Source organism: Lelliottia sp. EB106-05-01-XG201 (assembly GCF_058791735.1).
The window spans coordinates 4,648,568-4,763,910 of the sequence record NZ_JBYTDV010000001.1; the positions used below are offsets into that span (position 1 = coordinate 4,648,568).

Annotated in this window: 99 protein-coding genes (1 of these 99 cut by a window edge); 55 read left to right on the forward strand and 44 right to left on the reverse strand. The window is 57.5% G+C overall.

From position 1 onward, the window contains the following. Positions 1-632: the 3' end of a Si-specific NAD(P)(+) transhydrogenase gene (gene sthA / locus AC3WS9_RS21745; RefSeq protein ID WP_282492124.1), read on the forward strand. Its footprint begins 769 nt before the window's first position; the window shows 632 of its 1,401 coding nt (coding positions 770-1,401); its start codon lies off the left edge, out of view; the stop codon is at positions 630-632. On the opposite strand, the gene oxyR is transcribed toward sthA, so the two are convergent. The 4 genes from oxyR to argC form a co-directional block, all read right to left on the reverse strand. Continuing rightward, positions 615-1,532, reverse strand: coding sequence for a DNA-binding transcriptional regulator OxyR (oxyR, locus tag AC3WS9_RS21750; protein WP_095283927.1), 918 nt, complete (start codon positions 1,530-1,532; stop codon positions 615-617). The two genes, sthA and oxyR, sit on opposite strands and share 18 nt — an antisense overlap. 303 nt (positions 1,533-1,835) lie before the next feature. Then, a complete protein-coding gene (argH, locus tag AC3WS9_RS21755; RefSeq protein ID WP_492490238.1) occupies positions 1,836-3,209 on the reverse strand; it encodes an argininosuccinate lyase in 1,374 nt (457 codons plus the stop codon). 155 nt (positions 3,210-3,364) lie between these two features. After that, positions 3,365-4,141, reverse strand: a complete 777-nt coding sequence (gene argB / locus AC3WS9_RS21760; protein WP_095283929.1) for an acetylglutamate kinase — start codon at positions 4,139-4,141, stop codon at positions 3,365-3,367. A gap of 6 nt (positions 4,142-4,147) precedes the next feature. Beyond that, positions 4,148-5,152, reverse strand: coding sequence for an N-acetyl-gamma-glutamyl-phosphate reductase (gene argC, locus AC3WS9_RS21765; protein WP_492490239.1), 1,005 nt, complete (start codon positions 5,150-5,152; stop codon positions 4,148-4,150). An 88-nt stretch (positions 5,153-5,240) separates the two neighbouring features. Here argC and argE point away from each other — a divergent pair, with 88 nt between their 5' ends. The 3 genes from argE to AC3WS9_RS21780 all read left to right on the forward strand — a co-directional run bounded on the left by argE (position 5,241) and on the right by AC3WS9_RS21780 (position 10,268). Continuing rightward, positions 5,241-6,392 carry an acetylornithine deacetylase gene (argE, locus tag AC3WS9_RS21770; protein WP_100778398.1) on the forward strand — a complete coding sequence of 384 codons (1,152 nt, stop codon included), beginning with the start codon at positions 5,241-5,243 and terminating at the stop codon, positions 6,390-6,392. Positions 6,393-6,713: 321 nt separating this feature from the next. After that, positions 6,714-9,365, forward strand: a complete 2,652-nt coding sequence (ppc, locus tag AC3WS9_RS21775; protein ID WP_282492129.1) for a phosphoenolpyruvate carboxylase — start codon at positions 6,714-6,716, stop codon at positions 9,363-9,365. A gap of 54 nt (positions 9,366-9,419) precedes the next feature. Further along, positions 9,420-10,268, forward strand: coding sequence for a helix-turn-helix transcriptional regulator (locus AC3WS9_RS21780; protein ID WP_492490240.1), 849 nt, complete (start codon positions 9,420-9,422; stop codon positions 10,266-10,268). Here AC3WS9_RS21780 and AC3WS9_RS21785 read toward each other — a convergent pair. Genes AC3WS9_RS21785 through AC3WS9_RS21805 form a run of 5 tightly spaced genes read right to left on the reverse strand, consistent with a single transcriptional unit; the run spans position 10,255 to position 15,214 of the window. Then, positions 10,255-10,611 carry a PTS fructose-like transporter subunit IIB gene (locus AC3WS9_RS21785; RefSeq protein ID WP_492490241.1) on the reverse strand — a complete coding sequence of 119 codons (357 nt, stop codon included), beginning with the start codon at positions 10,609-10,611 and terminating at the stop codon, positions 10,255-10,257. The two genes, AC3WS9_RS21780 and AC3WS9_RS21785, sit on opposite strands and share 14 nt — an antisense overlap. Before the next feature lies 1 nt (position 10,612). Continuing rightward, complete coding sequence (locus tag AC3WS9_RS21790) at positions 10,613-11,488, reverse strand: [formate-C-acetyltransferase]-activating enzyme (protein WP_492490242.1); 876 nt, start codon at positions 11,486-11,488, stop codon at positions 10,613-10,615. After that, complete coding sequence (locus AC3WS9_RS21795) at positions 11,454-13,748, reverse strand: formate C-acetyltransferase (protein WP_492490243.1); 2,295 nt, start codon at positions 13,746-13,748, stop codon at positions 11,454-11,456. Before AC3WS9_RS21795 ends, AC3WS9_RS21790 begins: the two co-directional genes overlap by 35 nt. Before the next feature lie 51 nt (positions 13,749-13,799). Continuing rightward, entirely contained in the window at positions 13,800-14,120 is a 321-nt protein-coding gene (locus tag AC3WS9_RS21800) for a PTS fructose-like transporter subunit IIB (RefSeq protein ID WP_023326311.1), read from the reverse strand. 14 nt (positions 14,121-14,134) lie between these two features. After that, the gene (locus tag AC3WS9_RS21805) at positions 14,135-15,214 is read right to left on the reverse strand and encodes a PTS fructose transporter subunit EIIC (protein ID WP_282492133.1); all 1,080 of its coding nucleotides are present in this window, start codon (positions 15,212-15,214) and stop codon (positions 14,135-14,137) included. 315 nt (positions 15,215-15,529) lie between these two features. Between AC3WS9_RS21805 and ptsP the strand changes: the two genes are divergently transcribed. The 3 genes from ptsP to gldA are packed head-to-tail and all read left to right on the forward strand — an operon-like array spanning position 15,530 to position 19,824. Continuing rightward, positions 15,530-18,031 (forward strand): phosphoenolpyruvate--protein phosphotransferase, encoded by a 2,502-nt coding sequence (gene ptsP / locus AC3WS9_RS21810; RefSeq protein ID WP_492490244.1) that lies wholly within the window; start codon positions 15,530-15,532, stop codon positions 18,029-18,031. A gap of 14 nt (positions 18,032-18,045) precedes the next feature. Further along, the gene (gene fsa / locus AC3WS9_RS21815; RefSeq protein WP_492490245.1) at positions 18,046-18,708 is read left to right on the forward strand and encodes a fructose-6-phosphate aldolase; all 663 of its coding nucleotides are present in this window, start codon (positions 18,046-18,048) and stop codon (positions 18,706-18,708) included. Positions 18,709-18,720: 12 nt separating this feature from the next. After that, entirely contained in the window at positions 18,721-19,824 is a 1,104-nt protein-coding gene (gldA, locus tag AC3WS9_RS21820; protein ID WP_285146534.1) for a bifunctional L-1,2-propanediol dehydrogenase/glycerol dehydrogenase, read from the forward strand. Positions 19,825-19,942: 118 nt separating this feature from the next. Here the strand turns inward: gldA and katG are convergent, their stop codons facing one another. From katG to metB, 4 genes are all read right to left on the reverse strand, one after another. After that, positions 19,943-22,120, reverse strand: coding sequence for a catalase/peroxidase HPI (gene katG, locus AC3WS9_RS21825; RefSeq protein ID WP_324723219.1), 2,178 nt, complete (start codon positions 22,118-22,120; stop codon positions 19,943-19,945). Between the two features lie 209 nt (positions 22,121-22,329). Then, on the reverse strand, positions 22,330-23,220 hold the full coding sequence (metF, locus tag AC3WS9_RS21830; RefSeq protein ID WP_285148568.1) for a methylenetetrahydrofolate reductase: 891 nt from the start codon (positions 23,218-23,220) through the stop codon (positions 22,330-22,332). Between the two features lie 288 nt (positions 23,221-23,508). After that, positions 23,509-25,941 (reverse strand): bifunctional aspartate kinase/homoserine dehydrogenase II, encoded by a 2,433-nt coding sequence (locus AC3WS9_RS21835; RefSeq protein ID WP_285146531.1) that lies wholly within the window; start codon positions 25,939-25,941, stop codon positions 23,509-23,511. Between the two features lie 2 nt (positions 25,942-25,943). Then, positions 25,944-27,104, reverse strand: a complete 1,161-nt coding sequence (metB, locus tag AC3WS9_RS21840) for a cystathionine gamma-synthase (RefSeq protein WP_492490246.1) — start codon at positions 27,102-27,104, stop codon at positions 25,944-25,946. 274 nt (positions 27,105-27,378) lie between these two features. Here metB and metJ point away from each other — a divergent pair, with 274 nt between their 5' ends. After that, on the forward strand, positions 27,379-27,696 hold the full coding sequence (gene metJ / locus AC3WS9_RS21845) for a met regulon transcriptional regulator MetJ (protein ID WP_015960995.1): 318 nt from the start codon (positions 27,379-27,381) through the stop codon (positions 27,694-27,696). 48 nt (positions 27,697-27,744) lie between these two features. On the opposite strand, the gene rpmE is transcribed toward metJ, so the two are convergent. Then, complete coding sequence (gene rpmE, locus AC3WS9_RS21850) at positions 27,745-27,957, reverse strand: 50S ribosomal protein L31 (RefSeq protein ID WP_015960996.1); 213 nt, start codon at positions 27,955-27,957, stop codon at positions 27,745-27,747. A 202-nt stretch (positions 27,958-28,159) separates the two neighbouring features. Here rpmE and priA point away from each other — a divergent pair, with 202 nt between their 5' ends. The 7 genes from priA (at position 28,160) to rraA (ending at position 36,163) form a co-directional block, all read left to right on the forward strand. Beyond that, the gene (gene priA, locus AC3WS9_RS21855; protein WP_492490247.1) at positions 28,160-30,355 is read left to right on the forward strand and encodes a primosomal protein N'; all 2,196 of its coding nucleotides are present in this window, start codon (positions 28,160-28,162) and stop codon (positions 30,353-30,355) included. 130 nt (positions 30,356-30,485) lie between these two features. Further along, complete coding sequence (gene cytR / locus AC3WS9_RS21860; RefSeq protein ID WP_282492143.1) at positions 30,486-31,511, forward strand: DNA-binding transcriptional regulator CytR; 1,026 nt, start codon at positions 30,486-30,488, stop codon at positions 31,509-31,511. Positions 31,512-31,604: 93 nt separating this feature from the next. After that, positions 31,605-32,633, forward strand: coding sequence for a cell division protein FtsN (gene ftsN / locus AC3WS9_RS21865; protein ID WP_492490248.1), 1,029 nt, complete (start codon positions 31,605-31,607; stop codon positions 32,631-32,633). 92 nt (positions 32,634-32,725) lie between these two features. Continuing rightward, the gene (gene hslV / locus AC3WS9_RS21870) at positions 32,726-33,256 is read left to right on the forward strand and encodes an ATP-dependent protease subunit HslV (protein ID WP_282492145.1); all 531 of its coding nucleotides are present in this window, start codon (positions 32,726-32,728) and stop codon (positions 33,254-33,256) included. A 9-nt stretch (positions 33,257-33,265) separates the two neighbouring features. Beyond that, positions 33,266-34,597, forward strand: a complete 1,332-nt coding sequence (gene hslU, locus AC3WS9_RS21875) for an ATP-dependent protease ATPase subunit HslU (protein ID WP_492490249.1) — start codon at positions 33,266-33,268, stop codon at positions 34,595-34,597. A 67-nt stretch (positions 34,598-34,664) separates the two neighbouring features. Beyond that, positions 34,665-35,585 (forward strand): 1,4-dihydroxy-2-naphthoate polyprenyltransferase, encoded by a 921-nt coding sequence (menA, locus tag AC3WS9_RS21880; RefSeq protein WP_285154625.1) that lies wholly within the window; start codon positions 34,665-34,667, stop codon positions 35,583-35,585. Positions 35,586-35,677: 92 nt separating this feature from the next. Further along, positions 35,678-36,163, forward strand: a complete 486-nt coding sequence (rraA, locus tag AC3WS9_RS21885) for a ribonuclease E activity regulator RraA (protein ID WP_095283960.1) — start codon at positions 35,678-35,680, stop codon at positions 36,161-36,163. A 58-nt stretch (positions 36,164-36,221) separates the two neighbouring features. Here the strand turns inward: rraA and zapB are convergent, their stop codons facing one another. Beyond that, on the reverse strand, positions 36,222-36,467 hold the full coding sequence (gene zapB, locus AC3WS9_RS21890) for a septal ring assembly protein ZapB (RefSeq protein WP_282492148.1): 246 nt from the start codon (positions 36,465-36,467) through the stop codon (positions 36,222-36,224). Positions 36,468-36,862: 395 nt separating this feature from the next. On the opposite strand from zapB, the gene AC3WS9_RS21895 reads away from it, so the two are divergent. The 4 genes from AC3WS9_RS21895 to fpr all read left to right on the forward strand — a co-directional run bounded on the left by AC3WS9_RS21895 (position 36,863) and on the right by fpr (position 41,254). Beyond that, positions 36,863-37,708, forward strand: coding sequence for an MIP/aquaporin family protein (locus AC3WS9_RS21895; protein WP_282492149.1), 846 nt, complete (start codon positions 36,863-36,865; stop codon positions 37,706-37,708). 21 nt (positions 37,709-37,729) lie between these two features. Then, positions 37,730-39,238 carry a glycerol kinase GlpK gene (gene glpK, locus AC3WS9_RS21900; protein WP_095283965.1) on the forward strand — a complete coding sequence of 503 codons (1,509 nt, stop codon included), beginning with the start codon at positions 37,730-37,732 and terminating at the stop codon, positions 39,236-39,238. A gap of 162 nt (positions 39,239-39,400) precedes the next feature. Beyond that, positions 39,401-40,411 (forward strand): class II fructose-bisphosphatase, encoded by a 1,011-nt coding sequence (gene glpX / locus AC3WS9_RS21905; protein ID WP_282492150.1) that lies wholly within the window; start codon positions 39,401-39,403, stop codon positions 40,409-40,411. 96 nt (positions 40,412-40,507) lie between these two features. Next, a complete protein-coding gene (gene fpr / locus AC3WS9_RS21910; protein WP_492490250.1) occupies positions 40,508-41,254 on the forward strand; it encodes a ferredoxin--NADP(+) reductase in 747 nt (248 codons plus the stop codon). Here the strand turns inward: fpr and AC3WS9_RS21915 are convergent, their stop codons facing one another. Beyond that, positions 41,255-41,674, reverse strand: coding sequence for a DUF805 domain-containing protein (locus AC3WS9_RS21915; RefSeq protein ID WP_492490251.1), 420 nt, complete (start codon positions 41,672-41,674; stop codon positions 41,255-41,257). A gap of 112 nt (positions 41,675-41,786) precedes the next feature. Here AC3WS9_RS21915 and AC3WS9_RS21920 point away from each other — a divergent pair, with 112 nt between their 5' ends. Beyond that, entirely contained in the window at positions 41,787-42,377 is a 591-nt protein-coding gene (locus tag AC3WS9_RS21920; RefSeq protein ID WP_282492152.1) for a DUF1454 family protein, read from the forward strand. 111 nt (positions 42,378-42,488) lie between these two features. After that, positions 42,489-43,256 carry a triose-phosphate isomerase gene (tpiA, locus tag AC3WS9_RS21925; RefSeq protein ID WP_100778367.1) on the forward strand — a complete coding sequence of 256 codons (768 nt, stop codon included), beginning with the start codon at positions 42,489-42,491 and terminating at the stop codon, positions 43,254-43,256. 71 nt (positions 43,257-43,327) lie between these two features. Here the strand turns inward: tpiA and AC3WS9_RS21930 are convergent, their stop codons facing one another. The 6 genes from AC3WS9_RS21930 to cpxP form a co-directional block, all read right to left on the reverse strand. Continuing rightward, complete coding sequence (locus AC3WS9_RS21930) at positions 43,328-44,632, reverse strand: SLC13 family permease (protein WP_492490252.1); 1,305 nt, start codon at positions 44,630-44,632, stop codon at positions 43,328-43,330. A 73-nt stretch (positions 44,633-44,705) separates the two neighbouring features. Next, positions 44,706-45,449 carry a CDP-diacylglycerol diphosphatase gene (locus tag AC3WS9_RS21935; protein WP_282492155.1) on the reverse strand — a complete coding sequence of 248 codons (744 nt, stop codon included), beginning with the start codon at positions 45,447-45,449 and terminating at the stop codon, positions 44,706-44,708. Between the two features lie 104 nt (positions 45,450-45,553). Continuing rightward, positions 45,554-46,543 (reverse strand): sulfate ABC transporter substrate-binding protein, encoded by a 990-nt coding sequence (locus AC3WS9_RS21940; RefSeq protein WP_492490253.1) that lies wholly within the window; start codon positions 46,541-46,543, stop codon positions 45,554-45,556. A 212-nt stretch (positions 46,544-46,755) separates the two neighbouring features. Beyond that, positions 46,756-47,718, reverse strand: coding sequence for a 6-phosphofructokinase (gene pfkA / locus AC3WS9_RS21945; protein WP_100778363.1), 963 nt, complete (start codon positions 47,716-47,718; stop codon positions 46,756-46,758). 175 nt (positions 47,719-47,893) lie between these two features. Further along, complete coding sequence (fieF, locus tag AC3WS9_RS21950) at positions 47,894-48,799, reverse strand: CDF family cation-efflux transporter FieF (protein WP_282492157.1); 906 nt, start codon at positions 48,797-48,799, stop codon at positions 47,894-47,896. Positions 48,800-48,952: 153 nt separating this feature from the next. Next, positions 48,953-49,453 carry a cell-envelope stress modulator CpxP gene (cpxP, locus tag AC3WS9_RS21955; protein ID WP_248859345.1) on the reverse strand — a complete coding sequence of 167 codons (501 nt, stop codon included), beginning with the start codon at positions 49,451-49,453 and terminating at the stop codon, positions 48,953-48,955. 150 nt (positions 49,454-49,603) lie between these two features. Here cpxP and cpxR point away from each other — a divergent pair, with 150 nt between their 5' ends. Next, a complete protein-coding gene (gene cpxR, locus AC3WS9_RS21960; RefSeq protein ID WP_006179159.1) occupies positions 49,604-50,302 on the forward strand; it encodes an envelope stress response regulator transcription factor CpxR in 699 nt (232 codons plus the stop codon). Further along, positions 50,299-51,672 carry an envelope stress sensor histidine kinase CpxA gene (cpxA, locus tag AC3WS9_RS21965; protein WP_095283986.1) on the forward strand — a complete coding sequence of 458 codons (1,374 nt, stop codon included), beginning with the start codon at positions 50,299-50,301 and terminating at the stop codon, positions 51,670-51,672. The genes cpxR and cpxA overlap by 4 nt, the downstream gene beginning before the upstream one ends. A gap of 156 nt (positions 51,673-51,828) precedes the next feature. On the opposite strand, the gene yiiM is transcribed toward cpxA, so the two are convergent. The 3 genes from yiiM to sodA form a co-directional block, all read right to left on the reverse strand. Continuing rightward, on the reverse strand, positions 51,829-52,503 hold the full coding sequence (gene yiiM, locus AC3WS9_RS21970) for a 6-hydroxyaminopurine reductase (protein WP_492490254.1): 675 nt from the start codon (positions 52,501-52,503) through the stop codon (positions 51,829-51,831). Between the two features lie 79 nt (positions 52,504-52,582). Beyond that, positions 52,583-57,967: an Ig-like domain-containing protein gene (locus AC3WS9_RS21975; protein WP_492490255.1), complete on the reverse strand. Its 5,385-nt coding sequence runs from the start codon at positions 57,965-57,967 to the stop codon at positions 52,583-52,585. A 242-nt stretch (positions 57,968-58,209) separates the two neighbouring features. Next, a complete protein-coding gene (sodA, locus tag AC3WS9_RS21980) occupies positions 58,210-58,830 on the reverse strand; it encodes a superoxide dismutase [Mn] (protein ID WP_063144341.1) in 621 nt (206 codons plus the stop codon). A gap of 291 nt (positions 58,831-59,121) precedes the next feature. Between sodA and rhaT the strand changes: the two genes are divergently transcribed. Next, positions 59,122-60,156, forward strand: coding sequence for an L-rhamnose/proton symporter RhaT (gene rhaT, locus AC3WS9_RS21985; protein ID WP_492490256.1), 1,035 nt, complete (start codon positions 59,122-59,124; stop codon positions 60,154-60,156). Here the strand turns inward: rhaT and rhaR are convergent, their stop codons facing one another. Both rhaR and rhaS (AC3WS9_RS21995) read right to left on the reverse strand, forming a co-directional pair. Next, positions 60,157-61,005, reverse strand: a complete 849-nt coding sequence (gene rhaR / locus AC3WS9_RS21990; RefSeq protein ID WP_492490257.1) for an HTH-type transcriptional activator RhaR — start codon at positions 61,003-61,005, stop codon at positions 60,157-60,159. A gap of 72 nt (positions 61,006-61,077) precedes the next feature. Continuing rightward, positions 61,078-61,914, reverse strand: coding sequence for an HTH-type transcriptional activator RhaS (gene rhaS / locus AC3WS9_RS21995; protein ID WP_282492163.1), 837 nt, complete (start codon positions 61,912-61,914; stop codon positions 61,078-61,080). A gap of 301 nt (positions 61,915-62,215) precedes the next feature. Here rhaS (AC3WS9_RS21995) and rhaB point away from each other — a divergent pair, with 301 nt between their 5' ends. The 9 genes from rhaB (at position 62,216) to rhaM (ending at position 72,193) form a co-directional block, all read left to right on the forward strand. Then, entirely contained in the window at positions 62,216-63,646 is a 1,431-nt protein-coding gene (gene rhaB, locus AC3WS9_RS22000) for a rhamnulokinase (protein WP_492490258.1), read from the forward strand. 35 nt (positions 63,647-63,681) lie between these two features. Then, positions 63,682-64,941: an L-rhamnose isomerase gene (rhaA, locus tag AC3WS9_RS22005; RefSeq protein ID WP_492490259.1), complete on the forward strand. Its 1,260-nt coding sequence runs from the start codon at positions 63,682-63,684 to the stop codon at positions 64,939-64,941. A gap of 165 nt (positions 64,942-65,106) precedes the next feature. Further along, entirely contained in the window at positions 65,107-65,937 is an 831-nt protein-coding gene (rhaD, locus tag AC3WS9_RS22010; RefSeq protein ID WP_285154640.1) for a rhamnulose-1-phosphate aldolase, read from the forward strand. A gap of 84 nt (positions 65,938-66,021) precedes the next feature. Then, entirely contained in the window at positions 66,022-67,008 is a 987-nt protein-coding gene (rhaS, locus tag AC3WS9_RS22015; RefSeq protein WP_285146470.1) for a rhamnose ABC transporter substrate-binding protein, read from the forward strand. A 109-nt stretch (positions 67,009-67,117) separates the two neighbouring features. Further along, positions 67,118-68,629 (forward strand): sugar ABC transporter ATP-binding protein, encoded by a 1,512-nt coding sequence (locus tag AC3WS9_RS22020; protein WP_492490260.1) that lies wholly within the window; start codon positions 67,118-67,120, stop codon positions 68,627-68,629. Continuing rightward, a complete protein-coding gene (locus tag AC3WS9_RS22025) occupies positions 68,629-69,633 on the forward strand; it encodes an ABC transporter permease (RefSeq protein WP_285146468.1) in 1,005 nt (334 codons plus the stop codon). Before AC3WS9_RS22020 ends, AC3WS9_RS22025 begins: the two co-directional genes overlap by 1 nt. Then, complete coding sequence (locus AC3WS9_RS22030; protein ID WP_285154600.1) at positions 69,630-70,634, forward strand: ABC transporter permease; 1,005 nt, start codon at positions 69,630-69,632, stop codon at positions 70,632-70,634. The genes AC3WS9_RS22025 and AC3WS9_RS22030 overlap by 4 nt, the downstream gene beginning before the upstream one ends. A 99-nt stretch (positions 70,635-70,733) precedes the next feature. Further along, positions 70,734-71,882: a lactaldehyde reductase gene (fucO, locus tag AC3WS9_RS22035; protein WP_492490261.1), complete on the forward strand. Its 1,149-nt coding sequence runs from the start codon at positions 70,734-70,736 to the stop codon at positions 71,880-71,882. Next, a complete protein-coding gene (gene rhaM, locus AC3WS9_RS22040) occupies positions 71,879-72,193 on the forward strand; it encodes an L-rhamnose mutarotase (RefSeq protein WP_285146465.1) in 315 nt (104 codons plus the stop codon). Before fucO ends, rhaM begins: the two co-directional genes overlap by 4 nt. Before the next feature lie 52 nt (positions 72,194-72,245). On the opposite strand, the gene AC3WS9_RS22045 is transcribed toward rhaM, so the two are convergent. The 4 genes from AC3WS9_RS22045 to AC3WS9_RS22060 form a co-directional block, all read right to left on the reverse strand. After that, positions 72,246-73,502 (reverse strand): MFS transporter, encoded by a 1,257-nt coding sequence (locus AC3WS9_RS22045; protein WP_282492173.1) that lies wholly within the window; start codon positions 73,500-73,502, stop codon positions 72,246-72,248. A gap of 44 nt (positions 73,503-73,546) precedes the next feature. Continuing rightward, positions 73,547-75,670: an alpha-galactosidase gene (locus AC3WS9_RS22050; RefSeq protein ID WP_492490262.1), complete on the reverse strand. Its 2,124-nt coding sequence runs from the start codon at positions 75,668-75,670 to the stop codon at positions 73,547-73,549. A gap of 104 nt (positions 75,671-75,774) precedes the next feature. Next, positions 75,775-76,770 carry a LacI family DNA-binding transcriptional regulator gene (locus AC3WS9_RS22055; RefSeq protein WP_492490263.1) on the reverse strand — a complete coding sequence of 332 codons (996 nt, stop codon included), beginning with the start codon at positions 76,768-76,770 and terminating at the stop codon, positions 75,775-75,777. Between the two features lie 20 nt (positions 76,771-76,790). Continuing rightward, positions 76,791-77,339, reverse strand: coding sequence for a helix-turn-helix domain-containing protein (locus AC3WS9_RS22060; protein WP_095284012.1), 549 nt, complete (start codon positions 77,337-77,339; stop codon positions 76,791-76,793). A 102-nt stretch (positions 77,340-77,441) separates the two neighbouring features. On the opposite strand from AC3WS9_RS22060, the gene AC3WS9_RS22065 reads away from it, so the two are divergent. The 6 genes from AC3WS9_RS22065 (at position 77,442) to AC3WS9_RS22090 (ending at position 83,256) form a co-directional block, all read left to right on the forward strand. Further along, positions 77,442-78,101 (forward strand): AzlC family ABC transporter permease, encoded by a 660-nt coding sequence (locus tag AC3WS9_RS22065; protein ID WP_285146463.1) that lies wholly within the window; start codon positions 77,442-77,444, stop codon positions 78,099-78,101. Then, positions 78,101-78,424, forward strand: a complete 324-nt coding sequence (locus AC3WS9_RS22070; RefSeq protein WP_285148601.1) for an AzlD domain-containing protein — start codon at positions 78,101-78,103, stop codon at positions 78,422-78,424. The genes AC3WS9_RS22065 and AC3WS9_RS22070 overlap by 1 nt, the downstream gene beginning before the upstream one ends. Before the next feature lie 185 nt (positions 78,425-78,609). Next, entirely contained in the window at positions 78,610-79,056 is a 447-nt protein-coding gene (locus AC3WS9_RS22075; RefSeq protein ID WP_492490264.1) for a PTS fructose transporter subunit IIA, read from the forward strand. An 11-nt stretch (positions 79,057-79,067) separates the two neighbouring features. Continuing rightward, positions 79,068-80,513, forward strand: coding sequence for a PTS fructose-like transporter subunit IIBC (locus AC3WS9_RS22080; protein WP_285148602.1), 1,446 nt, complete (start codon positions 79,068-79,070; stop codon positions 80,511-80,513). After that, complete coding sequence (locus tag AC3WS9_RS22085) at positions 80,503-81,564, forward strand: aminopeptidase (RefSeq protein ID WP_492490265.1); 1,062 nt, start codon at positions 80,503-80,505, stop codon at positions 81,562-81,564. Before AC3WS9_RS22080 ends, AC3WS9_RS22085 begins: the two co-directional genes overlap by 11 nt. 9 nt (positions 81,565-81,573) lie before the next feature. Then, entirely contained in the window at positions 81,574-83,256 is a 1,683-nt protein-coding gene (locus AC3WS9_RS22090; protein WP_492490266.1) for a putative frv operon regulatory protein, read from the forward strand. Positions 83,257-83,300: 44 nt separating this feature from the next. On the opposite strand, the gene AC3WS9_RS22095 is transcribed toward AC3WS9_RS22090, so the two are convergent. Then, positions 83,301-83,513, reverse strand: a complete 213-nt coding sequence (locus AC3WS9_RS22095) for a YdgH/BhsA/McbA-like domain containing protein (protein WP_282492183.1) — start codon at positions 83,511-83,513, stop codon at positions 83,301-83,303. Positions 83,514-83,625: 112 nt separating this feature from the next. After that, the gene (gene fdhD / locus AC3WS9_RS22100; protein ID WP_492490267.1) at positions 83,626-84,462 is read right to left on the reverse strand and encodes a formate dehydrogenase accessory sulfurtransferase FdhD; all 837 of its coding nucleotides are present in this window, start codon (positions 84,460-84,462) and stop codon (positions 83,626-83,628) included. 387 nt (positions 84,463-84,849) lie between these two features. Between fdhD and fdnG the strand changes: the two genes are divergently transcribed. From fdnG to fdhE, 4 genes are read left to right on the forward strand one after another with little or no spacing between them, the layout of a single operon-like run. Continuing rightward, positions 84,850-87,900, forward strand: a complete 3,051-nt coding sequence (gene fdnG / locus AC3WS9_RS22105) for a formate dehydrogenase-N subunit alpha (RefSeq protein WP_324723237.1) — start codon at positions 84,850-84,852, stop codon at positions 87,898-87,900. 12 nt (positions 87,901-87,912) lie between these two features. Then, a complete protein-coding gene (fdxH, locus tag AC3WS9_RS22110; protein WP_095284023.1) occupies positions 87,913-88,815 on the forward strand; it encodes a formate dehydrogenase subunit beta in 903 nt (300 codons plus the stop codon). Then, the gene (gene fdoI / locus AC3WS9_RS22115; RefSeq protein WP_095284024.1) at positions 88,812-89,447 is read left to right on the forward strand and encodes a formate dehydrogenase cytochrome b556 subunit; all 636 of its coding nucleotides are present in this window, start codon (positions 88,812-88,814) and stop codon (positions 89,445-89,447) included. Before fdxH ends, fdoI begins: the two co-directional genes overlap by 4 nt. Further along, positions 89,444-90,373, forward strand: a complete 930-nt coding sequence (fdhE, locus tag AC3WS9_RS22120) for a formate dehydrogenase accessory protein FdhE (protein ID WP_282492186.1) — start codon at positions 89,444-89,446, stop codon at positions 90,371-90,373. Before fdoI ends, fdhE begins: the two co-directional genes overlap by 4 nt. A gap of 39 nt (positions 90,374-90,412) precedes the next feature. On the opposite strand, the gene AC3WS9_RS22125 is transcribed toward fdhE, so the two are convergent. Both AC3WS9_RS22125 and AC3WS9_RS22130 read right to left on the reverse strand, forming a co-directional pair. Next, complete coding sequence (locus AC3WS9_RS22125; RefSeq protein ID WP_492490268.1) at positions 90,413-90,784, reverse strand: type II toxin-antitoxin system VapC family toxin; 372 nt, start codon at positions 90,782-90,784, stop codon at positions 90,413-90,415. Positions 90,785-90,787: 3 nt separating this feature from the next. Further along, positions 90,788-91,030 (reverse strand): ribbon-helix-helix protein, CopG family, encoded by a 243-nt coding sequence (locus AC3WS9_RS22130; protein WP_285148612.1) that lies wholly within the window; start codon positions 91,028-91,030, stop codon positions 90,788-90,790. A 198-nt stretch (positions 91,031-91,228) separates the two neighbouring features. On the opposite strand from AC3WS9_RS22130, the gene AC3WS9_RS22135 reads away from it, so the two are divergent. After that, positions 91,229-92,152 (forward strand): alpha/beta hydrolase, encoded by a 924-nt coding sequence (locus tag AC3WS9_RS22135; RefSeq protein ID WP_492490269.1) that lies wholly within the window; start codon positions 91,229-91,231, stop codon positions 92,150-92,152. Positions 92,153-92,161: 9 nt separating this feature from the next. Here the strand turns inward: AC3WS9_RS22135 and fabY are convergent, their stop codons facing one another. The 6 genes from fabY to AC3WS9_RS22165 form a co-directional block, all read right to left on the reverse strand. After that, positions 92,162-93,103 carry a fatty acid biosynthesis protein FabY gene (gene fabY, locus AC3WS9_RS22140; RefSeq protein WP_282492190.1) on the reverse strand — a complete coding sequence of 314 codons (942 nt, stop codon included), beginning with the start codon at positions 93,101-93,103 and terminating at the stop codon, positions 92,162-92,164. A 44-nt stretch (positions 93,104-93,147) separates the two neighbouring features. Beyond that, positions 93,148-93,585, reverse strand: coding sequence for a D-aminoacyl-tRNA deacylase (dtd, locus tag AC3WS9_RS22145; RefSeq protein ID WP_492490270.1), 438 nt, complete (start codon positions 93,583-93,585; stop codon positions 93,148-93,150). Next, positions 93,582-94,454 carry a virulence factor BrkB family protein gene (locus tag AC3WS9_RS22150; RefSeq protein WP_282492193.1) on the reverse strand — a complete coding sequence of 291 codons (873 nt, stop codon included), beginning with the start codon at positions 94,452-94,454 and terminating at the stop codon, positions 93,582-93,584. Before AC3WS9_RS22150 ends, dtd begins: the two co-directional genes overlap by 4 nt. Further along, entirely contained in the window at positions 94,448-95,047 is a 600-nt protein-coding gene (yihX, locus tag AC3WS9_RS22155) for a glucose-1-phosphatase (protein ID WP_285146450.1), read from the reverse strand. Before yihX ends, AC3WS9_RS22150 begins: the two co-directional genes overlap by 7 nt. Positions 95,048-95,178: 131 nt before the next feature. Continuing rightward, on the reverse strand, positions 95,179-95,979 hold the full coding sequence (locus AC3WS9_RS22160; RefSeq protein ID WP_285146449.1) for a DeoR/GlpR family DNA-binding transcription regulator: 801 nt from the start codon (positions 95,977-95,979) through the stop codon (positions 95,179-95,181). Between the two features lie 34 nt (positions 95,980-96,013). Next, complete coding sequence (locus AC3WS9_RS22165) at positions 96,014-96,910, reverse strand: sugar kinase (protein WP_285154585.1); 897 nt, start codon at positions 96,908-96,910, stop codon at positions 96,014-96,016. Positions 96,911-97,069: 159 nt separating this feature from the next. Between AC3WS9_RS22165 and yihU the strand changes: the two genes are divergently transcribed. Genes yihU through AC3WS9_RS22205 form a run of 8 tightly spaced genes read left to right on the forward strand, consistent with a single transcriptional unit; the run spans position 97,070 to position 106,786 of the window. Next, positions 97,070-97,960 carry a sulfolactaldehyde 3-reductase gene (gene yihU / locus AC3WS9_RS22170; protein ID WP_492490271.1) on the forward strand — a complete coding sequence of 297 codons (891 nt, stop codon included), beginning with the start codon at positions 97,070-97,072 and terminating at the stop codon, positions 97,958-97,960. 16 nt (positions 97,961-97,976) lie between these two features. Beyond that, positions 97,977-98,852, forward strand: a complete 876-nt coding sequence (gene yihT / locus AC3WS9_RS22175) for a sulfofructosephosphate aldolase (RefSeq protein ID WP_285146446.1) — start codon at positions 97,977-97,979, stop codon at positions 98,850-98,852. Between the two features lie 15 nt (positions 98,853-98,867). Continuing rightward, entirely contained in the window at positions 98,868-100,109 is a 1,242-nt protein-coding gene (gene yihS / locus AC3WS9_RS22180; protein ID WP_282492199.1) for a sulfoquinovose isomerase, read from the forward strand. 15 nt (positions 100,110-100,124) lie between these two features. Beyond that, the gene (locus tag AC3WS9_RS22185) at positions 100,125-100,994 is read left to right on the forward strand and encodes an aldose-1-epimerase (protein ID WP_492490272.1); all 870 of its coding nucleotides are present in this window, start codon (positions 100,125-100,127) and stop codon (positions 100,992-100,994) included. Positions 100,995-101,032: 38 nt separating this feature from the next. After that, the gene (locus tag AC3WS9_RS22190; protein WP_492490273.1) at positions 101,033-103,060 is read left to right on the forward strand and encodes an alpha-glucosidase; all 2,028 of its coding nucleotides are present in this window, start codon (positions 101,033-101,035) and stop codon (positions 103,058-103,060) included. Between the two features lie 14 nt (positions 103,061-103,074). Continuing rightward, positions 103,075-103,947, forward strand: a complete 873-nt coding sequence (locus AC3WS9_RS22195) for a sulfite exporter TauE/SafE family protein (protein WP_285148633.1) — start codon at positions 103,075-103,077, stop codon at positions 103,945-103,947. Positions 103,948-103,972: 25 nt separating this feature from the next. Beyond that, complete coding sequence (locus tag AC3WS9_RS22200) at positions 103,973-105,349, forward strand: MFS transporter (protein ID WP_492490356.1); 1,377 nt, start codon at positions 103,973-103,975, stop codon at positions 105,347-105,349. Positions 105,350-105,358: 9 nt separating this feature from the next. Continuing rightward, positions 105,359-106,786: an MFS transporter gene (locus AC3WS9_RS22205; protein WP_324723242.1), complete on the forward strand. Its 1,428-nt coding sequence runs from the start codon at positions 105,359-105,361 to the stop codon at positions 106,784-106,786. A gap of 62 nt (positions 106,787-106,848) precedes the next feature. On the opposite strand, the gene typA is transcribed toward AC3WS9_RS22205, so the two are convergent. Beyond that, positions 106,849-108,672, reverse strand: a complete 1,824-nt coding sequence (gene typA, locus AC3WS9_RS22210; RefSeq protein ID WP_282492205.1) for a ribosome-dependent GTPase TypA — start codon at positions 108,670-108,672, stop codon at positions 106,849-106,851. A gap of 389 nt (positions 108,673-109,061) precedes the next feature. On the opposite strand from typA, the gene glnA reads away from it, so the two are divergent. The 3 genes from glnA to glnG all read left to right on the forward strand — a co-directional run bounded on the left by glnA (position 109,062) and on the right by glnG (position 113,130). Then, positions 109,062-110,471 carry a glutamate--ammonia ligase gene (glnA, locus tag AC3WS9_RS22215; protein ID WP_095284040.1) on the forward strand — a complete coding sequence of 470 codons (1,410 nt, stop codon included), beginning with the start codon at positions 109,062-109,064 and terminating at the stop codon, positions 110,469-110,471. 185 nt (positions 110,472-110,656) lie between these two features. Further along, positions 110,657-111,706, forward strand: coding sequence for a nitrogen regulation protein NR(II) (gene glnL / locus AC3WS9_RS22220; protein WP_282492206.1), 1,050 nt, complete (start codon positions 110,657-110,659; stop codon positions 111,704-111,706). 11 nt (positions 111,707-111,717) lie between these two features. Next, positions 111,718-113,130, forward strand: coding sequence for a nitrogen regulation protein NR(I) (gene glnG, locus AC3WS9_RS22225; protein ID WP_282492207.1), 1,413 nt, complete (start codon positions 111,718-111,720; stop codon positions 113,128-113,130). A gap of 58 nt (positions 113,131-113,188) precedes the next feature. Here glnG and hemN read toward each other — a convergent pair whose 3' ends face one another. Together hemN and yihI are read right to left on the reverse strand one after the other, a co-directional pair. Further along, positions 113,189-114,562 (reverse strand): oxygen-independent coproporphyrinogen III oxidase, encoded by a 1,374-nt coding sequence (hemN, locus tag AC3WS9_RS22230; protein WP_492490274.1) that lies wholly within the window; start codon positions 114,560-114,562, stop codon positions 113,189-113,191. 188 nt (positions 114,563-114,750) lie between these two features. After that, positions 114,751-115,266, reverse strand: coding sequence for a Der GTPase-activating protein YihI (yihI, locus tag AC3WS9_RS22235; protein WP_282492209.1), 516 nt, complete (start codon positions 115,264-115,266; stop codon positions 114,751-114,753). Positions 115,267-115,343 lie beyond the last annotated feature (77 nt).

Consider the following 115,343-nt stretch of genomic DNA (forward strand, 5'->3'; position numbering starts at 1 on the left):
GCAAAAAGCTCAAAGCCGACTGCCTGCTGTATGCCAATGGCCGTACGGGTAACACCGATTCACTCGCGCTGGAAAACATCGGCCTCGAAACCGACAGCCGCGGACAGCTGAAGGTCAACAGCATGTACCAGACCGCCCTGCCGCATATCTATGCCGTGGGTGACGTGATTGGCTATCCGAGCCTGGCCTCCGCCGCTTACGATCAGGGCCGTATAGCCGCACAGGCGCTGGTCAAAGGTGAAGCCACTGCCCATCTGATCGAAGACATTCCGACCGGGATTTACACCATTCCGGAGATTAGCTCAGTGGGTAAAACCGAACAGCAGCTGACGTCAATGAAGGTGCCTTACGAGGTGGGTCGCGCGCAGTTTAAACATCTGGCGCGGGCGCAAATCGTAGGAATGAGCGTGGGAACGCTGAAGATTTTGTTCCATCGCGAGACGAAAGAGATCCTCGGAATTCACTGTTTCGGTGAACGCGCGGCGGAAATCATTCATATCGGTCAGGCAATCATGGAGCAAAAAGGTGGCGGTAACACGATCGAGTACTTCGTTAACACCACCTTTAACTACCCGACGATGGCGGAAGCCTATCGGGTAGCGGCGCTGAACGGCTTAAACCGCCTGTTTTAACGCACCGTCAAAGTGGCCATCCATCGAACTCCGGATGGCCTCTGCCAGCTGCTCATAGCGGCTGCGCAGCGGTGACCCTGGACGATAAACCAGACCAATGGTACGACGCGGTTCAGGCTTAATGCACGGCAGATAGACCACACCATCACGTTTACGCTCGCGCGGCACGGCCAGCGCAGGCAGCAGCGTAATACCACTTCCCGCCGCCACCATATTGCGAAGCGTTTCCAGGCTAGTTGCGCGGAAATGGGTATCTTCATCCGCACCCGCTTCAAAGCAGAAGCCCATCGCCTGATCGCGCAGGCAGTGGCCGTCTTCCAGCATCAGCAGCTTTTCGCCCGCCAGATCGGACATCGGCACGCGATCGCGGTTCGCCCACGGGTGATCCTCATAGATCGCCAGCATCATCGGCTCATCAAACAGCGGCACTTCGATAAAGGCTTCGCTCTCTTTGACCAGCGCCAGAATGGCACAGTCGAGCTTACCGCTATCCAGCTGCGCCAGCAGTTGATGCGTCTGGGCTTCGTGCAGATACATTTCGAGTTTCGGGAAGGTCTGGTGCAACATCGGGATAATTTGCGGCAGCAGGTACGGGCCAACGGTTGGGATCAGGCCAATATGCAGCGGGCCGGACATGGCTTCCCCCTGCTGGCTTGCCATTTCCTTGAGCACTTTGACCTCGCGCAGCACGGTGCGCGCCTGATCCACCAGCAGCAAACCGGCCTGGGTGAACAGTACTTTACGACTGGTGCGCTCCAGCAGCATCACGCCCAGCTCGTCTTCCAGCTTGCGGATCTGACCGCTCAGCGTCGGCTGGCTGACGTGGCAGGAATCTGCCGCGCGGCGAAAGTGACGATGCTCAGCTAACGCTACCAGGTATTCAAGATCACGAATATTCATTATTCATCCTCCGTCGCCACGATAGTTCATGGCGATAGATAGCATAGCAACGAACGATTATCCCTATCAAGTGTTCTGATGAATAATACACCACATAGACGAGACGGTGACTGTTTGACCCTTGAAGCGCCGCCGCGTCATACGAGTTTCTCTCAAAACTCGAACAACTAAAGCCAACGTGAACTTTTGCGGACCCCGTGTCCGCATTTTTTTTGCGTAAAAAAGCCCGGCAAAAGCCGAGCCTGATTTTTCTCCCTCTCCCTGTGGGAGAGGGTCGGAGTGAGGGCATCAGCCCGCACGTCATTAAATCAACCGATCTTTCGCATCCGCAATCGCCTGCGCCACCTGCTTCGGCGACACACCGCCTTTCGCCGCACGCTTATCCAGACAAGATTGCAGGGACAAAATCGGATACACATCGTCGCCAATCACCGCGCTGAACTTCTGCAGATCGGCAAGCGTAAGGTCTTCCAGCGGCTTGCCCTGACGAATCGCCTCCACCACCGCTTCGCCCACAATGTGGTGCGCTTCACGGAACGGCACGCCTTTGGCGACCAGATAATCCGCCAGCTCCGTGGAGTTCGCATAACCCTGCTGCGCCGCTTCCTGGCAGCGCGGACGTTTCACCTGAATGCCGTCCAGCACCAATGCGCCCATATGCAGGCAATCCAGCCAGGTGTCGAGGGCGTCGAACAGCCCTTCTTTATCTTCCTGCATGTCTTTGTTGTAGGCCAGTGGCAGACCTTTCAGGGTCATCATCATGCCGGTCAGAGCGCCTTGTACGCGGCCACATTTGCCGCGGATCAGCTCCAGCGCATCCGGGTTTTTCTTCTGCGGCATCAGGGAAGAGCCGGATGTCACACGGTCGGACAGCTCAACAAACCCGGCTTCACCGGAGTTGAAGAAAATCAGATCTTCGGCAAAGCGTGACAGATGCACCATGCCAATAGAGGCGTTCGACAGCAGCTCCAGCACGTGGTCGCGATCGGAAACGCTGTCCAGGCTGTTACGAGTGGCAGAGGCAAAGCCCAGCCAGCCGGCCAACTGTTCACGGTCGATTTCATAGGCAGTTCCGGCCAGCGCGCCGCTGCCGAGCGGGCTCACGTCCAGACGCTTCAGGGTATCCTGCAAACGGCTCTCGTCACGCGCCAGCATCTCAACGTACGCCAGACACCAGTGCGCAAAGGTCACCGGCTGCGCACGCTGAAGGTGTGTATAGCCCGGCATCACCGCGTCCTGGTTGTTGTGCGCGGTTTCCACCAGCGCACTCTGCAACTGACGGTTCGCCGACAGCAGTTCTACCACGGTGTCTTTACACCACAGCTTCAGGTCAGTCGCGACCTGATCGTTACGGCTACGCCCGGTGTGCAGCTTTTTGCCCAACTGGCCGACTTTGTCGATCAGTTTGCCTTCCACCCAGCTGTGAATATCTTCGGCATCGCTTTCGAGGATCTGCTGCGGGTTCAGGCGAACCTCTTCCAGCAGATTATTCAGCGCCTCTTCGAGCTGCACCTGTTCGTCTGTCGTCAGCACACCCACGGTGACCAGCGCTTTAGACCAGGCCACAGAGCCGACGATATCCTGTTCGGCCAGGCGGTAGTCGAAGCGCAAAGAGTCGTTGAACTGTTTGAACCGTTGATCCGCTGCCTGTGTAAAACGCCCACCCCAAAGTGCCATAACATGCTTCCTTAAATTCGGTTAGTTCTGTCGGGCGGTGCTTCACACACCCAACCTGGTATTGGATTTTATTGCCGGATGGCGCTTCGCTTATCCGGCCTACACGGCGACAAAACCGTAGGCCGGATAAGCGAAGCGCCATCCGGCACAGAATGTTAAGCCAGAATACGCGTCCCAATCGGCGTGCCGTTAAACAGCGCCGGGAGTTGTTCCGCGTGACGCCATGAGGCGATATCCACCGGACGGCCCAGCGTGCGCGCCGCATCCAGCGCTGCATTCACCTTCACAATCATGCCGTCGGTGATAATGCCCTGGTCGATCAGCTGCTCGGCTTTCGCTGCCGTCATCTCGGCAATGCGCTGACCTTTTCCATCCAGAATCCCGCTCACGTCGGAGAGCAGAATCAGATCCGCGCCCAGCGTCGCCGCCAGCGCCGTGGCTGCCTGGTCGGCGTTCACGTTCATCAGCTGTCCCTCTTCGGTCACCCCGATAGAGCTCACAACCGGCAGGAAACCGCCTTCCAGCAGGGTGTTAATCAGCTTAGGTGAACCCGGCTGCGCCAGTCCAACGTGACCCAGTTCTTCGTCGAGCTGAGTCACATTTACGCTGTCACCGTCGCCCAGATACAGGCCTACGGACGCGATATGATGTTTCTTCGCCCACGCCAGCAGCGTTTTGTTCGCCGTACCCGCCAGCGCACCGGTAATGATGTCGATCTGATCGGCAGGCGTCACGCGCAGGCCATTTTTCTTCTTCACCGGCAGGTTCAGGCCTTTCATCAGTTCATCCACCACGCAGCCGCCGCCATGCACAATCACCAGCGGACGTTGGTGTGATTCACGATAGTTCACCAGGGCAGTAAACAGACGCTCCAGGGCTTCTTCGCTGTCCAGCAGCACACCACCGAGTTTGATAATTAATGGATTCATCATCACACCTTAAATAAGAGACTGCGTTTCGGCGAAGCCAAAACGAATGTTTGCGCACTGCACCGCCTGTGCGGCAGCGCCTTTGAGGAGGTTATCTTCCGCAGCCACCACGATCAGGTGTTCGCCCTGAACGGCAAAACCGATATCGCAGAACGGCAGTCCGACCACGTTTTTCAGCGCCGGAACACCTTTGTCGTACAGACGCACCAGCGGTTTGTCGGCATACGCCTGATGGAAGACCTCAGCCACCTGCTCTTTAGTCACGCCCGGTTTCAGGCGGCAGGTGATGGTCTCCAGAATCCCGCGCGGGAAGTTGCCCAGATGCGGGGTGAAAATCACCTCCGCGCCCAGGTGAGTGGTGATTTCCGGATGATGACGGTGATTAAACACGCCATACGGCTGCAGGCTCACTTCGCAGAAACTGTTGGAAATCGCCGCCTTGCGTCCGGCACCGCTGACGCCACTGGTGGCGTTGATCACCGGCCACTGATTCAAATCCAGCAGGCCCGTGTCGATCAAAGGTTTGAGGGAAAGCTGCGCCGCCGTCGGGTAGCACCCTGGCACGGCAATCAGATTAGCTTCTTTCAGCTTCTCCGCGCTCCACTCCGCCAGACCATAAACCGCTTTTTTAAGCAGTTCCGGGTGCTGGTGAGTAAAGCCGTAATATTTTTCATAGAAGGCACTGTCGTTGACGCGGAACGCGCCAGAGAGATCAAAGACCACACAGCCGGCTGCGAGGAACTGCGGCGCGAGGTCATGGCTGACTTCGTGCGCGGTAGCCAAAAACACCACGTCCACACCGTCGGTAAACTCGCTGATGTCGGACATCGGCTGCAACGGCAGATCCACGATTCCCTTAAGCTGCGGATGCAAATCGGAAATTAATTTTCCCGCATCATTGCTTTGCGCTGATACGGTCAAAGCGGTTATGGTCATATGAGGATGGCGATTCACGTAGCTTACTAGCTCTGCGCCCGCATAACCGCTAGCGCCCACAATCAGCGTATTCAACATCGGGTTCCTTTACGATCAACGTTAGTGTATTTTTATTCACATTTAGTGCATGAATATTGATACTATCACGACCTAAGGTATGTCAACAATGAAAATGAATTTACCACCCTTTATCGAGATTTACCGCGCCCTGATTGCCACGCCGTCCATCAGTGCGACCGAAGAAGCGCTCGACCAGAGCAATGAGTCTTTAATCAATTTACTGGCTGGCTGGTTTAGCGAACTCGGGTTTAAGGTGGAAGTTCAACCCGTTCCAGGCACCCGCAATAAATTCAATCTGCTGGCCAGCACCGGAGAAGGCGCAGGCGGCCTGCTGCTCGCCGGGCATACGGATACCGTTCCCTTCGATGATGGCCGCTGGACGCGCGATCCCTTCACCCTGACCGAGCATGACAATAAGCTTTACGGGCTGGGCACGGCGGACATGAAAGGTTTCTTCGCCTTTATTCTCGATGCCCTGCGTGACGTCGACGTGAAAACCCTGAAAAAGCCGCTCTATATTCTGGCGACCGCCGATGAAGAGACCAGCATGGCGGGCGCGCGTTATTTCTCTGAAAACACCGCCCTGCGCCCGGACTGCGCCATCATCGGCGAGCCGACGTCACTGCAGCCGATCCGCGCCCACAAAGGCCATATTTCTACTGCCGTACGCGTAATGGGCCAGTCCGGCCACTCCAGCGATCCAGCACGCGGCGTCAACGCCATCGAACTGATGCACGATGCGATTGGCCGCATCATGCAGCTGCGCGACTCCCTGAAAGAGCGCTATCACCACGACTCCTTCACCGTGCCGTACCCGACGCTGAACCTCGGCAGCCTGCACGGCGGGGATGCCTCCAACCGTATCTGCGCCTGCTGCGAACTGCATATGGATATCCGCCCGCTACCGGGTATGACCCTGAGCGATTTGGATGGTCTGCTGACGGAAGCCCTGGCTCCGGTAAGCGAACGCTGGCCTGGCCGTCTGACCATTTCCGAGCTGCACCCGCCGATCCCAGGCTACGAATGTCCGCCGGACCACCAGCTGGTTCAGGTGGTGGAAAAACTGCTCGGCGCGCAAACCGACGTGGTGAACTACTGCACCGAAGCGCCGTTTATCCAGACCCTGTGCCCGACGCTGGTGCTCGGCCCTGGCTCCATCAATCAGGCGCACCAGCCGGATGAATATCTGGAAACCCGCTTTATTAAGCCGACCCGCGAGTTAATTACCCAGGTTGTGCATCATTTCTGCTGGCATTAAAACATCCCCCTCACCCTAACCCTCTCCCCAAAGGGGAGAGGGGACTGCTTCGAGCCGTCTTTTCACCCTCGCCCCTTTGGGGAGAGGGCCGGGGTGAGGGGTGAAATTCCCGCGATCCCCATCACATTCTCATAAGCATCTCTTATCTGACGCGAAGCGAATTAAATTTCGTAAATTGCCCACATTTATTCGTTTGCTGAACCGTTTTCGCAGCAATTGACGACGGGGGTTTTACGTGGCTTTATAAAGGGAGATGACAAATAAATGTCCAAAAGTTTTCTGAATGGGCATAAACAAAAATGATGGGGTGACTGGGTTTTTATGAACGAACAATATTCCGCGTTGCGTAGTAATGTCAGTATGCTCGGCAAAGTGCTGGGAGATACCATCAAGGACGCGCTGGGAGAGAACATTCTCGACCGCGTTGAAACCATCCGTAAGCTGTCCAAATCCTCCCGTGCAGGAAATGAAGCGAACCGCCAGGAGCTGCTCACCACCCTGCAGAACCTGTCCAACGACGAGCTACTGCCCGTCGCGCGCGCGTTCAGCCAGTTCCTGAATCTGGCTAACACCGCCGAGCAGTACCACAGCATTTCGCCAAACGGCGAGGCTGCCAGCAACCCGGAAGTGATTGCCCGCACCCTCAGAAAACTCAAAGACCAGCCCGACCTCAACGAAGAGACCATCAAAAAAGCGGTCGAATCCCTGTCGCTGGAACTGGTGCTGACCGCACACCCGACCGAGATCACCCGTCGTACGCTGATCCACAAAATGGTGGAAGTGAACAACTGCCTGAAGCAGCTGGACAACAAAGAGATCGCCGATTACGAGCGCAACCAGCTGATGCGTCGTCTGCGCCAGCTGATTGCCCAGTCCTGGCACACGGACGAAATTCGTAAATACCGCCCAAGCCCGGTGGATGAAGCCAAATGGGGCTTTGCGGTCGTGGAAAACAGCCTCTGGGAAGGTGTGCCAAACTATCTGCGCGAGCTCAACGAACAGCTCGAAGAGAACCTGGGCTATCGCCTGCCGGTCGATTTTGTCCCGGTCCGCTTTACCTCCTGGATGGGTGGCGACCGCGACGGTAACCCGAACGTCACCGCGGAAATCACCCGCCACGTCCTGCTCCTGAGCCGCTGGAAAGCCACCGACCTGTTCCTGAAAGATATTCAGATCCTAATCTCTGAGCTGTCGATGGTGGAAGCTACGCCTGAGCTGCTGGAGCTGGTCGGCGAAGAGGGTGCCAGCGAGCCATACCGTTATCTGATGAAAAACCTGCGCAGCCAGCTGCTGGCCACCCAAGCCTGGCTGGAAGCACGTCTGAAAGGCCAGCGCCTGCCTAAACCGGCGGGGCTGCTGAGCCAGAACGAACAGCTGTGGGACCCGCTGTACGCCTGCTATAAATCTCTGCAGGCCTGCGGCATGGGCATCATCGCCAACGGCGAGCTGCTCGACACCCTGCGCCGCGTGAAGTGTTTCGGCGTGCCGCTGGTGCGTATCGATGTGCGCCAGGAAAGCACCCGCCACACCGAAGCGCTGGGTGAACTGACCCGCTACCTCGGCATCGGCGACTATGAAAGCTGGTCCGAAGCCGACAAGCAGGCCTTCCTGATCCGCGAGCTGAACTCCAAGCGCCCGCTTCTGCCGCGCAGCTGGGAACCCAGCGAAGAGACCAGCGAAGTGCTCAACACCTGCAAGGCGATCGTTGATGCGCCGAAAGGATCCGTTGCCGCCTATGTGATCTCCATGGCGAAGACGCCGTCCGACGTGCTGGCCGTGCATCTGTTACTGAAAGAAGCCGGTATCAGCTTTGCGCTGCCGGTGGCGCCGCTGTTTGAAACCCTCGACGACCTGAACAACGCTAATGACGTGATGACCCAGCTGCTGAACATCGACTGGTATCGCGGCTTTATTCAGGGCAAACAGATGGTGATGATTGGCTATTCCGACTCCGCAAAAGACGCGGGCGTGATGGCAGCCTCCTGGGCGCAGTATCAGGCGCAGGACGCATTGATCAAAACCTGCGAAAAAGCAGGTATCGAACTGACCCTGTTCCACGGTCGCGGCGGCTCTATCGGTCGCGGCGGTGCTCCGGCTCACGCAGCATTGCTGTCGCAACCGCCGGGCAGCCTGAAAGGCGGCCTGCGCGTCACCGAGCAGGGCGAGATGATCCGCTTCAAATACGGTCTGCCGGAAGTGACCATCAGCAGTCTGTCGCTCTACACCAGCGCGATTCTGGAAGCCAACCTGCTGCCACCGCCGGAGCCAAAAGACGCATGGCGTCATATCATGGACGAGCTGTCGGACATCTCCTGCGACCTGTACCGTGGCTACGTGCGTGAAAACAAAGACTTCGTGCCATACTTCCGCTCAGCAACGCCTGAGCAGGAGCTGGGCAAACTGCCGCTCGGTTCACGTCCGGCGAAACGTCGTCCTACCGGCGGGGTGGAATCCCTGCGCGCCATTCCGTGGATCTTCGCCTGGACGCAAAACCGTCTGATGCTGCCCGCCTGGCTGGGTGCCGGTGCGGCGCTGCAAAAAGTGGTCGAAGACGGCAAGCAAAGCGAGCTGGAAACCATGTGCCGCGACTGGCCGTTCTTCTCTACCCGTCTGGGGATGCTGGAGATGGTGTTCTCGAAAGCCGACCTGTGGCTGGCGGAATACTACGACCAGCGCCTGGTCAAACAGGAACTCTGGGGTCTGGGTAAAGAGCTGCGCGAATTGCTGGAAGGTGATATCAAAGTGGTGCTGGCTATCGCCAACGATTCGCATCTGATGGAAGATTTACCCTGGATTGCCGAGTCCATCCAGCTGCGTAATATCTACACCGACCCGCTGAACGTACTCCAGGCAGAGCTGCTGCACCGCTCCCGTCAGGCGGAAGAAGCAGGCAAAGAACCGGACCCTCGCGTGGAGCAAGCGCTGATGGTCACCATCGCCGGCGTCGCCGCTGGCATGCGTAACACGGGCTAATCCGTAGGCCCGGCAAGCGCAAGCGCTGCCGGGCAATACTTCGGTATTCACACCATGCAATACGATATCAGCCAAATCCTGACCGACCTGATAAACGGCGGTTTACCGCTCCAGCAAGTGCATTTCGCTAACCCTACGTCTCCCCCACCAGAGCTGGCCCTGCAGGTTGATTTTCCGCGTCTGGAGATCCTACTCGAAGGCTCCGTGCAGGACGCCTCGACGGGCGTTTTGCACCCAAACGATGTTCTGTACGTCCCGGCGGGTGGCTGGAACTTTCCGCAATGGCAGCAGCCTGCAACTGCCCTGAGCATTTTGTTCGGCAAGCAGCAGCTGGGTTTTAGCCTGGTGCAATGGGATGGTGTTGCCCTGCGCAATCTGGCAAAACAGCACGTGGCGCGTCGTGGGCCACGCATTGGCTCTTTCCTGCTGCAAACACTGCATGAAATGCAGATGCAACCCCAGGAGCAGCAAACCGCGCGCCTGATTACCTTAAGCCTGCTGAGCCACTGTACCGACCTGCTGGGCAGTCAGATCCAGACCGCCTCTCGTAGCGAAGCCTTGTTCGGCGCCGTGCGCGACTACATTGATGAGCACTACGCGTCACCGCTCACCCGCGAATCCGTCGCCAAAGCGTTCTATATCTCGCCCAACTATCTGTCGCATCTTTTCCAGAAGACCGGCGCGGTAGGGTTTAACGAGTATCTGACGCAAACCCGGCTGGAGCACGCGCGCCAGTTATTGAAGGGGTATGATCTGAAAGTAAAAGAGATCGCGCACAGCTGCGGATTTATTGACAGTAACTATTTTTGCCGACTGTTTCGCAAGAATACGGAACGTTCGCCGTCGGAGTATCGCCGCCAGTACCACAGCCAGCTTACCGGTAAGACGGCTAATCCAGAATAAGCTGGGTGTGCTGCGGGGCCGATAGCATTTTACGCGCTGCGCTCATCACTTTTTGCGGATCGCGCAGGAACGCGTTGATACCGCACTTCACATAGCGACACTGGTCGAACCGCTCCATTCCCGCCAGCTCGATATCGGTAATCAGCAGCACCACTTCCGCATGACGGATGTCTTCGTCAGTCAGCTCGCTTTCAATTCCGAGCGCCCCCTGCGTTTCGATGCGAACAGCCCATTTTTCCTGGCCGCACAGCTTTTCCAGCCGTTCGGCGGCCATGTAGGTATGGGCGACACCGCTGACACAGGCGGTGACGGCGGCAATTCGGTGTCCCGCGTTCGCTGTCATATTAACCTCCAAGGGTGACCAAAAATCCTGCCCGCTCGGCCATCTGTCGCAGGGTGGCGATCTCCTCTTCCGTGGGGACGGCCACCTGATTCATGGTCCATTCCTGTCCGAGCAGCCGGTATTTTGGCTCTCCGTACTGATGAAAAGGCAACAAATGCAGCTGCCGTATTCCTGAGGGTATCAGAAATGCCAGCACGCGATTCATATTCGCCTCACTCAGCGTAAAACCTGGAATAAGCGGCACGCGCGGGATCACGTTGATACCCTCCTCCGCCAGACGCAGAAAATTATCCAGCACCCGCGGCAGATTCATCTTCACCACGGTTTTCGCCTGTTCCGCATCCATAATTTTCAGATCGAATAGCACCTCATCACACTGCTTTGCTAATGGCAGCAAACGAGACAGCGGCGCATCGCCTGCGGTCTCGATGGCGGTGTGAATCCCCCATCGGCGCAGGCGCTGCAGGAGCGCAGTAGCAAACGGCGCCTGCATCAACACTTCGCCGCCAGAGAGCGTCACGCCCCCGCCGGAGGAGCGAAAAAAGACCTCGTCTTTCATCACTTCGCGCTCGAGCTCATCCAGCGTCACGTCGCGCCCAATGTGCTCAAACGCACCGGAAGGACACTCCTCGGCGTCCCGCAAACAGGGCGCACAGTGCAGGCATTTGCTCTCTCGGCGAACGGTTTCAATCTTCGACGAGATCGATTCCGGGTTCGCACACCACGGGCAGGTGTGGGGGCAGCCTTTAAAAAAAACCACCGTGCGAATGCCGCGCCCGTCGTTCAGGGAGTAACGCTGGATATTGAAGATCCGCGCCACATCGGCGCGGGTCTCGATCACTTCACAGCTGATGCGCGGTGCGGCGGATAATGTCATCCTGAATCTCCTTCGACAGCTCGACAAAGAAGGCGCTGTACCCGGCCACGCGGACCACCAGCCCGGCGAAATCCTGCGGACGCTGCTGGGCTTCGCGAAGCGTATCCGCATTCACCACGTTGAACTGAACATGCTGCAGTTTTAGCTGAGTAAAGGCGCGCAGGAAATCGGCCAGTTTTTGTAATCCCGCCTCCCCCTCCAGCGTCGCCGGTGTGAATTTCACGTTCAGCAAGGTGCCATTCGAGAGCAGATAGTTATCCAGCTTACTCACGGATTTCAGCACCGCCGTCGGGCCCTGCATGTCCTGGCCGAGCATCGGCGACAGCCCGCCGTCCGCCAGCTGTTCACCAGCAAAACGCCCGTCCGGAGTGGCCCCAACGACAGCCCCGAGCGGCACGTGCGCGGAGACGGTATAGGAGCCCGGCGTGAATTGCCCCCCGCGCGGGTTGCGATATTTTTCGACCTCTTTGCAGTAGTGGCGCAGAAGTTCGGCGCTGATGTTGTCGACCTCGTCGATATCATTGCCATATTTTTCAAATCGATTGATCAGCCTGGCGCGAATTTTTTCGCCTTCTGGCGTGGCGAAGTTTGCCTTCAGTACCGCCAGCAGCTCATCAAAGCTTAAGCGCTGCTGTTCAAACACCAGCCCTTTCAGGGCATGCAGCGAGTCGCTCAGGTTGGCGATACCAATGCCCTGCACGCCGGAGAAGTTATACCGCGCGCCACCGTCGGTGATGTCTTTGCCGCTGCCGAGGCAGTCGCTGATAAAGGATGAGAGCAGCGGAACCGGTGCCCAGTCGCGATGGCCAATGTCACAGATGTTGCTGCCTTCGACCATGAGCGCGATGTAGTGGTTAATTTTATGGCGGATATGGTCGAGCAGTGCGTCATAACTGAGATCCGCATTGCCTTCGTTCTCCTGCATGGCGATTTCCATCACTTTCAGCAGGTTAAACATGGCGATATCGTGCAGCCCGTAGGTTTTGCCCGGAATGGAGAGTTCCACGCAGCCGACCACCGCATAATCGCGCGCATCTTCCAGCGACACGCCGCGGTTCAGGAACGCAGGCACCACCACTTCGTCATTGAAAATCTGCGGAATACCGGTGCCCAGACGGATGGTTTCCGCCGTCTTGAGCAGGAAGGGTCTGTCGATAAACTCATTTACCCGCACGCCGAGGTTCGGCTGAGGAAGCTGGATGCTCTGATACGCATCAAGACACAAGAATGAGAGCACGTTGACCGCGCTGCGGCCATTCTCCGTCAGGCCGCCTAACAGTGCGGTGTAGCCCGTCGGGAAACCGGCAAAATAGCGGGCGCTGCTGGTCGAGCGCAGCAGTACCACGTCGTTGCATTTCACCCACAGGGATTCTAATACCTCTTTGAGGAACGCCGGGTCTGCGCCCTGGGTCAGCGAGGCCTGATAAAACGGCAGCATATACTGATCGAAACGTCCGATAGAGAGCGAGCTGGCGTTAGATTCATACTGCAAAATGACGTTCATGTACCAAAACAGCTGACACGCCTGCCAGAAGGTTTGCGGCTTGTGCTGAACATTGTGGCGCGAGTTTGCGGCGATGGTCAGCAGCTCCTGGCGACGCGGTTCGTCATAACCTTCAGCCATCTCTTCCGCCAGCACCGCATAGCGCAGAATGTGGCGCTGTGAGGCTTCAAGCAGCATTAACGCAGCCTGATAAAAGTCGTTCTCCGGCTCGCGCTGGCAGTGTTCGTGCATCTCTGCCACCAGCGCGCCCAGCCCGTTATTGAGCAGGCGCGGGTAATCAATGATGATGTGCCCCTGGCCTTTGTCCGTCTGGTTAACGCTGAAAATCTGCGTGCTCACTGCCGCTTTTACTTCATCCGTCATCTGGCTGTTGATGAAATCCTTCATCGAGCGTTTTTCCCAGTACGGATAAAGCACATCGCGATAGAGGCGTTTGTCCTCTTCGCTGATGGTAAAGCGATCCTGCGGTCGGGTGGCGAATTGCTCCAGCTCTTTCAGCAGCCAGTACGGGTCCATTTCGGGCGACATAATTCCGGCACGCGGCTTCACCGTACGGTTACCGGCAATCAGTTCGTCATCACGAATCGCGATCTCAACGTGGTCGAGAATATACGCCGTCGCTTTCGCCCGACGCAGAATGACCGGTTCGCCTTCCGTCTGCTGATGGCTTTCGGTATAGAGCAGCGCACGTTCAAGGGATATTTCACGCGGGCTGGCGAACAAAGCGTCTTTCAGGCGCTGAATACGATTCGTCATGAGGGAACTCCTGTAGCTGAAAACAAGCCCGCCTCGAAGGGCGGGAGGACGTCAGGCGGTTTGCGCCAGGTGGGCATCAATTTTGTTCATGATGGCGTCAGCGCGTTTCACCGCATCGCTGATGTTGACGCGCACGATGGTTTTCCCGGCGAAGCGCTCTTCAAACTTAATGCCGATATCTTTGGTCAGGATGACCATATCCGCCGCCGCAACGTCTTCAGCGGTCAGTTCATTTTCCAGACCGATAGACCCCTGGGTTTCAACTTTGACTTCCCAGCCTTTGGCTTTGGCGGCGCTTTCCAGCGCTTCGGCGGCCATGTAGGTATGGGCAACGCCAGACGGACAGGCAGTGACTGCAATAATTCGGGCCATGTTCTCTTCCTCACTCAGTTAATTTCGAAATCCAGATCCAGGTCGTCTTCTTTTTCCTCGACCTGCTTCGTGTTCTTACGCGCAATACTTTTGAGCACGTTGACGCTGACCGCGGTGACGACCGCACCCACGGCGACGGCGGCGATGTACCCGAGCTTGCCTTCCACCACGGGCAGAACAATCAGGCCGCCCCATCCGGCATAACACTGCGCGCCAAACACCGCGGCGGTGACTGCGCCACAGGCGGAGCCGAGCATGATGGAGGGGATCACACGCAGCGGATCGGCGGCGGCAAAGGGAATCGCCCCTTCCGTCACGCCCACGCAGCCCATCACCAGCGCCGCTTTACCCGCTTCGCGCTCTTCCGCATTGAAATTCTTACGATTAATCAGCGTCGCCAGACCGAGACCTAAAGGCGGAACGCAAATCCCAACCGCCGCGATGGCGACCACCGTATAGACCCCCTGCGCCACGCAAATCAGCATGAAGGCGTAGGCCACTTTGTTGATGGGGCCACCCATGTCAAAGGCCAGCATCAGCCCCATGATGACGGCGAGAACCACGATGCTTCCCTGCTGCATGCCCTGCAGCCAGTGCGTTAAGCCGGTGGTGAGCGCGCCAACAGGTTCGCCGAGACCCCACATCATGATCCCTGCGGTCACAAAGGTGCCGATGATAGGAATGATGAAAATCGGCATTACCGAGCGCAGTACTTTCGGCACCGGCAGTTTTTTCAGGTAGAAGACCACGATACCGCCGAGGATCCCGGCGATGATGGCGCCGAAGAAACCGGCGCCGAAGCTGTTACCGACCCAGGCCGCGATAGCACAGGGCGCGAGCGCCGCACGTTCAGCAATGGAGTAACCGATATAGGCCGCCAGGAATGGCACCATCAGCGTTAAGCCTGCCACGCCGAGATCGAACAGTTTTTTCAGATTGGGATCGGTGGCCGCGTCCGGGACCGCACCCTTGCCGTAAAGCATGACTGATACGGCCAGCAAAATACCGCCTGCGACGACGAAGGGGATCATGTGCGACACCCCAGTCATCAGATGCTGCCGCGTGTTCTTGAGAATATGCACCAACTCTTTCATGTGTCGCTCCCGGGCTTTTATCTGCCCATATCCATAGAGATGTTGTGGCAAACAATAGGCAATCGGGAAGACGGCTGACAGTGGACAAAAAGGCCATTTGCTGGATTTTTGTAATGTAGAAAGAAAAATGCGATCCGCCTCGTAATTTCCGCCCCGCGTCGAAGTGCCCAAAAACAGAGAACCTGTGAGTCAAATCTCACTTTTAGCCAGACATTACATTTGTCCAGCGTTTGGCAGTTTTGTCACATGGCGCGGTTCGTCGTCACGCTCGTATGCTTTCCCCTAATAGTGGTTTGGGATTTCAGGAGTGTGCGTATGACCCAGGTAGTCGAGTTTGTCTGTGAGTTGCCCAATGGCGTCCATGCCCGTCCGGCAAGCCATGTTGAAACGCTGTGCAATACCTTTGCCTCGCAGATTGAGTGGCACAATCTGCGCAGCGATCGTAAAGGGGACGCCAAAAGCGCGCTGGCGCTGATCGGCACCGACACCCTGACGGGCGATGCCTGCCGACTGCTCATTACAGGCGCAGACGAGCTGAACGCCCATCTGCGTCTGACGCAGTGGCTCAAAGAGGAGTTCCCGCACTGCGACGCCCCGCTGGCCGCCGCCATCAGTACCGATCTCGATCCGCTGCCGGAATCCCTGACCCGCCTTAACCCGACGCTCTTTCGCGCCCTGCCGGTGTGCAGCGGGAGCGATCGCGGCGTACTGACGCTACTCACTTCACTCGATCTCAACGCGCTAACGTCTCTTCCTGCTGCGAAAAGCCGCGAAGAGGAGCAATCTTCGCTGGATCAGGGTCTGACGCTGCTGGTGAAAAGCATCGAACTTCGCGCCCTGGACAGCGACAGCACGGCGAGCGCGATTCTGGAAGCCCATCGCTCGCTGGCGACAGATACCTCGTTGCGCCAGCACCTGCTGGCGGGCGTCAATCAGGGGCTGAGCAGCGCCCAGGCGATCATCGCCACCGCAAATCATTTCTGCGCTGAGTTTTCGCGCTCCAGCAGCAGCTATTTACAGGAACGCGTGCTCGACGTGCGCGATGTCTGCTATCAGCTGTTACAGCAGATCTACGGCGAACAGCGCTTCCCGGCACCGGGCCAGCTGACGCAACCGTCCGTCTGTCTTGCCGAGGATCTCACGCCAGGTCAGTTCCTCGAGCTGGATAAAACCCTTCTGAAAGGTCTGCTGCTTAAAAGCGGCGGGACCACCTCTCATACGGTGATTCTGGCGCGCTCCTTTAACATCCCGACGCTGGTCGGTGTGGACAGCGACAGCCTGCTTTCGTGGCGCGACCAGCCGGTATTTATTGACGGCAATGCCGGGGCGGTGGTGGTGAATGCAAGCCCGGCGGTTGCCCGTTATTACCAGCAGGAACAGGCGGTACAGAAAGCACTGCGCGAACAGCAAAGCATCTGGCTCGATCGCGAGGCGAGAACCGCAGACGGGTTGCGCATTGAAATTGCCGCCAACATTGCCCATTCGGCAGAAGCCCAGGCCGCCTTTGGCAACGGAGCCGAAGGCGTGGGCCTGTTCCGCACCGAAATGCTCTACATGGATCGTGCCAGCGCGCCCTGCGAAAACGAGCTGTACAACATTTTTTGCCAGGCACTGGAGAGCGCGAACGGGCGTAGCATTATCGTGCGCACCATGGATATCGGCGGTGACAAACCCGTCGAGTATCTGAATATCCCGGCGGAGAACAATCCGTTCCTCGGCTATCGCGCGGTGCGTATTTATGAAGAGTACGCCGCGCTGTTCACCACCCAGCTCAGGGCGATCCTTCGCGCCTCGGCCCACGGCAGTCTCAAGATCATGATCCCGATGATCTCCTCGATGGAGGAGATCCTGTGGGTGAAAGAGAAACTCGCCGAAGCCAAACAGCAGCTGCGCGCCGAGCATATTCCGTTTGAGGAGAAGATCCCGCTCGGCATCATGCTCGAAGTGCCATCGGTGATGTTTATCATCGACCAGTGCTGTGAAGAGATTGATTTCTTTAGCATCGGCAGCAACGACCTGACGCAATATCTGCTGGCGGTCGACCGGGATAACGCCAAAGTCACACGCCATTACAACAGCCTGAATCCGGCGTTCCTGCGGGCGCTCGATTTCGCCGTGCAGGCCGTGCATCGTCAGGGGAAATGGATTGGGCTTTGCGGCGAGCTGGGGGCAAAAGGCTCGGTGTTACCGCTGCTGGTCGGGCTGGGGCTGGATGAACTCAGTATGGGTTCGCCGTCGATTCCGGCGACCAAAGCACGCATGGCCCAGCTCGATAGCCGCGCCTGCCGTCAGTTGCTCAACCAGGCGATGGCGTGTCGCACCTCGCTGGAAGTGGAGCATCTGTTAGCCCAGTTCCGCATGAATCAGCAGGACACGCCGCTGGTGACGCCGCGCTGTATTTCACTCGATAACGACTGGTCCAGCAAAGAAGAGGTCATGAAAGGCATGACCGACAAGCTGCTCCTGGCCGGGCGCTGCCGCTATCCGCGCAAACTGGAAGCCGATTTATGGGCGCGCGAAGCCGTGTTCTCTACCGGTTTGGGTTTCAGTTTTGCCATTCCCCACAGCAAATCTGAGCACATTGAACAATCCACCATCAGCGTCGCGCGCCTCAAAGCTCCCGTGCAGTGGGGTGACGAAGAGGCGCAGTTCATCATCATGCTGACCCTCAACAAACACGCCGCAGGCGACCAGCACATGCGCATTTTCTCGCGTCTGGCGCGGCGCATCATGCATGAAGATTTCCGCAACGCGCTGGTCAACGCCAGCTCCGAAGAGGCCATCGCGGCCCTGCTGCAACGTGAATTAGAACTGTAAACAGAGGAAGAGTCATGGAACTGTATCTGGATACCGCCAACGTGGCGGAAGTTGAACGCCTCGCCCGTATTTTCCCGATTGCTGGCGTTACCACCAACCCAAGCATTGTCGCCGCCAGCCGCGAATCACTCTGGGATGTATTGCCGCGCCTGCAAAAAGCCATCGGCCCGGAGGGCATTCTGTTTGCTCAGACCATGGGCCGCGATGCCGAAACGATGGTCGCCGAAGCCAAGCGTCTGAATAATGTCTTTCCCGATATCGTGGTCAAAATCCCGGTAACCGCGGAAGGTCTGGCGGCGATCAAGATCCTGAAAAAAGAAGGCATTACCACGCTCGGTACCGCCGTTTACAGCGCAGCGCAGGGTTTACTCGCCGCGCTGGCAGGGGCGAAATATGTCGCGCCTTACGTGAACCGCGTCGATGCCCAGGGCGGGGACGGCATTCGCATGGTGCAGGAGCTGCAATCCCTGCTGGAACTGCACGCCCCCGAGAGCAAAGTGCTGGCCGCCAGCTTCAAAACTCCGCGCCAGGCACTCGACTGCCTGCTCGCCGGATGTGAGGCAATCACCCTTCCTTTAGATGTAGCGCAACAAATGCTCGGTACGCCCGCGGTAGAGTCGGCTATAGAGAAGTTCGAGCACGACTGGAAAAACGCGTTTGGTAACCTCAATCTCTAAGGGAGAAACGTTATGGACCGTATCATTCAATCACCGGGAAAATACATCCAGGGCGCGGATGTGCTTACCCGCCTCGGCGACTACCTGAAACCGCTGGCCGCACGGTGGCTGGTCGTCGGTGATAAATTCGTTCTCGGCTTTGCCGAAGAGACGCTACGTCAAAGCTTCAAACATGCTGAACTGCATGTCGAAATTGCACCGTTTGGCGGCGAATGTTCCCAGAATGAAATCGACCGCCTGCGCAAGCTGGCGAAAAGCGCCGATTGCCAGGCTGTCCTCGGCATAGGCGGCGGCAAAACTCTGGATACCGCGAAAGCGCTCGCCCACTTTATGGATGTGCCCGTCGCCATCGCCCCAACCATTGCCTCTACGGATGCGCCGTGCAGCGCCCTTTCGGTTATCTACACCGACAGCGGCGAGTTTGATCGTTATCTGATGCTGCCGCACAACCCAAACATGGTAATCGTCGACACCAAAGTGGTGGCCGGAGCGCCTGCGCGTCTGCTGGCCGCCGGGATTGGCGATGCGCTGGCGACCTGGTTTGAAGCGCGGGCCTGTTCCCGCAGCGGCGCGACAACCATGGCGGGCGGGAAATGCACCCAGGCCGCGCTGGCGCTGGCCGAGCTGTGCTACAACACGCTTCTCGAAGAGGGTGAAAAGGCGATGCTCGCCGCCGAGCAGCACGTGGTGACACCCGCGCTGGAACGCGTGATTGAAGCCAACACCTACCTGAGCGGCGTGGGCTTTGAGAGCGGCGGGTTAGCCGCGGCGCATGCGATCCACAACGGCCTGACCGCGATCCCGGATGCGCACCACTATTATCACGGTGAAAAAGTTGCCTTCGGTACGCTCACCCAGCTGGTGCTGGAAAACGCTCCGCTGGAGGAGATCGAAACAGTGGCCGCGCTGTGTCACAGCGTGGGCTTGCCGATTACCCTGGCGCAGCTGGATATCAAAGAGGATATTCCGGGGAAAATGCGTCTGGTGGCAGAGGCATCCTGTGCGGAAGGCGAGACGATTCACAACATGCCGGGCGGTGTGATACCGGATCAGGTATACGCGGCATTATTGGTCGCCGACCAGTATGGGCAGCGTTTTTTGCATGAGTGGGAATAGTTGAAAGTGCCGGGTGGCGCTGCGCTTACCCGGCCTACAAAACCCGTAGGCCCGTGCAAGCGAAGCGCCGCCGGGCAAAAAAATCCCCGCCTCGGCGGGGATTTTCATGAGCTCAGAATCACTGCACGTCGAAACGATCCAGGTTCATCACTTTCACCCAGGCGGCAACGAAGTCCTTCACGAACTTCTCACCGGCATCCTGGCTGGCATACACTTCCGCCAGGGCGCGCAGAACCGCGTTAGAACCGAACACCAGATCGGCACGCGTTGCGGTGTATTTCACCTCTCCGCTCGCACGATCGCTGCCTGCAAACAGTTCGTTTGAGCCATCGGTGGCTTTCCATTGGGTGTTCATATCCAGCAGATTGACGAAGAAGTCATTGCTGAGCACGCCCACGCGATCTGTGAAGACACCATTCTGGCTGCCGTCAAAGTTGGCTCCCAGCACGCGCATCCCGCCCACCAGCGCGGTCATTTCTGGCGCGGTGAGCGTCAGCTGCTGCGCTTTGTCGATCAGCAGAGATTCTGTTGTCGCGGCATCCTGCTGGGAACGGTAGTTACGGAACCCATCGGCAACCGGCTTGAGCAGATCGAACATCTCGATATCCGTCTGATCCTGACGCGCATCCACACGGCCCGGCGTGAACGGTACGTTGACGTAAACACCTGCCGCTTTCGCAGCCTGCTCAACGCCCACGACACCGGCCAGCACGATGATATCGGCCAGTGAGGCTTTGTGTGCCGATTTATAAATCGCTTCCAGCGTTGGCAGAGCTCGCGCCGCCGCCGCATTCACATCCCAGTCGCGCTGCGGAGCCAGGGCCAGACGCGCACCATTCGCACCACCGCGCTTATCGCCGCCACGGAAGGTGGACGCCGACGCCCAGGCAACCGACACCAGTTCGCTGACCGTCAGCCCGGAAGCGGCAATGTCCGCTTTCAGACTTTCAATATCTGCAGCCGTTGGCTGGAAGAACGCCTGTGGCAGTGGGTCCTGCCAGATCAGATCTTCTTTCGGTACTTCCGGTCCGATGTACCGTGCTTTTGGCCCCATATCCCGGTGCGTCAGTTTGAACCACGCGCGGGCAAAGGCTTCGTTGAACGCCTGCGGATCGTTGAGGAAACGACGAGAAATCTTCTCGAATTCCGGATCCATGCGCAGGGTCAGGTCGGTAACCAGCATGGTTGGTTTGCGTTTTTTCGACGGGTCGAACGGATCAGGAATCATCTCTGGCGCGTCGACGGCTTCAAACTGAATCGCGCCTGCCGGGCTGCGCGTCTGTACCCATTCGAATTTGAACAGGTTCTCGAAGAAGTAGTTGCTCCACTGAGTTGGCGTTTGCGTCCAGACCACTTCCAGACCAGAGGTGATGGCGTCTGCGCCCACACCGCTACCGTGGGTGCTCGCCCAGCCCAAACCTTGTGATTCAATCGGAGCCGCTTCAGGGTCAACGCCGACGTGCGTCGCTTCTGCGGCGCCGTGGGTTTTACCCAGCGTGTGGCCACCTGCGATCAGCGCCACGGTCTCTTCGTCGTTCATACCCATGTTGCCGAAGGTGGCGCGAATAGCCGCCGCCGCAGACAGCGGTTCACCGCTGGCATTTGGGCCTTCCGGGTTGACGTAAATCAGCCCCATTTCGGTGGCCGAGAGCGGGCGTTTCGCCAGCGCTTCAGGATCGCGATGCGCCAGCCAGGCTTTCTCGTCGCCCCAGTTCACATCCAGATCCGGTTCCCAGACGTCTTCACGCCCGGCACCGAAACCAAAGGTACGGAAGCCGGAGTTTTCCAGCGCCACGTTACCCGCGAGGATAAACAGGTCGGCCCAGGAGATTTTCTGGCCGTATTTCTGCTTGATTGGCCATAACAGACGGCGCGCCTTATCAAGGCTGACGTTGTCCGGCCAAGAGTTCAAAGGAGCAAAACGCTGTTGACCGCGCCCTGCGCCGCCGCGACCGTCAACAGCACGGTAAGTGCCTGCGCCATGCCACGCCATACGAATAAACAGGCCCGCGTAGCTGCCCCAGTCGGCTGGCCACCAGGGTTGGGAATCGGTCAGAAGGGCTTTGAGATCGCCTTTCAGTGCGGAGTAATCGAGTTTGCTGAATTCTTTGCGGTAGTCGAAGTCTTCACCCAGCGGGTTCGAACGGTCGGAATGTTGATTCAAAAGATCGACGCGGAGTTGTTTTGGCCACCAGTCGCGAGTGCTTGTACCGGCCCCCGCGCTTTGGTCAGGCCCGCCGTGATGAAAAGGGCACTGTCCGGTTGATAACGTGTTATGGGTATCTTCTGTGCTCATATCTCTATGCTCCCTCTACTGTATTTACCTTAAAGATATACACCTCTGCTTAGAAGGTATAGTTGAGATAACGCACGGATTCGATAGTTATTTCCGTTTAATACACCCTGGAAATTATAAGTTCATTGTCAGGCGAGGCGGGAGCGTTGATATGGCAGGGAAAGCGGGAAAGTCTAAAAACAAAAAACCCTCCGAAGAGGGTTTTTCAATCACAGGCCAGGGCGGACGCCGAGGGTGTGACAGATGGCGTAACTCATTTCGGCGCGGTTCAGGGTGTAGAAGTGGAAGTCTTTCACCCCTTCGCGGCTCAGGATTTTCACCATGTCCATCGCGATATTCGCCCCCACCAGCTTGCGGGTTTCGGCGTCATCATCCAGCCCTTCATACATTTTCGACATCCACAGCGGGATGCGCACGTTGGTCATGTCAGCAAATTTCTTCGCCTGCTTGAAGTTCGACACCGGCAGGATGCCCGGAATGATTTCCACATCGATGCCCGCGGTGATGCAGCGGTCGCGGAAACGCAGATAGCTTTCGACGTCGAAGAAGAACTGGGTGATCGCGCGGTTTGCACCGGCATCCACTTTGCGTTTCAGGTTGAGCAGATCCGCCTGCGCGCTTTTCGCTTCCGGATGCACTTCCGGATACGCCGCCACGGAGATGTCAAAATCGCCGACCTCTTTCAGGAGCGCCACCAGATCGGTTGCGTACATGTCCGGCTTGCCGCTGCCCGGGGGCAGGTCGCCGCGCAGGGCCACGATATGGCGAATGCCGTTGTTCCAGTAATCCTGAGCGATGGTGCGCAGTTCGTCGCGGGTCGCGTCGACACAGGTCAGGTGCGGTGCCGCTTCCAGACCAGTGCGATCCTTGATGCCCTTAATAATGCTGTGCGTACGGTCGCGCTCACCGGAGTTCGCGCCGTAAGTCACCGAGACAAACTTCGGCTTCAGGCTGCTCAGGCGATCGATAGAGCTCCACAGGGTTTGCTCCATTTCACTGGTGCGCGGCGGAAAGAATTCAAAAGAGACGTTAATCTGGCCCTGCACTTCAGCCAGGCTCTGATTCAGGGCTTCCCGCTGGTTGGCGTGAAAAAAGCTCATACCTTACCTCATCAATCGCGTGTCATTGTTGTTGTGTTGTGAACTGCTATACGTTTAGACGTCTAGATGTAAAAATGACGGAAAAGCGGGATGCCGTCAACAGAAATCATCGGCAAATACGGTGAGGAATGTTCAGGGAAGATGAAGAAGGTTCATGATGGTGGGTGGGTGCGGCCTGATGCCCTCACCGCGGCCCTCTACCCAAAGGGGCGAGGGGGAAAAGACGGCTCCGAGCAGTCCCCTCTCCCCTTTGGGGAGAGGGTTAGGGTGAGGGCGAGGGTTTAAAACCTACAGCAGCTGCGCCAGACGATTAATATCCGACTGAATCGCCCCGGCGGTGACGTCGCGTCCCGCGCCTGGGCCGCGAATCACCAGTGGGTTATCGCGATACCAGCGGCTTTCGATGGCGAAGACGTTATCGCACGGCAGCAGCGCCGCCAGCGGATGCTCAGGGCGGACCGCTTCCACGCCAACGCGCGCTTTGCCGTTGGCGTCAAAACGGGCCACGTAGCGCAGGACCAGCCCCATTTCGCGCGCGGCTTCCAGGCGTGAGACCATCTGTTCGTTCAGCTCGTCGCCGTTCTCGAAGAAGTGATCGACAGATCCCTCTTCGCAGCCCGACGGCACCAGCGATTCCACGCGCACCTGGCCGGGTTCGATGTCGTAACCCGCTTCACGCGCCAGGATCACCAGCTTGCGCATCACGTCTTTCCCGGCGAGATCCACGCGCGGGTCGGGCTCGGTCAGCCCCTGCTGCCACGCCTGATCCACCAGATCCGTAAACGGAACCGTACCGTCGAACTGCAGGAACAGCCAGGAGAGCGTGCCGGAGAAAATTCCGCTGATCGCCAGAATGCTGTCGCCGCTGTCGATCAGGTCGCGCACGGTGTGGTTGACCGGCAAACCGGCGCCCACGGTGGCGTTATACAGCCAGTGACGACCGGTTTTTTCAAACGCGTCGTGGATCTGACGGTATTTATCGGTGCTGCTTGCGCCCGCCAGTTTATTGGCGCTGATGACGTGAAAACCGTGGCTGGCGAAATCGAGGTACTGATCGGCCAGCTGCTCGCTGGCGGTGACATCCAGCACCACCAGATCGTCGTACGGGTGCGCACGCATCCACAGGAACAGCGATTCTTCGTCCTGCTCGACCGCTTCATCGTTGAAGAAAGCGAGAGCACGGCTGGCGTCGAGACCCTCGTAGTTCAGCAGGCTGCGGCGGCTATCCACCACACCCGCGAGGACAAATTCAAAACCGGTGCGCGCAGAGAGCGTGGTTTGCTCGCGGGCAAACAGCTCCAGCCAGCGGGAACCGATATTGCCCTTCCCGAACAGCACCAGACCGATACGTTTTTCGGCGCGGAACAGGGTGGTGTGCAGCCCCTGAATCAGGCTCTCGGTTGGGCCTTTGCGCAGTACTGCCACCAGGCTAATGCCCTCTTCCGACTGCCAGGTGAACTCCACCGGCTGGCCTTTCAGCTGTTGCCAGAAACGGTGGCAATGGAGCGGATTACGGGTGACACCCGCGCCGACCATCGCGACCAGCGCCAGCCCCTGACGCAGGCGAAGTTCGCCCGGAAGACCCGCTTCATCAAGAATTTTCAGCGCGCTGTCCGCCACTTCTGCGGTGTAGCAGAACTGCAGCAGCTGGCGGTCATTGTGTACGCCAACGGCCAGCGGACGCACCTGAGCGCGCTTGAGGATCAGGTCGATATCTTTGTGTGCCAGTTTGAAATCTTGTCCGGCAGGCACCTGGAATTCGATAAGACAAATGTCATCATGGCTGGTGACGATACGCGCCCCGGTACCCGATGCCAGCACGCGTTCGATGCGGGTCGAGCCCTTATCCGGCGTGTAGCTGCAGCGCAGTTGCAGGTCGATATCGCTGCCGGAAACCGGCTGTAAGGTACGCGCGTGAAGCACCGGCGCGGCCAGACGGGCCAGCTCGCTGGCTTCGTCGAGACGCAGGAGCGGCAGCAGGCAGGCATCTTTCACTTTGCGCGGGTCGGCGCTGTAAACCCCGGCCACGTCGCTCCAGATGGTGACGCGTGATGCGCCCGCAAGAGCGCCGATTTGCGTTGCCGAGTAGTCCGAACCGTTACGGCCCAGCAGCACGGTTTCGCCCGCATTGCTGCGGCTGATAAAGCCCGTCACGACGATGCGTTTGCCCGGATGCTGCACTAACAGCTGTTGCAGAAGCGGATAAGAGAGACCTTCGTCGACCTGCGGCTGTGCCGCACGTTCCGCGCGCAGGAAATCACGCGCGTCAAGCCACGCGGCTTCCAGCCCTTGCTGTTCAAGGACCGCAGCCATCAGGCGCGCAGACCAGACTTCGCCGTGGCCTACTACCTCAGCGTAAACCGCATCGGTAATGCCGCTGTCCAGCAGTCCGGCCAGACGCTCAAGATCGTGCACAAAAGCGCTGATAAGAGCATCTGCCGCGTCCGCTGGCAGGAGGCCCGAGATCAAATCGCTCTGATAGCGGCGTAATGTTTGTTGAACCTGATGCGCAGAAAGGCGATCGGTCTGGCTTAATTTCAGCCAGCTAATCAACTGGTTGGTAGTGCTGCCTGCCGCCGAGACAACCATCATGTCGCCCGGCATCGAATACTCCGCCATGATCCCTGCGACACGCAGGTAACATTTCACATCAGCAAGACTACTACCACCAAACTTGTGCAGCTGACGACCCTTCGCCCCTGCCTGCGCTATCACACTCATGATTACCCCTTGGCTGCGACCCGGAAGGCATTTTCCAGATCGGCAATTAAATCTTCACAGTCTTCAATACCGGTTGAGATGCGTAACAGCGTCTCGGATATTCCGGCGGCGGCACGCGCCTCTGGCGCCATGCCTGCGTGCGTCATGGTCGCGGCGTGGGAGATCAAGCTCTCGACTCCCCCTAAGGATTCCGCCAGCGTAAACAGTGACAACCCGCTCAGGAAGCGACGCAGCGTTTGCTCATCGCCATCCAGTTCAAAACTTAACATCGCGCCAAAACCTTTCTGCTGGCACGCGGCAATCTCGTGGCCCTGGTTTTCCGGCAGCGACGGGTGATACAGCTTTTTCACCAGCGGCTGGTTCTTCAGGAACTCGACAATCGCCTGGGCATTGCGCTGCGCCACTTCCATGCGCGGCGACAGCGTACGCAGACCGCGCAGCAGCAGATAGCTGTCGAACGCTGCCGCAGTGACACCAATGTTATTGGCCCACCATGCCAGTTCGGTGACAACATCAGGATCTTTGGCAATCACCACCCCGGCGACCACGTCAGAGTGGCCGTTCAGATATTTAGTGCATGAATGCAATACCAGATCCGCACCCAGAGAAAGTGGGTTCTGCAGCGCCGGACTGAGGAACGTATTATCCACTACACTTATCGCTCCCGCATCCCTTGCGAGCTGACAAATTTTCGCAATATCGACGACGCGCAGTAATGGATTGCTTGGACTTTCCACCAGGACCAGCTTTGGCTTTTCGGCCAGCGCCGATTTTAGTGCCTGCTCATCGTTCTGATCGACGAATAAAACGCGATAACAGCCGCGTTTCTCCAGGCTGTCGAACAGACGGTAGCTGCCGCCGTAGCAGTCGTGCGGGGCCACCAGCAGATCGCCAGGTTTCAGGAATACGGTGGTCACCAGGTGAATGGCCGACATGCCGGTATTGGTCAGGACTGCGCCCGCACCACCTTCCAGCTCCGCCAGCGCGCGTTGGGTTACGTCACGCGTAGGGTTGCCACGACGCGAGTAGTCATGCGCACGGGGTTCATTAAATCCGGTGAAATTGTAAGTACTGGAAAGATGAATCGGCGGGACAACGCAGCCGTACTGCTCGTCATCATTCAATCCGCTACGCACTGCGATAGTGGCCTGTTTACGCGTCATGGTGAAGGCTTCCTGGCTAATGAGGTGAAAAGTCAGGCACCAGAGTAAACACTGAAACTATAGACGTCAATACATCTGGACATCTAAACTTCTTTGCGTATAGATTGAGCAATGCGAGAATAGCCGTTAAAATTACATGCTTTAGTGCACGCCGCAGTGGCAATATCCGTGTCACGGTATCGTCCTTACGGTAAACTACGCGAGATTACGGTTGAAAGCCTTATCGAATGTAAGGTTTTAGCCTTTATTAATGACAAAGAGGATTAAAGGTCTCATGGCTGAATGGAGCGGCGAATATATCAGCCCATACGCTGAGCACGGTAAGAAGAGTGAGCAAGTAAAGAAAATTACGGTTTCCATTCCTCTGAAGGTGTTGAAGATCCTCACCGATGAACGCACGCGTCGTCAGGTGAACAACCTGCGTCACGCGACCAACAGCGAACTGCTGTGCGAAGCATTTTTGCATGCGTTTACTGGTCAGCCGTTGCCGAACGATGAAGACCTGCGCAAAGAGCGTAGCGATGAAATCCCGGAAGCGGCGAAAGTGATCATGCGTGAACTGGGTATCGACCCGGATACGTGGGAATACTGAATTGCAGATACAAAAAAAGCGCCTTTCGGCGCTTTTTTTTCGGGTAGCTTATTTAGCGCCCGGGATGCTGAAACGCTTGTTGAAGCGGTCAACACGGCCACCGGTTGCAACGTCACGCTGCTTACCAGTGTAGAACGGGTGGCACTGACCACACACGTCCAGGTTCAGATCGTGACCCACTGTAGAGCGGATTTTGATCGCGTTACCGCAAGAGCAGTTTGCAGTAATAAAATCGTATTTCGGGTGAATATCTTTTTTCATGGGGAGAACCTCAGTTAAGGCCGCGTCGCTCTTCCAGCCCTAACGCCAGACACCACGCGATGTTGAATGTATGTTCTTTGAAGCAAAATGCACCAAAGGCGGCGAATCATACAGAATATGACCAGCGGTTGCAAACTGATCCGCACACCTCCAGCATCTAATGTGTATACTAACGCGCCACTTTTCAAGTCAGGAAGATTCGATGCCCGTCGCTCACGTTGCCCTGCCCGTTCCGCTTCCCCGCACCTTTGACTATCTGCTGCCCGACAGCATGAGCGCCAAAGCGGGCTGCCGCGTGAGCGTGCCGTTTGGTAAGCAACAGCGCGTCGGGATCGTGGTGTCCGTGAGCGACAAAAGCGAGCTGCCGCTCAATGAACTCAAAGCGGTGGTGGAAGTGCTGGACGACGAGCCCGTTTACTCGTCCAGCGTCTGGCGACTGCTGCTGTGGGCCGCGGATTACTATCACCATCCGATTGGCGACGTGCTGTTCCACGCCCTGCCGATTCTGCTGCGTCAGGGCAAAAGCGCCAGCCACGCGCCGATGTGGTACTGGTTTGCCACCGAGCAGGGTCAGGCGGTGGATATCAACAGCCTGAAGCGTTCCCCCAAACAGCAGCAGGCGCTCGCCGCGCTGCGTCAGGGACGAATCTGGCGGCATCAGGTGACAGAGCTGGATTTTAACGACGCGGCGCTGCAAGGGTTAAGAAAGAAAGGTCTGTGCGAGCTCGCCAGCGAATCCCCGGCGCTGCTGGACTGGCGTGATGGGTTTTCCGTGTCGGGTGACAGGCTGCGTCTCAACACCGAACAGGCCACCGCCGTCGGGGCGATTCACAGCGCGTCGGATCGATTCTCCGCCTGGCTGCTCGCGGGCGTCACCGGTTCCGGTAAAACGGAAGTGTATCTGAGCGTTCTCGAAAACGTCCTCGCCCAGGGCAAACAGGCACTGGTGATGGTCCCGGAAATCGGCCTCACGCCGCAAACCATCGCCCGTTTTCGCGAGCGCTTTAACGCTCCGGTGGAAGTGCTGCACTCCGGTTTAAATGACACCGAACGCCTCAGCGCCTGGCTGAAAGCCAAAAACGGCGAGGCGGCGATTGTGATTGGCACCCGCTCGTCACTCTTTACGCCGTTTAAAAATCTCGGCGTGATTGTGATCGACGAAGAGCACGACAGCTCCTATAAACAGCAGGAAGGCTGGCGCTATCACGCCCGCGATCTGGCGGTGTATCGCGCTCACAGCGAACAGATTCCGATCATCCTTGGCTCGGCAACGCCCGCACTGGAAACGCTGCACAACGTGCGCCAGCGCAAATATCACATGCTGCGCCTGACGCGCCGCGCGGGGAATGCCCGCCCGGCCACGCAGCACGTGCTGGATCTGAAAGGTCAGCCGGTGCAGGCGGGTCTCGCGCCCGCGCTAATTGGCCGTATGCGCCAGCATTTGCAGGCCGATAATCAGGTGATCCTGTTCCTGAACCGCCGCGGATTCGCGCCGACGCTCCTGTGCCACGACTGCGGCTGGATCGCCGAGTGCCCGCGCTGCGACCATTATTACACTCTGCATCAGGCGCAGCATCATCTGCGCTGTCACCACTGCGACAGTCAGCGCCCGGTGCCGCGCCAGTGCCCGTCGTGCGGCTCGACGCATATGGTGCCGGTGGGTCTGGGTACCGAACAACTCGAACAGGCCCTCGCGCCGTTCTTCCCCGGCGTGCCGCTGTCGCGTATCGATCGCGACACCACCAGCCGCAAAGGGGCGTTGGAGCAACAGCTGGCCGAAGTGCACCGTGGCGGCGCGCGGATCCTGATTGGCACCCAGATGCTGGCGAAAGGTCACCACTTCCCCGACGTGACGCTGGTCGCCCTGCTGGACGTTGACGGCGCGCTGTTCTCCGCCGATTTCCGTTCCGCCGAGCGCTTTGCCCAGCTTTATACCCAGGTCGCAGGCCGCGCCGGACGCGCCGGAAAACAGGGCGAAGTGGTGCTGCAAACCCATCACCCTGAACATCCGCTGCTGCAAACCTTGCTGCATAAAGGCTACGACGCCTTTGCCGATCAGGCGCTCGCCGAGCGTCAGACGCTGCAACTGCCGCCGTGGACCAGCCACGTGATTATCCGCGCGGAAGATCATAACAATCAGCAGGCACCGCTTTTCTTACAGCAGCTGCGCAATCTGCTGCAGGCCAGCCCGCTGGTCGATAATCAGCTGTGGATTTTAGGCCCGGTCCCGGCGCTGGCCCCGAAGCGCGGGGGCCGCTATCGCTGGCAGATTCTGCTCCAGCACCCGTCCCGCGTGCGTTTGCAGCACGTTATCAGCGGCACGCTGGCGCTGATCAACACCCTGCCCGAAGCGCGCAAAGTGAAGTGGGTTCTCGACGTCGATCCCATCGAAGGTTAAAGAACGGTGCGAGAGCGATCGAAAAGTTGAACGCATCTCACACTTTTTATGAAAATTCTGTAACCGCTTCCACAAACTATCTGTAAAAATGGATGAGTCAGAAGTTCTGTGGTCCTGCGAGGAGAAGACGTTGAAGTCCAGGAAAGAGGTTGCTTCGGCGACCATGAAAGACGTTGCCCAGAAAGCCAAAGTATCCACGGCAACGGTGTCCCGCGCATTAATGAACCCGGATAAAGTCTCTCAGGCGACGCGCAATCGCGTCGAGCAGGCGGCGCTGGAAGTCGGCTATTTGCCGCAGGCCATGGGGCGTAATGTTAAGCGTAACGAATCGCGTACCATTCTGGTTATCGTGCCGGACATTTGCGATCCCTTCTTCAGCGAAATTATCCGTGGCATTGAAGTCACCGCCGCGGAGCAAGGCTATCTGGTGCTGATTGGCGACTGCGCCCACCAGAATCAGCAAGAAAAAACCTTTATTGACCTGATTATCACCAAGCAGATCGACGGCATGCTGCTGCTCGGCTCGCGCCTGCCGTTTGATGCCAGCATCGAAGAGCAGCGCAATCTGCCGCCGATGGTGATGGCGAACGAGTTCGCGCCCGAGCTGGAGCTGCCGACCGTCCACATCGATAACCTGACTGCCGCCTTCAACGCCGTGAACTATCTTCAGGAGCTGGGGCATAAGCGCATCGGCTGTATCGCCGGGCCGGAAGAGATGCCGCTGTGTCACTACCGTTTGCAGGGCTACGTTCAGGCGCTGCGCCGCGCCGGCGTGACGGTCGATCCGCATTATATTGCCCGGGGCGATTTCACCCTCGAAGCGGGTGGACTGGCGCTGGAAAAATTACTCGCGCAGCCTGAACCGCCGACCGCTGTGTTCTGTCACAGCGATGTGATGGCGCTGGGCGCGTTGTCCTATGCCAAACGTCGCGGTTTGCGGGTGCCACAAGACTTGTCGATTATCGGCTTCGATAACATTTCGCTCTCCGAGTTTTGCGACCCGCCGCTCTCGACGGTCGCCCAGCCGCGCTACGACATTGGCCGCGAAGCGATGCTGTTGCTGCTCGATCAGCTGCACGGTCAGGCGGTCAGCAGCGGCTCGCGTTTGCTCGATTGCGAACTGATCATTCGCGGCTCCACACAGGCGCTTACTTAAAGTAAACGCCTTTCAGACTCCCGTATCTGGTCAAAGGCCCGCCGCTTAAGTAACATGGCGGGCTGACGAACGAATAAATACAGCGAAACGATAGTGGCACAACGAGATTATGTACGTCGCGGCCAGCCGGCACCTTCGCGACGCAAAAAGAGCACCTCACGGAGCAAGCAGCGTAGTCTGCCTTCTGTCTCGCCAGCAATGGTCGCGATTGCTGCCGCCGTTCTGGTGGCCTTCATCGGGGGTCTGTACTTTATTACTCACCACAAGAAAGAAGATGCTGAAGCCCTTCAGGGCAGCAAAGTGGTGGGAAATGGTTTGCCGCCGAAACCTGAAGAGCGCTGGCGCTACATCAAAGAGCTGGAAAGCCGCCAGCCGGGCGTGCGTGCGCCCACCGAGCCTTCTGCCGGTGGTGAGGTGAAAAACGCCGATCAGCTCACCAACGAACAACGCCAGTTGCTGGCCCAGATGCAGGCCGATATGCGCCAGCAGCCGACGCAGCTGAACGAAGTGCCGTGGAACGAACAGACGCCGCAGCAGCGCCAGCAAACCCTGCAACGTCAGCGTCAGGTTCAACAGCAAGTGCAGCAGCAACAGCAGCAACAGCAGCAGCAGTGGACGCAAACGCAGCCAGTGCAGCAGCCTCGCACTCAGCCGCGCGTGACGGAACAGCCGTATCAGCAGCCGCAGCAGCAAACGCGCACGGCGCAGACCCAGCCGGTTCAACAGCCGCCGAAAGCGCAGGCGCAAAAACCTGCGACGTCGACTCAGCCGTATCAGGATCTGCTGCAAACGCCTGCCCATACCGCCGCGCAGCAGCCGAAAGCACAGCCTCAGCAGAGCGCGCCGGTGACGCAGGCCACCGAAGCACCGAAGCAAACGGCAGAGAAAAAAGACGAGCGCCGCTGGATGGTGCAGTGCGGTTCGTTTAAAGGCGCAGAGCAGGCCGAAACCGTCCGCGCCCAGCTCGCGTTCGAAGGATTTGATTCACGCATTACCACCAACAACGGCTGGAATCGCGTGGTGATTGGCCCGGTGAAAGGCAAAGATAACGCGGATGGCACCATCAGCCGTCTGAAGGTCGCTGGCCACACAAACTGCATTCGACTCGCCTCTGGGGGTTGAAACCCCCAAAATCCCCCCCATCTATCATTCTATTCAGCCCCGAGCACAGGCTCGGGGTATCTGTTCCCAATTTGTAACCAGGGGGTCTGCTCGTGACAACAATTGTAAGTGTACGCCGTAACGGCCATGTGGTAATCGCCGGCGACGGCCAGGCCACGCTGGGTAATACCGTCATGAAAGGCAACGTGAAGAAAGTTCGCCGTCTGTATAACGACAAAGTGATCGCCGGTTTTGCAGGCGGCACCGCAGACGCCTTCACGCTGTTTGAACTGTTTGAACGTAAGCTGGAAATGCATCAGGGCCATCTGGTCAAAGCTGCCGTTGAGCTGGCGAAAGACTGGCGTACCGACCGTATGCTGCGCAAACTGGAAGCGCTGCTGGCCGTCGCCGATGAAAACGCCTCTCTGATCATCACCGGGAACGGCGATGTCGTTCAGCCCGAAAACGATCTGATTGCTATCGGCTCCGGCGGTCCTTACGCCCAGGCCGCCGCGCGCGCTCTGCTGGAAAATACCGATCTGAGCGCCCGCGAAATTGCCGAGAAGGCGTTGGGTATTGCAGGTGATATCTGCATCTACACCAACCACTTCCATACCATCGAAGAATTGAACTCTAAAGCGTAAGGATCTCCCATGTCTGAAATGACCCCACGCGAAATTGTCAGCGAGCTGAACAAGCACATCATTGGCCAGGATAACGCCAAACGCTCCGTTGCCATTGCCCTGCGTAACCGCTGGCGCCGCATGCAGCTCGACGAAGAGCTGCGCCATGAAGTGACGCCAAAAAACATTCTGATGATCGGCCCGACCGGTGTCGGTAAAACCGAAATCGCCCGTCGTCTGGCGAAACTCGCCAACGCGCCGTTCATCAAAGTCGAAGCGACCAAGTTCACCGAAGTGGGCTATGTCGGTAAAGAAGTGGACTCTATCATCCGCGATCTGACCGACTCGGCGATTAAAATGGTCCGCGTTCAGGCGATTGAGAAAAACCGCTACCGCGCCGAAGAGATGGCGGAAGAGCGTATTCTCGACGCCCTGATCCCACCGGCGAAAAATAACTGGGGCCAGTCAGAGCAACCGGCTGAGCCATCCGCGGCGCGCCAGTCTTTCCGCAAGAAACTGCGTGAAGGTCAGCTGGACGACAAAGAGATTGAGATCGATCTCGCGGCGGCACCGATGGGCGTCGAAATCATGTCCCCTCCGGGTATGGAAGAGATGACCAGCCAGCTGCAGTCCATGTTCCAGAACCTGGGCGGCCAGAAGCAAAAACCGCGTAAGCTGAAAATCAAAGACGCGATGAAGTTGCTGATTGAAGAAGAAGCGGCGAAACTGGTGAACCCGGAAGAGCTGAAGCAGGACGCGATCGACGCAGTTGAGCAGCACGGCATCGTGTTTATCGACGAAATCGACAAGATCTGTAAACGCGGCGAATCCAACGGCCCGGACGTGTCTCGCGAAGGTGTACAGCGCGACCTGCTGCCGCTGGTAGAAGGCTGTACCGTGTCGACCAAACACGGCATGGTCAAAACTGACCATATCCTGTTTATCGCTTCCGGCGCATTCCAGGTGGCGAAGCCTTCCGATTTAATCCCGGAACTGCAGGGTCGTCTGCCGATTCGCGTTGAACTCCAGGCGCTGACCACCGAAGATTTCGAGCGCATCCTGACCGAGCCAAATGCCTCCATTACCGTGCAGTACAAAGCGCTGATGGCGACCGAAGGCGTGAACATCGAGTTTACTGAAGACGGTATCAAACGCATCGCTCAGGCCGCATGGCAGGTGAACGAAACCACCGAGAACATCGGTGCGCGTCGTCTGCACACGGTTCTGGAGCGTCTGGTGGAAGATATCTCTTACGAAGCCAGCGATCTGACCGGTCAGAGCATTACCATTGATGCAGGTTATGTGAGTAAACATCTGGATGCGTTAGTGGCAGATGAAGATCTAAGCCGTTTTATCCTATAATCGCGCTTAATGTAATTTCATCATCATTGATGGGGGCTACTGCCCCCATTTTTATTGGCTAAATACTATGACTGATATCAGCCGTACTCAGGCGTGGCTCGAAAGCCTGCGTCCTAAGACCTTACCTCTGGCGTTTGCCGCCATCGTTGTGGGCACCGCTCTGGCCTGGTGGCAGGGGCATTTCGATCCCCTGGTCGCAGTCCTGGCGCTGATCACCGCCGGTTTGCTGCAAATCCTCTCAAACCTCGCCAACGACTATGGCGATGCGGTGAAAGGCAGCGACAAACCTGACCGCATCGGGCCGCTGCGCGGGATGCAGAAAGGGGTGATTACCCAGGCGCAGATGAAGCGCGCGCTGATTATCACCGTGGTGCTGATCTGCCTGTCGGGGCTGTCGCTGGTGTCGGTCGCCTGTAAGACCACCGCGGATTTCATCGGCTTTATGGTGCTGGGGCTGCTGGCGATTATCGCGGCCATTACCTACACCGTCGGCACACGCCCGTACGGTTACATTGGCCTGGGTGATATCTCCGTGCTGGTGTTCTTCGGCTGGCTGAGCGTGATGGGAAGCTGGTATTTGCAGGCTCACACGCTGATCCCGGCCCTGTTCCTCCCGGCGACCGCCTGCGGTTTACTCGCGGCGGCGGTGCTGAACATCAACAACCTGCGCGATATCGACAGCGATCGTCTGAACGGCAAAAACACCCTGGCGGTACGCTTAGGCCCGGTAAATGCACGCCGCTATCACACCGGTCTGCTGATGGGCGCGCTGGTCTGCCTGGCGCTGTTTAACCTGATTTCCCTGCACAGCATCTGGGGCTGGTTGTTCGTTTTAGCCGCACCGCTGCTAGTCAAACAGGCGCGCTTCGTGATGCGTGAGAAGAGTCCCGCTGCGATGCCGCCGATGCTCGAACGCACGGTAAAAGGGGCGCTGCTGACTAACCTGTTATTTGTTATCGGAATTGTGCTGAGTCAGACGGTCGGTTAACTGACAAATATCAATTAACAATTGATGATTTTGCAAACAATGCGATTCGCGCGATATACTGAACACATTCGCAGCAACCAGACAGTAAACCTATGAAATACGATACTTCCGAGCTTTGTGACATCTACCAGGAAGATGTCAACGTCGTGGAACCGCTGTTCTCCAACTTTGGTGGACGGTCGTCGTTTGGCGGACAGATCATCACGGTAAAATGTTTCGAGGATAACGGGTTGCTGTATGAACTTCTCGAACAGAACGGCCGGGGTCGCATTCTGCTGGTCGATGGCGGGGGTTCAATGCGTCGCGCGTTAATCGACGCCGATCTTGCCCGTCTTGCCGTGCAAAACGAGTGGGAAGGTCTGGTGGTGTACGGTTCTGTGCGCCAGGTGGACGATCTGGAAGAGCTGGATATTGGCATCCAGGCCATCGCGGCCATTCCAGTGGGCGCGGCGGGTGACGGCATCGGCGAAAGCGACGTGCGCGTCAACTTCGGCGGCGTGACCTTCTTCTCCGGCGACCATCTCTACGCCGACAATACCGGCATTATCCTTTCCGAAGATCCGCTGGATATCGAGTAAAAAAAAGCCGGGTGGCGCTTGCGCTTACCCGGCCTACTTTTCTGTATAAGCTACGGAATTAAACCTCTTCCATACGCCCCAGCAGTGCCTGCAGACGATCCTGCCAGCCGTTCTGCTGCTCACGCAGCTGGCTGTTTTCGCGCTCTAACTCTTCGCGGCCGTGCTGAGCAGACTGCACTTCCTGCGACAGCGAATTATTCTTTTCTTTCAGCTCTTCGATTTCCATCTGCAGCAGCGTGATGGTGTCAATCGCCTGCTGTACTTTCGATTCCAGTTTCTCAAACACTTCTAATGACATGGTCATACCTCTCCTGAATTGCAAGGCGACGCTTTAACGAAAACGCGCACGACATATAGTTGTCGATTGTATGGAGCGCCGCCGTCCCTGTCCAGCAGCACGCCGCGCAGATTGCGGTTTGCAACACTTTTCGGCCTGGTCCTGGTGCGTTCGCCGCATATACCCCTAAATTGTTAATACTTTAGTTAATGAAATGATTCAGCTCTCATTTTCAGAATGATGCAAAAATGCGCTTTATGGCGCGATAACGCTCATTTTATTGACGCAGCACACACATTTTGATTTCGATATTTCTCGTTTTTGCTCGTTAACGATAAATTAACACCATGTCTACAGGACATCGTGGCTGTCCGCTGTCGCTGCGCTAACAATAACATTCATCTTTCTTCAGGATTCCGATTATGAGTCAGACATCAACCTTAAAAGGCCAGTGCATCGCCGAGTTCCTTGGTACCGGGTTGTTGATTTTCTTCGGGGTAGGCTGTGTCGCAGCACTGAAAGTGGCGGGCGCCACCTTCGGTCAGTGGGAAATCAGCATTATCTGGGGTCTGGGCGTGGCGATGGCCATCTACCTGACCGCAGGGGTTTCCGGTGCACATCTCAACCCGGCGGTGACCATCGCGCTGTGGCTGTTCGCATGCTTTGACAAACGCAAAGTCGTACCCTACATCATTTCGCAATTTGCCGGCGCCTTTTGCGCAGCGGCATTAGTTTACGGGCTTTATTACAATCTTTTCATCGACTTCGAACAGACGCATCATATGGTGCGCGGCAGCGTCGAAAGTCTTGATCTGGCGGGTATCTTCTCCACTTATCCGAACCCACATATCAATTTTGTGCAGGCGTTCGCGGTTGAGATGGTGATTACCGCTATTCTGATGGGCGTCATTATGGCGCTGGGCGATGACGGCAACGGCATTCCGCGTGGCCCGCTGGCACCGCTGCTGATCGGCCTGCTGATTGCGGTGATCGGCGCATCTATGGGGCCGCTGACCGGCTTTGCGATGAACCCGGCGCGTGACCTTGGACCGAAAACCTTCGCCTTCTTTGCAGGCTGGGGCGACGTGGCCTTCACCGGCGCGAAAGATATTCCTTACTTCCTGGTGCCGCTGTTCGGCCCGATTGTAGGGGCTGCGCTGGGTGCCTTCGGCTATCGTAAATTAATTGGTCGCCACTTACCGTGCGACACCTGTGTGGAAGAAGAGAAGGAAACGACCTCTGCCACACAACAAAATGCTTCGCTGTAATCTGACTACGGGACACATACTATGACCGACAAAAAATATATCGTTGCGCTCGACCAGGGCACTACCAGCTCCCGCGCTGTCGTAATGGATCATGACGCGAATATCGTCAGCGTGTCACAGCGCGAATTCGAACAAATTTACCCTAAGCCAGGCTGGGTTGAGCACGACCCGATGGAGATCTGGGCGACCCAGAGCTCCACGCTGGTCGAAGTGCTGGCGAAAGCCGACATCAGCTCCGACGAAATTGCCGCGATCGGTATCACCAACCAGCGTGAAACGGCGATTGTCTGGGAACGCGAAACCGGTAAGCCAATTTATAACGCCATCGTCTGGCAGTGTCGCCGTACCGCGGATATCTGCGAGAAGCTCAAGCGCGACGGCATGGAAGAGTACATCCGCAGCGCCACCGGCCTGGTGGTTGACCCGTACTTCTCCGGCACCAAAGTGAAGTGGATTCTGGACCACGTAGAAGGCTCCCGTGAGCGTGCGAAACGCGGCGAACTGCTGTTCGGTACCGTCGATACCTGGCTTATCTGGAAGATGACGCAGGGGCGCGTACACGTGACGGATTACACCAACGCCTCACGTACCATGATGTTCAACATCAACACCCTCGAGTGGGATGACAAGATGCTGGACGCGCTGGATATTCCACGCGCCATGCTGCCGGAAGTGCGCAAGTCTTCCGAAGTCTACGGTCAGACCAACATCGGCGGGAAAGGCGGCACGCGTATTCCGATCTCCGGCATCGCCGGTGACCAGCAGGCGGCCCTGTTTGGCCAGCTGTGCGTGAAAGAAGGGATGGCGAAAAACACCTACGGCACCGGCTGCTTTATGCTGATGAACACCGGCGAGAAAGCGGTGAAATCAGAAAACGGCCTGCTGACCACCATCGCCTGCGGTCCGAAAGGTGAAGTGAACTACGCCCTGGAAGGCGCGGTATTCATGGCGGGAGCGTCCATTCAGTGGCTGCGCGACGAAATGAAACTGATCAGCGACGCGTTCGATTCCGAGTATTTCGCAACCAAAGTGAAAGACACCAACGGCGTGTACGTGGTGCCAGCATTCACCGGCCTGGGTGCGCCATACTGGGACCCGTATGCCCGTGGCGCCATCTTCGGTCTGACGCGTGGGGTGAACTCCAACCACATCATTCGCGCCACGCTCGAATCCATCGCCTACCAGACGCGCGACGTGCTGGAAGCGATGCAGGCTGACTCCGGCATTCGTCTGCACGCCCTGCGCGTGGACGGCGGTGCGGTGGCGAACAACTTCCTGATGCAGTTCCAGTCCGACATTCTGGGCACCCGCGTGGAGCGTCCGGAAGTGCGTGAAGTGACGGCGCTGGGCGCGGCATACCTGGCCGGTCTGGCGGTGGGCTTCTGGCAGAACCTGGACGAGCTGCAGGAGAAAGCGGTTATCGAACGCGAATTCCGCCCAGGCATCGAAACCACCGAGCGTAACGTTCGCTACAGCGGCTGGAAAAAAGCGGTGAAACGCGCGCTGGCGTGGGAAGATCACGACGAGTAATTCGACCATTCCCCTCACCCTAACCCTCTCCCAAAGGGAGAGGGAACTCGCCGGTTTTCTCCCTCTCCCCGTGGGAGAGGGCCGGGGTGAGGGCATCAAACCGCACCCTCGACCACTCTGTGATAAACTTCGTGCAATTCCTTTTGACTGCACGAGTATCTGATGAGACGTGAACTTGCTATCGAATTCTCCCGCGTAACCGAAGCCGCCGCCCTGGCGGGCTATAAATGGTTAGGTCGCGGCGATAAAAATATCGCTGACGGTGCTGCCGTCCACGCGATGCGCATTATGCTCAACCAGGTCAACATTGACGGTACCATCGTCATCGGCGAAGGCGAGATCGACGAAGCGCCAATGCTTTTCATCGGTGAAAAAGTCGGGACCGGCAACGGCGACGCGGTGGATATCGCCGTTGACCCGATCGAAGGCACCCGCATGACCGCCATGGGTCAGGCCAACGCGCTGGCGGTACTGGCCGTCGGCGACAAGGGTTGCTTCCTCAACGCCCCTGACATGTACATGGAAAAGCTGATTGTCGGGCCGGGCGCAAAAGGATCTATCGATCTTAACCTGCCGCTGGAAGAGAACCTGCGCAATGTCGCTGCCGCGCTGGGTAAACCGCTCGGCGAACTCACCGTCACCATTCTGGCAAAACCGCGCCACGACGCGACCATCGCGCAGATGCAGCAGCTGGGCGTGCGGGTGTTTGCCATTCCTGACGGCGACGTCGCGGCGTCGATTCTGACCTGTATGCCAGACAGCGAAGTCGATGTGCTGTATGGCATCGGCGGCGCACCGGAAGGCGTGGTGTCTGCTGCTGTCATTCGCGCGCTGGACGGCGATATGCAGGGCCGCCTGCTGGCGCGTCATGACGTCAAAGGCGACAGCGAAGAGAACCGTCGCATCGGTGAAGACGAGCTGGCACGCTGCAAAGCGATGGGCATCGAGGCCAACAAAGTGCTGCGTCTCGACGAGATGGCGCGCAGCGATAACGTCATCTTCTCGGCCACCGGCATCACCAAAGGCGATCTGCTGGACGGCATCACCCGCAAGGGCAATATGGCGACCACCGAAACCCTACTGATTCGCGGCAAATCCCGCACAATCCGCCGCATTCAGTCGATTCACTATCTCGATCGCAAAGACCCGAACGTACAGACGCACATTCTGTAAGGCAATTTGTTCGAATGAGCTTTCCAGCCGCTGCAGGCTGGAAATCTCCCTCGCAAGAATGGAAGATAGCGTAAGAAAACAGCTCAGGAGAATGTTATGGCGGAGTGGGTAACAGGAAAAGTCACTAAGGTAGAGTTCTGGACCGATGCACTATTTAGCCTCACCGTGCATGCCCCCATTCACCCTTTTACCGCCGGGCAATTCGCCAAGCTGGGGCTGGAGATTGACGGCGAGCGCGTGCAGCGCGCTTACTCTTACGTCAATGCGCCCGATAATCCGGATCTGGAGTTTTATCTGGTCACCGTGCCAGACGGTAAATTAAGTCCGCGTCTGGCGGCGTTGAAACCGGGCGACGAGGTTCAGATCGTCAGCGAAGCGGCGGGTTTCTTCGTGCTGGAGGAGATTCCGGACTGCGACACCCTATGGATGCTGGCGACCGGCACCGCCATCGGGCCGTATCTGTCGATTTTACAGTACGGCAAGGATCTGGAGCGTTTCAACAATATCGTGCTGGTTCACGCCGCGCGTTATGCCGTCGACCTGAGCTATCTCCCGCTGATGCAGGAACTGGAAAAGCGTTACGAAGGGAAGCTGAAAATCCAGACCGTGGTCAGCCGCGAAACAGCGGAAGGCTCGCTGACCGGGCGCGTTCCGGCGCTGATTGAGAGCGGAGAGCTTGAAGCAGCCGTTGGGCTGACGATGACCACCGAAAACAGCCACGTGATGCTGTGCGGTAACCCGCAGATGGTGCGCGATACCCAGCAGTTGCTGAAAGATTCCCGGCAGATGACCAAACACTTGCGTCGTCGACCGGGCCATATGACCGCTGAACACTACTGGTGATCAGAGGTACTTCACGTCCAGGGTGTCTTTCCCGTATTTATTTTCGCCCTGGGTGCCAACAAACGCGCCCAGGTCGATCACGGTCATCACAAAAATGACGGTCGGGATCAGTTTGCCCACTACCCACGGCAGAATGGACGGCAACATCGACCAGTTTCCTGCGACCAGCATCCACGCCAGAATGATCAGCAGCGCCCACAGGCCAGAGCGTCCGCGATCGTGCAGACGTTTAACCATCACCGACGCCGTTGGCCAGAACAGACACACCAGCGCAAACGCCGCCGTTTGGGTGCCCAGCCAGTTGCTGTAGGCCAGGCCGAAAAGCACCAGCATCGCGACAATCCACGTACCAATCCAGATCCAAAAATCACGGCGTCCAATACGCCCTTTGAATGAAAACAACCACTGCTGTATGGTCATGTCAGGTTCCTTATTATCGTATGGCGCGTAGTTTACCCTGGAGTGGTGACTTTTTGACAAGCAGACCAGATATCGTTTTAATCATGAACAGTAACGTACAGGGACAATCTTCATGAAAAGTTGGGCTTACTCTTTTTGGCTGTGTTGCACCCTGCTGAGCGCCAGCTTTTCCATTTTCGCCGCCGACGCGCCGGCGACTGCGCCCTATCTTCTGCAGGGCGCGCCGTCGTTTGATCAGTCGATCAGTGAGTTTCGCGAAGCCTTCAACAAAGAGAACCCGAAGCTGCCGCTGGGCGAATTCCGCGCCATCGACAGCGCCCGCGATACCCCTACCCTGACCCGCGCCGCCAGCAAAATTAACGAAAATCTCTACGCCTCCACGGCGCTGGAGCGCGGCACGCTGAAGATCAAAAGCATGCAAATCACCTGGCTGCCGATTCAGGGCCCGGAGCAAAAAGCCGCGAAAGCCAAAGCGCTGGAGTACATGAGCGCCATTTTACGCGCCTTTACCCCGATTCTGACCAAAGCCCAGAGCCAGCAAAAGCTGCAAAAATTGCTGACCAGCGGCAAAAACAAACGCTACTACGCGGAAACGGAAGGCGCGATCCGCTATGTTGTCGCAGATAACGGTGAAAAGGGACTGACCTTCGCTGTTGAACCGATTAAGCTGGCACTATCTGACGCACTCGGAGGGGCGAATTAATGACAAAAAGCAAAGCCTTTCGAGGGAAAATCTCTATACTGATTCACAGACCATGCTGCTCTCACGGGCGGCCATAATCCTTAATTCGCTTATTGAGCGTGGAGAATTGAAATGCGACATCCTTTAGTGATGGGTAACTGGAAACTGAACGGCAGCCGCCACATGGTAAACGAGCTGATTGCCAACCTGCGTAAAGAGCTGGCTGGCGTGACCGGCTGTGCGGTAGCGATCGCTCCACCAGACATCTATCTGGATCTGGCTAAACACGCCGCTGACGGCAGCCACATCGTGCTGGGCGCGCAGAATGTGGACGTTAACCTGTCTGGCGCATTCACCGGTGAAACCTCTGCAGAAATGCTGAAAGATATCGGCGCACAGTACATCATCATCGGTCACTCTGAGCGTCGTACTTACCACAAAGAATCCGACGAGTTCATCGCGAAGAAATTCGCTGTGCTGAAAGAACAGGGTCTGACTCCGGTTCTGTGCATCGGTGAAACCGAAGCAGAAAACGAAGCGGGCAAAACCGAAGAAGTGTGCGCACGTCAGATCGACGCAGTACTGAAAACTCAGGGCGCAGCAGCGTTCGAAGGCGTGGTTATCGCTTACGAGCCAGTTTGGGCGATCGGTACTGGCAAATCTGCGACTCCAGCGCAGGCACAGGCTGTTCACAAATTTATCCGTGACCACATTGCTAAAGCCGACGCGAAAGTGGCTGAGCAAGTGATCATCCAGTACGGCGGTTCTGTAAACGCGTCTAACGCAGCAGAGCTGTTCACCCAGCCGGACATCGACGGCGCGCTGGTTGGCGGCGCATCCCTGAAAGCGGACGCTTTCGCGGTGATCGTTAAAGCAGCAGAAGCGGCTAAACAGGCTTAATTGCCGATGTGGCGGGTGAGCCCCGCCCATGAGTCGTAGGCCCGGTAAGGCGAAGCCGCCACCGGGCTTTTTTACAGCCGTCCCAACAGGCTAAACCACAGATAATCCAGCGGCAGCAGCACCAGATAGGTCGCGACCGCCAGCGCCAGACACAGCAACATCCCCGCTCTCGCAGGCACTTTCCCGAGCCCCATCGCCACCACAATCGGCGACGCCTGATACGGCAGCAGCGGCGTGGAATATCCCAGCACCTGAATCATAATCACCGACAGCAGCGGAAAACCGGTCGCATCCGAGAAACTTTGCGCCAGGGTGGTGTACAGCGCGGGCACGCCGTTGGCGGTCATAATGAAATTGAGCGCCGTAGTAATGCCGGTCAGGGCGAGGAAACTGGTGAAGGGTTTATCCGCATCGAGCGGCATGAGGTGCAGCAGCGCCTCACCAACGGCACTGCCGATACCCGTTTGCGTCACGGTGATCGCCAGCCCCAGAATCCCCGCCACGTAGATGCAGGTGCGCATATTCACCCCCGCCGAAAACTCTTCGCCGGTAATGAAGCCAATGCGCGGGAGCATCACAATCACCGACGCCGCCAGCCCCGTCCAGGCCGGGCCTACGCCGTGCCAGCTCTCCGTCACCCACATCACCAGCACCACCGCCAGCAGCCACGCCAGACGCTTCTCATCGCGCCCCATCGGCTCGGCGGGGGCGAGATCCCGCGCGGGTTTTGGCGCGCCTGGGAACAGCCAGCAGATCAGGCCGATCAGAATCAGCCCTTTGAGAATGCCGAGCACCGGCGTGTGCAGCAGCAGATAAGGCACGTAGTTCAGGTGGATACCGTATGAGCCTTCCGCCGCGCCGCTCATCACGAGGTTCGGGACGTTAGCGGGCAGGATGGTCGCCGAAAGTTGAAAAGTGCCGAACCCGACGGCCAGCGCCAGGCCATACCACGCCCGCGAGCTGTCCGCGATGCTGGCCCGTTTCGCCATCGCCGCCACAATCGGCATCAACAGCGCGATGCGGCCCATATTCGACGGCATCACGAACGCGAGGGCATAACTCAGCAACACCACGCTCGCCACCATCAGCGGCCACGAATCGGTAAGCTTCGCCGAGAGCGCCCGCGCGGCCCTGTCCGCCAGGCCAGTTTTGCGGATCGCCACGCCGAGCACGAATCCGCTGAACACCAGCCAAAACGCCGACGAGGCAAAGCCGCCAAAAATCACATCCGGTGGCGCGATTTTGGCGGTCATCGCCGCCGTGAAGAACAGCAGCGCGGTGATAAATTCCGGCAGGAGCGAGGTCGCCCACAGCACGATGGTGACGCCAACGATAACCGAGGGCAGGAACAGAGGGTGGGTAAACCAGAGCGACATACCTGTCTCCTGTAGATTTTTTCAGCAAGTCTACGGGGACAGGCAGCGCGAGTAAACGCGATTTATGGTGGGGTTACTGGAGGATACGGCATTGATGATCCTGCAATTCCTCAGCGGACGCGCGGTTAAGCAGCAGCAGATTGCGCTCCGTCGCCAGCAGCACAAAGGAGCCGTCGGACTGCTGGGCCATCGCCAGCGCAAAGCGGCCCATGTGCTCGCGCGCTTCCGGCAGTTCATCGGCCAGCATCATAAACGGACTGCGCTGCACCAGCTCATTTTCCGTCACCCGTCGCGCCAGATATTCATGCCCTTCCAGTCCGCCGGGGAATGGCAGCCACTGGGTGCTGATCTGCCCCTGATTCGCATCCAACTTTTCGCGCACGTCGGCGCGCAGGCAGGAGATATGGATATGGAAGTGATTTTGCGTGCGTCCGGTCGGGGAGTTGATGGTCAGGGAGACCGCACTGTCAGGCACATCTGCCCCGCGTTTCATGCTCATAAAATTGCGCGACTGCCACGCCAGCCAGAAGAAGTTAGGCGTTTGCGGCTCGGTCAGCAGCGGGCTTTCGGTGCCGTTGATGCGGTACGTCGGCATCAGGAGATACTGCAGCGGGCCGTTACGGTCTTTAAACACCACGTAACCGGCGTCCGGTTTAACCTGCGCGCACGGCGCGGGCTGACGGTTGTTCAGCTGATTCGGCACACACTGGTCGAGAACGATGTGGCGTAACGCGTCGGGATTGCCGGTCTTCATCCACAGCCAGCCGCCAGCGGCGAGGACAACGACAGCCACAATGAGGGCAATGATCTTCTTCATAACGCGTTCCCTGTTTTCGTAAGAGGCGAAAGAGTAACGCAAAATCATGACAAATAAAAAAGCCCGGCGGATTTCTCGCGCCGGGCCACCGTGTCATGCGTTGATTAGCGTTTGCTGATCTGGTCGAAGGTACCGCCGTTAGAGAAGTGCTCTTTCTGTGCTTTCGCCCAGCCGCCAAACTCCTCGTCGATGGTGTATAGCTTCAGTTTCGGGAACTCGCTGTCATATTTCTTCGCCACCGCCGCATCGCGTGGACGGTAGAAGTTCTTCGCGGCGATCTCCTGGCCTTCTGGCGAGTAGAGATACTTCAGGTAGGCTTCTGCCACCGCTTTGGTGTCTTTTTTCTCGACCACTTTGTCGACGATGGAAACGGTCGGTTCAGCCAGAATCGATTCGCTTGGCGTCACGATTTCAAACTTGTCTTTGCCGAGTTCGTTGGTCGCCAGCAGCGCTTCGTTTTCCCACGCAATCAGCACGTCGCCGATACCGCGTTCAACGAAGGTATTGGTCGAGCCGCGCGCGCCGGAGTCCAGTACTTCAACGTTTTTGAACAGGGATTTGACGAAATCCTGGGCTTTGGCCTGGTCACCGTTGTTGTGATGCAAAGCGTAGCCCCACGCCGCCAGATAGTTCCAGCGTGCGCCGCCGGAGCTTTTCGGGTTCGGGGTGATGACCGACACGCCTGGTTTAATCAGGTCGCTCCAGTCATGAATCTGTTTTGGGTTGCCTTTACGCACCAGGAAGACGATGGTCGAGGTGTACGGCGCAGAGTTGTCCGGCAGGCGTTTGATCCAGTTTTTATCAATACGACCACGTTCCGCAATGGCGTCAACGTCATAGGCCAGCGCCAGCGTGACCACATCGGCTTCAATGCCGTTGATGACGGAGGTCGCCTGTTTGCCTGAGCCGCCGTGCGACTGGCGAATCACCACGTTATCGCCGGTTTCTTGTTTGTAGTGGGCCGCAAAGGCTTTGTTGTATTGATCGTAAAGCTCACGCGTCGGATCGTACGACACGTTCAGTAGCTGGATATCCTTCGCCAGAACGCTGCTTGATGCCAGCAATAACGTTAACCCCACGCCCCATTTATTCATCTTCCAACTCTCATTGTGTTGTGTTTGATGAATGCAGCGTGCCAGAAAGCGAACCAATGATTAAAGAATAAAAAAAGATTGACTATAACGGAGTGGAATAAAAAATAATCGGTGGGCGTAAAAATGCCGGGTGGCGGCTTCGCCTTACCCGGCCTACAAATGCATAAACCGTAGGCCCGGTAAGCGAAGCGCCACCGGGCATCAAGCTGCGATTAATACAGCTTTTTCGCGCAGTCCAGCCAGTCACCTTTGAACGGACGCTTCATGTTTTCAATCGCGTCGATGATGTCATGGTGAACCAGTTTTTCGTTCTGAATACCGACGCAACGACCGCCGTGGCCCTGCAGCAGCAGATCGATCGCATACGCGCCCATACGGGAAGCCAGGATACGGTCGTAAGGACCCGGTGAGCCGCCGCGCTGGATGTGACCCAGAACCGTGGCGCGGGTTTCGCGTTTGGTTTCGGTCTCGATGTATTTCGCCAGCTCATCAACGTCACAGATGTGCTCGGTAATCGCCACGATGGCGTGTTTCTTACCTTTCGCGATGCCCGCTTTGATTTCGTTAACCAGATCTTCGCGGCTGAATTCCACTTCTGGTACCACGATGAACTCACAGCCGCCCGCGATAGCTGCCGCCAAGGTCAGGTCGCCACAGTAACGGCCCATCACTTCAACGATGGAGATACGCTGGTGAGATGAAGAGGTGTCACGCAGACGGTCAATCGCTTCAACAACGGTACCCAGCGCGGTGAAGAAGCCGATGGTGTAGTCAGTGCCTTTGATGTCGTTGTCGATGGTGCCCGGCAGACCGATGCATGGGAAGCCCATTTCAGTCAGACGTTTTGCACCCATATAAGAGCCGTCACCGCCGATAACTACCAGCGCGTCGAGGCCGCGTTTCTTCATGTTTTCGATAGCCACTTCGCGGATGTGCTCTTCGCGGAATTCCGGGAAGCGCGCAGAACCGAGGAAGGTACCGCCACGGTTAATCATGTCAGATACGCTGTAGCGATCCAGTTGCACCATGCGGTCTTCATACAGACCCAGGTAACCGTCATACACGCCAAAAATTTCCAGACCTTCTGTGAGCGCTGCACGCACAACTCCACGAATGGCAGCGTTCATGCCTGGCGCATCACCGCCGCTTGTCAACACACCGATTTTCTTAATCATGACTACCTCTGAACTTAGGAATGCAAAAATGAAATCTGTTGCCGGAAGACGTCTATTCGACCAACCAATACTGCAAATAGTATATCAATCACTTCCAGCTGAATTGATTCAGGTCAGACCCAATGGCGGTAATTTATCCACAAAATGCTGGCCTGGCTCACTTTTTTACAACGAATTACGAAAGCTCAAAATGTCCTTTGCCTTCCCTGGGTACGACTGAGCAGGGGTCCTGGTGAATAATCACGTCCGAACCCGGGAAACGCTGCAAAATCGCCTGCTCTACCTGTTCAGCCACTAAGTGGGCCTGAACCAGCGGTAAATTGTCTTCCATTTCTAAATGAATCTGAATAAAGCGGGTCGGCCCTGACTGCCGCGTACGAAGATCGTGAGCCCCGCTGACGCCGGGCCAGGAGGTGACGATTTCAAAGATTTCTTCTCGTTCGGTATCGGGAAGCGCGCGGTCGAGAAGCGATTGCACCGCTTCATACCCCATGCGCAGGGCGCTGTATAAAATATAAACCCCAATCCCTAACGCGAACAATGCGTCGGCACGATGCCATCCGTACCACGCCAGTCCGAGCGCAATAAGAATCGCGCCATTCATCATAACATCAGACTGATAATGAAGCATATCCGCCCGTACCGCCTGACTTTGCGTCCTGCGAACTACCCAGCGCTGGAAAGTTACCAGAACAATTGTGCTAATAAGTGCGATAACGGTGACCACCACGCCGACGCCCGGATCTTTCATCGGCGTCGGTGACGCCAGATGCTGAATCCCGGTCAAAAACAGGAACAGCGCCGAGCCGGAAATAAACATACTTTGCGCCAGCGCCGCCAGCGATTCCGCCTTGCCGTGGCCGAACGTGTGCTCTTCATCCGCCGGTTGCAGGGAATAACGCACCACCAGCAGGTTAGTGAGGGACGCGGCGATATCCACCAGCGAATCCACCAGCGCCGCCAGAATACTGACCGAGCCCGTATACCACCACGCAAAAATTTTGATGATCAGCAAACACGACGCCATGACCGTCGCGGCGATTGCGGCACGACTTACCAGCCTGCCATAGGATTGATTCATAAACACTCCTGTCATGCCATGCCGCTAGTATAACGGATGGAAAAGGAGTCAAAGGATGAATAAACGGTTAACAAACTTGAATGAAGGGCAAAAAAAACCCCCACATCATGTGGGGGAAGACAGGGATGGTGTCTATGGCAAGGAAAACAGGGTCTACTGGTTACTACGGGTATTGCTACTGAAAAACTTTGTCTCAGAGCTTTGTTGCATCCGGGCAACCTCACGCAACTGGTCCATCCGTTGCTGATGTTTGTCGTTCAAAACCGCTTGCTGCTCGGGCGATAGCAGGTGGAACATCTGGTTGCGAACCCTGGCCATTTCGACCTGGCGGGCAACTTGTTCCTGCGCCATCTTTTCTGCCTGAGCGCGTACAGCGCTTTCGTCAAAATTTTCTGCGGTGACAAGGCGATGCATTGTCTCCATTTCGCTAACATTAACAGGGAGTCGATCGTGTCGTGCCCTGTGCATCAGATCTCGCATCTGTTGACGCTGATGTTCGGTTAAACTTATGCCGTCAAACATGTTGCTTTGGCCACTGTGCTGCGTAATACCCTCTGCCGAGGGACCGTTATCGCCGGTGATGACTCCAGCAGCCTGGCTAAGAGCACTAAACGCCAGTGTTGAGGCCATGACGGCAGCGGTAACTTTGCGCATCACTTGCTCCCAAAATCTTTCGTGTCGCGATTCAACGAGAGCTAGTTTACGATTCGGGCTGCAAACATGCGTCAGGGGGTGTAAAACAACGTAAAGTCATGGATTAGATAGCCTTGATGTCGTAATTTCTGCCTCGGAGGTATTTAAACAATGAATAAAATCCTGTTAGTTGATGATGACCGAGAGCTCACATCCCTTTTAAAAGAGTTGCTCGACATGGAAGGCTTTAACGTTCTGGTTGCCCATGACGGGGAACAGGCGCTGAGTCTGCTTGACGACAGCATTGATTTGCTTTTGCTTGACGTGATGATGCCGAAGAAAAACGGTATCGATACGCTGAAAGAATTACGCCAGACACACCAGACTCCCGTCATCATGCTGACCGCGCGCGGCAGCGAACTGGATCGCGTTCTCGGCCTTGAGCTGGGCGCGGATGACTATCTTCCTAAACCCTTTAACGACCGTGAACTGGTCGCCCGTATTCGCGCTATCCTGCGCCGTTCCCACTGGAGCGAGCAGCAGCAAAATACGGACAACAGTTCTCCGACCTTAGAAGTGGACTCCCTGAGCCTGAACCCGGGCCGCCAGGAAGCGAGCTTCGACGGCCAGACGCTGGAACTGACCGGCACCGAGTTTACCCTGCTGTACCTGCTGGCGCAGCATCTCGGCCAGGTGGTCTCGCGTGAACATTTAAGCCAGGAAGTGCTCGGCAAGCGCCTTACGCCGTTTGACCGCGCCATCGACATGCACATCTCTAACCTGCGCCGTAAGCTGCCGGAGCGCAAAGACGGTCACCCATGGTTTAAAACCCTGCGTGGTCGCGGTTATCTGATGGTTTCCGCTTCATGATAGGCAGTTTAACCGCCCGCATCTTCGCCATTTTCTGGCTGACGCTGGCACTGGTTTTAATGCTGGTTTTGATGTTGCCTAAACTCGACTCACGCCAGATGACGGAGCTTCTCGACAGCGAGCAACGTCAGGGCGTGATGATCGAGCAACACGTGGAAGCCGAACTGGCAAACGACCCGCCTAACGATTTGATGTGGTGGCGCAGGCTGTTTCGCGCTATCGACAAGTGGGCGCCGCCCGGACAACGCCTGCTGCTGGTCACCAGCGAAGGCCGCGTGATTGGCGCGGAACGCAATGAAATGCAGATCATCCGCAACTTCATTGGCCAGGCGGATAACGCCGATCACCCGCAGAAAAAGAAATACGGTCGGGTAGAGATGGTAGGGCCATTTTCCATCAAGGATGGGGAAGATAATTACCAACTCTATCTGATTCGCCCGGCGAGCAGCTCCCAGACCGACTTTATCAACCTGCTGTTTGACCGACCGCTGCTGCTGCTGATTGTCACCATGCTGCTGAGTTCTCCCCTGCTGTTATGGCTGGCGTGGAGCCTGGCAAAACCGGCGCGTAAGCTGAAAAACGCCGCCGATGAAGTGGCGCAGGGCAACCTGCGGCAGCACCCGGAGCTGGAAGCCGGGCCGCAGGAATTCCTCGCCGCCGGGGCCAGCTTTAACCAGATGGTCACCGCGCTCGAGCGAATGATGACCACTCAGCAACGCCTGCTGTCGGACATCTCCCACGAGCTGCGCACGCCGCTGACGCGTTTACAGCTGGGCACCGCCCTGCTGCGTCGTCGCAGCGGTGAGAGCAAAGAGCTGGAGCGTATCGAGATGGAAGCGCATCGTCTGGACAGTATGATCAACGATCTGCTGGTGATGTCGCGCAATCAGCAGAAAAACGCGCTGGTGAGCGAAACGGTGAAAGCCAATCACCTGTGGCACGAGGTGCTGGACAACGCGGCGTTCGAAGCGGAACAGATGGGCAAGTCGTTCACCGTCAACTTCCCGCCTGGCCCATGGCCGCTGTACGGTAACCCCAACACGCTGGAGAGCGCGCTGGAGAATATCGTGCGTAACGCCCTGCGGTACTCGCATACGAAGATTGAGGTGGCGTTCTCGGTCGATAAAGACGGCATCACCATCAACGTGGATGATGACGGTCCTGGCGTGAGCCCGGAAGATCGCGAGCAGATTTTCCGTCCGTTCTATCGCACCGATGAAGCGCGCGATCGTGAATCCGGTGGGACAGGGCTGGGGCTGGCGATTGTTGAGACCGCCATTCAGCAGCATCGCGGCTGGGTGAAGGCCGACGATAGTCCGCTGGGTGGATTGCGGTTGACGCTGTGGTTGCCGCTGTACAAGCGTTCGTAGTCGCTGTGGTGCCGGGTGGCGGCTACGCCTTACCCGGCCTACGGGTTCGGTGCGGGCTATGTGCCGGGTGGCGGCTACGCCTTACCCGGCCTACAAAACCTAATCGTAGGCCCGGTAAGCGTAGCGCCACCGAGCAACGCAAGCCGCACGGAACCTCTATTTCCCCCACAATCTCCGCGAATTATCCTCGATCTGCGCGCTAATACGCCGCTTCTGCATCGTTCTCGTCCAACTGGTGGATAACCCCGCTGCCGACAACAAACGACGATACTGCTCATCATCAAACGGCATATGCCACGCAATCGCGCAGGCATCATAAACCGACACATCGCTGAGCCTCGACGCCAGCTCCAGCGGCGCATCCGCCGACACCTGCCCTGCCAGAACCACCCGATACAGCCAGCCGGTTTTACCCGCCGTTTGCAGCTGCGCGGACATATCGCTGATGCCGAAATGGTAGTTCAGCTTAAAGCACGGCGAACGCGGCTGCGTCACCTGAATCAACGCATCACCCCAGCGGAAAATATCGCCGATAAACACGTTCTGCTCGGTCATCCCGTCCGTCGACAGATTTTCACCAAACGCCGGGGCAACGAACAGATCCGCCTGCTCGGGAAATTCCCGCGCCCAGTGCTGATAGTGCTCGCGCGGATAGTGGCACAGCGCGCGCTCTGGCCCGCCGTGGATTTTCTTCTCGGCTTGCTCATCTCCCGCCAGCCCGAGTTCGGTCAGAGTCAGTTCACCGTCGACCTGTACTTTGGCAATGGCGCTCGGGCGACTGCCGTCGTAGTCTCTGATCTTCCCTGTAAACACATTCACCGGATAGCGCATGGTTCGTTGCTCCTTGAGGCAAAAAAAAGCGAGCCCTCAGACTCGCTTTTCCCTCTTCTGCGTGCAAGCTTTTTTGCCGCTATTGCACCGTCAGATCGACCGTCAGTTTATAGTCAAACGTATAGCTGGAGTGCCAGTCTTCGCCCCGGAAATTGATAATCCCGATGTAGTGCCCGGCTGGTAACGTCGGGTTATCCGCCTTATCGAAGGTAAAGACCGCATAGATTGGCGCATCGGTCACCTGACAGGTTACCGCAGCGTTCAGTGGCCGCCGCGTACAATATGACTGGCGATAGCCTTTAACATTCACGCTGTACTGCTTGCCATCGGTGGCGACCAGGGCAACAGGCGTGGAGACACTCGCATAGCCCGAAGGCGCCCAGTCCAGTGACGTGGGTCCCACGGTCGGCGAGACGGTCACGAACCCTTGCGACGGGAAACCGACGATAGGCGGCGATTTGTATTCCGAGGTGGCAGAGTTAATCACCCAGCTATCGTTGATGTTATTGATAAACACCACGTTATCCACTTTCAGCGTTGAGCCACCCGCAGAAGCTTGTGCTGTGACGGCGGCCAGGCCGATGTCGTGACCTGAAAGGCTGACGTACGCCACGCCGTCATTGCTGGTCAGGGTGCTTGCTGCCGTCAGCTTGTTGAGTGACGTCGTCCACACCACTTCCGCATTCGGCACCAGGTTACCGTGGGAATCTTTCACTGTGGCGGTATATTTCACCGCGTCCGCGCCGTTAGCCGCGACGGTTGTTTTATCCGACGTTAATGTCACCACCGTGGCGGTTTTGCTGTCGCCGATAAAACTCACTTTGGCGGCGTGCATCACTCCCCCCGTGACCGGCAGCGTTGCGGTAACCACCGCATCCCCGGCCTGGGTTGTCGAGCCCAGAATGCTCGCATTCCCCATCGCGTCGGTGACGCTGCTGGTCCCGCTGAGCGCCAGAGAGGCGCTGTCGCTGCTCCAGTTGACCGTGACGCCCGACAGATTATTCCCGTTACCGTCCTTCACGTTGGTCACCCAGGTCACTTTCTCCTGGCCGTCCGCAACGGCCTTCGTTTTATCCGCTTTCAGGGTCTTAAGCGTTGCGCTGCGCGGATCGGCAATGTAATCGACCGTCACCGTTTGCTTGCTGTTGTTGATCCCCACGCCGACCACCGTGGGCTTCGCGGTCGTCGCCATAAACGACGTCTCAGCGATACCATTGATATTGGTCACGCTGGACTCGCCCAACTGGAACACAACGCTGTCGTTGTCCGTGCGCCAGTACACCACCGCGTTGCGGACCGGGTTATCGTTCTCATCTGTGACCAACGCCTGCAGCGAGACGGTATCGACCCCCGCCACCAGGCCTGTCGTCTGACTCGCCACCAGCGACGCCACTTTCTCCGTGGCGGTATCAGATATGTAAACCATTATCGGCGAGGTTTTTTGCGTGCTGTTAAAGGTGGCAACAGCTCTCAGCGGCCCACGGTCTGTCGAGGTTATCGTGACGCTCGACTGGCCATTGGCATCCGTCGGCTGATTGTCCGCTGATAAGCTGTAATCCATCGACGAAATCACCGCATGCCAGCTGACCAGCGCCTGTTTCACCACGTTGCCGTACTGATCTTTCACCACGGTCGTCAGGGTAATGGGATCGCTGCCGTTAGCCGTGGCGGTGTTTTTATCGACATCAATCGCCCCCGGCGTCGCGCTCTGCAGATCGGGCACGATGTCTAAGGCCAGCGTTTTGGGATTCTTGTTGATCGCCCTCGCGGTAATCTGCGTCGGCATGGCCAGCGTGCTGCCATAGGTCACCGAAGCGATCCCATTGCTGTCCGTCATGCTGTTCTCAGCACTGAATTCCCCGCTGGCATTATCGCCGCTCCAGGACACTTTCATGCCCTCGATCGGCAGACCATTGTCGTCTTTCACCACCGCAGTAAGCGTTACGGTATCCCCGCCCGCAGCGATACCCGCCGTTTTATCGGCGGTCAGCACACGCACAGCAGCCGTGGCAACATCTGCGGCAAAAGTGACGGGCTGTGAGGTCTCTTCATCGCCGTTCACGACGCCTTTAACGAGATAGCTACCCAGCTGGTTAGCGCTCAGTTCGACGGAGACCTGCCCTTGAGCGTCGCTGGTTCCTGTGCTTTGCGAGAGCAAACCGGTGGACGGTGTGACCGACCACGTCACGGGAATGTTGTTCAGAGGATTGCCCGTTCTGTCCGTCACCTGGCCGCTGATGATGACTTTATCGACGCCATTCGCCACCGCCGTTGACTTGCTGGTTTTCAGACCACCCAACTGCGCCGTCGAGACATCCCCAATCAACGTCACCACTGGCGCATTCCAGGCCGTGCCGCCCCCGGCTTTGGCGCTGACATTCACATCCCCGGTGGTCTTCGAGGTCATGGTGACGATCGCCACGCCGGTGGCATCCGTCCGGGACGTCGCCCCGGACAATTTCGCCGTCGCAGGCGTCGCCGCCCAGTTCACCAGCTGATCGTTGAGCGGATTCCCCTCGGCATCTTTCACCGTTGCGCTGTACGTCACCGTATCGGCCCCGTTTGCCAGCGCCTGAGTTTTATCGACCGTCACCGCCGTCACTTTGGCCGTAGCCGTATCGGCGATAAAGGTCATTTCCGCCGAGTTCACCGCCGCGCCCGTCGTTGAACTGGCCGACACCACCACCGTGCCAGGATGTTCAGAGGTCACAGTGATGACGCTCTCGCCCTGCGCGTTTGCCGTGGTCTGCGCGTCACTCAACGTGGCCTGCCCCTGAACCACCGTCCATTTCAGCGGCGCTGTCGCCACCGGATGATCGCTGGCATCGACCACTTTTGCCGTCAGCGTCACCCGATCGTTACCATTCGCCGTAGCCTGGGTTTTGTCGACCTGTACGGATTTGGCGGTGGCCGTGGTGCTGTCAGAGGTAAAGCTCAGCGTGGCCGAGGTCTGCGTTTGTTCCCCCAGCTTCGCCGAAACCTCCAGCGCTTCGACGGTGGATGAGGTCAGGCTGGCACTGGCTTCGCCCTTGTCGTCCGTCATCGCCGTTGCAGCGGAGAGATGCGCCGTGGCGCTGGCCGCCTGCCAGGTCACTTTTGCCCCTTGAACCGGGTTTTTATTGGCATCGACGACTTTCACATTCAGGCCGATCCCATCCTGGCCGTTAGCCAGCCCGGAGGTTTTGCTGGCGGAGATCGCGCCCATCACCGCGCTGTCGGCATCGGCGGTGAAGGTTAATGTCTTCGATGACACCGCTGCGCTGCTGCCCGTCGCGGCAGAAATCACCGCGTCACCGGCCTGCGCCGCCGTCAGCGAGATTGTCGCCACGCCGTTGTCATCCGTGGTGCTCTGGCTGTCCGACAAGTGGACGGCGTTCGTAGACGAAGCAATCGCCCATTTAACCGGCTGGTTAGCCAGCGGATGTTCACTCGCATCGACCACGTGGGCGCTGAGGGTAATCGTCTCCTGCCCGTTCGCCTTCGCGCGCAGCTTGTCCGCGTCCACCTCGGCCACTTTTGCCGTTTGCAGGTCCGTCGTGAACTGCAGGACGCTGCTCTTCACCGTCTCGCCGTTTTCCAGCCCGGCGGTGACCGTCGCTCCCAGCACCGCTTTGCTGGTCAACATCACCGTCGCATGGCCCTGCGCGTCACTCACGCTTTGCTCTGCCGATAAAACCGCGTCGGGATTATCCACCTGCCACGTCACCGGCACGCCCGCTACGGGCTGGTTAGTGCGCGTGTTGGTCACCTGCGCCGTCAGGGTTATCGCATCCTGGCCGTTCGCCAGCGCGGCCGGTTTGGTCGCATCCAGCTGGACGAAGTGATACTGCGTATTGGCCGCCAGCAGCGTGATGGTCGCCTTGCTGAGCAGCGTGCTGTTATAGCGAGACTGAATGATGACCGTACCCGGCGTCGTGCCGCTGGTGTAGGTGCTGACGTAGATGCCAGGGCTTTGTTCGACGAATGGCGTCATTTTTTCGCTCGTGGATGGCGCGGCGCTCAGGCGTTTAACGCTCATCTTTTTCGCACTGACGGGATGGATGAGCTGGGCGCTAAGCTGATCGGCTACGCCGCCGATCGGTTTTCCGGTTCCGGACATAACCGTCAATGTCACCGGCGTGGAGCTGACGCCGTCGGCAATGAGATTATCGCTGGAGACGGTGGTCTGCGTGGTCGCCGTCACCGGGTTATAGCCTTTCACTTCCACGCTAATCCAGGCTTTATCTGAGGCGTTACCTTTGCTGTCATAGGCCGTCGCGGACATGACATAAATATTCTTTTCCGCACCCTCTGGCTGATATTCCGGAAGAACAATCGACCATGCGCCGTTGTTTTCACTTATTTTTCCGCCATGGATCATCAGCTCTGAATCCTGCCAGACAATATGACTTAAGGGATATTTCGTGGCTATTTTCACGGCGACAGGTAATGTCTGAGATTCAACCCCTTCAATATGCTGAGGAAGTGAAAGTGAGATTAATTCCTTTTTCCGATACTCCAGCACAATATTATTATTGCGGCTGACCAGATCTAAACGGCTGCCGCGTAATGTCCGACGCGCCTGAACATTATCCGCATCCAGCTGATCGGCAAACGGCACGCCCGCCATCCAGTTAATATTCATTTCGACCTGGCTTTCGTGCTGATCGCCCTTCCCGGCTTTATGATTCACGCCCAACGTCACCAGCGGAACCGGGGTGTAATTCAATCCTGCGGTCACAGCATAGGGGTTGCGCTGGCGCTGGTCTTTATCGCTGCCCATCAACGCCACGTCTTTGCCGTAATACTGCTCCCACATCAGCTGCATGCCCAGCTGCGGGTAAGCGGGCAGATACCCTTCCGCCCGCAGGTCATAGCCGTTCGCCACGCGTTCTTCGTAATCCTCGTGCGCGGTGGAGTCTTTCCAGCCGGAGAGGCGCGCATAGCCGTTGGCGCTGAGTTTGAGATAGTCCCAGCCCAATTCGCCGCCTACGCCGAGACGCTGGTGCGTGTTATCGGAAATCTGTTGATCGTAGAAGGTGTTTACCCCCCACATCCAGCTGTCGGAGAAATGGCGATAGCCGACGCCCAGATTGATCACATTGCGGTCGTCAGCGCGGCGAATGCCTGACTGGGTGAAAATCAGATGCTGATCTTTGTCATAGAGTGGCAGCAGAAAATCGAAGTCAGCGCTGGCGAGCGAAAACTGCCTGTCGACGCCCACGTTGACGCGCGCTGTCCCATACTGCTGGAGCCATTGCTGAACTTCAGAGGTGGCTTTTCCGCTGGTGCTATTGACCAGACTATTAATGACGGCATCCATGCGGTCATTCTGACTTAATAGCGTTCCCGCGGATGAAACATCCGCCGCCAGCGTTTTTTCATCCGCCTGAGCCGGAAAAGAAAATAAGAAAGAATGAAAGACTAATAAATAACAATAGAGAATAATATTCAGAGAGGCTGTTATTTTTCCAGTACCGCGCATAAATACACCTGAAACATCCGGAAATAAGAATTTTCGCAATAATGTCTCAAAAGCGCACGCATTACCAATACAGAACCTGAGGTCTATCCGAAGAATAAATAATACGCCCGTAAATAAAGATAATTTAAAAATAGGCGTTGGGAAAAGTTGAGCATTGGGGAGAGTAGTTTCAGCGTTGCTCAAAAACGCGCAGACAAAAAAAAGCCTGACCCACAGGCCAGGCTTTCGAACTCAGTGATGACTTACTTTTTAGCGGCGAAACGTGCTGCTGCTTCGTCCCAGTTCACCACGTCCCAGAAGGCTTTGATGTAGTCCGGGCGACGGTTCTGGAATTTCAGGTAGTAAGCGTGTTCCCACACGTCCAGGCCCACGATTGGGAAGCCGGATGCGCCAGAGATCGCTTCACCCATCAGCGGGGAGTCCTGGTTCGCAGTGGAAACCACAGCCAGTTTGTCACCTTTCAGTACCAGCCATGCCCAGCCAGAACCGAAACGGGTCGCTGCTGCTTTTTCAAACTCAGCTTTGAAGTTGTCCACGGAACCGAAGTCGCGCTCGATAGCGGCTTTCAGATCACCCTGCAGGGTAGTGCCGGTTTTCAGGCCTTTCCAGAACAGGCTGTGGTTAGCGTGACCGCCGGCGTTGTTACGCAGAACGGTTTTCTTGTCAGCTGGCAGTTGATCCAGTTTGGTGATCAGCTCTTCAGCAGACAGACTGGCGAATTCTGGCAGGCTTTCCAGCGCTGCGTTCGCGTTGTTCACGTAAGTCTGGTGGTGTTTAGTGTGATGGATTTCCATCGTCTGCTTGTCGAAATGCGGTTCCAGTGCGTCATAGGCATACGGCAGGGATGGCAGTGTATAACTCATAATCCTCTCCATTATTGTCGGGCGGCACAGCTGTTAATGCCGCGTAAGCAGTTGGTTCATTATAGTTAATTAAATGATATTGAAAATGATTATCAATGCCGTAGTTTTTATAAGGTTATTCGTTTTTGTACCAATGCCGAATTTGTGAGTCTGCTCACGCGGTTAACGCGCTGATTGCCATAGACAAGAAAAGTGCGGCAACCTTCTGAAGGTTCGCTCGCCGCTTAATTTTTACACTCATCGGGTCGGAGGGAAGCCACCGGCCTATAAAAACGATGAGGACGTAAAAAAATGAATCATGCGATTACGATGGGTATTTTCTGGCATTTGATAGGCGCAGCCAGTGCAGCCTGTTTCTATGCCCCGTTTAAAAAGGTGAAACACTGGTCATGGGAAACCATGTGGTCCGTGGGCGGTACGGTCTCCTGGCTGATCCTGCCGTGGACCATCAGCGCCATTCTGTTGCCCGATTTCTGGGGGTATTTCTCCTCCTTTAGCGCCTCCACGCTGCTGCCGGTCTTTCTGTTCGGCGCGATGTGGGGCATCGGCAATATCAACTACGGACTGACCATGCGCTATCTCGGGATGTCGATGGGCATCGGGATTGCGATTGGCATCACCCTGATTGTCGGCACGCTGATGACGCCAATCCTGAACGGTAATTTCGACGTGCTGATCAACACCAAAGGCGGCCAGATGACGCTGCTGGGCGTGCTGGTGGCGGTGGTCGGCGTGGGGATTGTCACCCGCGCGGGGCAGTTGAAAGAGCGCAAAATGGGCATTCGCGCGGAAGAGTTCAACCTGAAGAAAGGGCTGGTGCTGGCGGTGATGTGCGGCATTTTCTCCGCCGGGATGTCGTTTGCGATGAACGCCGCCAAACCGATGCACGAAGCGGCGGCTGCGCTGGGCGTGGATCCGCTCTACGTTGCCCTGCCAAGCTACGTAGTGATCATGGGCGGCGGTGCGCTGGTGAACCTCGGCTTCTGCTTCATTCGTCTGGCAAAAGTGAAGAACCTGTCGGTAAAAGCCGACTTCTCGCTGGCAAAACACCTCATCATCAGCAACGTGCTGCTGTCGGCACTCGGCGGCCTGATGTGGTATCTGCAGTTCTTCTTCTATGCCTGGGGCCACGCCAGCATTCCACCGCAGTATGACTACATGAGCTGGATGCTGCACATGAGCTTCTACGTGCTGTGCGGCGGGATTGTCGGGCTGGTGCTGAAAGAGTGGAACAACGCCGGACGGCGTCCGGTGAGCGTGCTGAGTCTGGGTTGCGTGGTGATTATTATTGCCGCCAACATTGTCGGTCTTGGCATGGCGAATTAATCACGCCGCTTTTCGACTGTGATGACGCCACTGAACCGGCGTCATCCCCACCTCGCGATTAAACACCACCGAAAAGTAGTTACTGTCCTCAAAGCCGCAGCGCGTCGAGACCTCACTCACCATCAGCTCCGTATGTTGCAGCAGATACTGCGCGTGGCAGATGCGCAGCTGGCGCAGGTAGTGGTTCACGGTCATGCCCGTCTGGGTGCGGAACTGCTGGCGCAACGCGCGCTCGCTGCACTGCTCCTGCTCACAAAATTTCTCCAGCACAAAGCTGCGGTTCAGACTTCCCGCGAGCGTGGTGATGAGCTTATCCAGCAGCGCTTCCTGCTCGGTGGTTGAAGGGTTGTCCGTGGCGTAGCGGTAGCGTTTGAGGGTCATCACCAACTGGGCGAAGAGAAGCTCGGCCATCTCGTTCGCGCCCGGTTCAGCCTTCTGGCTCTCCTGTTCTAACTGGGTGATGACGTGGCGCACCTGAGTCATGCCGTTGCTGCTCAACCGCCAGTGCGGGGCGGTGTGCGCTTCATTAAATCCGGGGATGTATCCTGCCCAATCGACGTTGAGTTTGAGCCGGTCCGGGCAGTAAATCACGTTCTGTAAAACCAGGTCGTTAACCGAGGCGTAGGAGTGTTTGTCTTCCGCGCGGATATAAAACAGATCGCCGCGGGTGATGCGATACGGGCGGTCGTTGAGGACGTGCAGGCCGTTGCCGCGCCACACCAGCACCAGTTCGCAAAACTCGTGCGTGTGCTCGGCAAAGACGTTTTGCGGATAGCGATCGGCCACCGCGACGGCCTGCCCGGCGTTAGCAAAGAAATCGGTTTTGCGAAGGATTAACGGAGCGCCCACAACACACCTCAACGGCTAATAACCTGCCATTATTAGCCGTTTTGCGCCGAAAAAACGGTGATTGTCCTCGCGTTACTGAAGTGACGCATCCCGTCCCTGGCGGATTTCGCGCGGCGACCAGCTAAATTCCCGGCGAAACAGCGTCGAAAAGTGGTTACTGTCGCCAAACCCGCAGCGATAAGCGATATCCGTGACGCTTTCGTCCGTGTGGCGCAGCAGGTGGCGGGCTTTGATCAGCCGCAGCCGGTTGAGATAGCGCTGCGGCGTCAGGCCCGTGTGCTGCTTGAGCTGGCGATGCAGCGTGCGCAGGGAGAGTGAAAACCTGTCTGCCACCGTCTCCCAGCACACCTCTTCCGCGAAGTGATCTTCCAGCCACGCCATCAGCAGGTTGAGGCGCGCATCGTTGTTTTCCGCCCCTTCCACCAGGCTGCTGCGGCGCAGCAACACCAGCAGCTGCATAAACAGCAGCTCCCGGCTGGCGCGGGCGTGGGTTTCGGCATTGTCTTCGGCGTTTTCCATCTGCCCCACCAACTGACGCACCTGTTGCAGCGTCGACTGATTCACCCGCCAGTGCGACGGGTAATGCCCGTCCTGCTCCTGCGGCAGCAGCTGGTTGAGCCCGGAGAGAAACTGGAACGCATCCGGAGAACGGTAAAGCACGTTGGTCAGGCACAGGTTGTCCGTATGTTCATACAAGTGCCGGTCATGGTCGCGCACGAAGCACACCGTCCCGCCGCTGATGGTGTAGGGCTGGCCGTTGAACACGTGAATGCCCGTCCCGTGCTCAACAATCACAATCTCATGAAAATCATGATGATGTTCAGGAAAGGCCGCCTGAGGCAGCCGCGGCTCGATCGCCACCGGCGAACTTCCTGAAGGGAAAAAATCCACGCTGTGCAGTACGGTCATAACGGCCACCACCAATGAGAAATGTTCTCAAAATAGTAATTAAGGGCCGGGTTTCTCACCTTCAATTTTCGACGTCAAAGCGTGCAAAGCCTGTCCGTTTTTCAAGAAACGGCGGGAAAGATCGGGAAATGCGGCAACGGTCACACGGCCTGAAAACCGCGTCATGACTGGAAACTGTGAACTCCCTCACGTTCATCTTTGCTTTCTTGCCAGCGCGGGATTTTGCCTGTCAGTGGCGAGAAGGTGCGTTTTTCTTCCCTTTCTTAGACTGTTTCGCAATGACTCCAAGAAGGACCGAATTATGACCTCTCGCCATTGTGTGGCTGTCGATTTAGGCGCATCCAGCGGGCGCGTGATGCTCGCCAGCTACGTGCCTGCACAGCGCGCACTTTCGCTTCGTGAAATCCATCGCTTCGGTAACTGCCTGCAAAAGCAGGACGGCGTGGAGACCTGGGATATTGACAGTCTGGAAGCGGAAATCCGCACCGGCCTGAACAAGGTCTGCGACGAAGGGATTTTGATCGACAGCATCGGGATTGACACCTGGGGCGTCGATTTTGTCCTGCTCGACCGCAACGGCAACCGCGTCGGCCTGCCCGTTGCCTACCGCGACAGCCGGACTGACGGCGTGATGGCCCGCGCCATTGACCAGCTCGGCAAAGCCGACATCTACGGGCGCAGCGGCATCCAGTTCTTACCCTTTAACACCCTCTATCAGCTGCGCGCTCTGGTGGAACAGCAGCCGGAGCTGGTGGCGAACGTCGCCCACGCCCTGCTGATCCCGGATTACTTCAGCTACCGCCTGACCGGGAAAATGAACTGGGAATACACCAATGCCACCACCACCCAACTGGTGAACATCAATTCCGATACCTGGGATGAACACCTGCTCGGCTGGACCGGCGCATCGCCTGCCTGGTTCGGTACGCCGACCCATCCCGGGAATGTGATCGGTCACTGGATTTGCCCACTGAAAAATGAAATCCCGGTGGTCGCCGTCGCCAGCCACGATACCGCCAGCGCGGTGATTGCCTCGCCGCTGGCAGACAAAAACGCGGCCTATCTCTCGTCCGGCACCTGGTCGCTGATGGGCTTTGAGAGCAAAACGCCCTACACCTGCGAAAAGTCGCTGGCGGCGAACATCACCAACGAGGGCGGCGCGGAAGGCCGCTACCGGGTGCTGAAAAATATCATGGGGCTGTGGCTGCTCCAGCGAGTGCTGAAAGAGCAGAACATTACCGACCTGGCGCGCCTGATTGCCGACACAGAAAAGCTGCCCGCCTGTCGTTTCGTGATCAACCCGAACGACGACCGCTTTATCAATCCGCGCAATATGAGCGCCGAGATCCAGGCCGCCTGCCGCGAGAGCGCGCAGCCCGTGCCGCAGACTCCGGCTGAACTGGCGCGCTGCATTTTTGACAGCCTCGCCCTGCTCTACGCCGACGTTCTGAACGAGCTGGCGGCGCTTCGCGGTAAGCCGTTCTCTCAGCTGCACATCGTGGGCGGCGGCTGCCAGAACCAGCTGCTGAACCAGCTCTGCGCCGACGCCTGCGGGATCACCGTGGTCGCGGGCCCTGTTGAGGCCTCGACGCTGGGCAATATCGGCATTCAGCTGATGACCCTGGACGAGCTTTCCAGTGTTGACGATTTCCGGGCGGTGGTGACTCACAACTACCCGCTCACCACTTTTACCCCTAATCCCTGCCATGAAATTGCCCGCTATCAGGCGTAGTTTCTGCAAAAACGACTGACAAAGGAGCTTTGCGCATGACCACTCAACTTGAACAAGCCTGGGAACTGGCTAAACAGCGTTTCGCCGCCGTAGGCGTGGATGTCGAAGAGGCGCTGCGTCAGCTCGACCGTCTGCCGGTCTCCATGCACTGCTGGCAAGGCGACGACGTCGCGGGCTTTGAAAACAGCGGCGGCGCGCTGACGGGCGGCATTCAGGCGACCGGCAACTATCCGGGCAAAGCGCGCAATGCCACCGAACTGCGGGCCGATCTGGAGCTGGCGCTGAGTCTGATTCCTGGACCAAAACGTCTGAACCTGCACGCGATTTACCACGAAGCCAGCGAGCCGGTGGCGCGTAATGAAATCAAACCGGAACACTTTAAGAACTGGGTGGAGTGGGCCAAAGCCAACAAACTGGGGCTGGATTTTAACCCGTCCTGCTTCTCACATCCGCTGAGCGCCGACGGTTTTACCCTCTCCCACGCCGACGATGAGATTCGCCAGTTCTGGATCGACCACGTCAAAGCCAGCCGCCGCGTGTCGGCCTATTTTGGTGAACAGCTCGGCACGCCGTCGGTGATGAACATCTGGATCCCGGACGGCATGAAAGACATCACCGTGGACCGCCTGGCCCCGCGCCAGCGCCTGCTGGAAGCGCTCGACGAGGTGATCAGCGAGAAACTCAACCCGGCGCATCACATCGATGCGGTGGAAAGTAAGCTGTTCGGCATTGGCGCGGAGAGCTACACCGTTGGCTCGAACGAGTTCTACATGGGATACGCCACCAGCCGCCAGACCGCCCTGTGCCTGGACGCGGGCCACTTCCACCCGACTGAGGTGATCTCCGACAAAATCTCCGCCGCCATTCTGTACGTTCCGCGCCTGCTGCTGCACGTCAGCCGCCCGGTACGCTGGGACAGCGACCACGTGGTGCTGCTGGATGACGAAACTCAGGCCATCGCCAGCGAAATCATCCGCCACGACCTGTTCGACCGCGTGCACATCGGTCTCGACTTCTTCGACGCCTCCATCAACCGCATCGCGGCGTGGGTGATCGGCACCCGCAACATGAAAAAAGCCCTGCTGCGCGCCCTGCTGGAGCCCACGGCGGCCCTGCGTACGCTCGAAGAGCAAGGCGACTACACCGCGCGTCTGGCGCTGCTCGAAGAGCAAAAATCCCTGCCGTGGCAGGCCGTGTGGGAGATGTACTGCCAGCGCAACGATGCGCCAGCGGGCAGCCAGTGGCTGGACAACGTGCGGGCGTATGAGAAAGAGGTGTTAGCGACTCGCGGGTAACACAACCCTCACCCCTGCCCTCTCCCTGAGGGAGAGGGAGAAAAACCAGCGCTCCTCCCTGTGTGTGAGGGAGAAAACCAGCGCTCCGAACAGTCCCCTCTCCCTGTGGGAGAGGGTTAGGGTGAGGGCATCAGGCCTCACCGAATTAACAGGAACATGAACACTATGCACACCATCACCAACGCCTGGTTCGTCCAGGGCATGATCAAAGCCACCACCGACGCCTGGCTGAAAGGCTGGGACGAGCGCAACGGGGGCAACCTGACGCTGCGCCTCGACGATGCCGATATCGCACCGTTCGAAGCCGATTTCCACCAGAAACCGCGCTATATCGCCCTGAGCCAGCCGATGCCGCTGCTGGCCAACACGCCGTTTATCGTCACCGGTTCCGGCAAATTCTTCCGCAACGTACAGCTCGATCCGGCCGCGAATTTAGGCATCGTAAAAGTGGACAGCGACGGCGCGGGCTACCACATTCTTTGGGGGCTGACCCACGAAGCGGTGCCGACCTCAGAGCTTCCGGCGCACTTCCTCTCCCACTGCGAGCGCATCAAGGCGACGGACGGCAAAGACCGCGTGATCATGCACTGCCACGCGACCAACCTGATCGCCCTGACCTATGTGCTGGAAAACAGCACCGATTTCATCACCCGCAAACTGTGGGAAGGCAGCACCGAGTGTCTGGTGGTGTTCCCGGACGGCGTGGGCATTCTGCCGTGGATGGTGCCGGGCACGGATGAAATCGGCGAAGCCACCGCGCAAGAGATGCAGAAACATTCCCTGGTTCTGTGGCCATTCCACGGCGTGTTCGGCAGCGGCCCGACGCTGGATGAAGCCTTTGGCCTGATCGATACCGCCGAGAAGTCGGCGGAAGTGCTGGTGAAGGTCTATTCCATGGGCGGAATGAAGCAGACCATCACCCAGGAAGAGCTGATTGCGCTGGGTAAACGCTTCGGCGTCACCCCGCTGAAATCGGCGTTAGCGCTGTACAAATAACAACATCGCGCCCCGCTCATTGAGACGGGGCGAAAAAACACCTGCAAACCCTACACATGTCATCTATCTAGTGGAGTAAAAGCAATGAAAACAAAGATAAGCTTAATCCTCACCGTTGCCGCTCTGGCGTTGTCCGGTTCCGCACTTGCAGAAGTGAAAATCGCCCTCGTGGCGAAATCTCTCGGAAATGGATTCTTCGAGGCAGCGAACGTTGGCGCGCAGGAGGCGGCCAAAGAGTTGGGTGATGTGAAAGTGATTTATACCGGCCCGACCACCACCACCGCCGAAGCGCAGATCGAAGTGCTGAACGGCTTGATCGCCCAGGGGGTAGATGCGATCGCCATCTCCGCCAACGATCCTGACGCGCTGGTGCCGGTGCTGAAAAAAGCGATGCAGCGCGGGATCAAAGTCGTTTCATGGGACTCCGGCGTGGCGAAAGCCGGGCGTCAGATCCACCTCAATCCCTCCAATAATGCGCTGATCGGTGAAACCAACGTCAAGCTGGCCGCCGAGGCGTTGAAAGCCCTGAACGTCGATAAAGGCGAAGTGGCCGTTCTGAGCGCCACCCCGACCTCCACCAACCAGAACACCTGGATTGCCGAGATGAAAAAGGTGCTGCCGCAGTACCCATCCGTCAATCTGGTGACCGTGGCCTATGGCGACGATCTGTCGGACAAGAGCTACCGCGAAGCGGTCGGCCTGCTGAAAACCTACCCGGATTTGAAAGTGATCGTCTCCCCGTCGTCGGTCGGGATCGTGGCCGCTGCGCAGGCGGTGAAGGATCAGGGCAAGATTGGCAAAGTGTACGTCACCGGCCTTGGCCTGCCGTCTGAAATGGCCGGCGCGGTGAAATCCGGGGCGAGCAAAAGCTTCGCCATCTGGAACCCGATCGACCTGGGCTACGCCGCCACCTATTTAGCCGACGATCTGGTGAAAGGCACCGCCACCAAAGACGAAGCCAGCATGGGCAAACTGGGCAAAGTGAAGCTCGATGCCGACGGCAGCGGCGCAATGGCCGAGCCGTTCGTCTACGATGCGAGCAATATTGATAAGTTCTCAAAAATCTTTTAATCCCTTCTCCCTCTCCCTGTGGGAGAGGGCCGGGGTGAGGGCATCAGGCCGCACGTCCCCTCACCCTAACCCTCTCCCGGGGGGAGAGGGGATTATCCGGAGAACTCTCATGACCGCATCCACCCCGCTGCTGGAGCTCAAGGGCATCACCAAGGTTTTCCCTGGTGTGCGCGCCCTGGAGAACGTGCAGCTTGAGCTTTGGCCCGGCAAAGTTACCGCCCTGATCGGCGAGAACGGCGCGGGCAAATCGACGCTGGTCAAAGTGATGACCGGGATTTACCAGCCTGAAGAGGGCGAAATCCTCTATAAAGCGATCCCCATTCATCTCCCGACGCCCGAATCGGCGCACAAGGTTGGGATTACCGCGATTCATCAGGAAACCGTGCTGTTCGATGAGCTGTCGGTGACCGAAAACATTTTTGTCGGCCAGTACCTGCACAAAGGCTTTTTCAAAAAGCTCGACTGGCCAGAGATGCACCGCCGGGCGCAGGAGATCCTCACGCGCCTCGAGGTGCAAATCGACCCGCGCGCGACGCTCAAAACCCTGAGCATCGCTCAGCGGCATATGGTCGCCATCGCCCGCGCCCTGTCGTTCGAGGCGCAGGTGGTGATCCTCGACGAACCCACCGCCGCCCTGTCGCAGCACGAAATCCTCGATTTTTATCAGATCGTTGAGCGCCTCAAGCAGGAGGGGAAAGCCATTCTCTTTATCTCGCACAAGTTCGACGAGATTTTTGAGCTGGCAGATCACTACACCATTTTGCGCGACGGCGTATTCGTTGGCGCAGGGGCGATCAACGACATTACCGAGGAGCGGATGGTGGCGATGATGGTGGGCCGGGCGATCACCCAGACCTTCCCGAAAGTGGCGTGCGAAAAAGGGGCGACGGTGCTGGAGGTGAAAGACCTCTGCCACCCGACCGAGTTCGCGCACATCTCGTTTTCTCTGCGCAAAGGCGAAATCCTCGGCTTTTACGGGCTGGTCGGCGCCGGGCGGACCGAACTGATGCAGGCGCTTTCCGGCGTGACCCGCCCCTCTTCCGGCGAAATCGTCCTCAACGGCAGCGCGCAGCATTTCCGCCAGCCTGCCGACGCGATCCGCGCGGGGATTGTCTGCGTGCCGGAGGAGCGGCAAAAGCAGGGGGCGATTATCGAGCTGTCGATTGCCCAGAACATCAGCCTACCGCAGCTGAGCAAACTCAACCCCGGCGGCGTATTAAACCAGGATCGCGAATGGGCGCTGGCCGATGAGTACGCCCGACGCTTGCAGGTCAAAGCCTTTAGCTGGAAACAGCCGGTCGAAACGCTCTCCGGCGGCAATCAGCAAAAGGTGGTTATTGGCAAATGGCTGGCGACGCATCCTGAGGTGATCATCCTCGATGAGCCGACAAAAGGCATCGATATTGGCTCAAAAGCGGCCGTTCATCAGTTTATGTCCGAACTGGTCGGCCAGGGGCTGGCGGTGATCATGGTCTCGTCGGAACTGCCGGAAGTGATGGGCATGGCCGATCGCATCATCGTCATGCACGAAGGGCTGATGGTGGCGGAATACCCGGCAGGCGGCGCGACGGCGGAAACCATCGTCAGCGCGGCCAGCGGCGCAAAACAGGAGGCCGCGTAATGTTCAAGTCACTCCTGAAACACCGCGAAGCCCTGCTGGGCGGCGTCATCGTGCTGATGATACTCGCCATCGGCAGCCGGGTGCCGTCGTTTATCGCGCCGGGAAATCTGGTCGAGATGTTTAACGACACCTCGATTCTGATCATTCTCGCGCTGGGCCAGATGATGGTCCTGCTGACCAAAGGCATCGACCTGTCGATGGCGGCCAATCTGGCGCTGACCGGGATGATTGTCGCCCTGATTAACTTCCACTATCCCGACGTGCCGGTCTGGGCGCTGCTGTTTCTCGCCACCGCCCTCGGCCTGCTGATGGGCGTCATCAACGGCCTGCTGGTGTGGAAACTGGGGATCCCGGCGATTGTGGTGACGCTCGGCACCATGAGCATCTATCGCGGGATTATCTTTTTACTCACCGGCGGCGGCTGGGTGAACTCCAACCAAATGGGGGCGGATTTCCTCGCTCTGCCGCGCGCCTCCCTGCTCGGCCTGCCGGTCCTGAGCTGGTGCGCGATTGCCGCCCTGCTGCTGGTCGGCTATTTCCTGCGCTACAGTCGCACCGGACGCGCCCTGTACACCGCGGGCGGCAACGCCACGGCGGCGTATTACACCGGGATTAACGCGGGCAAAATGCAGTTCGTCAGCTTCTGCCTCTCGGGCGCGCTGGCCGGATTCTGCGGCTATCTGTGGATCTCACGCTTCGCCGTGGCCTACGTCGACGTTGCCAACGGCTTTGAGCTGCAGGTCGTCGCCGCGTGCGTAATCGGCGGAATCAGCACCATGGGCGGCACGGGCCGGGTGTTGGGCTGCCTGTTTGGCGCGCTGTTCCTTGGGGTGATCAACAACGCGCTGCCGGTGATCGGCGTTTCGCCGTTCTGGCAGATGGCGATTTCCGGGACGGTGATCGTGATTGCGGTGCTGCTCAATGAACGCGGCAACAAACGCAAAGGGCGGCTGATCCTGCGCGATGCCGCCCTGGCGCGGCAGAAACAGGCGGTGAACTCATGAGCAAAATGATGACTACCGAAGAGATCAAAAACCAACCGACTTCGACGGGGATTTTCCAGCGCCTGCTGTGCTGGGAGGGTTTCCTGCTGGCGGTCACGCTGGCGGTGTTTATCGTCAACGCGATGGCCTCGCCGTACTTCCTCGATATCTGGAACCTGTCGGATGCCACCTTCAACTTCACCGAAAAAGCGATCATCGTGCTGCCGATGGCGATGCTGATTATCGCCCGTGAAATCGACCTGTCTGTGGCCTCAACCATCGCGCTCAGCTCCACGGCGATGGGCTTTTGCGCGGCGGCCGGCGTGGATACGCCGCTGCTGGTCTGCGTGGGATTAGGCGTCGGGCTGCTGTGCGGGCTGTTCAACGGCTTTCTGGTGACGCGCTTTAACCTGTCGTCGATCGTGATCACCATCGGCACCATGAGCCTGTATCGCGGCATTACCTACATTTTGCTCGGCGATCAGGCGCTGAACACCTGGCCGGAGAGCTTCGCCTGGTTCGGGCAGGGCTACGTGTGGGGCGCGCTGTCGTTTGAGTTCGCGCTGTTTATCGTCCTGGCGGCGGTGTTTGCCTTCGTGCTGCATCGCACCAACTTCGGTCGCCGGACTTACGCCATCGGCAACAACCCGACCGGGGCGTGGTATTCGGGCATCAACGTGAAGCGTCACAACCTGCTGCTGTTTGCGCTGGTGGGGCTGATGTCGGGACTGGCCTCGGTGCTGCTCACCTCACGTCTCGGCAGCACGCGCCCGACCATTGCGATGGGCTGGGAGTTGGCGGTGGTGACGATGGCGGTGCTTGGCGGCGTCAATATTCTCGGCGGGTCCGGCAGCATGGTGGGCGTGATCATCGCCGCCTTCCTGATGGGGCTGGTGACCTTTGGCCTGAGCCTGCTCAACGTGCCCGGCATTGTGATGTCGGTGATCATCGGCGCGATGCTGATTGTGGTGATTTCGCTGCCGATTATGACCCGCCGGGTTTTGCAGCGAAGACGGATCTAAAGCCGGGTGGCGCTGCGCTTACCCGGCCTACTTAACCGTAGGCCCGCGCAAGCGCAGCGCCGCCGGGCATAAAAATCACAGTAATTAAGGAGAATTATCATGAGCTTTATGTTGGCACTGCCGAAAATCAGCCTGCACGGCGCAGGCGCTATCGGCGATATGGTCAATCTGGTGGCGAGCAAACAGTGGGGCAAAGCGCTGATCGTCACCGACGGCCAGCTGGTCAAAATGGGCCTGCTCGAAAGTCTGTTTACCGCTCTGGACGCCCATCAGATGTCGTATCACCTGTTTGATGAAGTGTTCCCGAACCCGACGGAAGCGCTGGTGAAAAAAGGCTTTGCGGCGTATCAGAGCGCCGAATGTGACTACCTGATCGCCTTCGGCGGCGGCAGCCCGATTGATACGGCAAAAGCGATTAAAATCCTCACCGCCAACCCTGGCCCGTCAACCGCCTACTCCGGCGTCGGCAAGGTAAAAAATGCCGGCGTGCCGCTGGTGGCAATCAACACCACGGCAGGCACCGCGGCGGAGATGACCAGCAACGCGGTGATCATCGACAGCGAGCGCCAGGTGAAAGAGGTGATTATCGACCCGAATATCATACCGGATATCGCCGTGGACGACGCCAGCGTGATGCTCGATATTCCCGCCTCCGTCACCGCCGCAACGGGGATGGATGCCCTGACTCACGCTATCGAAGCCTATGTTTCCGTTGGCGCGCACCCGCTGACGGACGCCAACGCCCTGGAGGCGATTCGTCTGATCAGCCTCTGGCTGCCGAAAGCGGTCGACGAGGGACACAACCTCGAAGCGCGCGAGCAGATGGCCTTCGGCCAGTATCTGGCGGGCATGGCCTTTAACAGCGCCGGTCTGGGCCTGGTACACGCCCTGGCGCATCAGCCAGGCGCGACCCACAACCTGCCGCACGGCGTGTGCAACGCCATCCTGCTGCCGATCATCGAAAACTTTAACCGCCCGAACGCGGTGGCCCGTTTTGCCCGCGTGGCGCAGGCGATGGGCGTGGAGACGCGCGGAATGAGTGACGAAGCGGCCAGCATGGAGGCGATCAACGCCATTCGCGCCCTGAGTACTCGCGTCGGCATTCCTTCCGGGTTTAGCAAACTCGGCGTCACCAAAGCCGATATCGAAGGCTGGCTGGACAAAGCCCTCGCCGACCCGTGTGCGCCGTGCAACCCGCGCACCGCCAGCCGCGACGAAGTGCGCGAGCTGTATCTGGAGGCCTTATGATCCGCAAAGCTTTTGTGATGCAGGTAAACCCGGACGCCCACGAGGAGTATCAGCGCCGCCACACCCCCATCTGGCCGGAACTGGAGTCGGTGCTGAAAGACCACGGCGCGCACCACTACGCCATTTATCTCGACAAAGAACGTCACCTGCTGTTTGCAACCGTGGAGATTGAATCGGAAGAGCGCTGGAACGCGGTAGCCAATACCGACGTGTGCCAGCGCTGGTGGAAACACATGCGCGACGTGATGCCCGCCAACCCGGACAACAGCCCGGTGAGTGCGGAGCTGAAAGAGGTGTTTTTCCTCGAGTAAGGTGTTGTGTGATTGCCGGGTGGCGGCTGCGCCTTACCCGGCCTACGAAAGATTATGCTGCCGCCCTTGCGGCAGCGATTTCCTGCCTGCTGCTCAGCGTAAACGCCGAGATGACCGTCACCGCCAGCACGAAGCATCCGAGCATCAGATAGGTGTCCTGGAAGCCGATCCGGTCATACATATTCCCGGCGAACGCCGAAAGGAAAATGGCGGCCGACTGTTTGGCAAAGTTGAAGCCAATCAGATAGATGGTCGCTGACAGACGGGTATCAAACACGCCGGTGATGTATTTAAACGCTCCCACCAGCAGGAAGGGTACTTCCAGCGCATGGAGCATTTTCAGGGCGATCACTTCCACCACCGTGGTGGCGAAGGACGAGCCGATAATGCGCGTCGCCATAATCAGCCCGGCAATCAGCAGGGTGTTTTTCGCGCCGATGCGGTTAATGATCCACGGCGAGCAGAACATGATGATCGCGTTACAAATCTCCCCGGCCGTGGTCGCAAAACCAAAGGCGCGCGTTCCCTCTTCCGGCGTCGCAAAGAACGATTTGAAGAAGGTGGCAAACTGCTGATCGAAGACGTCATACACGCAGGCCACGCCTATCACGTACAGAATAAACATCCACATTTTGCGCTGACGGAACAGGGTGAAGACGGTTTTGGCGGTGATTTGCGGCTGGTTAGCCCCCAGCGCGTTCATCACTTCGGCGGTCTGGTTTGGCTTCGGTTTGGCGACCACCAGCAGAAGCATCAGCAGCAGCGCCGCGCCGGAGCCCATCCAGAAGACATACGACGGATCGATGCTGAACAACACGCCGCCCGTCGAAGCGCACAGCCCCCAGCCCAGACAGCCGAACATACGCGCTTTGCCGTATTCGAAGAAGCTGTTGCGACTCACGCGCTCGATGTAAGCCTCAATCGCCCCCGAGCCCGCCGAGAAGACAAAGCCGATATACAGCCCGCCGCTCAGCGCCCCGAGCCAGATATTCATCTTCAGCAGCGGCGCGAAAACGTAGAGGAAGAACGGCGCGAACAAAAAGAGTAAAACCGCGATGATCCACAGCAGGTGTTTTTTCAGCCCCAGCTTGTCGGAAATGACGCCCAGCACCGGCTGGAAGGCAATCGCCGAGAGCGAGATGCAGGAGAAGACAATCCCGGTATGGGTTTTATTCAGGCCGATGATATCCGACAGCCAGATCGGCAGGAACGGAAAGCAGGTGGCCATAATGAAGAAGTAGAGAAAGAAGAACGCCCCGAAAATCCAGAAATTAGGGTTGTCTTTGTGGGTACAGGCAGTCGTGTTCATTATTTTTATCCTCAACTCAGGGCCGGTCGCCCGGCCCATCACCCTTACACGCGTTCAACGCCAATCAGAATGGCGGTTTCCGGGTCCAGAATCGGCAGGACGAGCCCCGCCTGCATCAGCCATTCGCCGCTCACCGTTTGCGGCGTTTCCATCCATGCCGGGAGTTTGCGCATGGTGTGACCCCCTTCCCCGGTCAGGCGGATATTCGGGTGATCGAGCAACGTGATGCGATACTGCGCGTCTGGCGCCAGGCCCGGCATGCGCAGCGGCATCATCAGGGTGTAATCCGGCATGGCCAGCTGGCTGACGATAAACAGCCCCTGCCGCTGGTCTTCGCTCACTATACCCTGCGCCTGGGTGGTGGCGTCCGGCATATCCACGCGCCACTGGGTGCCGTGGTGAATCACCTCGCGCCACTGTTTGTGCAGCGCGGCATAGCGGCGGTAGCCTTCGCGCTCGTGCTCGTCGACGGTGAGCGGGTCCAGCTCCAGCCCCATGTGCCCAAACAGCGCCGTCAGCCCACGGAATTCAATGCTGTGCTGGCGGAAGGTGGCGTGGCATTTATGATGACCGATATGCGCACCCATCACCTCCGGCGGGAAGAAGTAGCTCATTCCGCGCTGGATGGTGTTGCGCTCGAGCGCGTCGTTGTTATCGGAGGCCCAGAAGCGATGGCAGCGGGTCAGCACTTCGTAATCAATACGTCCGCCGCCGGACGAGCAGGATTCGAATTCCACGTTCGGGAAGCGCTGACCCAGCGTCTCAAGCAGACGATAATACTGGCGCGTTTGCGCGTCCGCCGCCGCTTTGCCGAGATGGCCCGGCTGCACAAGCTCGCGGTTCATGTCCCACTTCACGTAGTCCACCGGATGTTCGCCCAGCAGCCAGCTCATGCGCTCCAGCAGATACTCAAAAGCTTCAGGTATGTTCAGGTTCAGCACCAGCTGATGTCGCCCCGTCGCCTGCGGATACCCCGGCAACGCCAGCACCCAGTCAGGATGGGCGCGGTAGAGATCCGAGTCCGGGTTAATCATCTCCGGCTCCACCCAGATGCCAAACTCCATGCCGAGATTTTTGACGTGATTGATTACCGGCATCAGGCCGTTGGGGTATTTTTTCTCGTCGAGCGTCCAGTCGCCTAGGGCGGCGTGGTCGTCGTTGCGCCCTTTAAACCAGCCGTCGTCGATGATGAAACGCTCCACGCCCAGCGCCGCGGCTTCGTCGGCCATGCGCATGATGTATTCCGGATCGTGGTTGAAATAAATCCCTTCCCAGGTGTTGAGATGCACCGGGCGCGGTTTGTTTTCCGGGAAGCGAATAATATTGTCGCGCAGATAGCGGTGGAACTGCTGGCTCATGCCGTTCAGCCCCTGCGCGGAGTAGCTGGCGTAGAGCTTCGGCGTCCAGAGGGTTTCGCCCTCGGCAATCGCCATTTCCCCCGGCAGATAGAGCGCTTCGGCCTGCACGTAGCGGCGGCCATCGGTTTTGACTTCGGCGCGCAGGCGGTGGTTGCCGCTCCAGCCGAGATGCACGCCCCACACGTCGCCGTGCATTTCGCTGAACGCCGGCGTACCGGTCATCAGCGCCGGGAAATGTTCGTGAGAGGTGCGCCCACGGCGGTTCTCAATCACAAAGCTGTCGTGCTCAAGGGTCAGACGATGCGGCTGGAATTCGCGGATCCAGCGGCCATGAAACGCCATCACCTCTTTCGCGCGCTCCGAAACCGGCAGCGTCACGGCCAGGCGATCCACCTGCCATGGCTGCGCTCGCAGGTTGGTCAGACCGTGGCGCACCACCAGCACGCCGCTCTCATCGAGGGCGAGTTCGCTGGTCAGGCGTAGCCCGGCATGTTCATCTTCTGCGGTAATGGTCAGGCTCTGGCCCTGCTGATCGACAGCTTCGGTCCTGAAAACCGGAGACCCGTCCAGCCCCTGACGGTGGCCTTCGATGCCCGGCGCACCGAACAGACCGTGGCCCAGCTCGGCCATCAGCGTCAGCGGAATATCCACATCCAGCCTGCCGTTGGCGACCGGACGAATCAGGCTTTGCGCATCCTGCGGTGAAAAGTGGCGAAGGTGTGGCCCCCAGTAGACAATTTCGGCGAACGGGTGAGTTTTGATCACCACGTCTGTCGTCGGGCTTTCGAGTCGTAAAATGGAATCTTGCATCGGACATCTCCTGTCATCAGATGTCCTGAGTGTTGATGCGAAACGTTTCGGATACCAACCAAAACGTTTCGGATCTGTGATCCACTTTAGAATTTTGCGGAGATTTAGGCCGTCTGGCCCGGTGAAAATTCAGGCTGCCAGAGCACCTGCAACTGAGAAATATCCTCGCCATTGATGAGCTGGCGCACCATGTCAGCGATTTGCTTGCCGACGCCCTCGCGGGTGGACTGGATCACCGCCGCCACATCGGCCTCGACAATGCTGTCCTGCGGCAGACCGTCGTACACCACAAGCGAAACCGCGTCGCTGCCGGTCAGTCGCCCCTGCTGGGCCAGCGCCATGGCGGCTCCGTCACCGTGGGTGTTGCAGTCGGTGACAATCGCGGTGGGCGGGTTGGGCAGCGAAAGCAGCTCAAGCGTCGTGGTATAGCCCGCGCGGCGCGACGGCGGCATGGCGCGCAGCCATTCGCTGGAGAGCCCCGCTTCGCGCAGGGCGTCGAGATAGCCCAGACGACGCTGGGTGATAAACGCCTGATTATTACTCTCGCCTAACAGGGCGATGCGCTGATGGCCTTTGTCGATCAGCCAACTCGTGGCGCGATAGGTGCCCGCATAGTTATCGAAATCAAACCACGCGTAGGGTTTCGGCAGCTGGCTGCGGCCAAGGGCGAGGAACGGGAAACCGGCGTTTTGCAGCTGCGTGAGGCGCGGGTCCTGATCGAGAGTATGGGCGACAATCAGGGCATCCACGCGGCGGCTTTGCACCATGCGCATATAGCTGTGTTTGTCGGCGAGGTCATCATCGGCGATCAGCAGCAAATCAATCTCATGTCGCGCCAGTTCGTGGCTAATTTCGCCGACCATGTCCATAAACACGCTGTTATTAAGCGGAACCGGATGCACGGGAAACACCAGCCCGACGGCGTCGATTTTGCCCATCTTCAGACGACGGGCAAAGGTGTTCGGTCGATAGCCACGGCGCTGCGCTTCGGCTTCCACGCGGGCGCGCGTCTCGCGAGAAACGTCATCATATCCGTTGAGGGCGCGGCTGACGGTGGTAACAGACAGCCCCAGTTCTTTGGCAATGGCTTTGAGCGACATGATTTCCGTGTCCGAAGAAGTTAGTTTTGTTCCGCCACTAAAAGCGCGTGGGTATCGGGTTCCAGCGCCTTAAAGATGTGCGGCTGGTCGGCGGGATAGCAGATGTAATCGCCCGGACCGAGCTCTTCCGGCGCGTCCGTCAGGCCGATCAGCGCCCGCCCTTGGGTGACAATAATGTGCTCCACAGAACCCGGCGGATGCGGCTGCGAAATGCGGTCCGCGCCTGGCTGGGTCATCAGGAGATAGACATCCCGACGCGCGCCCGGCGGGCAGGACGCCAGTAAAATCGCCTGATAGTTCGCCTGCTCGGCAATCACTTTGGTGCCTTCGCCCCGGCGGATCACCTGGGTGGTCGGCTGCTGCGGCTCCAGCAGACGCGCGAAAGGAATTCCGAGCGCCACGCAGAGCGACCAGAGCGTTTCCAGGCTAGGATTGCCATTGCCCGACTCCAGCTGTGACAGCGTGGATTTGGCGATCCCGGCGCGGCGCGCGATTTCCGCCAGCGACAGCCCGGTTCGCAGGCGTTCCCGCACCAGGCTTTTGGCGATCACGCTGATTGGCTGCGTCATAAAACGGCCTCTTGTTCTATAAATCGAACGAATCGTTCATCTTGAAAAACGAAATAGTTGCGTTCATTATAATGGAATCTCGTTCGATATGGCTAAAATTGTATGAAGAACTCCCTCTCCTGCCTGAAAGGCGACACGATAAAAGCGATCGTGCTGGTTTGCCTTGCCGTCGGCGTGGTCGGCATGTCCTACGGCTCGCTGGCGATGGCTTACGGCTTCCCGGTGTGGGTGCCGTTTTTACTCTCGATTACCGTCCTTGCGGGCGCGTCAGAATTTATGTTTATCGGCATCGTTGCCAGCGGCGGTAATCCCCTTGCGGCAGCGGCGGCGGGTCTGCTGGTCAATGCGCGCCACGTGCCGTTCGGCGTGACGGTGCGCGAACTGGTGGGAAAACGCGGCCTGAGCTTCCTCGGCTGCCACATCATGAACGACGAAAGCGTGGTGTTTGGCCTGTCACAAAAAACGCCCGAGCAGCGCAAAGCCGCCTACTGGCTGTGCGGTATGGGCGTGGCGATCGTCTGGCCGCTCGGCACGCTGTTAGGGGCGATGGTCGGCAAACTGCTGCCCGCGCCGGAAACCATCGGTCTCGACGCCGTGTTCCCGGCGATTTTGCTGGCGTTAGTGGTTCCGGCGTTTAAAAACCGCACCACGCTGATTCGCGCCTGCAGCGGCGCGGCGCTGTCGCTCGCCGCCGTGCCGTTCGCGCCGGTCGGTTTGCCGGTGTTGTTGTCATTGCTTGGTCTCGCCGCGAGGAAGAAATAATGGGAAATATGACGGTCTTTATCCTCGGCATCGCGATTTTGTCGGCGGGCACCTATCTGATGCGCCTCGGCGGGGCGAAACTCGGCAACCGCCTGGCGCTGTCCGAGCGTTCGCAGGCGTTGCTCTCAGATGCCGCAACGGTGCTGCTGTTTTCCGTGGCGCTGGCAACGACCTTCTACGAAGGCGACCATTTTGCCGGTATGGCGCGCGTGCTCGGCGTGGCCTTTGCCGTGTTCCTGGCCTGGCGCAAAGTTCCGCTGATCCTGGTGATTATCTCCGCGGCGGTAGTGACGGCGCTGCTGCGGGTGGCCGGTATCCATTGATAAAACACATTCCCTGATGATGAAAGATTCATCAGGGAAAGATCACGCCACAGAATGTGGGTTCGCCCACAAAACGCCCCTTTGATTCCCTGCTCTGTTGTCACATCGCGCTGACATATTCCCTCTCATAGCCCCCTCCTTGCCCTCGTACAATGGCTTCAGACATTTTCTGCTGGAGTGGCACCATGGCTCTACTGACTTCCCGCTGCATTAACCTCGATATTCACGGCAACAGCCCCTATTCGGTGCTGAAAACCCTCTCCGACATGGCCTTTCAGAACGGTTTTATCACCGACCGCAGCGCCTTTTTGCAGACGCTGTTACTGCGCGAAAAACTGCATTCCACCGGGTTTGGCTCCTGCATCGCGGTGCCGCACGGCAAGAGCGCGACCGTCAAACAGCCCTTTATCCTCTTCGCGCGCCAGACGGCGGGCGTGGAGTGGAAAGCCAGCGATGACGAGCCCGTCACCTGCTGGATCTGCCTCGGCGTGCCGCAGGAGGGCGAGGACGATCAGGTGAAAGTGATCGGCAGCCTGTGCCGCAAAATTATCCACGCCGATTTTATCGCCCAGCTCAAACAGGGCGATGCCGACCAGATTCTGGCGCTGCTCAACCAGACGCTCAGCCAATAGAGGGGTTACCCATGGAAAAATCCTTACGCCTGGTGGCGATCACCAACTGCCCGGCAGGCATTGCCCACACCTATATGGTGGCCGAGGCGCTGGAGCGCAAAGCGCGCGATCTGGGCCACAGCATTCAGGTGGAAACTCAGGGGTCGAGCGGGGTGGAGAATCACCTGAGCGACGCCGCCATTCACGCCGCGGATTATGTGATTCTGGCGACCGGTCGCGGCCTGAGCGCCGACGACCGCGCGCGCTTTGCGGGTAAGCAGGTGTATCAAATCCCGATCTCCCAGGCGCTAAAAAATATTGACGCCATTTTCGAACAGTTATCCACGCAATCACAGCTTTTCACCGCCGATAGCAGCGTAAAGCTGGGCAAACAGGATGTGCAGCAGGGCAGCGTAATGAGCCACCTGATGGCAGGCGTGTCGGCGGCCCTGCCGTTTGTGATTGGCGGCGGTATTCTCGTCGCCCTCGCCAATATGCTGGTGCAGTTTGGCCTGCCGTACACGGATATGGCGAAGGGCACCCCGTCGTTTACCTGGGTGATCGAGTCCATCGGTTATCTGGGATTCACCTTTATGATCCCGATTATGGGCGCGTACATCGCCCTGTCGATTGCCGATAAACCGGCGTTCGCCCCTGCCTTTTTGGTCTGCTATCTGGCGAACGACAAAGGGCTGCTCGGCACTCAGTCCGGCGCGGGTTTTCTCGGCGCGGTGGTGCTGGGGCTGGCGATCGGTTATTTCGTGCTGTGGTTCCGCAAGGTGAAACTGGGCAAGGCGCTGCAGCCGCTGCTCGGGTCGATGCTGATCCCCTTTTTCACTTTGCTGGTGTTTGGTGTGCTGACGTATTACGTGATTGGCCCGCTGATGTCCGATCTGATGGGCGGCCTGCTGCATTTCCTCAACACCATTCCACCGTCAATGAAGCTCGGCGCGGCCTTCCTGGTCGGCGCGATGCTGGCCTTTGATATGGGCGGCCCGGTCAACAAAACCGCGTGGTTCTTCTGTTTCTCCCTGCTGGAAAAACATATCTACGACTGGTACGCCATCGTCGGCGTGGTGGCCCTGATGCCGCCCGTCGCGGCAGGGATTGCGACCTACCTTGCGCCGAAACTCTTCACCGCGCAGGAGAAAGCGGCGGCCAGCAGCGCGATTGTGGTGGGCGCGACCGTCGCCACCGAACCGGCGATTCCTTATGCCCTCGCCGCGCCGCTGCCGATGCTGACCGCCAATACCCTGAGCGGCGGTATCGCGGGGATGCTGACCATTTCGTTTGGCATTCAGCGCCTGGCGCCGGGGCTGGGCGTATTTGACCCGCTGATCGGCCTGATGTCTCCGGGGGGGTCTTTCTATCTGGTGCTGGCCATCGGCCTGGCGCTGAATGTTTCGCTGATTATTTTACTGAAAAGCTGGTGGCTGAAGCGTCAGGCCGCTCGTCTGGAGATGTCCCATGAACATTGAGCTACTGAAAACCCTGTGCGATTGCAGCGCGGTCAGCGGGGATGAGCAGGAGGTGCGCGATGTGCTTATCCACACCCTGGAAAAGCACGCCGATGAAATCCGCTTTGACGGACTGGGGAGTTTTATTGCCCGCAAAGGTTCGCGCGGCCCGAAAGTCGCCATCGTCGGGCACATGGACGAAGTGGGGTTGATGGTCACCCATATCACCGACGAGGGCTTTATCCGCTTCGATACCATCGGCGGCTGGTGGAGCCAGTCGATGCTGAATCATCGCGTGACCATTCGCACCCGCAGCGGACGCAAAATCCCCGGCGTGATCGGCTCAGTCGCGCCCCATGCGCTAAGTGAAAAACAAAAGCAGCAGCCGATGACCTTTGACGAGATGTTTGTCGATATTGGCGCGAACAGCCGCGAAGAGGTCGCAAAACGTGGCATCGCGATGGGAGATTTTATCAGCCCGGAAGCCAATTTCGCCCAATGGGGCGAGGACAAAATCGTCGCCAAGGCGCTGGATAACCGCGTCGGCTGTGCCCTGATGGCGGAGCTGTTCCAGTGCGTTGATAACCCGAATATCACCCTGTACGGCGTCGGGAGCGTGGAAGAAGAGGTGGGTCTGCGCGGGGCGCAAACTTCCGCCGAGACGATTAAACCGGATGTGGTGATTGTGCTGGATACCGCCGTGGCGGGCGACGTGCCGGGCATCGACGCGGTGAAATATCCGCTCAAACTCGGTCACGGGCCGGGAGTGATGCTGTTCGATAAACGCTATTTCCCGAATCAGAAATTGCTGGCGGCGCTGAAAGCGAGCGCCGAAAAACGGGAAGCCGTGCTGCAATTTAGCACCATGAAAACCGGCGCGACCGACGGCGGGCGGTATAACGTGATGGGCGGGGGCCGTCCGGTGGTGGCACTTTGCCTGCCGACACGTTATCTGCACGCCAATAGCGGTATGATTTCGGCAACGGATTACGATGCGGCGTTCACCATTGTGCACGAGCTGTTGATGTCCCTCGACGAGGAGCACGTCGCCGCGTTTACGCAGTTTCGCTAAGGATGCAGCATGTTGAATGAACGCCAGTTTTCCCTGCTCGATGCCATCGAATCACAGCCCGTGTCCCTGAGCGTGCTGGCGCGGCAGACTGGCGTTTCGGCGCGCACCATTCTGCGGGATATTGATTATCTCAACTTTACCCTGAGCGGAAAGGCGCACATCCGCACGGCGGGTAACGCGCTGTATCAGCTGGATATTGTTGATCGAAAAAGCTATTTCCAGTTTTTGCAGCGTCATGATAATGATGACCGGATGCTGGCCCTGCTGCTGATCCACCCGGTGATTTCCCGCGCGCAGCTGGCCGATGCGCTCAATTTGCCCGACAGCTGGGTCGCCGAGCGTTTACCCCGCCTGAAAACCCGCCACCAGCGGGCGTTCAGCCTGGCGAGTCGCCCCGGTGCGGGTCATTACATCGACGTCGATGAACACAAACGTTTTCTCCTGCTCGCCAATGTCTATCGCAAAGATCCCTTCGTGTATCCCCTCACGGGTATGACGCCGGACGCTTACGCTCAACTTCAGGAACAGAGTCGACGGCAGACGGACTGGCCGAATATCTCCCCTGACTATCGGGTGAGCATGATCCTCGCGGCCTGCGCACTGCGGGAATGTCCACAATGCCCCGGCCCGACGATTCCAGAGAAAGTGCGCGAGCGGCTCAATCATCTGCAGCACCAGGCCGAGAGCATGACTCCCGAGTATGTCAGGGAACTACTCGCCGCCAGTTCCAGCGCGGGCTCGCCGCATGTGGTCGATGCGCAACTGATTGAGGATCTGACCGGCCATCTCAAACGCTGCGTGGCGATGCCGCAATGGCTGGCGGAAAATCGCCAGGGATCGATGAATCACCTGAAAGCCGCCTGGCCTGCCGCCTTTGATATGAGCGTGAAATTTATCAATCATCTGCGAACGGTGATGGATATTCCGTTAATCGACAGCGATCTTCCGGGGCTGTACTTCGCCTGTGCGCTGGAGCGCCATCAGCACGAATCGACGCCAATGATTTTATTGGCCGACCAGAACGCCATCGCCGCTATCAACAAAATGGCGATCGAGCGTGAAGTGCTGAACTGCCGGGTGATTGTGGCGCGCACGCCTGACGAACTTGATGCCATCTGCGAAGAGCTGACGCCTGCGCTTATCATCAACAACGGGCATGACACGCTGGATAACGGGCCGCGCCACGTCCTGACTATCCGCAATATCATCACTTCAGCCGGTATCGATCAGATCAAAGACTTCCTCGCTTCGGCGTTTATTCGCCAGCAGCCGGAACGTTTTTTCCCGCCAGAGGGGTATTTTCATTACCCTAACGCGGCAGGCGAAAGTTGGGCGCAGATTGTCGCGGCGATTGCGGCGCGGCTGTGCGCCGAAAAGCGGTTAACGCCCGAAGAATCACAGCGGATTTACCAGCGCGAGCAGGAAGGGGAAAACCTGATAGTGAACCGCATCGCCATCCCCCACTGCTGGAGCGATCGTCAAAAACCCTTTCGCGGATTTTTCATCACCCTTGAGCGCGGACTTCTGGTGAACGGGGAAGAGGTGCAACATCTGCTAATGGCCTGCGCCAGCGCGGCGAACCGGCAGGAGCTGAAAATTTTTAGCTTTCTGGCCAGTCAGCTGAACAGCCATTCGGCGGAGACGATTGAGAAAATCAGAGACTACGAGGGGTTTGTGGCGTTACTGCGCTAAGACCTGTCCCTGCTCCGAAGAGCAGGGGACAGTGGCGGCATGGCTTATTTGTTCAGTTCAGCCGTCATGTGCACACGGTTACCGGTGAATGCCTGGGTAATGGTGTAGGACGATGCGCCAGCCTGCTGTGCCTGAGCGGCAATTTTCGCTTCTGCACCATCGATGGTAGAAGAGGTGGCGGTCACGGTATCAGCGGCGAAAGAACCGAAAGAAGCGGCCAGAGCGATAACTGCAACAAAAGTTTTGATGTTTTTCATGATGTAAATCCTTCATTTGGTTGTTTAGATAAGGCGTTGTGCCTTGATGTGATAATAATAGGCCTCATCATCAACAACGAAAAGCGGAAGGATTTGCTAAAGTCTTTCAAATTTACTGATTGATAATTAAACGCTGCGGGTGGGTGTAAATGGTGACGCGCCCCGGCTTGCAGAACCCCACCAGCGTCAGGTTGCAGCGCTGGGCCACTTCCACCGCAAGGGTGGTCGCCGCCGAGACGGCAAACAAGATTTCAACGCCGCACATGGCCGCCTTTTGCACCATCTCATAGCTCGCCCGGCTGGAGACCAGCGCCGCGCCCTGCTGCCACTCGTCACTTTCTCCGGCGCGACGTCCGAGTAGTTTATCCAGCGCAACGTGACGGCCCACATCTTCGTGACCACCCGCAATTTCCCCCGATGGCAGAACCCACGCCGCCGCGTGCGTGCAGCCGCTCAGCTGGCCGATCGGCTGCACGTCGTTGAGATGCTCAAGGGCGCGATCGAGGTGTTTGAGATTGAAAGTCTGGGTAAACGGCAGCGGGACAATCGGCTTGCCGATATCGTTGAGTTGCTCGACGCCGCACACGCCGCAGCCGGTGCGTCCGGCCAGCGCGCGACGGCGCTCTTTGAGGCCCATAAAGCGGCGGCTGGAGAGCTCGATTTGCACTTCCAGGCCGTTGCAGACCTTCACCACCTCCATGCCGTAGATCTCCTGCGGGCGCTCGATAATGCCCTCGGAGAGCGAAAAACCGATCGCAAACAGCTCGAGATCTTTCGGCGAGGCCATCATCACCACGTGGGAGATACCGTTGTAGACCAGGGCCACAGGCACCTCTTCCGCCAGAAAATCGGGGACGCCGTGGGTAATGTGAGGGGGTCTGTGTACCACCTGCTCCACAACGCCGACGGGCAGTGGAGACGAATGGGTATCACGATTCTGTTTTGACACAACGGTATTCCTGAGCAACCACAAAGGTGAGCCTGCTATTGCATCACAAACCGCAGGCCTTGCGCATAGTATGGATCAACTTTTCGGCAGCCATACTCATCAAGTTTACCTACTCATTTGGGAGTGGCACAACCGAAGCGCTGATACAGCTCTTTAACAAGCCAGGGTCGAAATGTGATCAATATCACACTTTATAATCATCAGAGTGATAATACGTTCACTTTGTATTAACCCCACCGGAACAGGCTTACCGACATTGTGGTATTCTCAAATCATATCCCTCGTGGAATTGAGGGAATACATCAAATTTTGAGCGTTATGGTTACTTTGCAATCATGCGCAAAAACAAAAAACGAGTAATGTCGGAACGAAAAAAAGGAGTGACCCATGCAGGTCAGCAGAAGGCAGTTCTTTAAGATCTGCGCTGGCGGTATGGCAGGCACAACGGCAGCGGCGCTGGGCTTTGCCCCTGGTGTAGCGCTGGCGGAGACGCGGCAGTACAAACTGCTGCGTACCCGCGAAACCCGTAATACCTGTACGTACTGCTCTGTCGGTTGTGGGCTGTTAATGTATAGCCTCGGCGACGGCGCGAAAAACGCGAAAGCTTCCATCTTCCATATCGAAGGTGACCCGGACCATCCGGTCAACCGTGGTGCGCTGTGCCCGAAAGGGGCCGGTCTGGTGGACTTCATCCACTCCGAAAGCCGCCTGAAATTCCCCGAATATCGCGCCCCTGGCTCCGATAAATGGCAGCAAATCAGCTGGGAAACGGCGTTCGACCGTATCGCCAAACTGATGAAAGAAGACCGTGATGCGAACTTTGTCGCGCAGAATGCCGACGGCGTCACCGTTAACCGCTGGCTCTCCACCGGCATGCTCTGTGCTTCGGCATCCAGCAACGAAACCGGTTATTTAACCCAGAAATTTACGCGCGCACTCGGTATGCTCGCGGTCGACAACCAGGCGCGTGTCTGACACGGACCAACGGTAGCAAGTCTTGCTCCAACATTTGGTCGCGGTGCGATGACCAACCACTGGGTCGACATCAAAAACGCTAACCTCATCGTCGTGATGGGTGGAAACGCGGCAGAAGCGCATCCAGTCGGGTTCCGCTGGGCGATGGAAGCCAAAATCCACAATGGCGCAAAACTGATTGTGATCGATCCTCGCTTCACGCGTACGGCGTCAGTGGCGGATTTCTACACCCCTATTCGTTCAGGTACTGACATTACTTTCCTGTCAGGCGTTCTGCTGTACCTGATGACCAACGAAAAATATAACCGTGAATATACCGAGGCTTACACCAACGCCAGCCTGATCGTGCGTGAGGATTACGGCTTCGAAGACGGTCTGTTCAGCGGTTATGACGCCCAAAAACGCAAATACGATAAAACCAGCTGGAACTACGAGCTGGACGAGAACGGCTTTGCGAAACGCGATACCACTCTCGCCCACCCGCGCTGCGTGTGGAACCTGCTGAAAACGCACGTTTCCCGCTATACGCCGGAGGTGGTCGAAAACATCTGCGGTACGCCGAAAGCCGACTTCCTGAAAGTCTGCGAGTACATCGCCGAAACCAGCGCCCACGATAAAACCGCGTCGTTCCTCTACGCGCTGGGCTGGACGCAGCACTCCATTGGCGCGCAGAACATCCGCACCATGGCGATGGTTCAGCTGCTGCTCGGCAATATGGGGATGGCAGGCGGCGGCGTGAACGCCCTGCGCGGTCACTCCAACATTCAGGGCCTGACGGACCTCGGCCTGCTGTCGCAGAGCCTGCCGGGCTACATGACGCTGCCGAGCGAAAAACAGACCGACATCCAGACCTACCTGACCGCCAACACGCCGAAACCGCTGCTGGAAGGCCAGGTCAACTACTGGGGCAACTACCCGAAATTCTTCGTCTCGATGATGAAAGCCTTCTACGGCGATAAAGCGACAGCCGAAAACAGCTGGGGCTTTGACTGGCTGCCAAAGTGGGACAAGGGTTACGACGTTCTGCAGTATTTCGAGATGATGCACCAGGGCAAAGTGAACGGCTATCTGTGCCAGGGCTTTAACCCGGTCGCCTCGTTCCCGAATAAAAACAAGGTGGTGGAGTCCCTGTCGAAACTGAAATTCCTGGTGACGATTGACCCGCTCAATACCGAAACCTCGACCTTCTGGCAGAACCACGGCGAATCGAACGACGTCGATCCGTCGAAAATTCAGACCGAAGTGTTCCGCCTGCCATCCACCTGCTTCGCGGAAGAGAATGGCTCGATCGTTAACTCCGGTCGCTGGCTGCAGTGGCACTGGAAAGGCGCGGACGCCCCGGGCATCGCCCTGAACGACGGCGAGATCCTGGCCGGTATCTTCCTGCGCCTGCGCAAGATGTATGCGGCAGAGGGCGGGGCGAATCCGGAACAGGTTCTGAACATGACCTGGAACTATTCGACGCCTGACAATCCAGCCCCTGAAGAGGTGGCGATGGAGAGCAACGGTAAAGCGCTGGCGGATGTGATTGATCCGGCTACCGGCACCGTGCTGGCGAAGAAAGGCGATCAGCTGAGCACCTTTGCGCATCTGCGTGATGACGGCTCAACCGCCAGCGGCTGCTGGATTTTCGCCGGAAGCTGGACGCCGAAAGGCAACCAGATGGCGAACCGCGATAACGCCGATCCGTCGGGCCTCGGCAATACGCTGGGCTGGGCATGGGCGTGGCCGCTGAACCGCCGCATTCTCTATAACCGTGCTTCCGCTGACCCGCAGGGTAAACCCTGGGATCCGAAGCGTCAGCTCCTGAAATGGGACGGCGCGAAATGGGGCGGTGTGGATATTCCGGACTATAGCGCAGCCGCACCGGGCAGCGACGTCGGGCCATTTATCATGCAGCCAGAAGGCATGGGCCGCCTGTTTGCCATCGATAAAATGGCAGAAGGACCGTTCCCGGAACACTACGAGCCGTTTGAAACGCCGCTGGGAACCAACCCGCTGCACCCGAACGTGATCTCCAACCCGGCTGCCCGTATCTTCAAAGGCGATTTTGAAGCGCTGGGCAAAAAAGATAAGTTCCCGTACGTCGGCACTACGTACCGTCTGACCGAGCACTTCCACTACTGGACCAAACACGCGCTGCTTAACGCCATCGCGCAGCCGGAACAGTTTGTGGAGATCGGCGAGAAGCTGGCGAATAAGCTCGGCATCGCGCACGGCGATACGGTGAAAGTCTCCTCCAACCGTGGCTACATCAAGGCCAAGGCGGTGGTGACCAAACGTATTCGCACCCTGAATGTACATGGGCAAGAGGTGGATACCATCGGCATCCCGATTCACTGGGGTTACGAGGGCGTGGCGAAGAAAGGCTTTATCGCTAACACCCTGACGCCGTTCGTCGGTGATGCGAACACGCAGACGCCGGAGTTCAAAGCCTTCCTTGTGAACGTGGAAAAGGTGTAACGGAGACGACTTATGGCTTATCAATCGCAAGACATCATTCGTCGTTCCGCGACTAACGGTCTCACGCCCGCGCCGCAGGCGCGGGACCACCAGCAGGAAGTGGCGAAACTCATCGATGTGACCACCTGTATCGGCTGTAAAGCCTGTCAGGTGGCGTGCTCGGAGTGGAACGATCTCCGTGACGAAGTCGGTCATAACGTCGGGGTGTACGACAACCCCGCCGATTTGACCGCCAAGTCCTGGACGGTGATGCGTTTCTCGGAAGTGGAACAGAACGACAAACTGGAGTGGCTGATCCGCAAGGATGGCTGCATGCACTGCGCCGATCCGGGCTGCCTGAAGGCGTGTCCGTCAGAAGGGGCTATCATTCAGTATGCCAATGGCATCGTCGACTTCCAGTCTGAGCAGTGCATCGGCTGCGGCTACTGCATTGCGGGCTGTCCGTTCAACGTGCCGCGCCTGAACCCGGAAGACAACCGCGTCTACAAATGTACGCTGTGCGTCGACCGCGTGAACGTCGGCCAGGAACCGGCCTGCGTGAAAACCTGTCCGACGGGCGCTATCCACTTTGGCTCCAAAGAGGACATGAAAACCCTGGCGGGCGAGCGCGTGTCCGAGCTGAAAACCCGTGGTTACGACAATGCCGGTCTCTACGACCCGGCGGGCGTTGGCGGTACGCACGTGATGTATGTGCTGCACCATGCCGACAAGCCGAATCTGTATCACGGCCTGCCGGAGAATCCGGAAATCAGCGCTACGGTGAAATTCTGGAAAGGTATCTGGAAACCGCTGGCCGCCGTTGGCTTTGCCGCGACCTTTGCCGCCAGTATCTTCCACTACGTCGGCGTCGGTCCGAACCGCGCGGAAGAGGAAGACGACAATCTGCATGAAGAGAAAGACGAGGTGCGCAAATGAAAAGACGTGACACCATCGTGCGCTACACGGCGCCGGAACGTATCAACCACTGGGTCACCGCCTTCTGCTTCATGCTGGCGGCGATAAGCGGGCTGGGGTTCTTCTTCCCCTCCTTCAACTGGCTGATGCAAATCATGGGTACTCCGCAGCTGGCGCGCATTCTGCACCCGTTTGTCGGCGTGATCATGTTTGCCTCGTTTATCATCATGTTTTTCCGCTACTGGCACCATAACCTAATCAATCGGGATGATATCTTTTGGGCGAAGAATATTCGTAAGATCGTCGTCAACGAGGAAGTGGGTGATACCGGGCGTTATAACTTCGGCCAGAAATGCGTATTCTGGGCGGCGATTATCTTCCTGGTCCTGTTGCTGGCAAGCGGCGTGATCATCTGGCGTCCGTATTTTGCGCCTGCTTTCTCAATCCCGGTGATCCGGTTTGCGCTGATGCTGCATTCATTTGCCGCAGTAGCATTAATTGTGGTTATCATGGTGCATATCTACGCCGCCCTTTGGGTGAAAGGCACCATTACCGCGATGGTGGAAGGATGGGTAACCAGCACGTGGGCGAAGAAGCATCACCCGCGCTGGTACCGTGAGGTCCGCCAGAAACAGGAAAAGTCATCTGAATGAGTATTCGCATAATCCCGCAAGATGAGCTGGGTTCGAGCGAGAAACGCACGGCGGAGTACATTCCGCCGCTGTTATTCCCCAGACTCAAGAACCTCTACAACCGCCGCGCAGAACGCCTGCGCGAGCTGGCAGAGAACAATCCGCTCGGTGAGTTTCTGCGCTTTGCGGCGCTGATCGCCCATGCGCAGGAAGTGGTGCTGTACGACCATCCGCTGCAAATGGATCTCACCGCGCGTATCAAAGAAGCCAATGAACAGGGCAAGCCGCCGCTGGATATTCACGTCCTGCCGCGCGACAAACACTGGCAGAAGCTGCTGCACTCGCTGATTGCCGAGCTGAAGCCCGAGATGAGCGGCCCGGCGCTGGCGGTAATCGAGAATCTGGAAAAAGCCTCCGACCTCGAGCTGGAAGAGATGGCGAGCGCGCTGTTTGCCTCTGATTTTTCCCTGGTCAGCAGCGATAAAGCACCGTTTATCTGGGCCGCACTGTCGCTCTACTGGGCGCAGATGGCGAGCCTGATTCCGGGTAAAGCGCGCGCAGAATACGGCGAAGCCCGCCAGTTCTGCCCGGTGTGCGGCTCAATGCCGGTCACCAGCATGGTGCAAATCGGCACCACGCAAGGTTTGCGCTATCTGCACTGCAACCTGTGTGAAACCGAGTGGCACGTAGTGCGCATCAAATGCAGCAACTGCGAGCAGACCCGCGATCTGAACTACTGGTCTCTCGAAGACGAGAATGCGGCCATCAAAGCGGAAAGCTGCGGCGACTGCGGGACTTACCTGAAAATTCTCTATCAGGAAAAAGACCCGAAAGTGGAAGCCGTCGCCGACGACCTCGCCACGCTGGTGCTGGACGCGCGCATGGAGCAAGAGGGTTTTGCCCGCAGCTCCATCAACCCGTTCCTGTTCCCGGGTGAAGGGGAGTAGTTTTCTGTGATTGTGCCGGGCAGCGCTTGCTTGCCCGGCCTACAGAGCGTACGGCGTTTCTACTCCATTAATTCCGGCAAAATCTTTCGTGTTGCGCGTGATCAGCTGGCAATTTCTGATTTGAGCGCTGGCCAGGATAATGGCATCCGGTAACTTCATCCCGAACTCTGCACGCAGTAAGACACTCCGCTCCGCCACATCCCGCGAGACATCAATCACTTCAAACGCACCCAGCACCGCTGCGGTTTTGGCTTCCTGATGATATTTTCGTGCACCGACCATCACCTCCATCCAGGTGATCATACTGATCGCTCGGTGAGCCGCCCCATTTTCAATGGCATCCGCCGCCTCAACCTTATTGTTCAGGAGATCGATCAGAATATTGGTATCGAAAACCGCCATGCGCTCCATGCCTTACCACTCCTCACGCAGCTTACGCTCATACTCAAGGCCATCTTCCTGGCTATCGCCCCATAACCCTAACGCCTCCCGAATCACCGATGAACTTTGCCTGTCGAGATACTGCTCTACCGCTTCTCGTAGCAATTCGGCGCGCGGCTTATTTCGCAGCTGCTTGAGATCATCAAGCCTCTGAAGGACATCGTCTGACAAATCGAGGAGTATTCTGCCCATATCCATTCCAGCCATTATGCTCATATATACTCCCAGTATATCATCGTGGTTATTTTGCAAACAAAATACACATCGAAAATGGGGTTTTAAAGCTCAATTTTGCAGCTGCGATCGTTTTTGCGAGCCTCTTTCCAGATTTTCAATCCCCTCAAAATCCGTCGTTTTCTTCTGCCAGAAACCAGGCTATAAAACTGTATATTCATACAGATTTAAGGAACCAATATGGCACTGGAAAAAGGGATTGCGGAGCTGGTTCAGGAGTTTATTGCCGCCGGGCGGCCCTCTTCGCGAGGGCAGAATATTGATGACCGTCGCGCGGGATATGTCGCCAGTACAGTGCTGGCAGGTGAAACGGAAACTCGTGTTAACACGGGAACTATTGAACTGGAGGGGCTGAGGTTCCGGGTGTTTTCGCCATTAGATGCCGAGGAAACCCTGCCCACACTTATCTATTATCACGGCGGATGCTTTATCAGCGGCGGCTTTGAAACCCATGATAATCAGTTGCGTCAGTTGGCTTATTACAGTCGCTGTCGGGTCGTTGCCGTGCAGTATCGGCTGGCACCAGAACACACCTTCCCCGCCGCCCATGACGATGCAGAAAAAGCGGCTCGTCTGGTCTGGCAATATGCCGACCGGTTTGGTGCAGATAAAAATCACATCACCCTCGCCGGTGACAGCGCTGGCGGGCATCTGGCGCTGGTGACTGCGTTGCGGCTAAAAGAGAGCGGTGAATGGCAGCCTGCGCAGTTGCTCCTGATCTACCCGATGCTCGACGCGACGGCATATTATGAAAGCTATACCCGCAACGGGGCAGACTATGTCATTACCCGCGACACGCTTCTCAGTGGTTATGAGTTCTATCTTGCAGGAACTGACCGCCATCATCCCGAAGTCAGTCCGCTATGGCGTGACGACCTCAACGGGCTGCCCCAGACGCATATCATCACCGCCGAGTTCGATCCGCTTTGCGATGAAGGCGAGGCACTCTATCAACGTATGACGGAGCAGAGTGTTAACTGCACATGTCAGCGCTGGGCGGGGGTTATTCATGGTTTCTTTCAGTTAGGTGGAGTCAGCCAGTCGGCGCGGGATGTAATGCGGGATGTGGCCTGGCGAGTGAATTCACCAGGCCGTGAGAAATAGCGGGAGGAATTATTCCTCCTCGTTCCCACCCTCTTCATACGGACCAAATGGCTTCGCTGGCAGCACGAGGTAAGTACCCTCGAAGATGGCGCCGGAGGATTCATCGCCAAACAGCTCGACCTGCATCTGCACGCGCGCTTTTCGTCCGCGCGCCAGGCGGTCCAGATCGCCGCTGAGGGAGCCTAAGTCCGCGACTGCGCTCGGTTTGCCGCTGATAGGGCTGCTGTAGCGGATATGGGCGTCGGCGAGAATAATGGTGCCGCCGAGGTGCCGCTCGCGCAGCATCAGCCAGATCAGCCCCCAGCCGGTCAGGGTGGCGAGGGAGAACAGACTACCGGCGAACAAGGTATGGTGCGGGTTCTGATTGCCGATTTCCGGCATGGTGGTAATGAATTTTTGCCCGGTGTATTGCTGGATACGCACGCCCATCTTTTCGCTCAGCGGGATGTGCTGATACCAGGCCTGCTGCAGCTGGCCGCACCAGTCGGCGCGGTGGAGAATATCGTCGAGGGTGGCGATGGGTTTGATCATCAAAAAATGACGAATCGGGGTGGTTTGCGGCGCGGTGATTTCGCCTTCGTTGACGAAACCGAGCTTGGAGAAAAACTCCACCGCATCTTCGCGGGCGCTACAGGTGACGCGTTTCACGCCCTCCTGACGGGCAACGGATTCGAGCGTCATCGCCATCAGGGTGCCAAGCCCTTTGTCCTGCACGGACGGGTGCACGGCCATAAAGCGGATCGAGGCTTCGTTATCGGCATTGATATACAAACGCCCGACGGCAACCAGGTTGCCCTCTTCGTCCACCACCATCTGATGATGCGCCATCGCATCCCAGGCGTCGCGCTCGGAGCCTTTTGGCTGATGCAACGGTTTACGCAGCATTTCCCAGCGGAAGTGATAGTAAACCTCTAATTCTTCTTCTGTTTGCGGTACTCGAAGGTGATACATAGCTGTACTCTCTCTTGTTACCCGCGGCCATGCCGCCAGCTGGCTCATACCTGGAGCCAGAACGTGACGGGGCCATCGTTCACCAGCGAAACCTGCATATCTGCAGCGAATCGTCCGGTTTGCGTGTTCATTTCCTGTTGGCGACAACGTTCAGCAAAGTATTCGTAAAGCGCTTCTGCGCGGTCCGGTGCGGCACCTTTAGAGAACCCCGGACGCATGCCGCGCTCCGTGTCGGCGGCCAGGGTGAACTGCGACACCACCAGCACACTGCCACCCGCCTGCTGAACGTTGAGATTCATCTTCCCTTCGGCATCGCTGAAAATGCGATACCCGAGCACACGCTCGCACAGGCGGTTTGCTTTTTGTTCGTCGTCATCCCTTTCGACACCTAACAACACCAAAAGTCCTGGGCCAATTTCACCCGTCACCTCATCCTCCACGGTGACGCTGGCACGGGTTACGCGCTGAATCAATGCAATCATGGTTGGTCTGCTTCTTCTTGTTCTGCGGCTTGTTTGAGTTTGCGGTATTCACCGAGAGTGACAGTTATTTCGGCACCTAGCAAGACGATACACCAGGTCCAGTACACCCAAACAAACAAAATCGGGATCACCGCCAGCACGCCATAAATCAGCTGATACGAGGGGAACATAGTGATGTACACCGCGAATCCTTTCTTGCCCAGCTCGAAGAGGACCGCCGCTACCAGCGCGCCGACAATGGCGTCCCGGTTGGGCACGCGCGTGGTCGGCACCACGCTGTAAAGCAGCCAGAAAGAGAGCCAGGAGAGGATCAGCGGGAAGATGCGTAACACGTTGTCAATCACGCTGTTTAAATCGCTCGCCCAGCGTAACGACAGGAGATAAGAGCTGATCGCCAGACTGGCCCCGGCCAGCAGCGGCCCCAGCGTCAGGATCATCCAGTACACGGCAAAAGAGTAAACTTTGGGCCGCGCCTTTTTACTGTGCCAGATGGTGTTCAGCGCGCTATCGATGGCGTACATCAGCAGCAGCGCCGTGACGATTAAGCCACATGCGCCCACGGCGGTCATCTTGCTGGAGTTCGCCACGAACTGCTCAATGTAGCCCTGAATCACATCTCCGGTGGCGGGAATAAAGTTGGCAAAAACGAAATGCCGCAGCTGCAGGCTGACGTCGGCAAACATCGGAAAGGCAGAGAACAAGGCAAAAATCACCGCCACCAGCGGCACCAGTGAGAGCAACGACACGTAGGCGAGGTTGCCCGCCAGCGTGGTCATGTTGTCCTCATCGATGCGCTGCCAGAGCAGTTTGATCCACGCCCGAAACGGACGCGTATGATGAGTGGCTTTTTGATGAACGGTTTTTAGCATAACTGCTTCGCAAAGTAGTTCGGTATCGTCTCTTTCCCGGTCACCAGGATCGACGTGATACCCAACTGGTTAGCTCCCTCTATATTATCGGCATTATCGTCAAAAAAGACCGTATCGGACGCGGAGAAACCTTCGGCCTGTAAGACGGCCTGGTAAATGCGCGCCTCGGGTTTGCGCATGCCCATCTCCTGCGACAGGTAGATTTTGTCCGCTGCGGCCTGGATTTGCGGGTATTCGTCAGGCCAGAAGGTGGTATGCAGACGGTTGGTATTGGACAGGACGACCACGCGATGCCCCTGCTCGCGCAGTTTGTTCATGGTGTCGACAACCTCCGGGCGGAGCGCCACAAACACCGCCTGCCAGCCGTGAGCAAACTGCTCGTAACTTAAAGGCAGGTCCATCTCGTGACACATGGCTTCAGCGAAGGCTTCATCGCTGATTTCACCCCGCTCATGCTGATGGAACGCCTCTCCCATAGTGAAATTCTGCTTAAGCGTCGCCAGCGGCACACGGCTAAAATCGCTCCATGCCCCCAGCACTCGATTGAAATCGATATCGACGATGACATTTCCTAAGTCAAAGATATAAAGCATGTTTATCCCCTTCGCGCCGTGGAGAAATAACTGTAGCGGGAAAGAGAGGCTTTGGCTATGCGCCAGATTCAGGTTAGAGCAAGAGAGGAAACTCCCCGACGCATCAGTCGCCGGGGATGGAAATGCAGGGGTTAACCGGCCTGCTGTTCATCGCTGGAGCTGACTTCGACCAGTTCGACTTTGCTGGATTTCAGCAGGCTTTGCAGCCCAGAGCCAGGAAGTTCGTCGGTGAACAACGCCGTGACCTGCGAAACATTGCCAATTTCGACGGCTGCCGAGGCCTGATATTTGGTGTGATCGGCCGCGAGTAAGACATGCCGCGAATGGGCGATCATCGTTTTGACGACGCTGGCTTCGTTGACATCAAACTCCATCATCGCCCCGTCGCTCTCGATAGCCCCCACGCTGGTGACCAGATAATCCGCCCGGAAACCGGAGACAAACGCGGTCGCGGCAGGACCAATAATCCCGCCGTTGTGCGCGCGCAGCGTGCCGCCCGGCACCATGACTTCAAAGCGCGGATTTTTATACAAAATATGCGCCACCCGCAGGCTGTTGGTAATGATGCGCAAATGATTGTGATTGAGCAGCGCGCGCGCGACGTGTTCCACAGTGGTGCCGATGGTGATAAAAATCGTCGAGCCGTCCGGGATATAGTCGGCAATGGCTTCCGCGATGGCGCGCTTCTCTTCCGTTAACGAGACTTCACGCTGCTCAAACGCTGTATTGACCACGCTGGAGGCGCGGCCTGCGCCTCCGTGATGGCGCGTAATCAAGCCCTGCTCGCTGAGTTTGCGGATATCCCGACGCACAGTCTGCGTGGAGACATCCAGCAGTTGCGCCAGTTCATCAATGTTCATGTAGCCGCGATCGGCGATCAACGTCAGCAGTTGATCGTGTCGCGGATTACCGGTCAGTTCAGTCAGGCTCATGGGCTGTCCTCGAAATACCATCACGCCCCGCATTTTATACAAAAAGTGACAAGAAAGAGCGGGTTTGATCACAGTCAGGGATGCCAGCACGTCCGCCGGGACGGGTACATTTCAGCGCAGCAACGGCGCTGGCAAACTGAACCGCCTCTTCCACCCGCGCTTTCTGCGCCAGACTCACCGCCAGTGCGCCATGAAAAACGTCGCCCGCGCCCGTGGTATCCACCACTTCCACGCTAAAACCGGGCTGATGGCAAAGCTCCCCGGCCTCAAGCCAGTAACAGCCCTCTTTGCCCTGAGTGACGTAAACATGTCCATTTGTGAGCGTTTGTGCTTTTTTCAGTGCGTCGAAGGGTGAAGAGAGGCTGGTCAGGCGCTGCAGGCCCGGTGCGGAGAAAGCCGCGTGATCGCTTAACGCCACCAGCTCGCTGATATCCTGCGGCGTGATATCCGCATCCAGCACCGTCGTCACGCCCTGCTCACGTGCGCAGGTGAAAGCCTGCTTTGCCCCGTCGTGCCAGCGCACATCCGCCAGCACCACGTCCCATTGAGAGAAGTCGATTTCGCGCAGCCAGTCCGCCTCCGCCGGGAGATCCGGGCTGGGATAGTTGGCAATAATGCGCTCGCCACTGGCATCCACCAAAACCGCAGATTGCGAAGAGCGCGCCCCTTTCACGACGCGGGTGTAGCGGGTGTTGACCCCCAGGGACTCCAGCTCCGCGAGGAGTCGGTTGCCGGTATCGTCATCACCCACGCGGCCAATGAAGTCCACCTGTGCGCCCAGTTTTGCCGCGGCCACTGCCGCCGTCGCCGCCGGGCCACCGCCCACTTCCGTATAGTTATTCGCGACATACTTTCCGCCTTCCTTTGGTAAATCACTGAGATACCAGATGCGATCCAGCACGGTGATGCCAACACACACGATTCGAGTCATGGTTTTTCCTTATGCGTTTTTGATGCCTCTCATTTTAATTTCACAAAATGTTTAAAAAGTGACCCATGTCTATTTTTTGACTATAAATTACAAATACGATCAAAAACAGACACCACAAGCGCTCACTAATTGACAATTTGTGACAAGCAGGAGAGAGGAATGTCAGCAATCGCATTTATAGGTTTAGGGCAGATGGGCGCGCCGATGGCGAGCAATCTGCTTAAGCAGGGCCATCAGCTGCAGGTATTTGATGTGAATCCTGAGGCGGTTCAGGCGCTGGTCGCAAAGGGGGCGCAAGCGGCGACGACGCCCGCGGATGCAGCAAGCGACGCCGAGTTTGTTATCACCATGCTGCCCAACGGCGATTTGGTTCGTGCGGTTCTGTTTGGTGAAAACGGTGTTTGCCAAGGGTTATCTCGCGAGGCGCTGGTCATTGATATGTCGACCATTCACCCGCTGCAAACAGACAAGCTCATTGCAGAGATGGCGGAGCGCGGGTTCAGCATGATGGATGTGCCCGTCGGCCGCACCTCTGACCATGCCATTGCCGGAACCTTGCTGCTGCTGGCAGGCGGCACGCCTTCGCAGGTCGAGCGCGCGACGCCGGTGCTTATGGCGATGGGAAGTGAACTCATCAACGCGGGCGGTCCCGGCATGGGGATCCGCGTCAAGCTCATCAACAACTACATGAGTATCGCCCTGAACGCCCTTTCCGCAGAAACCGCGGTGCTGTGCGAAGCCCTGGGGCTCTCTTTCGACGTGGCGCTGAAAGTGATGAGCGGCACGCCCGCCGGCAAAGGCCATTTCACCACCTCCTGGCCGAACAAAGTGCTGAAAGGCGATCTTTCCCCGGCGTTCATGATCGACCTTGCCCATAAAGATCTGGGGATTGCACTGGACGTTGCTAACCAGCTGCACGTCCCGATGCCGCTCGGGGCAGCTTCCCGTGAAGTTTACAACCAGGCGCGCGCCGCCGGACGCGGCCGCGAAGACTGGACCGCGATTCTCGAGCAAGTTCGGGCGTCTGCCGGGCTGAACCACACACGTTAATGAAAAGGACTGAAGAATGACCCCTTATACCCTGAAAGATATCACCCGACCTTCCGGCGGTTTCGCCATGCTGGCCGTCGATCAGCGTGAAGCGATGCGCCTGATGTTTGCCGCTGCGGGCGAAAAACTGCCGGTCACCGACCAGCATTTAACGGATTTCAAAGTCAACGCGGCAAAAATCCTCTCGCCTTATGCCTCGGCCATCCTGGTCGATCAGCAGTTTTGCTATCGCCAGATCGTCGAGCAGCACGCCGTCGCCAAAAGCTGCGCGATGATTGTCGCCGCCGATGAATTTATTCCGGGGAACGGACTTCCGGTCGACAGCGTCGTTATTGATAAAAGCATCGATGCCCAGGCGGTACGACGCGACGGCGGCAAAGCGTTGAAACTGCTGGTGTTGTGGCGCAGCGATGAAGATCCTCAGCAGCGCCTCGAGATGGTGAAAGCATTTAATCAGCTGTGTCACAGCCAGGGGCTGCTCAGCATCATCGAACCGGTGGTGCGCCCACCGCGCCGCAGCGCGGCATTCAACCGTGAGCAGGCCATCATCGATGCGGCGAAAGAGCTGGGTGATAGCGGGGCCGATCTCTACAAAGTCGAAATGCCGCTGTTCGGCAAAGGCACGCAGCAAGAGCTGCTGGCCGCCTCGCAAAAGCTGAATGAGCAGATCGCGATGCCGTGGGTGATCCTCTCTTCCGGCGTTGATGACAAACTCTTCCCGCGCGCCGTACGCGTGGCGATGCAGGCGGGTGCCTCCGGCTTCCTGGCTGGTCGCGCCGTGTGGTCGTCCGTGGTGGGTCTGCCGGACACGGAGCTGATGCTGCGCGATGTTTCTGTGCCGAAACTGCAGCGTTTGGGTGAGATTGTTGACGAAATGATGGCAAATCGCTGAAAGAGGGATTGAACAATGAAATGGTTTAACACACTGAGCCACAACCGCTGGCTGGAACAAGAGACCGATCGCATTTTTGATTTTGGCAAGAACGCCGCCGTCCCGACCGGTTTTGGCTGGCTGGGTAACACCGGGCAGGTGAAAACGGATATGGGGACGCATCTGTGGATCACCGCTCGCATGCTGCACGTCTACGCCGTGGCCGCCGCGATGGGCCGCCCTGGCGCATATGCCCTGGTGGAGCACGGGATTAACGCCCTGAACGGTGCGCTGCGCGATAAAGAGTACGGCGGCTGGTACGCCTGCGTGAACGACGAAGGCGTTATCGATGCCTCCAAGCAGGGCTATCAGCACTTCTTCGTGTTACTCGGTGCGGCCAGCGCCGTAACGACGGGCCATCCGCAAGCGCGCCAGCTGCTGGATGACGCCATCGAGGTGATCGAGAAATATTTCTGGAGCGAACAGGAGCAGATGTGCCTGGAATCCTGGGATGAAGCCTTCAGCAAAACCGAGGATTACCGAGGCGGCAACGCCAATATGCACGCCGTTGAAGCCTTCCTGATTGTCTACGACGTGACCCACGACCGCAAATGGCTGGACCGCGCCCTGCGCGTTGCCTCGGTGATTATTCACGATGTCGCCCGCAAAGGGGAGTATCGCGTTAACGAACATTTCGACACCGACTGGAACCCGATTCGCGATTACAACAAAGACAATCCGGCGCACCGTTTCCGCGCTTACGGCGGCACGCCGGGCCACTGGATCGAGTGGGGCCGCCTGATGCTACATCTGCGTGCAGCGCTGGAAGCACGCTTTGAAACCCCGCCGGAATGGCTGCTGGAAGATGCGAAAGGCCTTTTCCACGCCACCATTCGTGACGCCTGGGCACCGGACGGCGCGGATGGGATCGTCTACACCGTCGACTGGGACGGAAAACCTATCGTCCGCGAACGCGTGCGCTGGCCGATCGTCGAAGCCATGGGAACAGCCTACGCGCTCTATACCGTCACCGGCGATCCGCAGTATGAAGCCTGGTATCAGACCTGGTGGGAGTACTGCATCAAGTACCTGATGGACTACGAAAATGGCTCGTGGTGGCAGGAGCTGGATACCAACAACGAAGTGACCACCAAAGTCTGGGACGGCAAGCAGGATATTTACCATCTGCTGCACTGCCTGGTGATCCCGCGTCTGCCGCTCGCTCCGGGGCTTGCCCCTGCCGTCGCGGCCGGGCTGCTGGACTGCAACGCGAAGTAATTCCAGGAGAAGGGCATGCATAAAAGTGGCAAAACCCTCGTCCTGAATGCGGGCGATTACCGGGCTGAAATCGTCACCGTGGGCGCTGGGCTGGCTTCCCTGACGCATCGTGGGCGTCACCTTGTGATCCCGCACGCGCCGGAAGAGATGCCGTTAGCCCATCTGGGGAAAGTGTTGATTCCCTGGCCTAATCGCATCACGGATGGCCGCTATACGTTCGACGGTCAAACGCTGACGCCTGCCATCAACGATCGCGCCTCGAATACGGCGATCCACGGGCTGCTGGCGTGGCAGAACTGGCAGATTGCCGGGCAGACGCCTTCAGGCGTTACGCTGACGGCCTTTTTGCCGCCGACCTACGGCTACCCTTTTATGCTTGCCGCTGAGATCACTTACCAGCTGGATGAGTCTGCGGGCCTGAGCGCCCGTATTCTCAGCAAAAATATCGGAGATCGTGCTGCGCCTTATGGCGCAGGCGTTCACCCCTATCTGACCTGCAATCAGCAGCCTATCGACCGCTGCGAGTTGCAGCTGCCCGCCTGCGAGATTTTTGACGTTCCGACATCAACGCGCGGCGCGGTCAGGGAACTGGATTTCCAGGCACCGCGCACCATCGGCTCGACGCAGATCGACCACACCTTTCACCCGCTGGACGCCGGGTCTCGCTGGGAAGTCAGGTTAACGGACCCGCAAAGCGCGCTAGCCGTCTGGCTGCGCTCGAGCCAGCCGTGGATCCAGATTTACTCCGGCGAAAAGTTAGAACGAAGAGGCCTTGCGGTGGAACCGATGAGCTGTCCACCGGATGCCTTTAACTCAGGCGTTGAGCTGGTGGTCCTCGGGCCGGGAGACGCCCATCAGATGAGCTTTGAAATTGGCTGCGAATAACTAAAACAAAGAACCCTTACCCTACAACGGAGGTCAAAATGACTTCGCAATACCCTGATGTGAAAGTGATAACCCATGACGATGGTTTTAGCCTGTCGTTCCAGGACCGCCTGATCCTGTGCCACACGCCGCAATCGCCTTGCCTGTGGATGGGTTCGGGCGCGGCAGATATTGAGATGTTTCGCGGCAACTTCAGCATCAAAGACAAACTCAACGAGAAGATTGCCCTGACGGATGCGACGGTCACAGCGCAAGGTGCAGGCTGGACGATTCGTTTTACCCGCGGGGATGCGGTGAGCGCCACCTTGCTGGTCGGCACGGATAAACAGGGCCGCCTTGAGCTGAAACTCAAAAACGAGCTTCCCAGCCATAACCGCATCTGGCTGAGACTGGCGGCGCAGCCAGCGGACCATATTTACGGCTGTGGCGAGCAGTTTTCGTATTTCGATCTGCGCGGCAAACCTTTCCCGCTGTGGACCAGCGAACAGGGCGTGGGGCGTAACAAACAGACCCTCGTCACCTGGCTTGCCGACTGCAAAGAGAATGCGGGCGGGGATTATTACTGGACCTTCTTCCCGCAGCCAACCTTCGTCAGCACGCAAAAGTATTACTGCCACGTCGATAACAGCTGCTACATGAATTTCGACTTCAGCGATCCTGATTTTCACGAGTTGGCGTTCTGGGAAGATAACGCCACGCTGCGCTTCGACTGTGCTGAAACCTATGTCGATCTGCTGGAAAAACTGAGCGGATTACTGGGCCGCCAGCCGGAGCTGCCGGACTGGGTTTACGACGGCGTGACGCTGGGCGTTCAGGGCGGCACCGAGGTGTGCCAGCAGAAGCTCGATACGATGCGTAACGGCGGCGTGAAGGTGAACGGCATCTGGGCGCAGGACTGGTCCGGCATCCGCATGACCTCGTTCGGCAAGCGCGTGATGTGGAACTGGAAATGGAACTGCGAGCTTTATCCGCAGCTTGATGAGCGCATCCCGCAATGGAAACGCGAAGGCGTGCAGTTCCTCTCCTACATCAACCCGTACGTTGCCAGCGATAAAGATCTGTGCGAAGAGGCAGCAACACGCGGCTATCTGACCAAAGATGCCGACGGCAAAGATTATCACGTCGAGTTCGGCGAGTTTTATGCGGGCGTGATCGACCTGACCAACCCGGAAGCCTACGACTGGTACAAAGAGGTCATCAAACGCAACCTGATCGAGCTCGGCTGCGGCGGATGGATGGCGGACTTTGGCGAGTATCTGCCTACCGACACCTTCCTGCACAACGGCGTGAGCGCCGAGATCATGCATAACGCCTGGCCTGCCCTGTGGGCGAAGTGCAATTACGAGGCGCTGGAAGAGACCGGCAAACTCGGCGAGATCCTGTTCTTTATGCGCGCGGGTTACACCGGGAGTCAGAAGCATTCTGTGATGATGTGGGCGGGCGATCAGAACGTGGACTGGAGTCTGGACGACGGCCTGGCGTCGGTGGTTCCGGCGGCGCTATCGCTGGCGATGACCGGGCACGGTCTGCATCACAGCGATATCGGCGGGTATACCACCCTGTTCGAGATGAAACGCAGCAAAGAGTTGCTACTGCGCTGGTGCGATTTTAGCGCCTTCACGCCGATGATGCGCACCCATGAAGGGAACCGCCCTGGCGATAACTGGCAGTTCGACAGCGACGCAGAAACTATCGCTCACTTCGCCCGTATGACATCCATCTTCACCACCCTGAAGCCCTACATCAAAGACGCCGTGGCGCAGAACGCGAAACGCGGCCTGCCGGTGATGCGCCCGCTGTTCATGCATTACGAGGATGACGCGCAAACCTATTCCCTGAAATATCAGTATCTGTTTGGCCGCGATCTGCTGGTCGCGCCCGTGCATGAAGAGGGTCGCCGCGACTGGACGCTTTATCTTCCGCAGGACAGCTGGATCCACGCCTGGACGGGAGAAGAGTACACCGGCGGAGAGGTGACGGTGCAGGCACCACTGGGGCAGCCGCCGGTCTTTTATCGGGCTAACAGCGAATGGCGCAAGCTGTTCGACCAGCTTATCGCTCTGTAATTCAAGGAAAGAACATGGACTTCTTTACTCTGTTTACCCCAGACGGTGTGCCTCTGGATTACGGCGTGATGGCTATCGTGATTGCCATTATGTTTATGTACACCTTCGTTGGGATCTGCGCCGGTTTCGGCGGCGCGCTGACCACCATGCCGCTGATTACCCTGCTCCTGCCGCTGAAAATGGCGGCACCGATGTCGGTGATTGTCGGCACGGCGACGGCGCTGTACGCCACCTGGCTCTCGCGCAAAGAGACGCAGTGGAAATCAGCGCTGGTGCTGATTCTGTTCTCCTTTGCCGGGATCCCGGTCGGCATTTACGCGCTCTCTTATCTGCCCGATCACATCATGAAAATCGGTCTCGGCGGTTTCCTGATCCTCTACTCCTTCTACAGCCTGTTTATTCCGCGTCTGCCGGTGTATGACAAAAACTGGATCGCTATGCCGATTGGCGTGATTGCCGGTGCGCTGGGTTCAGCCTTCTCCACCAACGGGCCGCCGGTGGTGATTTACGGCATGCTGCGCAATCTGGCTCCGGCGGCGTTCCGCGGCACCCTGAACGCGTTCTTTACCGCCAACAACATCGCCATTATTGGCGGGCTGACCACCAGCGGTATTTTGACAGTGTCGACCATCAAGCTGGTGCTGTTCTGCGTGCCGACCATGATCCTGGGGTCGCTGGTGGGCCAGTACGTGCACAAGCGGATCTCCGTTAACGTCTTCCGGGTGATGGTCTTTTTACTGCTGATTGCCTCGGGCGCGATGCTGATCAAAGGCGCCACGGGCATCTCCACGCTGAGTGCGTTACTGCCGGTGTTTGGTTTGCTGCTGGTACTGCAGATCCTGTTTGGCAAAAAAGTGGCCGCCATTCGCGCCGCCAGTCAGAGTTAGCGGAGAAGAGACGATGAGTCAGTCAATGACCGAAAACGGCAATCCGGCCAGTCTGCGTTTACCGTTTAAAGAGAAACTGGCCTATGGAATGGGCGATCTGGGTTCCAATATTCTGCTGGATATTGGCACGCTCTATTTGCTGAAGTTTTACACCGACGTGCTGGGGCTGCCGGGCACCTACGGCGGCATTATCTTTTTGATTGCCAAGTTCTTTACCGCGTTTACCGACATGGGCACCGGGATTATGCTCGACTTGCGACGCAAGATTGGGCCAAAGGGAAAATTCCGTCCGTTCGTGCTGTACGCGGCGTTTCCGGTCACGCTGTTAGCCATCGCCAACTTTGTCGGCACGCCTTTTGATATCACCGGCAAAACGGTCATGGCAACCCTGCTGTTCATGCTCTACGGGTTGGTTTTCAGCATGATGAACTGCTCCTACGGGGCGATGGTGCCTGCGATCACCAAGAACCCCGATGAGCGTGCCGCCCTCGCCGCCTGGCGTCAGGGCGGGGCAACGCTCGGCTTGCTGCTCTGCACGGTCGGTTTTGTGCCGGTCATGAACCTGATTGAAGGCAGCTCGCAGGCCGGGTATATCTTTGCCGCCACGCTGTTTTCCCTCTGCGGATTGCTCTGCATGTGGTGCTGCTATCGGGGCGTGAAGGAGCGCTACGTCGAAGTGCAACCCGCCCATATGGCGCAGAAACCGGGCCTACTCCAGTCGTTTCGGGCTATCGCCGGGAACCGGCCACTGTTTATCCTCTGCATCGCCAACCTGTGCACCTTAGGCGCATTCAACGTCAAACTCGCGATTCAGGTTTACTACACGCAATACGTGCTCAACGACCCGATTTTGCTGTCGTACATGGGTTTCTTCAGTATGGGCTGCATTTTTGTCGGCGTATTTATGATGCCCGGCGCGGTGCGGCGCTTTGGCAAGAAAAAAGTCTATATCGGCGGGCTGCTGATCTGGGTGGCGGGCGATCTCCTGAACTACTTCTTCGGCGGCGGGCCGGTCAGCTTTGTCGCGTTCTCCTGTCTGGCCTTCTTCGGGTCGGCATTTGTGAATAGCCTGAACTGGGCGCTGGTGTCGGACACGGTGGAGTACGGCGAATGGCGAACCGGCGTGCGGTCAGAAGGAACGGTTTACACCGGATTTACCTTCTTTCGCAAGGTGTCGCAGGCACTGGCCGGTTTCTTCCCCGGCATGATGCTGACGCAAATCGGCTATGTGCCCAACGTGGTTCAGTCCCCCGGAACCGTCGAGGGCTTACGTCAGCTGATATTCATCTATCCGTGCATTCTGGCCGTCGTCACCATTGTGGCCATGGGCTGCTTCTATAACCTCAACGAGAAGCTGTATGTGCGCATCGTTGAAGAGATAGAGCTTCGTAAGGCGCTATGAGGATCGCGTATGACTAAGACCCCTGATCCGTTAACCCTGAAACTGAGCCTGCGCGAGAAGTTTGCCTATGGAATGGGTGATTTTGGCTCGAACCTGATTCTGTCGATTGGCACACTGTACCTGCTGAAATTTTATACGGATGAGCTGGGCATGCCGGCGTTTTACGGTGGGATTATTTTTCTGGTTGCGAAGTTCTTCACCGCCTTCACCGACATGCTGACCGGTGTGCTGCTGGATTCACGGCGCCATATCGGCGCACGGGGGAAATTCCGCCCCTTTATTCTGTACGCCTCCGTTCCGGTCGCGCTGGTCGCGACGGCACAGTTCATCGCCAATGATTTCAGCCTGACGGTCAAAACGGCCATCGCCACCGTGTTATTTATGCTCTTCGGCCTGTTCTACAGCCTGATGAACTGCTCGTACGGGGCGATGGTTCCGGCGATCACCAAAAACCCGAACGAGCGCGCGCATCTTGCGGCCTGGCGTCAGGGCGGAGCCACGGTGGGGCTGCTGCTGTGTACGGTGGGCTTTATGCCCATACAGGCGCTGTTTGCCAGCCAGACGTCGCTGGGGTATCTGGTGGCCGCGTTGCTCTTCGTGACTACCGGGCTGTTCTGCATGTGGTATTGCTACAGCGGCGTGCAAGAGCGTTACGTCGACATCACGCCCGAGCACCATAAGCCTGGGATCATGAAATCGTTTTATGCGATTTTCCGCAATCCCCCGCTGCTGGTGCTGTGCATCGCCAATCTCTGCACACTGGCGGCTTTTAACATCAAACTCGCTATCCAGGTCTATTACACCCAGTACGTGCTTAACGATATTCATCTCTTGTCGTGGATGGGTTTTTTCAGCATGGGCTGCATTCTGGTGGGCGTACTTATGGTGCCGGGCGCAGTGAAACGCTTTGGCAAAAAGCAGGTGTATTTGGGTGGGCTGACCCTGTGGGCGGTGGGCGATGTGCTGAACTTTGTCTGGGGAAGCAGCTCGCTAACGTTCGTACTGTTTTCCTGTATGGCGTTTTTCGGCACGGCTTTCGTGAACAGCCTGAACTGGGCGCTGGTGCCGGATACCGTTGAGTATGGGGAGTGGAAGACGGGGATCCGCGCCGAAGGCTCGGTCTATACCGGCTATACCTTTTCGCGCAAGATTTCGGCGGCGCTCGCCGGATTCTTACCTGGGATTATGCTCACGCAAATCGGTTATATCCCGCACGCGGTACAAAGTGCAGGCACCCTGCTTGGCCTGCGTCAGCTGATTTTTCTTTGGCCGTGCGGGCTGGCGATTATCGCCGCCATCACCATGGGACTGTTTTATAAGCTCAACGAGCAACGCTTCGCGTTTATTATTGAAGAGATAGGAAAACGGAAACAACCGCCGGAACCGCAACCCGATGCCCCGGCAAACAATAAACCGTCTACTGTGACCTTATACTGACATAAAAAAAGCCGCTGAATATCAGCGGCTTTTCGCATTACGCACCTCAGAGAGGCATCGTATTAGTCTTTGCTGCCACGGCCCGCACGTTTACGGTCGTTCTCAGTCAGGTGACGTTTACGGATACGTACGGAGGTAGGGGTAACTTCTACCAGTTCGTCGTCATCGATAAATTCCAGAGCCTGCTCAAGAGACATTTTCTGTGCTGGAACCAGCGTGGTGGCTTCGTCAGTACCGGAAGCACGCATGTTGGTCAGTTTCTTACCGGTCAGGCAGTTTACAGTCAGGTCGTTAGAACGACTGTGAATACCGATGATCTGGCCTTCGTAAACTTCTGCACCGTGACCCAGGAACAGCTTACCGCGGTCCTGCAGGCTGAACAGTGCGAACGCAACTGCTTTACCCTGGCCGTTAGAGATCAGCACGCCGTTCTGGCGCTGACCGATTTCACCCGGTTTAACGTCATCGTAGTGGCTGAAAGTGGAGTACAGCAGACCAGTACCGGAGGTCATGGTCATGAACTCGGTACGGAAGCCGATCAGGCCACGTGCCGGGATCAGGTAATCCAGACGAATACGGCCTTTGCCGTCAGGGATCATGTCTTTGACATCGCCCTTACGCTCGCCCATTGCCTGCATCACAGAACCCTGGTGCTGTTCTTCGATATCCAGCGTCACGTTCTCGAACGGCTCTTGCATACGGCCATCGATCATACGGTTGATAACTTTCGGACGGGACACAGCCAGTTCGAAGCCTTCACGACGCATGTTTTCGATAAGAACAGACAGGTGCAGCTCGCCACGACCGGATACACGGAACGCGTCCGCATCTTCGGTTTCTTCAACACGCAGTGCCACGTTGTGCACCAGCTCTTTGTTCAGGCGGTCAAGGATCTGACGAGAGGTAACGTATTTACCTTCTTTGCCACAGAACGGAGAGGTGTTGACGTTGAAGAACATGGTAACGGTTGGTTCATCAACAGACAGGGCTGGCAGCGCTTCGACGTTTTGCGGATCGCAAAGGGTGTCGGAGATGTTCAGCTCGCCCAGACCGGTGATCGCGATGATGTCGCCCGCTTCGGCTTCGGTGGATTCAATACGCTCCAGACCGAGGTGAGTCAGTACTTTACCGACTTTACCGTTACGAGTTTTACCTTCGCTGTCGATGACAGTGACTTGCTGGTTAGGCTTCACTTTACCGCGCTTGATACGACCGATGCCGATAACGCCAACGTAGTTGTTGTAGTCCAGCTGGGAGATCTGCATCTGGAACGGACCATCGAGGTCAACGCTTGGTGCTTTAACGTGGTCAACAATCGCCTGGTACAGCGGAGTCATGTCTTCCGCCATCTCATTGTGATCGTTACCCGCGATACCCATCAGTGCTGATGCATAGATGATTGGGAAGTCGAGCTGCTCGTCGCTTGCGTCCAGGTTCACGAACAGGTCGAAGACCTGATCCACAACCCAGTCAGGACGCGCGCCAGGACGGTCAACTTTGTTGATAACCACGATTGGCTTCAAACCATGGGCAAATGCCTTTTTGGTTACGAAGCGCGTCTGCGGCATTGGGCCATCCATTGCGTCAACGACCAGCAGAACGGAGTCTACCATGGACATTACACGTTCAACTTCACCACCGAAGTCGGCGTGCCCAGGGGTATCAACGATGTTGATACGGTAGTCATTCCATTTGATAGCGGTGTTTTTAGCGAGGATGGTAATCCCACGCTCTTTCTCCAAATCGTTGGAGTCCATCACGCGTTCGGTGGCTTCAGCACGTTCATTACTGAAGGTACCGGATTGCTGCAGCAGCTTGTCAACCAGGGTAGTTTTACCATGGTCAACGTGCGCGATGATGGCGATATTACGCAGATTTTCGATCACAACTTTGCCTCAGGCATTTAGAAATAGCGCGTTATTGTACACGGATTAATCGCAGGACTAAACAGGATCACAAACATCCTCCGCAAACAAGTATCGCAGAGTTGCTTTGTGACCGCTTTCACGCAGCGTAAAAAGCGCACTTTAACGAAAATTGCACCAATATGGTGCTCAATGTTCACACTGAAGCACTATACTGGTGCAAGATGACTATCGTGGTGCAGTTCATTTGCACTATGACGTGCATGATAACGCCTTTTTGGGGTGATTTAAAAGTTGGCACAGATTTCGCTTTATAAAAATACGGCAAAAAGATGGCAACCCTGCCTGCCATAAACAGAATTGAAGACCTCGTTACCACGACGACAATGACCAATCCGGGAGAGTTAAGTATGTCCGCTGAACACGTTTTGACGATGCTGAACGAACACGAAGTGAAGTTTGTTGATCTGCGCTTCACTGATACCAAAGGTAAAGAACAGCACGTCACAATTCCTGCTCACCAGGTAAATGCCGAATTCTTCGAAGAAGGCAAAATGTTTGACGGCTCCTCAATCGGCGGCTGGAAAGGTATCAACGAATCCGACATGGTTCTGATGCCAGACGCAACCACTGCGCTCATTGACCCGTTCTACGAAGAGTCTACCCTGATTATCCGTTGCGACATCCTCGAGCCAGGCACGCTGCAGGGCTACGACCGCGACCCACGCTCCATCGCTAAACGCGCTGAAGAGTACCTGCGTTCTACCGGCATCGCGGACACCGTGCTGTTCGGGCCAGAGCCAGAGTTCTTCCTGTTCGACGACATCCGCTTTGGTGCGTCTATCTCCGGTTCTCACGTGGCTATCGACGATATCGAAGGCGCATGGAACTCCTCCACCAAATACGAAGGTGGTAACAAAGGTCACCGTCCAGGCGTGAAAGGCGGTTACTTCCCGGTTCCTCCGGTCGATTCTTCTCAGGACATCCGTTCTACCATGTGTCTGATCATGGAAGAGATGGGTCTGGTTGTTGAAGCGCATCACCACGAAGTGGCGACGGCGGGTCAGAACGAAATCGCCACCCGCTTTAACACCATGACCAAAAAAGCGGATGAGATTCAGATCTACAAATATGTGGTTCACAACGTGGCGCACCGCTTCGGCAAAACCGCGACCTTCATGCCAAAACCAATGTTTGGCGATAACGGTTCCGGTATGCACTGCCACATGTCCCTGTCCAAGAACGGGACTAACCTGTTCTCTGGCGACAAATATGCAGGTCTGTCCGAGCAGGCGCTGTTCTACATCGGCGGTGTGATCAAGCACGCTAAAGCGATTAACGCCCTGGCGAACCCAACCACCAACTCCTACAAGCGTCTGGTCCCAGGCTACGAAGCACCGGTCATGCTGGCGTACTCTGCCCGTAACCGTTCTGCTTCTATCCGTATCCCAGTGGTTGCGTCTCCAAAAGCGCGTCGTATCGAAGTGCGCTTCCCGGACCCAGCGGCTAACCCATACCTGTGCTTCGCAGCGCTGCTGATGGCGGGTCTTGACGGTATTAAGAACAAGATCCACCCTGGCGAAGCGATGGACAAAAACCTGTACGACCTGCCGCCAGAAGAAGCGAAAGAGATCCCACAGGTTGCCGGTTCTCTGGAAGAAGCACTCAACGCGCTCGACGCTGATCGTGAGTTCCTGACGGCTGGCGGTGTGTTCACCGACGACGCTATCGATGCTTACATCGCCCTGCGTATCGAAGAGAACGACCGTGTGCGCATGACGCCACACCCGGTTGAGTTCGAACTGTATTACAGCGTTTAAGTTTTAACGATGACCCGCGACCTTTTCCGCGGGAAATCGAAAGCCGTTTTTTGTTGCCGTGGAAACTTTTTAGCCCATCTCCGGATGGGCTTTTTTCTCCACCAACAAACTGATCTCACGCGCTTTTTACAACGAAAAAGCTATACTGCACTAAATTAGTGCACCCAACTCCAGGAGACTGCTTAATGGCAACTGGCACGCTGCCCGATGCTGGGCAGATCCTCAATTCTTTAATCAACAGTATCTTACTGGTCGACGATGAGCTGGCGGTGCATTACGCCAACCCTGCGGCGCAGCAGCTGCTCGCCCAAAGCTCGCGTAAATTATTTGGTACGCCGTTACCCGAACTGTTGAGCTATTTTTCGCTGAATATTGCCCTGATGCAGGAAAGTCTCGCAGCGGGCCAGGGGTTCACCGACAACGAAGTGACCCTGGTGATCGACGGGCGCTCGCATATTCTTTCGCTGACGGCGCAGCGTCTGCCGGACGGGCTCATTCTGCTGGAAATGGCGCCGATGGATAACCTGCGTCGGTTGAGCCAGGAGCAGCTCCAGCACGCTCAGCAGATCGCGGCGCGCGATCTGGTGCGTGGCCTTGCCCATGAGATTAAAAACCCTCTGGGCGGCCTGCGTGGCGCAGCACAGCTGTTAACCAAAGCTCTGCCCGACCCTACGCTTGCGGAATACACCAACGTCATCATTGAACAGGCCGATCGCCTGCGCAATCTGGTGGACCGTCTGCTTGGGCCACAGCAGCCGGGTATGCACGTGACAGAAAGCATCCACAAAGTGGCTGAGCGCGTGGTGAAGCTGGTCTCAATGGAGTTACCCGCGAACGTCACACTGGTGCGCGATTACGATCCAAGTCTGCCGGAATTGCCGCACGATCCCGACCAGATTGAACAGGTTCTGCTGAACGTGGTGCGTAACGCCCTGCAAGCCCTGGGCGCAGATGGCGGGCAAATCGTTCTGCGTACGCGGACCGCATTCCAGTTAACGCTGCATGGCGTGCGCTATCGCCTCGCCGCTCGTATCGACGTTGAAGACAATGGGCCAGGCATTCCCTCGCATCTTCAGGACACGCTGTTTTACCCGATGGTGAGTGGCCGCGAAGGCGGGACCGGGCTGGGATTATCCATCGCCCGTAATTTGATCGACCAACACTCCGGCAAAATTGAATTTACCAGTTGGCCGGGTCATACCGAGTTTTCGGTTTACCTGCCAATTAAAAAATAAAGGTGACGACGATGCAACGAGGGATAGTCTGGGTAGTCGATGATGATAGCTCCATCCGCTGGGTGCTTGAACGCGCGCTTACCGGAGCAGGATTAAACTGCACCACCTTTGAAAGCGGCAGCGAAGTGCTCGATGCGCTCATCACCAAAACCCCGGACGTGCTGCTTTCGGATATTCGGATGCCAGGCATGGACGGGCTGGCGCTGTTAAAACAGATCAAGCAGCGCCATCCGATGCTTCCGGTCATCATAATGACCGCTCACTCTGACCTGGATGCCGCCGTCAGCGCCTACCAGCAGGGTGCATTTGATTATCTGCCAAAACCCTTCGATATCGATGAAGCCGTCGCCCTGGTAGAACGCGCAATTAGCCACTATCAGGAACAGCAGCAGCCGCGCAACGCGCCGGTGTTTGGCCCGACGACGGATATTATTGGCGAAGCGCCCGCGATGCAGGATGTGTTTCGTATCATTGGCCGTCTGTCGCGTTCGTCCATCAGCGTGCTGATTAACGGTGAATCCGGGACCGGTAAAGAGCTGGTCGCTCATGCCCTGCACCGCCACAGCCCGCGCGCGAAAGCGCCGTTTATCGCCCTGAATATGGCCGCCATCCCGAAGGATTTGATCGAATCGGAGCTGTTTGGTCATGAGAAAGGCGCGTTTACTGGCGCGAACACCATTCGTCAGGGGCGCTTCGAACAGGCCGACGGCGGGACGCTTTTCCTCGATGAGATTGGCGATATGCCGCTGGACGTGCAAACGCGTCTGCTGCGCGTGCTGGCCGACGGTCAGTTTTACCGCGTCGGTGGATATGCGCCGGTGAAAGTCGATGTGCGTATTATCGCCGCCACGCACCAGAACCTGGAGCAGCGCGTGCAGGAGGGCAAATTCCGTGAGGACTTGTTCCACCGTCTGAACGTCATTCGCGTTCACCTTCCGCCGCTGCGCGAACGCCGGGAAGATATTCCGCGTCTGGCGCGCCATTTCCTGCAGGTTGCCGCCCGCGAACTGGGGGTTGAAGCCAAACTGCTGCACCCGGAAACTGATGCGGCGCTGACGCGTCTGGCATGGCCGGGGAACGTGCGTCAGCTGGAAAATACCTGCCGCTGGCTCACGGTGATGGCTGCCGGTCAGGAAGTGCTGATTCAGGATCTGCCGAGCGAATTGTTTGAAGCCACCGCGCCCGAAAGCAGCACCGGCCAATCGTTACCCGACAGCTGGGCGACGCTGCTGGCGCAGTGGGCGGACCGTGCGCTGCGTTCCGGTCATCAAAACCTGCTTTCCGAAGCGCAGCCTGAAATGGAACGCACCTTGCTGACAACGGCATTGCGCCATACGCAGGGGCATAAACAGGAAGCCGCTCGGCTGCTGGGTTGGGGGCGAAATACCCTGACGCGGAAGCTGAAAGAGCTGGGAATGGAATAACGCCTGATGGCGCTGCGCTAATCAGGCCTACAATGTGTAGGCCCGGTCTGTGTAGCGCCTAGATCACGCGAGAGAATTGCTGCAGCCGCGCTTTCTGACGCAGATAGGCATCAAAGCACATGCAGATATTACGAATCAACAGGCGTCCTTTTGGCGTCACCAGGATCGCTTTATCCGTCACCTCCACTAGCCCGTCTTTCGCCAGCGGCGCGAGCAGTTTCAGATCTTCCGCAAAGTAGTCGGTAAAAGCGAGTTCCCACTGGGATTCGACGTCGGCAAAATCGAGGCGGAAGTTGCAGATCAGCGCCTTAATGACATCCCGACGAATACAGTCATCGCGCGTCAGCGCAATCCCGCGCCACAAAGCGTTACCGGTTTCATCCACCTGCTGATAGTACTGCTTGAGCTCTTTCTGGTTCTGCGCGTAGCAGTCGCCAATCATGCTGATCGCTGACACGCCCATCCCCAGTAAATCCGTATCGCCCTGAGTGGTGTAACCCTGGAAGTTGCGATGCAGGACGCCTTCACGCTGGGCGATGGCCAGCTCGTCATCAGGACGGGCAAAGTGGTCCATACCGATAAACTGGTAGCCGGTTTCCGTCAGAGAAGTAATGGTCTCCTGCAGGATATCGAGCTTTTGCTGCGCAGACGGCAGGTCGGCATCTTTGATTTTGCGCTGGGCGGCAAACAGCGTCGGCAGGTGCGCATAGTTAAAGACGCTAAGGCGATCGGGGTTCAGCTCCGCCACGCGTTTCAGCGTAAAGGCGAAGCTTTCCGGCGTTTGCTTCGGCAGGCCGTAAATCAGGTCGATGTTGGTCGAGGTAAAACCGATTTCACGCGCGTGGTTCAGCAGCGCAAAAATAAACTCTTCGTCCTGCTCGCGGTTGACCAGGCGCTGCACTTCTTTGTTGAAGTCCTGCACGCCCATGCTCAGACGGTTGAAGCCCTCGGCACGCAGGTGATCGAGCACGTCCAGTTCGATTTCACGCGGATCGACTTCAATCGAGATTTCAGCATCGGCATCAAAACGGAAATTGGCGCGCAGGAGGCTCATCAGGCGGCTGATTTGCGCTTTGTTGAGATAGGTTGGCGTACCGCCGCCCCAGTGCAGCTGGCTCACGTGACGCCCGGCCACCAGCGGCGCGCGGTGCAGGATCTCCTGCTCTAACGCATCCAGATACTGATCGGCTTTGTGCTGCTGGCGGGTGACGATTTTATTGCAGCCGCAGAAATAGCAGAGCTTATGGCAGAAGGGGATGTGAACATACAGCGACAGCGGGCGCTCAGGATAGCGCGCAACCGCCTGCAAAAAGTCGGCCTCGCCGAAGGATTCCGAGAACTCCAGCGCGGTCGGGTATGAGGTATAACGCGGCCCGGAATAGTTATATTTCTGGATCAGGGCCAGATCCCAGTCGATGCTTGGTACAGACATGCTCACTCCTTCCGTTGGTGTCGCGTTCGTATACGGCGGCCCGTTTTGACCCCACTGCGGGTCAACATTCGGGTGCGCAGCCACCTCTGTCGCCGCGACAACCGCCGTAGTTTAACGAATAACCACACCAGATAACATATAACCGGAAGGGTTATAAGCAGGACTATAGAGCCCGCCGGGTGCAAATGTTAGTTTCCACCTTTCAGCAGACGCATCATGTCGTCCTGCTTCTCTTCTTCTTCGTCTTCTTCATCGTCGTAAGAGAGACCGAGCTGCTGCATCAGTTCATCAATACGATCGAGTTTGGCATCAACCCATTTCTGCTCTTCAGCATTCAGCGCTTCGCCCTGTTCAAGTCGTTCCAGCAGCGCATCCAGGCGCTCATCATTCTCCAGCATATCCAGCTCAGCCTGCGGTGAAAGCATAGGTTTCTCGCTCTTTTTAGGTTTTTGCTGCTTGATAACCGGGGCGTCGGTGACGCCCAGTGGAATTGGCGTTTTGCTCCCGATGCGCGGGTCTTTCTGTTTGGATTGCTGCGCAGCGGAACCTGTGACACTGCTACCGCTCGCGCGGCTACCCGATGCATGACCACTATGCTTTTTCGCACGTTTACGATCGCGAGCTTCCTGATTCAGTTCTTCACGGGTTTTGCGGTGTGCTTTTGCCGGGCGTTTAGCGCCCGCTGTGGATGTCGGTTTTTTCATGATGCCTTGTCTTTAAGCCATTTTATTCAGTATAGAATTGCGGCGAAATCTAGCAGAAAGCAAGCAAAGAAAAAAGG

Coding starts and splice junctions, on each gene's coding strand:
- oxyR (WP_095283927.1), bottom strand. CDS start 1,532: ATGAATATTCGTGATCTTGAATACCTGGTAGCGTTAGCTGAGCATCGT.
- argH (WP_492490238.1), bottom strand. CDS start 3,209: ATGGCACTTTGGGGTGGGCGTTTTACACAGGCAGCGGATCAACGGTTC.
- argB (WP_095283929.1), bottom strand. CDS start 4,141: ATGATGAATCCATTAATTATCAAACTCGGTGGTGTGCTGCTGGACAGC.
- argC (WP_492490239.1), bottom strand. CDS start 5,152: ATGTTGAATACGCTGATTGTGGGCGCTAGCGGTTATGCGGGCGCAGAG.
- argE (WP_100778398.1), top strand. CDS start 5,241: ATGAAAATGAATTTACCACCCTTTATCGAGATTTACCGCGCCCTGATT.
- ppc (WP_282492129.1), top strand. CDS start 6,714: ATGAACGAACAATATTCCGCGTTGCGTAGTAATGTCAGTATGCTCGGC.
- AC3WS9_RS21780 (WP_492490240.1), top strand. CDS start 9,420: ATGCAATACGATATCAGCCAAATCCTGACCGACCTGATAAACGGCGGT.
- AC3WS9_RS21785 (WP_492490241.1), bottom strand. CDS start 10,611: ATGACAGCGAACGCGGGACACCGAATTGCCGCCGTCACCGCCTGTGTC.
- AC3WS9_RS21790 (WP_492490242.1), bottom strand. CDS start 11,488: ATGACATTATCCGCCGCACCGCGCATCAGCTGTGAAGTGATCGAGACC.
- AC3WS9_RS21795 (WP_492490243.1), bottom strand. CDS start 13,748: ATGACGAATCGTATTCAGCGCCTGAAAGACGCTTTGTTCGCCAGCCCG.
- AC3WS9_RS21800 (WP_023326311.1), bottom strand. CDS start 14,120: ATGGCCCGAATTATTGCAGTCACTGCCTGTCCGTCTGGCGTTGCCCAT.
- AC3WS9_RS21805 (WP_282492133.1), bottom strand. CDS start 15,214: ATGAAAGAGTTGGTGCATATTCTCAAGAACACGCGGCAGCATCTGATG.
- ptsP (WP_492490244.1), top strand. CDS start 15,530: ATGACCCAGGTAGTCGAGTTTGTCTGTGAGTTGCCCAATGGCGTCCAT.
- fsa (WP_492490245.1), top strand. CDS start 18,046: ATGGAACTGTATCTGGATACCGCCAACGTGGCGGAAGTTGAACGCCTC.
- gldA (WP_285146534.1), top strand. CDS start 18,721: ATGGACCGTATCATTCAATCACCGGGAAAATACATCCAGGGCGCGGAT.
- katG (WP_324723219.1), bottom strand. CDS start 22,120: ATGAGCACAGAAGATACCCATAACACGTTATCAACCGGACAGTGCCCT.
- metF (WP_285148568.1), bottom strand. CDS start 23,220: ATGAGCTTTTTTCACGCCAACCAGCGGGAAGCCCTGAATCAGAGCCTG.
- AC3WS9_RS21835 (WP_285146531.1), bottom strand. CDS start 25,941: ATGAGTGTGATAGCGCAGGCAGGGGCGAAGGGTCGTCAGCTGCACAAG.
- metB (WP_492490246.1), bottom strand. CDS start 27,104: ATGACGCGTAAACAGGCCACTATCGCAGTGCGTAGCGGATTGAATGAT.
- metJ (WP_015960995.1), top strand. CDS start 27,379: ATGGCTGAATGGAGCGGCGAATATATCAGCCCATACGCTGAGCACGGT.
- rpmE (WP_015960996.1), bottom strand. CDS start 27,957: ATGAAAAAAGATATTCACCCGAAATACGATTTTATTACTGCAAACTGC.
- priA (WP_492490247.1), top strand. CDS start 28,160: ATGCCCGTCGCTCACGTTGCCCTGCCCGTTCCGCTTCCCCGCACCTTT.
- hslU (WP_492490249.1), top strand. CDS start 33,266: ATGTCTGAAATGACCCCACGCGAAATTGTCAGCGAGCTGAACAAGCAC.
- menA (WP_285154625.1), top strand. CDS start 34,665: ATGACTGATATCAGCCGTACTCAGGCGTGGCTCGAAAGCCTGCGTCCT.
- rraA (WP_095283960.1), top strand. CDS start 35,678: ATGAAATACGATACTTCCGAGCTTTGTGACATCTACCAGGAAGATGTC.
- zapB (WP_282492148.1), bottom strand. CDS start 36,467: ATGACCATGTCATTAGAAGTGTTTGAGAAACTGGAATCGAAAGTACAG.
- AC3WS9_RS21895 (WP_282492149.1), top strand. CDS start 36,863: ATGAGTCAGACATCAACCTTAAAAGGCCAGTGCATCGCCGAGTTCCTT.
- glpK (WP_095283965.1), top strand. CDS start 37,730: ATGACCGACAAAAAATATATCGTTGCGCTCGACCAGGGCACTACCAGC.
- glpX (WP_282492150.1), top strand. CDS start 39,401: ATGAGACGTGAACTTGCTATCGAATTCTCCCGCGTAACCGAAGCCGCC.
- fpr (WP_492490250.1), top strand. CDS start 40,508: ATGGCGGAGTGGGTAACAGGAAAAGTCACTAAGGTAGAGTTCTGGACC.
- AC3WS9_RS21915 (WP_492490251.1), bottom strand. CDS start 41,674: ATGACCATACAGCAGTGGTTGTTTTCATTCAAAGGGCGTATTGGACGC.
- AC3WS9_RS21920 (WP_282492152.1), top strand. CDS start 41,787: ATGAAAAGTTGGGCTTACTCTTTTTGGCTGTGTTGCACCCTGCTGAGC.
- tpiA (WP_100778367.1), top strand. CDS start 42,489: ATGCGACATCCTTTAGTGATGGGTAACTGGAAACTGAACGGCAGCCGC.
- AC3WS9_RS21930 (WP_492490252.1), bottom strand. CDS start 44,632: ATGTCGCTCTGGTTTACCCACCCTCTGTTCCTGCCCTCGGTTATCGTT.
- AC3WS9_RS21935 (WP_282492155.1), bottom strand. CDS start 45,449: ATGAAGAAGATCATTGCCCTCATTGTGGCTGTCGTTGTCCTCGCCGCT.
- AC3WS9_RS21940 (WP_492490253.1), bottom strand. CDS start 46,543: ATGAATAAATGGGGCGTGGGGTTAACGTTATTGCTGGCATCAAGCAGC.
- pfkA (WP_100778363.1), bottom strand. CDS start 47,718: ATGATTAAGAAAATCGGTGTGTTGACAAGCGGCGGTGATGCGCCAGGC.
- fieF (WP_282492157.1), bottom strand. CDS start 48,799: ATGAATCAATCCTATGGCAGGCTGGTAAGTCGTGCCGCAATCGCCGCG.
- cpxP (WP_248859345.1), bottom strand. CDS start 49,453: ATGCGCAAAGTTACCGCTGCCGTCATGGCCTCAACACTGGCGTTTAGT.
- cpxR (WP_006179159.1), top strand. CDS start 49,604: ATGAATAAAATCCTGTTAGTTGATGATGACCGAGAGCTCACATCCCTT.
- cpxA (WP_095283986.1), top strand. CDS start 50,299: ATGATAGGCAGTTTAACCGCCCGCATCTTCGCCATTTTCTGGCTGACG.
- yiiM (WP_492490254.1), bottom strand. CDS start 52,503: ATGCGCTATCCGGTGAATGTGTTTACAGGGAAGATCAGAGACTACGAC.
- AC3WS9_RS21975 (WP_492490255.1), bottom strand. CDS start 57,967: ATGCGCGGTACTGGAAAAATAACAGCCTCTCTGAATATTATTCTCTAT.
- sodA (WP_063144341.1), bottom strand. CDS start 58,830: ATGAGTTATACACTGCCATCCCTGCCGTATGCCTATGACGCACTGGAA.
- rhaT (WP_492490256.1), top strand. CDS start 59,122: ATGAATCATGCGATTACGATGGGTATTTTCTGGCATTTGATAGGCGCA.
- rhaS (WP_282492163.1), bottom strand. CDS start 61,914: ATGACCGTACTGCACAGCGTGGATTTTTTCCCTTCAGGAAGTTCGCCG.
- rhaB (WP_492490258.1), top strand. CDS start 62,216: ATGACCTCTCGCCATTGTGTGGCTGTCGATTTAGGCGCATCCAGCGGG.
- rhaA (WP_492490259.1), top strand. CDS start 63,682: ATGACCACTCAACTTGAACAAGCCTGGGAACTGGCTAAACAGCGTTTC.
- rhaD (WP_285154640.1), top strand. CDS start 65,107: ATGCACACCATCACCAACGCCTGGTTCGTCCAGGGCATGATCAAAGCC.
- rhaS (WP_285146470.1), top strand. CDS start 66,022: ATGAAAACAAAGATAAGCTTAATCCTCACCGTTGCCGCTCTGGCGTTG.
- AC3WS9_RS22020 (WP_492490260.1), top strand. CDS start 67,118: ATGACCGCATCCACCCCGCTGCTGGAGCTCAAGGGCATCACCAAGGTT.
- AC3WS9_RS22025 (WP_285146468.1), top strand. CDS start 68,629: ATGTTCAAGTCACTCCTGAAACACCGCGAAGCCCTGCTGGGCGGCGTC.
- AC3WS9_RS22030 (WP_285154600.1), top strand. CDS start 69,630: ATGAGCAAAATGATGACTACCGAAGAGATCAAAAACCAACCGACTTCG.
- fucO (WP_492490261.1), top strand. CDS start 70,734: ATGAGCTTTATGTTGGCACTGCCGAAAATCAGCCTGCACGGCGCAGGC.
- rhaM (WP_285146465.1), top strand. CDS start 71,879: ATGATCCGCAAAGCTTTTGTGATGCAGGTAAACCCGGACGCCCACGAG.
- AC3WS9_RS22045 (WP_282492173.1), bottom strand. CDS start 73,502: ATGAACACGACTGCCTGTACCCACAAAGACAACCCTAATTTCTGGATT.
- AC3WS9_RS22050 (WP_492490262.1), bottom strand. CDS start 75,670: ATGCAAGATTCCATTTTACGACTCGAAAGCCCGACGACAGACGTGGTG.
- AC3WS9_RS22055 (WP_492490263.1), bottom strand. CDS start 76,770: ATGTCGCTCAAAGCCATTGCCAAAGAACTGGGGCTGTCTGTTACCACC.
- AC3WS9_RS22060 (WP_095284012.1), bottom strand. CDS start 77,339: ATGACGCAGCCAATCAGCGTGATCGCCAAAAGCCTGGTGCGGGAACGC.
- AC3WS9_RS22065 (WP_285146463.1), top strand. CDS start 77,442: ATGAAGAACTCCCTCTCCTGCCTGAAAGGCGACACGATAAAAGCGATC.
- AC3WS9_RS22070 (WP_285148601.1), top strand. CDS start 78,101: ATGGGAAATATGACGGTCTTTATCCTCGGCATCGCGATTTTGTCGGCG.
- AC3WS9_RS22075 (WP_492490264.1), top strand. CDS start 78,610: ATGGCTCTACTGACTTCCCGCTGCATTAACCTCGATATTCACGGCAAC.
- AC3WS9_RS22080 (WP_285148602.1), top strand. CDS start 79,068: ATGGAAAAATCCTTACGCCTGGTGGCGATCACCAACTGCCCGGCAGGC.
- AC3WS9_RS22085 (WP_492490265.1), top strand. CDS start 80,503: ATGAACATTGAGCTACTGAAAACCCTGTGCGATTGCAGCGCGGTCAGC.
- AC3WS9_RS22090 (WP_492490266.1), top strand. CDS start 81,574: ATGTTGAATGAACGCCAGTTTTCCCTGCTCGATGCCATCGAATCACAG.
- AC3WS9_RS22095 (WP_282492183.1), bottom strand. CDS start 83,513: ATGAAAAACATCAAAACTTTTGTTGCAGTTATCGCTCTGGCCGCTTCT.
- fdxH (WP_095284023.1), top strand. CDS start 87,913: ATGGCTTATCAATCGCAAGACATCATTCGTCGTTCCGCGACTAACGGT.
- fdoI (WP_095284024.1), top strand. CDS start 88,812: ATGAAAAGACGTGACACCATCGTGCGCTACACGGCGCCGGAACGTATC.
- fdhE (WP_282492186.1), top strand. CDS start 89,444: ATGAGTATTCGCATAATCCCGCAAGATGAGCTGGGTTCGAGCGAGAAA.
- AC3WS9_RS22125 (WP_492490268.1), bottom strand. CDS start 90,784: ATGGAGCGCATGGCGGTTTTCGATACCAATATTCTGATCGATCTCCTG.
- AC3WS9_RS22130 (WP_285148612.1), bottom strand. CDS start 91,030: ATGAGCATAATGGCTGGAATGGATATGGGCAGAATACTCCTCGATTTG.
- AC3WS9_RS22135 (WP_492490269.1), top strand. CDS start 91,229: ATGGCACTGGAAAAAGGGATTGCGGAGCTGGTTCAGGAGTTTATTGCC.
- fabY (WP_282492190.1), bottom strand. CDS start 93,103: ATGTATCACCTTCGAGTACCGCAAACAGAAGAAGAATTAGAGGTTTAC.
- dtd (WP_492490270.1), bottom strand. CDS start 93,585: ATGATTGCATTGATTCAGCGCGTAACCCGTGCCAGCGTCACCGTGGAG.
- AC3WS9_RS22150 (WP_282492193.1), bottom strand. CDS start 94,454: ATGCTAAAAACCGTTCATCAAAAAGCCACTCATCATACGCGTCCGTTT.
- yihX (WP_285146450.1), bottom strand. CDS start 95,047: ATGCTTTATATCTTTGACTTAGGAAATGTCATCGTCGATATCGATTTC.
- AC3WS9_RS22160 (WP_285146449.1), bottom strand. CDS start 95,979: ATGAGCCTGACTGAACTGACCGGTAATCCGCGACACGATCAACTGCTG.
- AC3WS9_RS22165 (WP_285154585.1), bottom strand. CDS start 96,910: ATGACTCGAATCGTGTGTGTTGGCATCACCGTGCTGGATCGCATCTGG.
- yihU (WP_492490271.1), top strand. CDS start 97,070: ATGTCAGCAATCGCATTTATAGGTTTAGGGCAGATGGGCGCGCCGATG.
- yihT (WP_285146446.1), top strand. CDS start 97,977: ATGACCCCTTATACCCTGAAAGATATCACCCGACCTTCCGGCGGTTTC.
- yihS (WP_282492199.1), top strand. CDS start 98,868: ATGAAATGGTTTAACACACTGAGCCACAACCGCTGGCTGGAACAAGAG.
- AC3WS9_RS22185 (WP_492490272.1), top strand. CDS start 100,125: ATGCATAAAAGTGGCAAAACCCTCGTCCTGAATGCGGGCGATTACCGG.
- AC3WS9_RS22190 (WP_492490273.1), top strand. CDS start 101,033: ATGACTTCGCAATACCCTGATGTGAAAGTGATAACCCATGACGATGGT.
- AC3WS9_RS22195 (WP_285148633.1), top strand. CDS start 103,075: ATGGACTTCTTTACTCTGTTTACCCCAGACGGTGTGCCTCTGGATTAC.
- AC3WS9_RS22200 (WP_492490356.1), top strand. CDS start 103,973: ATGACCGAAAACGGCAATCCGGCCAGTCTGCGTTTACCGTTTAAAGAG.
- AC3WS9_RS22205 (WP_324723242.1), top strand. CDS start 105,359: ATGACTAAGACCCCTGATCCGTTAACCCTGAAACTGAGCCTGCGCGAG.
- glnA (WP_095284040.1), top strand. CDS start 109,062: ATGTCCGCTGAACACGTTTTGACGATGCTGAACGAACACGAAGTGAAG.
- glnL (WP_282492206.1), top strand. CDS start 110,657: ATGGCAACTGGCACGCTGCCCGATGCTGGGCAGATCCTCAATTCTTTA.
- glnG (WP_282492207.1), top strand. CDS start 111,718: ATGCAACGAGGGATAGTCTGGGTAGTCGATGATGATAGCTCCATCCGC.
- hemN (WP_492490274.1), bottom strand. CDS start 114,562: ATGTCTGTACCAAGCATCGACTGGGATCTGGCCCTGATCCAGAAATAT.
- yihI (WP_282492209.1), bottom strand. CDS start 115,266: ATGAAAAAACCGACATCCACAGCGGGCGCTAAACGCCCGGCAAAAGCA.